Origin of the sequence: Demequina activiva (assembly GCF_016862815.1) — a bacterium.
Taxonomy (GTDB): domain Bacteria; phylum Actinomycetota; class Actinomycetes; order Actinomycetales; family Demequinaceae; genus Demequina; species Demequina activiva.
In genome coordinates, this window is record NZ_BONR01000002.1 from 452240 (window position 1) to 548974 (window position 96735).

Genomic DNA, 96735 nt, shown 5'->3' on the forward strand with positions numbered 1-96735 from the left:
TGCTTCTCGCGCAGGCCGTACTGAGCGCGAAGACGCTGCTTCTCGCGCAGACGAACGGCGTAGTCGCTCTCCTTGCGGCGCGCGGTACGACCGTGCTCGCCGGGCGGGTAGGGGCGCTTCTCGAAGTGCTTGACTGCCTTGGGGGTCAGGGCGATCCCCAGGGCACGGGACAGGCGCACCTGGCGGCGCGCACGCTGGACTGAAGTCAAAATGAATCCTTGAGGTTGGTCAACCGGTGTTGAACGCGCCTGGGCGTGTTCGTCTGCCAATTCTTACGTTGTGGTCGCGGAAGCAGCAGCCAACCGTCCGCGAGGGCCTTGCAATACTAGCAGAACCACGCTGTTCTCGTCAGAGCCCGGGCCCGGCGGCGTCGTCGCGACCCAGCATCTCCCTGATCCTGGCCAGCCGCTCCGTCACCGTGCGCTCGAACCCGAACTCCGTGGGCCGGTAGTACCGGCTGCCCTGGAGCGGCTCGGGAAGGTAGTCCTGGGCCGCCACCGCGCCCGGCGCGTCGTGAGAGTACTCATAGCCCTTCCCATGGCCGATGCGCTCGGCGCCCGAGTAGTGGGCGTCTCGCAGGTGCGCGGGCACCACGCCGGCCTTGCCTGCGCGGACATCGGCGATCGCCGCATCGAGCGCCTTGTAGGAGCGGTTGGACTTGGGGGCGGTCGCGAGGTACGTGGTCGCCTCGGCCAACGGGATGCGCCCCTCCGGCATGCCGATGAAGCTCACGGCATCCGCCGCTGCCTGCGCGATCACCAGGGCCTGGGGGTCAGCCATGCCGATGTCCTCGGCAGCGAGGATCACGAGTCGCCTGGCGAGGAAGCGGGGGTCCTCCCCCGCCACGACCATCCGGGCCAGATAGTGCAGCGCGGCGTCGACGTCGGAGCCGCGCACCGACTTGATGAACGCACTGATGACGTCGTAGTGCTGGTCGCCGGACTTGTCGTACGCCACGAGCGCGGAGTCCATCGCGCGCTCCGTGAGCTCTCCCGTGATCTCGGGTGCGTCGCCCCCAGCGCCAACGGCCGCGTCCGCCACCGCCTCGAGCAGCGTCAACGCCTTGCGCGCATCGGCCCCGGCAACCCTGAGCATGTGCGCACGCGCCTCCGGGGCAAGGGCGACCCTGCCTGCGAGTCCGCGCTCGTCCTTGACCGCGCGGTCCAGCAGCGCGCCCAGGTCCTCGCTGGCCAACGGCTGCAGCGTGAGCAGGAGCGAACGCGACAGCAACGGGCCCACCACTGAGAAGCTCGGGTTCTCCGTGGTGGCGCCGATGAGCGTGACCCAACGGTTCTCGACTGCGGGCAGCAGCGCATCCTGCTGTGTGCGCGTGAAGCGGTGGATCTCGTCGATGAAGAGGACGGTCTCGCGCTCGCCTGTCGCGACCCTGCGGCGCGACGCGTCGATCACCGCGCGGACATCCTTGATGCCGGCCGTCACCGCGGAGAGCTCGACGAACGGTCGCGACCCCGCCACGAGGTACGCCAGCGTGGTCTTGCCGGTGCCTGGCGGTCCCCACAGGATCACCGAGGTCGCCGAGGATCCCTCCTGCACCAGCCGGCGCAGCGGCGAACCCTCCGTCAGCAGGTGCGACTGACCTACGACCTCATCGAGCTGGCGCGGGCGCATCCGGACCGCGAGCGGCGCGTTGGGCCCCGGCTCGGGAACACCGGATCCCGAGCGCTCGGTCGACTCGAAGAGGTCCATGCACCCCAGCCTAGGCGGCGACGGTGACGTCGCCTGTCCCCCGCCCGACGCCTCACCTGGGGTATCTCTACGATGGGTCCCATGTTCGCCGGCCTCGCGCGTCTCAGCTCCAGCCATCCGATCGCCGTGGTCGTGGGCTGGGCGCTCGCCGCGACCGGCATGCTCACCGTCGCCATGGTGGGCGTGGGCGACGGCGGGCTCTTCGAGCGCACCGCGACCGGAGTGCCCACGGTCGACGGTGCGGACAGCACGTTCGTGTACGAGGTGGTCGAGCTCAGCGCTCCGCAGGACCAGGGGCCGTCGCTCTGGGTCGAGGTCAGTGGCGTGGAGCCCAGCGATGCGTCGCTCGAGCAGTCACTGGGCGCCGCCGCCACCGAGGTAGCCGCCCGTCCCGACGTCGCGGCCGTCGCGACGCCCTGGGCATTCACCCCCGGCACGGCCTTCGACCCGGCGCGCTACCAGGAGGACAGCGGCACTGCGGATGCCCCCGTCGCGTCCGAGGCGTCCCCGCTGACGTCGGCTGATGGCGATGCGCTGCTGATCACCGTCGACTACGGGCCCATCGACGGCGACGCCGCAGCCGAGCACCACGAGGTCACCGCGATCGTGACCGACGCCGCCGTGGCCGCCGTCCCAGAGGCCTCCGTGCTCGCCTACTCGGACCCCCTGCTGTTCGAGGACTTCGACCATCAGATCGAGCGCGACCTCATCACCGGCGAGGCCATCGCGCTGCCCGTCGCATTGCTGGTCATGGTGCTCGTGTTCGGCGGCTTCCTGGCGGCGAGCGCGCCCATGGTGGGCGCGATCGCATCGATCGCCGGCGGCATGGCGGTGCTGTTCGGCTTCAGCTACATCGTGGACCTCGACCAGTCCGCGATCAATGTCGTGACCGTCCTCGGCATCGGGCTGTCGATCGACTACGGGCTGCTCATCGTGTCGCGCTACCGGGAGGAGCTGTTCAGACGAGCGGACTCCGCCGAGCACGACACCCGCGCTGATGCGCTGCACGCCACCCTCACCACCGCTGGCCGCACCGTGTTCTTCTCCTCCATCACGGTGGCGATCTCCGTGGGCGGCATGCTGATCTTCGATGCGGAGATCATCCGTGGAATCGGCGGCGCCGCGCTGGGCGTGACCGTGATGGCGCTGCTGACGGCGCTGACGCTCGTGCCAGCCGTGCTGCACCTCTACGGACACCGGCTCGCACGCCCCTCGGTCCTCGATCGCGTCCCCGGAGTGCGGGCCGTGCTGCGACACACGTCAGATGTCTCGCGCGACGAAGGCGCGTTCTCCACGCTCGCGCGCCGTGTGCAGCGCCGTCCCTGGCTGGTCGTGATCGGCACCGTGGCGCTCCTGCTGCTGCTCGCCAGCCCCCTCATGAGTCTCGAGGTACGCAACTCGCAGCTCGAGCTGCTGCCCGCGGACAACGAACGCCGTCAGTTCTTCGACGGCTTCGAGGGGCGCTACCCGGCCCTCGCCTCGCCCGACCTCACGGTGGTGGCTGCGGCGTCCCCCCAGGAGCTCGATGCCTGGCTCGCCGGGGAGCCGGCGGCTCTCGAGCACGTGACCGGGGTCGTGCCCGCGGAGCCGATCGAGCTCGTGCCGAACAGCGATGGCGAGATCCCGGTGCAGCCTGGCGCGGAGACGGCCGCCGCGCCGTCGCTGTCCGTCGCGCGCATCTCCACCGACATCGAGGACCAAGGGTCGGCGGCCGCCACCGACCTCGTGCGCGACCTGCGGGCGCTCGACGCGCCCTTCGACATGTACGTCGGCGGCACGGCGGCCATCCAGGTCGACTTCGTCGACACGCTCATCGCGGGTGCGCCGTGGGCGGCGGCGCTCGTGATCGTGGCGACCTTCGTGCTGATGTTCCTCATGACCGGCTCGCTGCTGGTGCCGCTCAAGACGCTGGCGATCAACGCGCTGTCGCTCGCGGCGGCGCTGGGTGTGCTCAGCTGGATCTTCACCGAAGGGCACCTCGAGGGTGCGCTCGGCTTCGTCTCGGCAGGGGGCGTCGAGACCTACGTGCTCGTGATGGTGCTGGCGTTCGGCTTCGGCCTCGCGATGGACTACGAGGTGTTCCTCATCGCGCGCATCAAGGAGCTGGTCGATGCTGGCGTGCCCAACGACGAGGCAGTGCGCCTGGGCCTTCAGCGGTCGGGACGCATCATCACGTCCGCTGCGGCCGTCATCGTGCTCGTCTTCCTGGGCTTCGCAGCCGGCGAGCTGCTGGTCGTCAAGCAGGTCGGGGTCGGGCTCGCCTTCGCGGTGTTCCTGGACGCCACCGTGGTGCGCATGCTGCTGGTGCCCGCCACCATGACTTTGCTGGGCGAGTGGAACTGGTGGTCCCCTGCGCCGCTGCGCCGGCTCCACGAGCGGGTATCCCTGCGTCACTGATCCCGCCGCGCATCACCCCCACCTCCCAGAATTTGGCACCATTTTCATCTGCTGAGCGCCTTCGTGAGGAAGGATCTTCCACCGCTGCTCCCGCGACACGGCCGATGCGCGCATCGGCCGGCCGCACGAGGGCCCCGCCACCGCGGGGTGGCGCGGCCGTCGCGTCGTCTCAGCGTGCGGCGGGCTGGTCCTGCTCGGGCTCCGGCACGAAGTCGACCCCGGCCTCGGCGCGCTGCTCGTCCGTGATGGGTGCGGGCGCAGCGGTGAGCGGGTCGTATCCGCCGCCCGACTTGGGGAACGCGATGACGTCGCGAATCGAGTCCGCTCCTGCCAGCAGCGCGACCACGCGGTCCCAGCCGAAGGCGATGCCGCCGTGCGGCGGGGCGCCGAAGGAGAACGCCTCGAGCAGGAAGCCGAACTTCTCCTGCGCCTCCTCCTCGCCGATGCCCATGACCTTGAAGACGCGCTCCTGCACGTCCTGGCGGTGGATACGGATGGATCCGCCGCCGATCTCGTTGCCGTTGCACACGATGTCGTAGGCGTACGCCAGCGCCTCGCCGGGGACCTGCTCGAAGTTCTCGAGGTACTCGGGCTTGGGCGACGTGAAGGCGTGGTGCACCGCGGTCCAGGCGCCGGAGCCGACGGCGACGTCGTCGTCCGCGGCGTCGACTGCCTTGAACAGTGGCGCGTCCACGACCCACACGAACTCGAAGCGATCCTCGTCGATGAGGCCCACGCGGCGGCCGATCTCCAGGCGAGCGGCGCCCAGCAGCGCGCGTGACGCCTCGGGCTTGCCCGCGGCGAAGAACACACAGTCGCCGGGCTGAGCGCCCACGGCGTCCGCGAGGCCCGCACGCTCCGCATCCGAGAGGTTCTTGGCCACCGGCCCGGTCAGCTCGCCGTCCTCGCCGATCAGCACGTAGGCCAGCCCGCGAGCACCGCGCTGCTTGGCCCACTCCTGCCATGCATCCAGCGTGCGACGAGGCTGGTCGCCGCCGCCAGGCATCACCACGGCGCCCACGTAGTCGTTCTGGAAGACCCGGAACGGGGTGTCCTTGAAGTACTCGGTGAGCTCCGTGAGCTCGAGGCCGAACCGCAGGTCCGGCTTGTCCGAGCCGAAGCGTGACATCGCCTCGGCATAGGTGATACGCGGGATGGGCAGTGACACCTCGTAGCCGATCAGCGACCACAGCTCCTTGACGATCTCCTCGCCCAGCGCGATCACGTCGTCCTGGTCCACGAAGCTCATCTCGACGTCGAGCTGCGTGAACTCGGGCTGGCGGTCCGCGCGGAAGTCCTCATCGCGGTAGCAGCGAGCGATCTGGTAGTACCGCTCCATGCCGGCCACCATGAGCAGCTGCTTGAACAGCTGCGGCGACTGCGGCAGCGCGTACCACGAGCCCGGTGCGAGGCGTGCGGGCACCAGGAAGTCGCGGGCACCCTCGGGGGTCGATCGCGTGAGCGTGGGCGTCTCGATCTCGAGGAACTCGTGCTTGTCGAGGACGCGCCGCGCTGCCTGGTTGGCCCGGGAGCGCAGCACGATGTTCGCGCGCGGCTGCGGGCGGCGCAGGTCGATGTAGCGGTGCTTGAGGCGTGCCTCCTCGCCCACCGTGACGTGCTCGTCGACGGGCATGGGCAGCGGAGCGGACTCGTTGAGGATGGTGACGTCGGACACCACCACCTCGATCTCGCCGCTGGGCAGGTTGGGGTTCGCGGAGCCCTCGGGACGCTCGCGCACCTCGCCGGTCACCTGGATCACATACTCGTTGCGCAGCGAGTGGGCGACCTCCTCGCGGATCACCACCTGCGCGAAGCCGGAGGCGTCACGCAGATCGATGAAGGCCACGCCCCCGTGATCGCGACGGCGGCCCACCCACCCGGCGAGGGTGACGGTCGAACCGGCGTCGGTGGCGCGGAGGTTTCCTGCGAGGTGGGTGCGAAGCACAGTCGAGCCTTTCTGAGGCGCGCTAGACGGGCGCGCCGGATAGGGGTGTCGGGGTCAAGTCTAGCGGCGCACGCGCCGCGATCAGGCGTTCGTGGAGACGGCCGATGCGCAGGTTCAGACCGTGCGGACGACGAGCGGGCGGGCGTCATCCGCAGGTGGCTCCCAGGTGCTGGCGTCCGCCTGGACCTGCTCGCCCGAGCGGATGTCCTTGACCTCGCCGTCGCCGTCGTCGCCGGGGAACCAGACGAACGGGATGCCGCGCTTGTCCGCGTACTGGATCTGCTTGCCGAACTTCGCGGCGGTGGGAGCGACGTCGGCGGCGATGCCGCGTGCGCGCAGCGCGTCCGCGACGCGCGCCGAGCCGGTGCGCGATGCCTCGTCCGTCACGGCGACCAGCACTGCGGTGGGGACTCCTCGTGACGCGCTCAGCACGCCAGCTCCGAGCATGCGGCTCACGAGCCGGCTCACGCCGATCGACATCCCCACGCCGGGAAAGCCGCCGCCGGCCACCAAGGAGTCGTAGCGGCCGCCGGAGCAGATGGAGCCGAGGTCCTCGTGGCCCTCGAGGAAGGTCTCGTAGACAGCGCCGGTGTAGTAGTCGAGTCCGCGCGCGATACGGAGGTCCGCCACCGCCGTGCCGGGCACTGCAGCGTTGACGCCCTCGACGAGGGCCACCAGTGCTTCCAGGCCCGCCCGCAGCTCGTCCTGGGCTCCGTCCACATCGTCCACGGTCACGGTCGTGGCCCAGAGGTCCTCCACCGCTTCCACGAACCCTGCATCGGGGGCGCTGATCCGTGCGAGCTCGAGCACCGCATCGGCCGCTGTCGCGGGCACGCCCTGCGCCACGAGCTCGGCACGCACGCCGTCGGGACCGATCTTGTCGAGCTTGTCGACGCTGCGCAGCGCAGCCGCGACATCCTCGATGCCCACCCCCCGGTAGAAGCCCTCCACCAGGCGCCGGTCGTTGACGCGCATCGTCACGCCGGGCAGCGGCAGCGCCGCCAGCGCGCGCGCCATCACCACGGCGACCTCGACCTCGAGGTGCGCGGGCAAGGTCTCGCGCGCGACCACGTCGATGTCCGCCTGGTAGAACTCGCGGAACCGGCCCTCCTGCGGACGCTCGCCGCGCCAGACCTTCTGGATCTGGAAGCGCTTGAACGGGAAGGCGAGCTCGTTCTGGAACTCCTCGACGTAGCGAGCGAACGGCACGGTCAGGTCGAAGTGCAGCCCCAGGCGGGCATCGGCAGCGTCCTCGGCGTTCAGTCGCGTGAGGGTGTAGATCTCCTTCGCCGCGTCCGACTTCCCCGCGAGGCGTTCCACGGTCTCCACGGCGCGAGTCTCCACCTCGGCGAAGCCGTGGAGGCGGAACGTCTCCTTCAAGGCCTCGATGAACGAGGCCTCCACGACCCGCTGGGAGGGGGTCCACTCGGGGTATCCGGACAGGGGTCGCACGCGTGCCATGCGCCCATTGTTCCATCAGCGCAGGCAGGCACCCCTCACACGTGCCGCTGCGCGTGAGTATTGTGGGGGGCGTTGCCCATGCCGGACTCCCGTTGGGCCAGCCCCGGAGGACGCCCGGCATCGTCCTCCGCCGTGAACGAGGTGCTCGCGTCATGTCCACCCCCAAGCCCAAGCCCATCCCCAAGCCCGCTCCCCCGTCGAAGGTCCCCAGCCCGGCCGTGATCGCGGCCCACCCCAAGCACCCCGTCAAGGTGCCTGTCGTCGCGGATGTCACCCCGGAGGAGCTCGCCGCCGCCGCCGAGTTCGGGGCGGTCGAGGGCGAGACCGTCACGGTCAAGGACGGCGAGTCGACGCGCGAGGTGGGTCCCGCTCGAGGCGAGGACCCGGTCGCCCCCTACGCGAAGGCCTACTACGAGCTCAAGGCATCGATCGAGCGGTTCCACGCCCGCCTCGAGTCCGCCGAGCTGTCTCCCAAGGACATCGACGACGCGCTCACGGGACTCGGCGAGTCTCTTGTCGAGCCCAAGGTCGTGGGCGACCTGCCGGCGTTGCGCACCCGTCTCGACGAGGTCACGGCAGAGGCCACCGAGGTACGCGAGCGGCTGCAGGCCGCGCGCAAGGCCGCACGCGAGGAGGCACTCGCCGCACGCGAGGCGATCGTGGTGCAGGCAGAGGAGATCGCAGCCCGCGACGAGTCCCAGGTCCACTGGAAGAACGACACCGCCACCCTGCGCTCGCTCCTCGACGAGTGGAAGGATGCACAGCGCAGCCAGGCCCGCATCCCCAAGGACGCGGAGAAGGCGCTGTGGAAGCGGTTCACGGGCGCGCGCTCCGCATTCGAGAAGGCGCGCAAGCACCACTTCGCAGAGCTCGACAAGGAGAACTCCTCCGTGGCGGGCCGCAAGGAGGACCTGGTGGCCCAGGCCGAGCGGCTCGCCGAGTCCACGGACTGGGACCGGACCGCTCGGGCATTCCGTGACCTCATGGGCGAGTGGAAGCGTGCCGGACGCGGGCGCCGCAGCGTGGACGACGCCCTGTGGAAGAGGTTCCAGACCGCCCAGGATGCGTTCTTCGAGTCGCGCCGAGCGGCATCCGACGCCGAGGACGAGGCCCTCGCGGGCAACGTCGAGGCCAAGGAGGCCGCTGTGGTCGAGGCGGAGTCCATCCTGCCGATCACGGACCTTGGCGTCGCCAAGCAGGCGCTGCGCGCCGCCCAGGACCGCTTCGAGGCCGCGGGTCGCGTGCCGCGCGGGGACGTGGCTCGGCTCAACAAGCGCATCGGCGCCGTGGAGCAGGCCGTACGCGACGCCGAGGACAAGCAGTGGAACTCGCGCAATCCGGAGATCGAGCGCCGCGCCACGGGCGCGGCCGCCCAGCTCCAGGCCGCGATCGATGACCTCGAGAAGGACCTGGCCGCCGCGAAGGAGGCCAAGGACAAGCGCGCCGTCAAGGAGGCCGAGGAGGCCCTGGCGGCCCGCCGCAGCTGGCTCGAGCAGATCCAGGGAGTGGTGTCCTAGCGACGCCTCCCCCACGACCACGACGGCGCATGTTGTCCACAGGGTGGAGCGTGCGCCGTCGGTCTCTGTGCCGTTCCGTGGCACGCTCGGCGCATGCTGCTCGTCACCCCCGCGTCCGTGGGCGAGACCGGCTACGCCCGCATGGCCCGCGAGGGCGTGATCGCGCCCCTGCTCCGCGGCGTGGGACTGCCCCGCGACATCGCACCCGCCCCCGCCCTGCGGCGGCTCGCGCTCGCCTCGATCATCCCCGCCGGATCACAGGCCACGGCGCTTGCCGCCCTGTGGGGCCACGGCTGCGGACCGCCACCGACGGTGATCGACGTGCGTTGCACCGCGGGCACGGTGGCGCCGGCGCAGACGTCACGCTCGGGCGCGGGCGTGGTGACGCACGTGATCACGGCCTGGCCGTCCCACGGCAGCCCACCCGTCGCTGCACCTCTCGCCGCGGCGGTGGACGCGCTGGTGTGGTCACCCCTGGACCTCGCGGTACCGACGGTCCTGTGCGCCGTGGATGCTGGCCTGCTCGAGGTGAGGGACCTGCGCGCAGCATCCCGTGACCGCGACGACACGGGCCTCGCTCAGGTGGAGCGTGCACTGGAGTGGCGGGCGCAGGTGGCGCCGCCGGTCCGGGGCGTGGGTCAGGCGCGCTTGGAGCCTGTGATGCGACGCGCGTCGTAGACGCCGTCGATCCGGCGCACGGCCGCGATGACCGCGCCGAGGTGCGACGGGTCCGCCATCTCGAACGTGAAGGTGTTGAGCGCCACGCGGTCCTGGTTGGTGGACACATTCGCGCCGAGGATGTTGACGTGATAGTCGGACAGCGCCTTCACCACGTCGCTGAGCAGCCTGCTGCGGTCGAGCGCCTCGACCTCGATCTGCACCAGGAAGGCCGCGCTCGACTGGCCGGTCCATTGGACGTCGATGAAGCGTTCCTCCTGCTCCACCAGAGCGCCGAGGTTCTGGCAGTCCGTGCGGTGGACGCTCACGCCGTTGCCGCGGGTGACGAACCCTCGAATGGGGTCGCCCGGCACCGGCGTGCAGCACTTCGCGAGCTTGACGACCACATCGGACAGGCCGTGCACGGAGATTCCTGGGTCGCCCTTGCGTGCACGCGAGGCCGAGGTCCCTGGCCGGGTGATCTCGGTGACGTCCTCGTCGGCGCCCTCCGTGCCGCCCACCGCCTCGACCATCCGGCCCACCACGTCCGCCGCCTGCTCCTTGTGCTCGCCGATCGCGGCGTACAGGGAGTCCACGTCCTCGTAGTGCATCTCCTTGGCCAGGGCCAGGAGGGTCGACTTCGACATGAGCCGTTGCATGGGCAGGTGCTGGCGGCGGATGGCGCGCGCCAGCATGTCGCGACCGGTCTCGACGGACTCCTCGCGGCGCTCTCGCGTGAACCATTGGCGGATCTTGTTGCGGGCGCGGGTGGACTGCACGAAGTCGAGCCAGTCGCGCTTGGGGTGCGCGTTCTCGTCGGAGGTCGTGAGCACCTCGACCGTGTCGCCGTTGTCGAGAGTCGAGTCCAGAGGGACCAGCCGGCCGTTCACCTTGGCGCCGATGGTCTTGTGTCCCACCTCGGTGTGAACGGCGTACGCGAAGTCGACGGGAGTGGCGCCCTGCGGAAGAGCGAGCAGCTTGCCCCGCGGCGTGAACACGTAGACCTCGGCCCGCGAGATCTCGCCGCGCAGGGAGTCGAGGAACTCGGAAGGGTCAGCGGTCTCCTGCTGCCAGTCGGCGATCTGGCGCAGCCAGCCCATGTCGCTGCTCGACGTCGTGCCCGACTGCTTGTACCGCCAGTGCGCCGCCAGCCCGTACTCGGCGCGGCGGTGCATCTCATGCGTGCGGATCTGGAGCTCGACGGGCTTGCCCGAAGGCCCGATCACCGTCGTATGCAGGGACTGGTAGAGGTTGAACTTGGGCATCGCGATGTAGTCCTTGAACCGGCCGGGGACCGGCTGGTACTGCGCGTGCATGGCGCCCAGGACGGCGTAGCAGTCGCGCACGGACTCGACGAGGATGCGAATGCCCACCAGATCGTAGATGTCGCTCAGGTCGCGGCCCCGCACGATCATCTTCTGATAGACGCTGTAGTAGTGCTTGGGGCGGCCGGTGATGACTCCGCGGATCTTCATCGCCTTGAGCTCGCGGTCGATCTCCGCGGTGATCTCCGCCAGGGACCGCTCGCGCTCGGGCGCGCGCTCCGCGACCACGTCCACGATCTCCTGGTAGATCTTGGGGTAGAGCGTCTTGAAGGAGAGGTCCTCGAGCTCCCACTTGATCGCGTTCAGACCCATGCGGTGCGCCAGCGGCGCATAGATCTCGAGGGTCTCCTGGGCCTTGCGGCGGGCGCTCTCGGGCGAGACGTGCTTCCACGTGCGGGCATTGTGCAGGCGGTCCGCGAGCTTGAGCACCAGCACACGGATGTCCTTGGCCATCGCCACGACCATCTTGCGCACGGTCTCCGCCTGGGCGGCGTCGCCATAGTGGACCTTGTCCAGCTTGGTGACGCCATCGACGAATGACGCGACCTCGTCGCCGAACTCGTCACGCAGCTGCGTGAGCGGGTACTCGGTGTCCTCCACCACGTCATGCAGCAGCGCCGCCGCGATCACGGTGTCCGGCAGTCCCATGTCCGCGATGATCTGCGCGACCGCGATGGGGTGGATGATGTACGGCTCGCCGCTCTTGCGCTCCTGGCCCTCATGCGCCGTGGCAGCGACGCGGTACGCCTGTTCGATCAGCGCGGTCTTGGCGCGCGGGTACATGCGCCGGTGCGTGTCGAGCAGCCCGTCGATCGCCGTGGGCTCCTTGGAGGGGCGCTTGAGGAAGGACAGCGGGCCGGAGGGCGCCGACGCTCGCGTCTCCGTCATGCTCGTCCTCCTTCCCTCAGGGTGAGGACCAGTCTACTGGCGCGATCGACGTCCCTAGCGACGCTTGCGCTTGGGCTGGGCGCCCACTCCGCGGTGCTCGCCGGGCTGCAGCGCGCCCACCCGGACGCTGCCGTCCTCGCGCGTCACCACGTCCGCCTCGCCCGACTCTCGCAGCGCCAGCACCTTGGCCGTGTGCTCGACGATCGCCTTCTCGCGGCGGCGCAGGGCCACCTCGAGCGGCGTCGCGACGAAGATCGACGAGTAGGTGCCGACGGCCATACCCACGAACAGCGCGAGGGCGATGTCCTTGAGCGTGCCCGCGCCCAGCAGGAAGGAGCCGATGAAGAGGATCGACGCCACGGGCAGCAGAGCCACCACCGAGGTGTTGATGGACCGCACCAGCGTCTGGTTGACGGCGAGGTTGGCGAGCTCGCCGTAGGTGTAGCGGTGCTGCGCGTGCAGGTTCGCCGTGTTCTCGCGCACCTTGTCGAACACCACCACCGTGTCGTAGAGCGAATAGCCCAGGATGGTGAGGAATCCGATCACCGTCGCGGGCGTGACCTCGAAGCCCGACAGCGCATAGATGCCTGCCGTGAACAGCAGGTCGTGGATGAGCGCCAGGATGGCGGCGGCCGCCATGCGCCACGCACGGAAGTACACGGCGATGACGCCGAACACCAGCAGCAGGAAGATCACCAGGCCCTGGACGGCGGCCTCTCCCACGGCGGCTCCCCAGGTGGGACCGATCTGGTCGAAGCTGATGTCCTCCTGAGGCACGTCGTACGCCTCGGCGAGCGCTGACGTGAGGTCGCGCTGCTGGTCCTGGTCGAGGTCGCCCAGCTGGACGCGGATGTCATCCTCGCCCAGCACCGTGACGCGCGGCTCCTGCCCCGGCGCGACCTCGGCGACGGACTCCTCGGCCGGCGTCGTCGACACGTTCGCGACGTTGGGCACCACGTACTGGGTGCCGCCCGTGAAGTCGATGCCGAGGTTGAGGCCCTTGAAGACCAGCAGCCCCACGGCCAGCAGCATCAGCACCGCCGAGATCGCGAACCAGCGCGCGCTCTGAGCGACGATCGGATAGGTCTTCTCACCCGAGTGGAGCCTGTTGCCCCACGTCGCGAGGTTGCCCTTCATCGTGCGTCACCCTTCGTCTCGGAGTTCGCCGCGTCGACGGCATCGGCCTCATCGTCGACGGCCGTCACGTCCTGGGGAGATGGCTCTCCTGCGGCTGCGCGCTTGGCTGCCGCCTTGCGCTCCGCAAGGGTCAGACCATCGCTCGAGGGGGCGCTCGCCGTGGAGCGCACCCGCCCGCGGCCCTTGTACAGCGCCTCGCGCCCCAGCTGACGCGGGTCGAGGCCGGACAGCGGGTGTCCCTCACCGAAGAAGCGGGTCTTCGCCAGCAGCACCATGACAGGGTGCGTGAAGAGGAAGACGACCAGCACGTCGATGACGGTGATCAGTCCCAGCGTGAAGGCGAAGCCACGCACGCCGCCCACGGCGAGGATGTAGAGCACCACGGCCGCGAGCAGCGAGATGGCGTCGGAGACCAGGATGGTGCGGCGTGCGCGGGTCCAGGCATGGTCGACGGCCGATGCGAGGGAGCGGCCCTCGCGCAGCTCGTCCCTGATGCGCTCGAAGTAGACGATGAACGAGTCCGCGGTGATACCGATCGAGACGATCACGCCCGCGACGCCGGCGATCGACAGGCGGTAGTCGAGCCCCCACGACAGCAGCGAGATCACGCCGAAGGTCGTGGCGCCGGCGATCAGCAGCGAGGAGATCGTGACGAAGCCGAGCGCTCGGTACTGCAGCAGCGAGTACAGGGCGACGAGCACCAGCCCGATCGCGCCGGCGAGGAGACCCTTCTGGAGCTGGTCCTCGCCCAGCGTCGCCGAGATCTGCTGGTTCGACTGGACCTCGAGGCTCAGCGGCAGCGCACCGAAGCGCAGCTGGTTCGCGAGCTGCTCGGCCTGCTCCTGCGTGAAGCCGCCGGAGATGGATGCCTCGCCGTTCGAGATGCGCTGGTTCACGGTGGGGTGCGAGATGACGGTGCCGTCGAGGATGATCGCGAACTGGTTGCGCGGGTCCTCGAGGTTCACCAGACGGGTGGTGACCTCATCGAACTTCGCGGCACCGGCGTCGTTGAACGTGAGCCGGACCTCGTAGTCGCCCGTGAACGAGCCCGCCTGGTTCTGGCGGGGGCCCGAGCTCGCGGTCTCCAGGTCATCGCCCGTGACCTCGACCGGGCCCATCGCGAGCTTGGCGGGGCCGGTGGGGTCGAGCGCGCACGCGGAGTACCCGGTGTTCGGGTCGCCCATCGTGCGGCCCGCGTAGTTCTCCGGGTCGAGGCAGTCGAGCGCGTTGAAGTCGGCCATCGCCTCAGGCGTCAGCCAGTCGAAGGACGAGCCATCCGTCGTCTCGCGATCAGGGGTCGTGGTCGCCTCGGTGGGGGCAGGCGTGGGTTCCGTCGCGGGCTGCTCGGCGTCGGTCACGACGGCCGAGCCTGACGGGCTCGGCTCGGGCTCGGGCTCGGTGCCGGTGACGACGCTGGCGACGCTCGACGCGCTCGGGGACGGCGTGGGGGTCGACTCGACGCTGTCGAGCTGCTCAGCGTCGTCGCCGGCGCTGGGCGCGGGCGTGGGCTCGGCCGTTCCACCGGTGGGGTTCGGATCGCCCACGATCAGCACGGCGCGGAACTGCAGCTGCGCGGCCTGCGCCACCAGATCGATGGTCTCGTCGCTGGGGTTGCCCGGCAGCCCGATGACGATGTTGTCGCCCTGGGTCGTGATCTCAGCCTCGGCGACGCCGGAGGCGTCGACGCGCTGGCGGATGATCGACACCGCCTGATCGAGATCCGTCTGCTCGATCTCCTGCTCGCTGCCCTCGTCGAGCACGGGCGTCAGGATGATCTGGCGGCCGCCCGCGAGGTCCAGGGCCAGGCCCGGGGTCAGCGTGGTCTTGCCGGTCGCGACGCCCACGGCGAGGAGGGCGTAGATGGCAACGAGAATGACGGCGAGCCAGATCAGCGACTTGCGCGCGCCCTTGGTGACTTTCGACACTGGAATCCTTAGAAGTTCATGGTGCTCAGGAGAGCCCCGCCGATTCTAGGGCGCTGCGGGGTCTGAGTCGAATACGCGTCAGTCGAACAGGCGGCGCGTCGTCTCGCCCGCCAACGCGTCCGCAGGCGGCTGGAGACCCAAGTGGACCCACGCATCGGCCGTCGCTACCCTCCCGCGAGGCGACCGGCTCATCAGGCCTTCGCGCACCAGGAACGGCTCAGCCACGGTCTCCACCGTCTCGGACTCCTCGCCCACCGACACGGCGAGCGTCGACAGCCCCACCGGGCCTCCCCCGAATCGGGTGCACAGGGCGCCCAGCACCGCGCGGTCCAGCCGGTCGAGTCCGCGCTCGTCCACTTCGTAGACCGTGAGCGCCTGGCGGGCCGCCGCGAGATCCGCGCGCCCGGAGCCGTGGACCTGCGCCCAGTCGCGCACGCGTCGCAGCAGCCGGTTCGCGATGCGGGGCGTGCCGCGCGAGCGACCCGAGATCTCCGCCGCGGCGTCGCCGTCCAGCGCGAGCCCGAGCTTGCCGGCCGAGCGCTCGAGGATCGCCCGCAGCTCGTGCGGCTCGTAGAAGTCCAGATGGGCCGTGAAGCCGAACCGGTCGCGCAGCGGAGCGGGAAGCAGGCCAGCCCTCGTGGTGGCGCCCACGACCGTGAACGGCGGCAGGCTCAGGGGAATCGACGTGGCGCCGGCCCCCTTGCCCACCACCACGTCGACGCGGAAGTCCTCCATCGCCAGGTACAGCATCTCCTCGGCCGGGCGCGCCAGTCGGTGGATCTCGTCGAGGAACAGCACGTCTCCCTCGTCGAGCGAGCTCAGGATCGCGGCGAGGTCGCCTGCATGCTGGATCGCCGGACCGGAGCTCACGCGCAGAGTGGCGCCCATCTCGTGCGCGACGATCATCGCCAGCGTGGTCTTGCCCAGTCCGGGCGGGCCCGACAGCAGCACGTGATCAGCGGTGGCTCCCCGCGCCGACGCCGCCTTCAGGACCAGGTCGAGCTGGTCGCGCACCACGCGTTGGCCCACGAACTCGTCGAGGGTCCCTGGCCGCAGCGCCGCCTCCGCCGACCGTTCCAGAGCATCAGCGTCGGGATCCACCAGGCGCTCGTCCACCGTCTCGTCAGCCACGGGTGGACCCCATCGCCTGCAGCGCAGCCCGCAGCGTCGCCGGCACGTCCTGCTCGGTGATCGGAGCAGGCGCGACCTTCTCGACCGCTCCCGAAGCCGCCTTGGCGTTCCATCCGAGCCCCACCAGCGCCTCCTCGACCTGCCCGCGGGCATCCTGGGCGGACCGGGACGCACCGTCGGCGCCTGCGGGCTCGGGAAGCGACAGCTTCCCTCCCAGCTCGAGCAGCAGTCGCGCCGCGACCTTGGCGCCGATGCCGGGCACCTTCTCGAGCGCCTTGCGGTCGCCATCCGCCACGGCGCGGGAGAGCGCCTGCGGCGTGTGCACGGCGAGCATGGCAAGCGCCAGGCGGGGTCCCACGCCCTGGACCGACTGGAGGGCCTCGAACGTGTCGCGCTCGGACTGCGCCGAGAAGCCGTAGAGCGTCAGCGACTCCTCGCGCACCACCAGGGTCGTGTGCAGCCGCACCTCCTGGCGCGCGTGCAGCTCCGCCAGCGTTCCCGGGGTCGACTGCACGAGCATGCCGACGCCTCCGACCTCGATCACGAGCGAGGTGGCGCCCACGGACAGGACCGTGCCGGCCAGCTGTGCGATCACGCAGGACTCCCTTCGAACATCTGTACGAATACCGTACGGGACGGCTGTGACGGGACCTGCGGCGACGCGCCGATGCTGCGTCGGCCTCGGACGGCGGCTGTCAGCCTCGCTTGCGCGCGGCCCGCTCGGCGTCCGCCCACCGTCGCTGGGCGGCGGTGGTCGCGTCCGAGCCCGCCGGGGCCGCTCCCCCGCGCCACGCGTGGGCGATCGCGATCGCCAGGGCATCCGCCGCATCGGCGGGGCGAGGAGGTTCGGCGAGGCCCAGCACGCGCGCGACCATGTACCCCACCTGCGGCTTCGCGGCCCGGCCATCGCCGGTCACGGCCGCCTTCACCTCGGACGGGGTGTACAGCGCGACGGGCAGGCCCCTGCGCTGGGCGGCGAGCATGACCACACCGGAGATCTGGGCCGTGCCCATGACCGTGCGGACGTTCTGCTGGGCGAACACGCGCTCGAGGGCGACCGCGTCCGGGCGATGCTGGTCGAGGACGGCGTCAATCGCATTCGCGAGCATGCCGATGCGCACGGCGACGTCCTCGCCAGCGGGCGATGTGGCGGCCTCGACGTGCACCAGGCTGACCTTGCGCGCGCTCGCGGCGTCGATCACGCCCAGGCCGCACCGGGTCAATCCCGGGTCCACGCCGAGGATGCGCATGGCGCTACTCGGCGGAGGCGGCCTCGAGCACCTCGTCCGAGGCGTCCATGTTGGCGAACACGTTCTGCACGTCGTCGCAGTCCTCGAGCGCGTCGATGAGGCGCAGCATCTTCCTGGCTCCGTCGACGTCCAGGTCCACGCGCAGCGACGGCACCCATGCAGCCTCGGCTGAGTCGTAGTCGATGCCGGCCTGCTGGAGCGCGGTGCGCACGGCGACCACATCGGTGGCCTCCGAGGTGATCTCGAACACCTCGCCGCCGTCCTCGACCTCCTCGGCGCCCGCCTCGAGGGCGACCATCATGACGTCGTCCTCGGTGGTCCCCTCCTTGGGCACCACCACCTGGCCCTTGCGGGCGAAGAGGTAGGCGACCGAGCCGGGGTCGGCGAGCGTGCCGTTGTTGCGGGTGAGCGCCGTCCGAACCTCCATCGCGGCACGGTTGCGGTTGTCCGTGAGGCACTCGATGAGCATCGCGACGCCGTTGGGTCCGTAGCCCTCGTACATGATGGTCTCGTACTGGGCACCGCCGGCCTCCTGGCCGGAGCCGCGCTTGACGGCGCGGTCGATGTTGTCGTTCGGGACCGAGGACTTCTTGGCCTTCTGGATCGCGTCGTACAGCGTGGGGTTGCCGGCCGGGTCGCCGCCGCCGGTCCGTGCCGCGACCTCGATGTTCTTGATCAGCTTGGCGAACAACTTGCCGCGCTTGGCGTCGACGACGGCCTTCTTGTGCTTCGTGGTTGCCCATTTGGAGTGGCCGGACACGTGTGCTCCTCAGACTGCTGCGGTTCAGGACTGCCGTCCAGTCTACCCAGGGCGGGTGCCCCGCCGGCTCACTCCGGTCAGCGTCGAGCCGCGTATCGTGCCACGGCCCCGCGGTACTGCCCGAGCGTGGGGGCGAGCGCGGTCAACGCCACCGTGAGCGCCTCCTCCGCCCTGCCCAGGTCGCGCAGCGCGAGCGCGCGGAAGGCCTGCGCGGCAGGCCGCATGGCCTCGGTGACCTCGTGATCGTCGAGGACCACGATCGCCGCGTCCGGATCGCCGACGGCGCGCAGCGAGCTGGCGAGCTGGACGACCACCTCGTCGCGCCGACGGCCTGCCACGCCGCGCTCGAGCGATCGGCGATACAGCGGGATCGCGTCGGACTCGCGTCCCACGAAGTCGTGCGCGCCCGCCCATTCGGCCAGCGCATCGGCGTCCTGCTCGCCGCGTCGTCGCCACAGCACGCGCATCCCGTCGAGCACCTCCGCTGGGCGGGAACGATCCGCGCGCTGCCACAGCTCCGCGACGTCGGCCTCCCACCGCTCGGCTCCCGCGGTGCCGGTCACCTCGCCTCGTCCACCAGCTGAAGCAGCAACGAGTGCACGCGCGCGTCCGACGAGATCTCGGGATGGAACGCCGTGGCGATCGCTCGCCCATGCCTCACGGCCACGGGATGGCGAGAGCCGTCGGGACCCTCGGCTGTCGCCAGGACCTCCACGCTCGCGCTGTGAGCCTCGACCCATGGCGCCCTGATGAAGGTCGCGTGCATGCCGGAGCCATCCGGCTCCCACACCAGCTCGACCTCCGCGGAGTCCACCTGCCGCCCGAACGCGTTGCGGCGCACCGTCATGGGGATCGCACCGAGGGTCTGCTGGCCCTCGATGCCGCCGATCACCTCCGTCGACAGCAGGATCATCCCCGCGCAGGAGCCCAGCACGGGCAGGCCCGCGTGGAGACGCTCGACCAGCGTGTCGCGCAGGTCGAACGCCCGCAGCAGCTTGTCGATCGTGGTCGACTCGCCACCGGGGATCACGAGCGCATCGACGTCCTCGAGCTCGCTGAGGCGGCGCACGCGGGTCACGCGGGCTCCGACACTCTCGAGCATCACCTGGTGCTCGCGCACGTCGCCCTGGAGCGCCAGCACTCCCACGTGGGTCATTCGCGTGCCTCCCCCAGCTCGACGAGCGTGCCGTCCCATGCGAGGAACGCCTCCCACGGTTCGCGCAGCTGCGCGGGGAACACCTCGATGGGCGCCTGCGCGAGCTGCTCCTGGGTCATCCACGCGAGGTCGTCGATGGTGTCGACCTCGACAGCGGTCCACGCGGTCGAACCGGCAGGCTCGAGGTCCTCGACACGAGCGACGAAGAACACCTCGTGCTGCACGTAGGGGCGCGACTGGAAGTCGAAGAGCGCGGTGCGGTCCCACACCGGCCCCTCGAGCTCGTCGGGGTCGATCACGTATCCCGTCTCCTCGCGCAGCTCTCGAGCCGCGCACTCGCGCGCGCTCTCCCCCGGATCGATGCCGCCGCCTGGGGTGAACCACCACGAGCGCTCGGGCCGGTGCGAGTCATGCGCCCGCAGCACGAGCAGACGCCCGTCGCGATCGAGCAGGAGCACGCGCGCGCCCTCGCGCTCGATCCGGACGGCCGATGCGCCGGTCGCCTCGGTCACCGTGTCGCCGTCAGCGCCCGCTACCAGCCGCGCTCGGCGAGGCGGTGCGGCTCCGGGACGTCGTCGACGTTGATGCCCACCATCGCCTCGCCCAGACCGCGCGACACCTCCGCGATCACCGCGGGGTCGTCATAGAACGTGGTCGCCTTGACGATGGCCTTGGCACGCGACGCCGGGTCACCGGACTTGAAGATGCCAGAGCCCACGAAGACGCCCTCCGCTCCCAGCTGCATCATCATCGCGGCGTCCGCGGGGGTCGCGATGCCACCAGCGGTGAACAGCACCACCGGCAGCTTGCCGGTCTGCGCGATCTCCTTGACCAGCGGCAGCGGCGCCTGAAGCTCCTTGGCCGCGACGTACAGCTCGTCCTCGGGCAGCGCGGTGAGCGCCTTGATCTCTGCGCGGATCTTGCGCATGTGCGTGGTCGCGTTGGACACGTCGCCCGTGCCGGCCTCTCCCTTGGAGCGGATCATCGCCGCTCCCTCCGAGATGCGGCGCAGCGCCTCGCCCAGGTTGGTCGCACCGCACACGAACGGCACGGTGAAGTTCCACTTGTCGATGTGGTGGGTGAAGTCCGCGGGGGTCAGGACCTCGGACTCGTCGACGTAGTCGACACCCAGGCTCTGCAGCACCTGCGCCTCCACGAAGTGGCCGATGCGCGCCTTCGCCATGACGGGGATCGACACCGCGTCGATGATGCCCTGGACCAGGTCGGGGTCGCTCATGCGGGCCACGCCTCCCTGGGCGCGGATGTCTGCGGGGACCCGCTCGAGCGCCATGACGGCGACCGCTCCAGCGTCCTCGGCGATCTTGGCCTGCTCCGGGGTGACCACGTCCATGATCACGCCGCCCTTGAGCATCTCGGCCATGCCGCGCTTGACCAGGTCCGTGCCGACCTGGGGTGTGCTGCTCTGGGGGCTGTCAGTCATGCGGATGCGTCCTTAGGTGTGTGGGGATGGAACTCTGCGTCCATTCTAATCGCGTCACGGTACGTCTCCTCGATGCGGGGAGCGACCTGGCGCCAGTCGAAGGTGCCAGCGCGGTCCTGACCGCGCAACGCGAGGTCGCGACGCGCCTCGGGGTCATCGAGCAGGGCGTTGACGCGCGCGGCGAGCTCGACGGAGTCGCCCACGGTATGCAGCGCCACGCAGGCCTCTCCGTCGGAGTCGGTGGCGACGTCGCGGAAGGCGATGAGGTCGCTCGCGACCACGGCAGCTCCGGCCGCCATGGCCTCCACCAGGACGATGCCGAAGCTCTCGCCTCCCAGATTGGGCGCGCAGTACACGTCTACCGAGGACATGAACCTCGCCTTCATGCCCTCGTCGAGCTCCCCCACGACCTCGGCGCCTGCTCGCGCCGCCTTGGCCGCCACGCGGTCCGAGAACCGGCCCGCGACCAGGAACCGCGCGCGCGGGTAGCGCTTGCGCACGTAGGGAATCGCGGCGAGGTACTCGTCGAGTCCCTTGCGGGACTCGTCCATGCGCCCCAGGATCCCGATGGTCGGGGCGTTCTTGGTGCCGCACCACACCTTCACCGGCTCGGCGTCGACATACTCCTGCGTGTCGACCCCGTTGGGGATGATGTGGGTGGCGGCGACCCGGAGGTGCTCCTTGATGGTGCGGTCCGCGGACGGAGAGACCGCGATGCGGGCGTCCAGCTCCTCGTAGCCGGGCTTGATGAAGGGCTTGGCGTTGCGCATGATGCGCGAGTGCTCGTTGGACGTGTGGAACGTCGCGACCGTGGGTCCCAGGCGAGCCCACATCGCGATCACGGACAGCGACATCGTGCCTGGCTCATGCAGGTGCACCACGTCGAAGCGTCCGTCTCGCAGCCAAGCGCGCACCCTCATCGCGGCGACGAAGCCGAACGTGACCCGCGCGACGGAGCCGTTGTAGTGGACGGGGATCGACCGGCCCGCCGTGGTGACGTACTCCGGAACCTCGGTCTTGGGTGCGGCCGGCGCGAGCACGGAGACCTCGTGCCCGCGCGCCAGCAGCGCCTCCGCGAGGTCCATGACGTGCAGCTGGACTCCTCCGGGACGGTCCAGGGAGTACGGACAGACGATCCCGACCCTCATGCGACCCACCCGAAGCGCTGCAGCATGTGCCAATCCTCGGGGTGGTGCGCGACCTGCTCGCCCAGCCACGCCGTCCACGCACGGGTCATCGCCTCGACGCGATCCTGTCCTGGGTAGTCTCCCGGATCGATCACGGGGCCGAAGGACAGCACCACGCCCCAGCGCGCGCGAGCCCGACGGCGCTGCTCACCGTGCAGCCGTTCGTAGCGCACCATCACGGGGATGAGCATCGCCCCGGTCGCGGCCGCCAGCGCTCCTGGTCCGGGTGCGACCTTCACCTCGTGTCCCCACATCCGGGTGGCGACGCCGCTTCCCGACAGGTCGCGGTCGGCGAGCAGGCAGATCAGTCGTCGGTCGCCGCGCGCGAGTCGGATGAGCTCGCGGAACGTCGAGCTGCCCTCGTGTCCCAGCACGGAGATGCCCACCTGCTCGCGCACGGCGACGAACTGGTCGAAGACCTCACGCGGCTCGAGCACCTCTGCGACGGCCGTGACCGGGATGAGGTTCCTGGAGGCCCACGCCCCCGCGAGGTCCCAGTTGCCGTTGTGACCGAGCACGGCGATCTTTGCGCCCTCGGACGCGAGCAGCGCGCGCATCGGCTCGTCCGCGTCCAGGCGCACGCGGGCGTCGACCTGCTCCTCGGTCATGCGGCTCAGCTCGAGGACCTCGGCGTAGTAGCGGGCCACGGAGGCCATGCCGCGCCGGCCCACCCGGCGCAGCGCTCGTCCCTCGAGGCCTGTCACCCGCGCGAGATTCTCCTCGAGCCTGACGGCGGGCTTGGCTCGCGTCGCCCACGCCGTCCACGCCAGGGTGCCGGCCGCGGCGCGCACCACGCCGGTGGGCAGATGGTCGGCGTTGCGCCACGCGAAGAGGAACGCGTTCATCGACCGCCCGGCTCGTCCACATCGTTCGCGGCAGGCTCTCCCGGGTGGTGATCGGGATGATCGGCATAGTCCAGCGAGTCACGATGATGGTCCTCGTGGTCGCGCAGGTCCTCTCGGTTCGCGCGCACCACCGCCATGGTGCGCTGCACCACGGTGATCGCCGCCAGCACCGCGAGCAGGAACAGCGTCCAGGTGAGCACCCACACCGGCAGCCCCAAGCCCACGAGGCCAGTCGCGACCAGCGCGATGACCAGGCGGTCGGAGCGCTCGGCGATCCCGCCGGATGCCTCGACCCCCAGCGACTCCGCCTTGGCTCGGGCGTACGGCACGAACGATCCGAACGCGAGGCACAGCAGCGCCGCCAGCGACGTGGCGGGCTCGTCGACGCGGAACGACCACACGAGCGCACCGAAGATCGCCGCATCGGCCACCCGGTCGAGCGTCGAGTCGAGGTATGCGCCCAGGCGGGAGGTCTTGCCCGACAGCCGGGCCATGGTGCCGTCGAGCATGTCCGTGATCACGAAGAAGGTGATGACGAGCACGCCCCAGAACAGCATCGCGCCGCCCTGAGGGAAGAAGAAGCACGCACCGAACACCACGCCGATGGTGCCGGCGATGGTGACCGCGTTGGGGTGCACACCCATGCTGAGCAGGCCCTTCGCGGGTGCCTGCCAGATCGCGGCCATCAGGGGCCGCAGCTTGCCGAACATCGTCTCCCCTACTTCTGCTGCTGCCAGGCCTCGCTGAGGCGACGCCAGGTGTCGCCGAGCATCTGCGGCACTGCCTTGGTCTTGGCGATGATGGGGAGGAAGTTGGAGTCCCCCGTCCACCGTGGCACCACGTGCTGGTGGAGGTGCTCGGAGATGCCGGCTCCCCCGACGGCACCCTGGTTCATGCCGATGTTGAAGCCCTGGGTGCCGGAGACCTCCGTCAGCACGCGCATCGCCTGCTGGGTGAGGACGCCCATCTCATCGCGCTCCGCATCCGTCGCCTCGGTGTACCAGCCGATGTGCCGGTACGGGCACACCATGAGGTGTCCAGGGTTGTACGGGTAGAGGTTGAGCACCACGTAGCAGTGCTCGCCGCGGTGCACCACGAGCGCCTCGCGATCCGACCTGCCGACCTTGGTGCACAGCGGGCACGCGGTCTCGTCGTACGACGCCCGCGCCTTGCCGTCCTCGATGTACGCCATGCGGTGCGGGGTCCAGAGCCGCTCGAAGCCGTCGGGCACTCCGCCCATCATCTCCGCCGCGGTGCTGTCCCCCGTCTCCGACATCTCGCTCACGCCGATCAGACCTGCGCCTTCGTGCGCACGGCCTGGACGATGCGCTCGACGGCCTCGTCCACCGGCACGCCGTTGTCCTGGCTGCCGTCGCGGAAGCGGAAGGAGACGGCTCCGGCCTCGGCATCCTCGCCGCCCGCGATCAGGACGAAGGGCACCTTCTCCTTCGACGCGGTGCGGATCTTCTTCGGAAAGCGCTCGTCGGAGGCGTCCAGCTCGACGCGGATGCCCTCCGCTCGCAGTCGCTCGACCACCGTTCCCAGGTACTCGTCGAAGGCATCGGCGACGGGGATCGCTCGCACCTGCACGGGAGCGAGCCACACCGGGAAGGCCCCCGCGTAGTGCTCGGTGAGGATCGCGAAGAACCGCTCGATGGACCCGAACAGCGCGCGGTGGATCATCACGGGCCGCTGGCGCGTGTTGTCCGCCGCGGTGTACTCGAGCTCGAAGCGCTCGGGCAGGTTGAAGTCGAGCTGGATGGTCGACATCTGCCACGAGCGGCCGATCGCGTCTCGGGTCTGCACGGAGATCTTGGGACCGTAGAAGGCCGCGCCGCCCGGGTCCGGCACCAGCTCGAGGCCGGAGCCCTCGGCCACCTCGCGCAGGGTGTCGGTCGCCTCCTCCCAGATGTCGTCAGCACCCACGGACTTCTCGGGGTTGCGGGTCGACAGCTCAAGATAGAAGTCCTCGAGGCCGTAGTCCTTGAGCAGGCCGAGGACGAAGTCGAGCGTCGTGGTCAGCTCGTCCTTCATCTGCTCGCGCGTGCAGTAGATGTGCGCGTCGTCCTGCGTGAACCCGCGCGCGCGGGTCAGGCCGTGGACCACGCCGGACTTCTCGTAGCGATACACCGTGCCGAACTCGAACAGGCGCATCGGCAGCTCGCGGTACGAGCGTCCGCGCGCGTCGAAGATCAGGTTATGCATCGGGCAGTTCATGGGCTTCAGGTAGTAGTCCTGGCCCTGACGCGTGACGTTGCCCTTGCTGTCCTTCTCCTCGTCGAGGTGCATGGGCGGGTACATGCCGTCGGCATACCAGTCCAGGTGCCCGGAGGTCTCGAACAGCTGGGCCTTGGTCGCATGAGGGGTGTAGACGAACTCGTAGCCCTCCTCGATGTGGCGCCGGCGGGAGTACTCCTCCATCTCGGTGCGGATGATGCCGCCCTTGGGGTGGAACACCGCGAGTCCCGAGCCGATCTCGTCGGGGAAGGAGAACAGATCCATCTCGGCACCCAGGCGGCGGTGGTCGCGGCGCTCGGCCTCGGCCAGGCGATCCTTGTACGCGGTGAGCTCATCCTTGGTGGGCCAGGCCGTGCCGTACACGCGCTGCAGCTGCGGGTTCTTCTCCGAGCCCTTCCAGTACGCGGCGGCAGAGCGCATCAGGGACCAGCCGTTCGCCAGCACCTTGGTGCTGGGCACGTGCGGTCCGCGGCAGAGGTCCTTCCACGCCACGTCGCCGTTCCTGCGCACGTTGTCGTAGATCGTGATGTCGCCATCACCGATCTCGACGGACGCACCCTCCGCGCCCTCGGTGTCCTGGGTCAGCAGCTCGCACTTGTAGGGCTCGTGACCCAGCTCGGCGAGCGCCTCCTCACGGGTGACCTCGCGACGCTGGAAGGACTGGCCTTCCTTGACGATGCGCTGCATGGTCTTCTCGAGCGCCTTGAGGTCCTCGGGGGTGAAGGGCTGCTCGACGTCGAAGTCGTAGTAGAAGCCGTCGGTGATCGGCGGACCCACGCCCAGCTTGGCGTCAGGGTGCGCCTGCTGGACCGCCTGGGCGAGCACGTGCGCGGTCGAGTGGCGCAGCACCATGAGGCCGTCGGGCTCGTCGATGGTGACGGCCTCGACGCTGGCGCCGTCTGGCAGCACGCGATCGAGGTCCCACAGCGCGCCGTCCACGCGCATGACGAGCACCTCGCGGCGGTCGCCGTAGAGCTCGGTGCCCGTCGTCGTCGACTCGACCTGTCGCTGGTCGCCGTCGACGGTCAGGTTGATGCTGGGCACCGGATCTCCTTAGGGGTCATGCGCGCGGCTCGCGCGCGGGTCACCCGACGATGCTACCGAGTCGAGCCCTCCCCGGAGGAACCTGCTCCCCCACCCCCGAGCAGCGGAGGACCGCCCGCCTCACACGCCGGGCGTCGCCATGACGGAGGGAGGGCAGTCCGCGAGGCCGACAGGAGGGCCGATGCGCGCGCCGGCTCAGACGAGTGCGCGCCGCTCCGCCACGGCCTCGGCGACACCGAGCCACGCCTGCGCGTGCCCGGAGTCGTCCGTGCCCGCGGCCAGAGAGAGCACGTTGGCGGCGACCCGCGCACGCAGCTCGCGCTCATCGTGGCGCTGCGCGAACGCACGATAGATCCGCTCGGTCTCGCGCGGGACGCAGGTGTAGCCCGTGGCGTCGAGCTCGGGCAGCACGAGCAGATGCGCGATCATGCACGCGCAGTCGTCGATGGCGCGACCGGGGCCCAACGTGTCGAGATCGATGAGCGCCACGACGCGCGTGGGGTCCGTGGCGCTGTCGAGATAGAGGTTGGCCGGGTGCAGATCGCCATGGGTCGGCACGGGCAGCGTGGTCGGCACCACGTCCAGCACCGCGTCGATGCGTGACCTCAGAGCCGTCACGCGCGCGGCGTCGAGCCCATCGTCGATCGCCATGGTCGCGTACTCGCCCACGCGGTCCGCGACGGCGGGGCGGGGCGACAGAGCCAACGCGTCGTGTGGCAACGAGTCCATGGCGGCAAGGATGGCCGCAGGATCGATGCGGGCGGCATCGGAACCGTCGGGACGGTGCAGCGCCCGTGTCATGGGCACTCCGGAAGCCTCCTGCACCACCACGATGCCGTCGCCGGCATCGACGGCGAGCGGAGCGAGCTCGCACATGCGGTGGCGCCGGAGCATCGCCTCGGCTCGCTCTGGTCTGACCACCTTGACATACCAGGTGCGACGCCCGTCCTCGGCCGTGGTCCGAGCACGCAGGACCGCCCTGCGCATGGGCCGTAGCACCAGCATGTCGAGCGACTCGATGGTGATGGTCCTGCCCGTGGCGGCGGACAGGCGCGGCGCGAGGTCCTCGGGGACGGACGCTGCCGCGAGGCCCGGCAGGTAGGGGTCCGCAGGGTGGCGCCAGACGTGCACCTCGCCCACCTCGGAGGACAGCCGCACCGCCTTGCAGGCCTGACGCTGCTCGTCCGTCAGCGCGACGGTGCTTGCCACGAGGTAGATGCGCTCCCCGCCGGCGACCACGTCGAAGCCGGCGGAGGTCTCGGCTCCCGGGCGGGCGTTGACGGCGTCGAGGGTCCAGCTGTCGAGCGCGGTGTGAGAGGTGGCGAGGGCGGCCGCGAGTATGCCTTCTGCTTCAGGCCCCGTCAGCATCGTCGCCGCCGCGTTCTCCTTCGCCATAGCCAACATCACACCACCTACGACGCCGTTTCGTCGGATTCGTGCCTGTTCGTGCGCGGCGTGTCCCCTGCCCGCGCGCACCGGTTGCCGCCAGGAGCGACCGGGTGGAGGATGTGGCGGGACAGCACGCTCGCATCGCTGGGTCACGGCGACGGAGCGAGGGAGGGCGCGGATGAGCGGACTCTGGGATGCCTTCGGCGTGGGCCTGCTGGCCCAGTCGTCGCTGCTGCTGGCCGGCGTCGTCGTGTGCTGGATCAGGTTCTCGAGTCGCGTGGTGGGCCTGCTCGCCGGGTTCGGCGCTGGCGCGCTGATCGCGGCCATCGCGTTCGACCTGCTGCCCGAGGCGGGGACGCTGAGCGGGTGGCAGCTGACCCTCGGGATGCTCGCGGGTGTGGCGATCTTCCTCGCCGGCGACCGGATCGTCGAGAAGCGGTTCGGCGACCGCGGCGAGGGCGGCGCGATGGGGATCGTGGTGGGCTCGGTGGTCGACGGCGTTCCGGAATCGGTGATCATCGGCATACAGATCGCGAGCGGCAATCCTGTCGGCGCAGCGTTCATCGGTGCGGTCTGGGTGTCGAACGTCCCCCAGGCGATCGCTCCGTCAGCGGAGCTCGCCAAGAATGGCTGGAGCGCGTGGCGCCTGGGCCGACTGTGGGCGCTGGTGGTCCTGGCCTGCGGCGTCGCTGCTGCCGCGGGCTACGCAGTGACCGAGCTGACCGGGACGGCGACGGGAGCGTGGATGGCCGCGATCGCGGCGGGTGGCCTGCTCGCGATGCTCACGGATTCGCTCATCCCCTTCGCATACGAGCGCGGCAAGGACCTGGCCGGCGCGGCGACCGTGCTCGGGTTCTGCCTCGCGTTGGGTGGCTCCTGAGGGGCCGCCGCTGTGCCTGGAAGCACGAATCCCGCCCGGCCGGGACGGCCGAGCGGGATTCCTTGGTGGGCGATACTGGGATCGAACCAGTGACCTCTTCCGTGTGAAGGAAGCGCGCTACCACTACGCCAATCGCCCCGAGCGGGTTCCATAGTAGCGCCTCCAGAGCGGGCCGGTGGACACCCTGCACGACGGTGCAGCGGAAGATGACAGAAGTCTCATCCGCTGGTGTGTCAGCGGGTGTCGCACCGACGCCATGTCTGGCGATCCCCGAGCCAAGGCTGGCGGCAGGCGCCGGAGCCTGAGTTCGGTGCGGGCGGGGATCCTCGCAATCGTGATGGGCGAGACGGTCGAGCTCACCTCGACCCTGAGCGCGTCGCGCGCGGCAGGGTCGACGGTCCCTCCGTCGAGCTCGACGTCGGGTCCGAGGTCGTCCCGGCCGTCGCCCGAGTCCGCGATCGCGGCGCCAGCGCCGATCGCCACGATGCCCAGCGCTCCGGTCACCATCCAGATGGTCTGCTTTCCCATGATCGTGCTCCTGTTCCTGTCCCGCGGTCGCGGGCTCGTGTGAACAAGACTGGGCGGCCCGCATGAAACCACGAGGAGAGTCCGATGAGGGTCCTCTCATCGACTGGCGCGCACGGAAGCCTGGCTATCCACCCCGGCGCATGGCACCATTCGTCTGTGACCACCCTCGTGATCGGTCCCACCACACTTCGCGACACGGATGACGGTCGTGTGCGCGCGTCCAGCGTCATCGCCGGGCTGGACGAGCCCCTCGAGCTGTGGGTGGACCTGCACCCCTCGCTGCGCGACGCCGTACCGGACCGCGCTGACCCCTGGCTGCCCGCGACCGCCCTGCTCGCCTCGCGCCTGGGCGCCACCGTGCGAGCGGAGTCGCCCGTCACCGCACCGTTGGTTCGCTCGGCTCGCGGTGTCACTCAGCTGCTCAGCGAGTGGTTCCCCGCGGAGATGTCGCGCGTCGATGTCTCGGCGACGACCGCTGGGCGCGTGGCGCCCTGGCGGCGCCACCCCGGGAGCAGCGCGATGTGCTTCACCGGTGGCGTCGACTCGTTCTACTCGCTCCTGCGCGCGCAGGATTCTCCCGACTATCTGGTGAACGTCTCTGGGCTCGATGTCACCAGCCGCTGGCCCGAGATCGAGAAGGCGACTCGTCTGAGGCTTCTCCGCGTCGCGACGGACTTCGACGCGCGGCTCGTCACGCTGCGCTCGAACGTTCGCACCGTGATGCTCGATCACGGGTTGCGGTGGGGCGACCATGCCCACGGATCGGTGCTCGCGGGGTTCGGCCATCTGCTCTCAGGGCGCCTGGGCACCTTCATGATCCCCGCCACTCACTCGAAGGCGAGCGTCCAGCCTTGGGGCTCGCACCCTCGCCTGGATCCGCAGTGGAGCAGCGACGCGCTTCGAGTGGTCCACCACGGCTTCGAGGCCTCACGGGTCGACAAGACCGCGGCCATCGCGCGCGACCCCCGAGCCGTGGACTCCCTGCGGGTGTGCCTGCGCCACAACAGCGACGAGAACTGCGGCGAGTGCAGCAAGTGCCTGCGCACCATGGCCACGCTGGCGTTCCTGGGGGAGCTCGACTCCACGAACCGCTTCCCGACCGACCTCACACCGTCGCTCTTCGAACCGATCACCGTGTCCAAGCAGCAGGACCTCAACCACTTGATCGCGGCGCGCGATCTGGGGCTGCGGACCCAGCGCCGGCCGGACATCGTCGAGGCGCTCGACGGCGTGATCGCCCGCAGCGAGGCACAGATTCACGCAGCCTCCCCGTGACGGATCAGCGCCGATGCGGGACGGGCGGGTCCGCGTCCTTCTCGGCGGCGAGCTCGTAGACCGCACTGAGCTTGCGCAGCAGCGCTCCCGGCAGCAGCTCGGTGCCGTCGAGGCTCGATACGTGCTGAACGCCGCGCGTCGACGACGTCACGGCGAGGTGAGCGCGGCCCTCGATCGCCTCGTCGAGGACCGCCATGGTGAGCTCCCCGGGAGCCGTGACGCGGATCGGGAGGGCGGCGCGTACGGCCCATTCGAGCGCCAGGCCCCGGGTGATGCCGGCCAGGCAGCCGGATGCCAGCGGCGGGGTGAGAATCTCGCCGTCGCGCTCGACGAACACGTTGGTCGCGGTGCCCTCGCACAGATTGCCGTAGGTGTTGGCGAGGATGGCCTCGTCCGCGCCCTTCGAACGCGCGTACTCGACCATGACGACGTTCTCGGCGTAGGACGTCGACTTCACGCCGGCCAGCGCCGAGCGCTCGTTGCGCTTCCAGGGAGCGCGCACCGCGTGGCAGACGCGTGGCCGCGGGGCAGCGACGCCCGTCACGATCAGCGTCGCGGGACCGCTGCCACGGGCGGAGCCCATGGGGCCCTCACCCGACGTGACCGTCACGCGGATACGCGTGAGCGCGCCCTCGCCGGCCTTCAGGACCGCCGCGACGGCGTCGCGGACCTGCTCGACCTCCGGAGCCGCCAGGCCGATCCGATCCGCCGAGTACTCGAGCCGAGCAAGATGGCGCGAGAGGGCGAACGGCACGCCGTCACGAACCGCGATGGTCTCGAAGATCCCGTCTCCCACGGTGAGCCCATGATCCGTCGCCGAGACCACCGGCTCGCCCGGCTCCCGGAGCGCGCCCCCCGCCCACACGATCGGATTCATGGCTGCATCCTTTCAGCGGATGCCAGGGCGATCAACCGTCTGGCCTTCAGTTCCGTCTCACGCCACTCGCCCTCGGGGTCGGAGCCCCAGGTGATTCCCGCGCCGGTGCCGAACCTCAGCTCGCCGTCGCGCCACCAGAAGGTGCGGATCCCCACCGCCAGCTCGGCGGTGCGCGCGTCCGCGTCCACCCACCCGATCGCGCCGCAGTAGGGACCGCGAGGCGCGGTCTCCTCGCGCGCGATGATCCGCAGCGCAGCGGACTTGGGCGCGCCGGAGACCGACCCGGGCGGGAAGGTGCCGTCGAGCAGGGAGCGCCACATCGATGGCGTCCAGCGCGCGTCGTCCGCGAGCGTCACCTCGACGGTCGATTCGAGATGCGTGAGGCCGGGATGGTCGTGCTCGGCCAGCAGCTCGGGCACCCGCACCGATCCGGGCCGCGCCACGTGAGACAGGTCGTTGCGCACGAGATCAGTGATCATGACGTTCTCGGCCACGTCCTTGTCGAGCATGGACTCGCCCGGGGCTGCGGTGCCCTTGATAGGCGACGACCGCACGCGGTCGCCGTCCACGGCGAGGTACAGCTCGGGCGACGCGGACACGATCCATGCGCCGGGGTCTCCTCCGGAGCCACGCGGGATCACGATGCGCGAGGCGTACCGCGCCGGATTGCCGAGCGCGAGCCGTTCGCTCAGCGCCACCGCGTCAGGGCCGTTCTGCGGTGCAGGCATGGGCGCGCTCAGCATGCGGCACAGGTTCACCTGATAGACGTCTCCGTCACGGATGTCCTCCCGGATCCGCTCGACCCCGCGCAGATACTCGTCACGTGTGAGCGAGCTGGCCCACGCATCGGCCTCGGGACCCGACCAGGTGCGCCCAGTCCTGACGGGCGGCGAAGCGTCCCGCTCCACCTCGGCCATCCGCCAGGCGTCCACGCGGCCGTCGAAGTCGCCCACGACCACCCAGAAGCCCGCCTCCGCGAGCCGGTGCCCCTCGCGACGGGCGTCGATGTGCTCGAGGACGCCATGGGCGCGCACGCCGCGAAACTCCGCGCTCGCACGGTTGTGCCCCGCGCCACCTGGGTCCATGCGCTCCACGCTAGTGGGCCGACACGCCGCGCACGCGCAGGGCGGCGCGTTCGTTTTGGTATCCGGGCCAACTATCGGCTACAGTCATTCCCTGTTCGGAACTGCGGTTTCGACATGCGGACGTGGCTCAGTTGGTAGAGCATCACCTTGCCAAGGTGAGGGTCGCGGGTTCGAGTCCCGTCGTCCGCTCGGAGGGCCGATGCCTCCTGCGGTGTTGGTACTACGGTGGGTTGGCCGAGAGGCGAGGCAGCGGCCTGCAAAGCCGTATACACGGGTTCGAATCCCGTACCCACCTCGGGCGATTGGCGCAGCGGTAGCGCGCTTCCCTGACACGGAAGAGGTCACTGGTTCGATCCCAGTATCGCCCACCACGCACGACTGAGGCCGCCCTTCGGGGCGGCCTTCGTCGTCTGCGCAGCTCTACGGGCTCAGCTCCCCGACGTCGACCCGGGCCTCGAGCCGATTCCCCGGTCCGGGGAGCGGGCACACCCAGTCGCTCGAGTAGGCGCACGAGGGCTGGAATGCGAAGTTCAGGTCCACCACGAGAGCGGCGCGGTCACCGCCCAGATCCGCTCCCTTGACGCTGTCGAGCACGTATCGACCCCCGCCATAGGTGCTCTCCCCCGCGCCTGCGTCGCGCAACGGGAGGAACACGCCGCCGCCGTAGGAGTCGAGCCACCACACGTCGAGGCTTCCGAGCCCTGGCAGCTCGACACGACCCACGCGCTCGAACGGCACCAGGCCATCGGTGGGCGTGGGCACCTCGCGGCGCTCCGGGTCCGCGGCGAGCACCGGGACCTCGAAGCGGAACTCGGGATCGTACGGGGCGACGTTCGCGCGGAAGCCGTCCCGCGCATCTGCCGGGACGGCTGTCGCAGGATGCGTGGACAGCAGCACGTCGCGACGATCCCGCCAGAGTCGATGCGCCTGTGCGGGGTCCGGCTCCGCCCGCACGGCGGCATAGAGGTCGAACATCTGCCTGCGCCAGTCGCGCACGTCCCACGAATCCATGTCCTCGACGCTACCTTCCCGTCTCAGGCAGCGGCGACCAGCGCGGCGACGCCCTTCTCGAGCTCCGCCGCGACGCGGTCGGGATGACCGTCCACATATCCCTCGACGAGCGCGCCGTCGCGCATCATCATGATGTGCCGCGCGACGCCGTCGGCATCGGCCACGTCGCGCACAGCAAGGGCCGCGGCGATCGTCTGCGTCATCCAGGCCCTGAAGCGGGTGACGACCTCGCGCACGGGATGCTCGGCGTCCGGGTACTCCGCAGCCGCGTTGATGAATGGGCAGCCGCGAAAGTCCGGGCGGCAGATCTCCTGGGCGAGCGCATGCGCGAGCGTCGTCGTGGTGCCGGCGCCTGCGGCGTTCGCCACCACGGCCTGGACCCGTGCGAGCTCGGCCTCGAGGTATGCCACCACCAGCGCCTCCTTCGAGGGGAAGTGCCGGTAGAAGGTGACCTTGGACACGCCTGCGAGGGCGATGACGCGATCGGCGCTGACAGCACGGATGCCGAGTGCGTTGAACTGTGGGATCGCGGCCGCCAGGATCGCCTCCCGCGCATGGCCGCGGATGGTGGTGTCCGTCATACGTCCGCCTCCTCGGAATCGATGTCAGGCTACTCGCGTTCGACGTAGACGTACTAGTAACTCAATGAACGAGGGAGCCATTCCATGTCCACCAAGCCCACGGTCTTCTACACCGCTCACGCCACCGCCACCGGGGACGGTCGCAACGGGCACGTCGCCACCGACGACGGGCTCGTCGATCACGACCTCGCCACGCCCAAGCCGTTCGGCAAGCCGAGCAAGACCAACCCGGAGCAGCTGTTCGCCGCGGGCTACTCCGCGTGCTTCAACTCCGCGATCGGGCAGGCCGCGAAGTCGCTCAAGGTCGACGTCGAGGAGAGCGCGGTGACCGCTCATGTGGGGATCGGTCCCATCGGCCTGCGAGGCGGGTTCGGGCTTGCGGTGACCCTCGACGTGCATCTGCCGGGCCTCGATGAGGAGACCGCGCGTGCTCTCGCCGCCAAGGCGCACGAGATCTGCCCGTACTCCAACGCCACTCGGGGGAACATCGAGGTCGATCTCAACGTCTCCACGTCATGATCGAACGGCCGATGCGCGGCCTCGCCGCGCATCGGCCGTCCCGAAACCTCAGCGTCACGCCGATCTGCGAGGATGGCGGTGACCGTAACGAATGGGGACGCGACTCGATGTCAGAGACCAGTCACGAACGCACGCGCCGGCACGGCCACCGCGCCGATGCTCCAGTGCCAGGATCGACGTACCGCCTGCAGCTGAGCGCGGACTTCACGTTCGCGGACGCAGCGGAGCGGCTCGACTACTTCGAGGCGTTGGGCGTGACGCACCTCTACCTCTCCCCCGTCCTCGAGGCCGCCCCAGGGTCGACGCACTTCTACGACGTGGTCGACCACTCCCGCATCGCCGCGTCCCTGGGAGGCGTCGAACAGCTTCGGGAGCTGTCGTGGAAGGCGGGCGAGCGCGGCATCGGCCTCATCGCGGACGTGGTTCCCAACCACATGGCCGTCCCCACCCCGGCGTATCACAACACCGCATTGTGGTCGGTGCTCGCCGAAGGCGAGGAGTCGGACCATGCCCACTGGTTCGACGTGGACTGGTCCAGCGGCGACCCGGTCCTCATGCCTGTGCTGGGACAGCGCATCGGCACCGTGCTCGCGGCAGGCGAGCTCTCGCTCGACACGATGGTGGTGCCGGGCTTCGAGGAGCGCGGCGAGGTCCCCGTGCTGCGCTACTACGAGCACGTGTTCCCCGTGCGCGAGGGCACGGAGAACCTGCCCATGGCAGACCTCGTGGACCAGCAGCACTACCGGCTCGCCTACTGGCGAGTGGCGAACGAGGAGCTCAACTACCGGCGCTTCTTCGACGTCGGGTCCCTCGTCGCCGTGCGCGTCGAGGACGAGGACGTGTTCGAGGCCACGCACCGCGTGATCGTCGACCTCGTGAAGGACGGCACCCTGCAGGGCCTGCGGATCGACCACCCGGACGGCCTCGCGGACCCTGCCGGCTACCTCGCACGCCTCCACGACGCCACCGACGGCGCGTGGATCGTGGTCGAGAAGATCCTCGAGGGCGACGAGCAGCTGCCCAAGTCCTGGAAGACCGCCGGCACCACGGGCTACGACGCCGCGTGGCGGGTGGGAGCTCTGCTGCGGGACCCCGCCGGCTCCTCGCCCCTGGCCGCGACGCTGCACCGCGTCACCGGCGATGCCATGGGCACGCTGCCGGAGATGATCAACGAGGCCAAGCGAGAGATCGTCAAGGACTCGCTGTCATCGGAGGTCCACCGACTGGCCTCCATCGCGCACGAGATCTGCCACTCCGACGTGCGCCTGCGCGACCACACCTGGCGGTCGCTCTATGACTGCATCCGCACCCTCCTCGTCACCTTCGATCGCTATCGCGCCTACGTGGTCGCTGGCGTGCCGCCCAAGCAGCCCTCCCTGGAAGCGATCGACCACGCGGTCGAGCGCGCGTTGGTGCAGCTCGACGACGAGCGCCACGAGACCCTCGAGGTGCTCGTGGACCTGCTCAAGGGGGCCGAGGTGGGCAGCGCCGGGCGCACCGGCGACGCGAACCGCCGGGAGCTCATCACCCGCTTCCAGCAGGCCTGCGGAGCGGTGATGGCGAAGGGCATCGAGGACACCGCGTACTACCGCTGGACTCACCTGCTGCCTCTGTGCGAGGTGGGCTCGCCCGCAGGCCGCTTCGCCTTGCCGCCCGCAGGGTTTCACGCATGGGCTGACGAGCAGCAGCACTCCTTCCCCCACGCCATGACCTCGCTCACCACGCACGACACCAAGCGCTCCGAGGACGTGCGGGCACGCCTGTCGGTGCTCTCGGAGGCATCCGAGGAGTGGGACGCCACCGTGACCCGGCTTCAGGACGCGACCGCGCGGATCCGCCCCGCCCTGCTGGACGGACGCACGGAGAACCTGTGGTGGCAGACGCTGGTGGGGACCTCGGACGAGCGCGAGTTCATGGAGTGGGACAGGCTCGAGGGCTACCTCATCAAGGCCATGCGCGAAGCCAAGACCGCCACCACCTGGACGGGGGTCGACACGGACTACGAGTCCGCCGTCCTGTGGTTCGCGCAGTCCAGTCATGCCGATACGCAGGTGCGCGAGATCGTGCGCGGGTGGCACCGCTCGGTCGCCGCAGGCGTGCGAGCAGGAGTGCTCTCGATGAAGCTCATCCAGCTCACCATGCCTGGGGTGCCCGATGTCTACCAAGGCACTGAGATGCTCGCTCCATCGCTGGTGGATCCGGACAACCGCCGGCCCGTGGACTTCGACGCCCGCGCGCAGGCACTCGCGCGGCTCAGCGGCCGGGCGCGCCCCAAGACGCTGAGCGAGGAGAAGCTGCTGGTGACCGCCCGGGCGCTGCACCTGCGCCGCGACCACCCCGAGGCCTTCATCGGCGATGCCGCCGGCTATCACCCGCTGCCATCGTCCTCGGGTCACGCGGTGGTGTTCGCGCGCACCGTGGATGACGAGGCTCGCGTCATCACCGTCGCGACGCGGCTGGGTCTGGATCTCGAGCAGCTGGGCGGCTGGCGCGAGCACACGGTGACCCTGCCGGACGGCTCCTGGACGGACGTCCTCAGCGGGCGCACCTTCGAGGGAGGTGCGGTGGATCTGAGCGAGCTGCTGCCATCGCTGCCCGTCGCCTTGCTGGTGACCGACTGATGCGGCTCCAGGTCTGGGCCCCCACGGCCGATGCGGTGGTCGCCGTGATCGGCGAGCCCGACGGCGAGCGTGACCGTGCCGTGCTGACGCGCGGTGACGACGGATGGTGGACGGGCCCGGAGGTGCCGCCTGGCACCGACTACGCGTTCGAGGTCGACGGCGAGGGTCCCTGGCCGGACCCGCGCAGCGCGGAGCAGCCGTACGGCGTCCACGGTCCGTCGCGAGCCTTCGATCCGGGACGCCACCGCTGGCAGGACTCCGGATGGGGCGGTGTGGACGCGCTGGGATCGGTCCTCTACGAGCTCCACGTGGGCACGTTCACTCCCACCGGCACGCTCGACGCTGCGATCGTCCAGCTCCCCGATCTCAAGGCCACCGGGATCGACATCGTGGAGCTCATGCCGCTCGCCCCCTTCCCGGGCAGGCGCGGCTGGGGCTACGACGGGGTCTCGCTCTACGGCGTGCACGAGGCGTACGGCGGGCCCGAGGCCCTCCAGCGCTTCGTGGACGCCGCGCACCGCGCCGGCCTGGGCGTCTGCCTCGACGTCGTGTACAACCACCTGGGACCGGACGGCAACTACCTCTCGAAGTTCGGTCCGTACTTCACGGATGCGCATGACACCCCGTGGGGCTGGGCGGTGAACGTCGACCAGGACGAGGCGGATGGCATGCGCCGCTTCATCTGCGACAACGCGCTACGGTGGTTCGAGGACTTCCACGTGGACTGCTTGCGTCTCGATGCGGTGCATGAGATCCGCGACGACTCGCCACGCCACATCCTCGCGCAGCTCTCGGACGAGACGGCCGCGCTGTCAGAGCGGCTGGGGCGACCGCTGTCTCTGGTCGCGGAATCGGACCTGAACGACGCGCGCATGGTCACGCCCACCTCGCAGGGGGGACTGGGCATGACGGCGCAGTGGAACGACGATGTGCACCACGCGATCCACGCGTACCTCACGGGCGAGCGACACGGATACTACGTCGACTTCGGCTCCGTCGAGGCGCTCGACAAGGTGTTCCGCTCCGTGTTCTGGCACGACGGCACGCACTCGCCGTTCCGGGGCCGCACCTGGGGCGCGCCCGTCGCGCCGGAGGTGGACCGTCGCCGCTTCGTGGTGTGCGCCTCGAACCACGATCAGGTGGGGAACAGGGCCATCGGCGACCGCCCCTCCTCCTCGCTCTCCCCTGGTGCGCAGGCGACGTCGCTCGCGCTGGTGCTGCTGTCGCCGTTCACCCCCATGCTGTTCATGGGCGAGGAGTACGGCGAGACCCGGCCCTTCATGTTCTTCACCGATCACGACGAGCCGCTGGGCAGCGCCGTGAGCGAGGGGAGGATGAGCGAGTTCGGCGGGCACGGCTGGGAGGAGCTCTATGGGGGCTCGGTGCAGGTGCCAGACCCCCAGGACCGCCTCACCTTCCTGCGTTCCAAGCTCGGTTCCGGCATCGGTGCCGCGAGCGCTGGCCACGACGCGATCCGCGCCTGGGTCGCGGACCTGATGGCGCTGCGCCCGCTCATCGGCCCTCGCGAGGCGTGGGAGGCGCACCCGCCGGCGATCTCCGAGTCCGCGCCCCGCGCGCTCACCCTGCACGGTCCCGTGACCGTGCATGCGAACCTGACCGATGCGCCCATCACCGTCGAGGGATCGTCTCCCCTGGCGACATTCGGCGAGGTCTCGCACCACGACGGCGCTCTCACTCTCGCTCCGGACGCGGTCGCGGCTGTCGCCGCGGCCTGACGCGAAGCGAGGCTCAGGCGCCGAGCGCCTGAAATCCCTCGTAGACCATGAACGCCGGCCACACCAGGCCCTGGAAGAATGCGCCTACGTGCTCCCAGAAGCCGTCGGCGACCTGCCAGTAGTACACGATCGCACCAAAGATGCCGATCCCGTAGATGGCGCCTCCACCCGCTGCTGCCGAACCGCCGTTGCTCATGTCCTGTCCCTCCGTCGGGCCGCTCGCTGACGATCCCTGTCTAGCAGTGCGCACGCCGCACCGCGCGGCGTGCGGTGCACTAGCGTGGAGGCACCATCACGCACGGCCAACGAGGAGCCGCCCATGGGCAAGAGATCGCACTGGCGCGAGCACCCGGCGCACGCACTGCGCGTCGACCACGGCTTCCGCCTCGAGAGCTTCGATGCCGCCGCGACGCCGGGTTTCGAGGGCGCGCAGAAGCATGCCGAGCGTCTGATGGAGCGGCGAGGCGCGGACCTCGCCGAGCTGCAGGAGCGGCTGTACGCCCACGGCCGTGCGGGCGGGGATCGCTCGATGCTGCTCGTGCTGCAGGGCATGGACACTGCGGGCAAGGGCGGGATCGTCCGCCACGTTCTCGGCATGGTCGATCCGCAGGGCGTGGCGAGCAGAGGGTTCGGCGTGCCCACCGAGGAGGAGCGCGCGCATCACTTCCTGTGGCGCATCGACCGAGCGCTGCCGCAGGCCGGGCGCATCGGCGTGTTCGACCGCTCGCACTACGAGGACGTGCTGGTGGTGCGGGTCCACGGTCTGGTGCCCGAGGCCGTCTGGCAAGGCCGCTACTCGGAGATCAACGAGTGGGAGGCGCAGGTGGCTGAGCGGGGCACGACCATCGTGAAGTGCGCGCTCATGGTGTCGCCGGAGGAGCAGCTGAACCGCATCGAGGAACGCCTGGAGCGCCCGGACAAGCACTGGAAGTACAACCCTGGCGACCTGGACGAGCGCGCGCATTGGCCCGCGTACATGGAGGCCTACCAGGCTGTGCTGGACCGGACCTCGACGCCGAGCGCGCCGTGGCACGTGATCCCTGCGGACAACAAGTGGTACGCGCGACTCGCCGTCACGGAGCTGCTGGCCTCGGCACTGGAGTCACTCGAGCTCGGGTGGCCGCAGGCCGACTTCGACGTTCAGGCGGAGCGGGAGCGGATCGCGCGGCTGCGCTCCAAGGAGGTCTGAGGGCCCGTTGCCCCGTCGGGCCGCCTGAACCTCGGTGGTGACGCTGCCGGACCGCATGCCCCACGGGCCCGTGACCTACTCCCCCGCGACCATCGCGAGCAGGCGGCTCAGCGCGCGGTAGTACTTCTTGCGGAATCCGCCTCGAAGCATGTCCTGCGAGAAGATCTCCCCCAGGGAATGGCCCGACGCGATGATGCGCACGTCCCGGTCGTACAGACGGTCGACCAACGACACCACGCGCAGCGCCTGAGCCTGGTCGGGCAAGGGCGTGACGCCGCGCAGCCCGAGCACGGCGACCCCCTCGACGTAGGCGCCGTAGCGGCTCGGGTGGACGTGCGTCAGGTCCTCCATGAGCGCGCCCCAGTCCTCGCACGCGGCATCGTCCCCGGCACACGCGCTGAGCACCTGGTCCACGGTGGCGGGCGCCGGGAAGGCGAGGTCGCCTCGGCCCCTGTAGTCCGGGCCGTCGATGGTGATCACCTCGAACACATGCGAGAGGGCCTGGATCTCGCGCTTGAAGTCGTCGGCGGCGAAGCGGCCCTGGCCCAGCGAGCCCGGGAGGGTGTTGGAGGTCGCGGCGATCGCCACCCCGGCATCGGCGAGCTCGCGCATGAGCCGTGCCATCAGCACCGTGTCGCCAGGATCGTCGAGCTCGAACTCGTCGATGCACACCACCGAGAAGTCCTGGAGCGCCGCACGGGTGGACTGGAAGCCCAGGGCTCCCACCAGGTGCGTGTACTCGACGAAGGTGCCGAAGACCGCGCTCCGTCCCACCTCGTGAGCAAGCGCCGCCAGCAGGTGGGTCTTGCCGACGCCGAATCCGCCGTCGAGGTAGATCCCGCGTCCCCCGCTCGCCCGCCGCAGCGCGCCCAGCCCGCGGCGCCCCACCCCTTTCGCGAACGCCCTCACCTCGGCGACGGCCGCCTCCTGACTGGGAAAGTCCGGATCCGGGACGTAGGAGGCGAACGTGGCCTTCGCGAAGTGCGGTGGGGGGACCAGCGCCGCGATGAGAGCCTCGGGCTCGACGTGCGGTCGCCGTCCGACGAGGCGAGCGGTCATGCACCACACCCTACTGACGCGCGAGCGCTCCGCCGGGCACCGAACCCCCGGCCCGGCGCGACTAGTGCCCGGTCTCCGTGGCCTCCGGATAGAACTCACGGTACTTGCGGCGGTAGTTGAACGTGAGGGCGGCGATGGTCAGGCGCCGGCGCAGCGAACCATCGGCAGGGTTGTGCAGCGGGCGTGCGACGCCGCGCTTCGCGACCTTCGCCACCCGCGCCCTCAGCGATCCGTCGAGGAGGTAGCGCAGGAGCAGCGAGAGCGGCACGACCGAGTACAGGACCTCGCTCGTGGCACGGACGGGCTCGATCTCCTCGCCATCGAGGTCCGCCGTCACGAACCAAGCGGGGTTCGCGCCGGCCGCGGTCACGTACCAGTTGTTGCGGCCGATGCGCGGGTTGACCTCGAAGAACACATGCTGCCCGGTGCGTGGATCGCGCTTGTAGTCCGCGTTCGCGAAGCCGCGGTAGTCGACGCGTTCGAGGTAGCGCACCATGGCGTCCATCGCGTCCGAGTACGGCTCGGTGAGGATCGCCGCAGGAACGCCCAGCGTCCCCGGCGTGTGCTCCTCGAGCAGCACGCGGCCCGTGCACAGCAGCGTGACCTCGCCGCGGGAGTCGCGGTACGCGGTCAGCGAGCGCATCTGCGTCTCGTCGCCAGGGATGAACTCCTGGAGCAGATAGGTGCCGGCGAACTCCGACGAGCCGATGCGCGCGAGGAGGTCGTCGACCTCCGCTCGGGTCGCCAGGTGCTGCACCTTGAGCTTCCCCGGATACTCCGCGCGATGGTGCTCGGCAGATGAGCTCGCCTTGCCGATCACCGGGTAGGTCAGGGCGTCGAGGTCGCCGTCGGGCACGCCGCGGCCGGAGTCGAAGCGCACCGGAACCGTCAGCGGGACCGGGATGCCCAGCGCCAGGCAGTCCTCCTGGAACGCCTCCTTCGACTCGACGCGTGCGAACGCGCCCGCGGAGCACAGGGGGATCTCGAAGTGTGGCTCGAGCTCTGCCCGCCTGGCGATGATCGACTCGACGTACCAATCCGCGTTGGACAGCAGCACGAGCCGCTCTCCCGCGCGCTCCTGAGCGAGCTCGACGAGCGAGGCGACCAGTGCATCGGCGTCGTCCACGTCTGCGATGCGGACGTCCGCGATGCGCGTGTCCGCGAATGCGCGCGTCTGGAGCCTGGACACCACCACGCCACGCACCCCCGAGTGATCGTGGAAAGCGCGCAGCAGCGCGTAGGCGCCGATGTCGCCACCCACCACGACGGGGATCACGCGTGCCGCCTCTCGGTGAGCGCCAGCGGCGCGGCTCAGGCCTCGACCTCGGAGCGATCGCCCGACCACAGCGTGTGGAAGGTGCCCTCGCCGTCGATGCGCTTGTACGTGTGCGCGCCGAAGAAGTCACGCTGGCCCTGGATCAGTGCGGCCGGCAGGCGCTCCGCGCGCAGCGAGTCGTAGTACGCGAGCGACGAGGAGAAGGCGGGGGCAGGCACGCCCGTGAGAGCGGACTGCGCGACCACCCGGCGCCACGACGAGACGCCGTTCGCGACCGCGTCGACGAAGTACGGGTCGACCAGCAGGCTGGGAAGGGACGCGTCGCGCTCGAACGCCTCCGTGATGCGGTCCAGGAAGCGCGCCCGGATGATGCAGCCCTCGCGCCAGATCTTCGCCATGTCGCCCTTGACGATGTTCCAGCCGAACTCCTCGGACGCCGCCTGGATCTGGTCGAATCCCTGCGCGTAGGCGACCACCTTCGAGGCGTAGAGCGCGAGTCGCACGTCCTCGACGAACGCCTCGCGGTCCTCGAGCGCGAACGGCTCGGTGTGCGCGGCGAGCACCCCGCGCGCGGCCTGGCGCTGCGCGACCTGCGAGGAGATGGCGCGAGCGAACGTCGCCTCGGCGATGCCCGTCACCGGTACGCCGAGGTCGAGCGCGGACTTGACGGTCCAGCGGCCGGTGCCCTTCTGACCGGCCTCGTCCTTGATCACGTCCACGAGCGCCTTGCCCGTGCGTGCGTCGGTCTGGCGCAGCACCTCGGCGGTGATCTCGATCAGGAAGGACTCGAGGTCGCCCTGGTTCCACTCGGCGAAGATGTCCGCGATCTCGGCAGGCTCGAGGTCGAGTCCCGTGCGCAGGAGGTCGTAGGCCTCGCCGATGAGCTGCATGTCCGCGTACTCGATGCCGTTGTGCACCATCTTGACGAAGTGCCCGGCACCGTCGGGGCCGATGTGCACGCAGCACGGCGTGCCGTCCTCCGCCTTGGCGGCGATCTTCTCGAGGATCGGTCCCAGGGTGACGTACGACTCAGCCGGTCCACCAGGCATGATCGAGGGTCCCAGGAGGGCGCCCTCCTCGCCGCCCGAGACGCCCGAGCCCACGAAGTGCAGACCCTTCGCGGCGAGGTCCTTCTCGCGGCGCATGGTGTCCGTGTAGAGCGCGTTGCCGGCGTCGACGATGATGTCGCCCTGATCCAGCAGCGGGGTGAGCGCGTCGATCACGGCGTCGGTGGGGCCGCCTGCCTGGACCATCACGACGACCTTGCGCGGCTTCTCGAGCGACGCAACGAAGTCCTCGAGCGACTCCGCGCCGATGAAGTCGCCCTCGGATCCGTGCTCCTCGACCAGGGAGTGCATCTTCTGGGGCGAGCGGTTGTGCACCGCCACCGTGAACCCGTTGCGGGCGAAGTTGCGGGCCAGATTGCGGCCCATCACCGCGAGTCCGGTCACACCGATCTGAGCAAGCGCCATGATTGCGTCCTTCAACGTCAAGGGGGGTCGGGGTACGCGCCTAGCCTAGTGGGCGCTCACCGCGTGGCGAACCCGTGGCCGCACAAGCGCACACCTAGGCTCAACGCATGGCACGCGACCACGCCTCGGCGCCGCCCCTGTTCCAGGAGGCCCTGCGGTCGCTTCAGCACGCCCGCACACGCGCCGATGTGACACTGGTCGAGACGCCGGCGCCGTCCCGCATCGCCCCGTTCGCGATCGCGATCGAGGGTGAGGTGAACGCTCCGGACACGGAGGCGTCAGGGCGGTTCGTCGTGCTGCATGACCCCGACGGCCAGGAGGCATGGGAGGGCGTGCTGCGGATCGTGGCGCTCGTGAAGGCACAGGTCGAGGACGAGGTGGGCGGCGACGACATGTGGTCTGACGTGGCGTGGTCGTGGCTGGGCGAGGCGCTCGAGGGCGTGCCCCACCATGCGCGCAGCGGCACGGTCACGAAGGTGACGTCGCGCTCGTACGGCGATCTCGCCTCGCGACCCTCGCAGGTCCAGGTCGAGCTGCGAGTGTCCTGGACCGCGGAGGACGCCGACCTGGAGCCCCACATCGTCGCCTGGACGGACCTGCTGGCCGCCTGCGCCGGCGTACCCCCGCTTCCCGAAGGAGTGAGCATGCTGCCCGGAGCCGCCCGGTGACCGAGACGACGCCGGAGGAGGAGACCCCTCCCACTCCCCTGCTCGAACCCGCCGAGGGCGTGCCCGACGTCATCGAGACCGAGGAGCAGCTGGCCGCGATGGCCGAGCGGTTCGCCGCGGGGCATGGGCCGATCGCGGCGGACGCGGAACGCGCCTCAGGCTTCCGCTACGGACAGGCCACGTATCTCGCGCAGTTCAAGCGCGCCGGGGCGGGCATCGCTCTGATCGACACGGACGCGCTCCCCGACCTGTCGTCCCTCAACGCGGCGTTCGGTGACGCCGAGTGGGTGTTCCACGCCGCCAGCCAGGACCTGCCCGGCATGCGCGACCTGGGCCTGACCCCGGCATCGGTCTTCGACACGGAGCTGGCCGCACGCCTGCTCGGCTGGCCCAAGGTGGGGCTGGCCGCGGTGGTCGAGCGCGAGCTCGGCTTCGCGCTCGCCAAGGAGCACTCGGCGCAGGACTGGTCCACCAGGCCGCTGCCGCACTCGTGGCTCGTGTACGCCGCCTTGGACGTGGAGGTTCTGCTGGACCTGCGCGACGGCCTCCACGCACACCTGGTCGAGGCCGGCAAGCTGGAGTGGGCGCGCCAGGAGTTCGAGGCGGTGCGCACGGCTCCCCCGCCCGAGCCGCGTGTCGATCCGTGGCGGCGCACCTCTGGCTCCCATCAGATCCGCGACCAGCGTGGCCTGGCGATCGTCAAGTCTCTGTGGGAGGCGCGCGACAAGGATGCGCAGCGTCGGGACGTCTCCCCCGGGCGGGTGCTGCGCGACGCGGCGATCGTGGCCGCGGCTCAGGCCAGGCCCGCCTCGCTGGATGCCCTGCTGCGCGTGCGCGAGTGGCAGTCCAAGGGCACCAAGCGGCGTGCCCCCCACTGGTATCCCGCGATCGAAGCGGCCATGGCCCTGCCCGACCGGGAGCTGCCCCCCAAGCGCGGGCCGCGCGGAGACGGTCCTCCGCAGCCGCGCATGTGGCGCGAGAAGCGGCCCGACGCCGCCGCGCGACTGGCGCATGCTCGTGACGATGTGACCGCGCTCGTCGAGAGGCACGATGTCCCCGCGGAGAACCTCCTGCAGCCCGACGCCCTGCGCCGATGCTGCTGGGAGTACCGCGGCGGTGGCGAGCAGTGGATTCGCGACTTCCTGGCTGGGCGCGGGGCGCGTCCGTGGCAGATCGACCTGCTCGCGCCGATGCTCGCGGAGTCCTTCGACGCGGCCGAGGCGGAGTCGGAGGCGGACGCGAGCGAGGACTGAGCCGACGCGGCCTCGGGGCCGAGTGCCGCTCCGTCAGTCGAGCGCCGCGATCGCGTCGTCCGCGATCGCCGAGGCGTCCAGGCCTACCTGCTCGATCACCTGAGGGCGCGAGGCGTGCTGCAGGAACTCTCGCGGCACCCCGCGGTGCAGCCATCGCGCGTCGTTTCCTGCCAGGCGCGCGTACGCTGCCCACTCCTCGCCCATGCCCGCATCGGACAGGCCATCCTCGACCGTGACCACCAGCTTCGCGGAGCCCAGGATGTCGAGCAGCCCCGCCGGCACGGGATGCACCCAGTTGGCCGTCGCGGCGACCACGTCGACGCCGTTCGCGGCGATCTTCTCCGCGGCATCGATCGCGGTGGGCGCCATCGATCCCAGCCCGAAGACCACCACCTGGGGGCTGTCTCCATGCTCGGCCAGCACCTCGATGTCTCCGGACGTCCTCAGCGCGGGGAGGTCGTCGCCCACCGGCCCCTTGGGATAGCGCACCACCGTGGGCGCATCGGACACGTCAACGGCCTCTCGGAACGCGCGGCGCATCGTGGGCGCGTCGCGCGGCGCTGCGATGCGCAGCCCCGGCACGTGCCTCAACAGCGCCATGTCCCACATGCCGTTGTGGCTGGGACCGTCGTCGCCCGTGATGCCCGCGCGGTCGAGCATGAAGGTCACGCCCGCGCCGTGCAACGCGACGTCCATCAGCACCTGGTCGAAGGCGCGGTTCAGGAAGGTCGCGTACACCGCGACCACAGGGTGGTAGCCGGTGAAGGCGAGCCCTGCCGCGCTCGTGACCGCATGCTGCTCGGCGATGCCCACATCGATCACGCGGTCGGGGAACTCGTTCGCCATGGGCTGCAGGCCCACGGGCGCCAGCATGGCGGCGGTGAGCGCGACCACGTCCTCGCGCTCGCGTGCGACCTCGACCATCTCCTCGGCGAACACCTTGGTCCACCCGAACCTCGACGGCTTGACCGGAAGGCCGGTCTCAGGATGGATCTTGCCCACGGCGTGGAAGCGATCGGCGACGTCCTCCTCCGCGGGCGTGTACCCACGACCCTTCTCGGTGAGGACGTGCACGATCACGGGCGCGCCGTAGTCGCGTGCGTGCGTCAGCGCCGCCTCGACCTGCTCGAGGTCGTGGCCGTCCACCGGCCCCACGTACTTGATGCCCAGGTCGTCGAACATGCCCGGCTCGGTGATGAGACCCTTGAGAGCACGCTTGCCATGCATCACCGTGCGGTACGTGAAGCTGCGCCACGGACCCCGATTCTCGAACGTCCTCTTGCCCCATCCGAGGAACTGCTCGTAGCGGGGGTCGGTGCGGATACCGTCGAGCCTGCGCGCGAGCCCGCCGATCGTCGGGGCATACGAACGACCGTTGTCGTTGACGACGATGACGACGCGGTCCTGTGCCGCGGCGAGGGAGTTCAAGGCCTCCCACGCCATGCCGCCCGTGAGCGCGCCGTCGCCGATCACCGCGACGGTGGTGCGGTCCTTGTCGCCGCGAAGGGTGCGACCGCGCCCGATCCCAGCGGCCCAGGACAGCGCGGTCGAGGCGTGGGAGTTCTCGACCACGTCGTGATCGCTCTCGGATCGCTGCGGGTAGCCGGCCAGACCCTCGCGTGTGCGAAGGCCCGAGAAGTCGCGGCGACCGGTGAGCAGCTTGTGCACGTAGGACTGGTGCCCGGTGTCGAACACGATCGTGTCCCGTGGCGAGTCGAAGACGCGATGCAGTCCGATGGTGAGCTCGACGACGCCCAGGTTGGGCCCCAGGTGCCCGCCGGTCTGCGACACGGAGGCCACCAGGTAGTCCCGGATCTCCTGGGAGAGCTCGGTGAGCTCATCCGCAGTCAGGCCGCGCAGATCATGCGGCGACTCGATGCGCTCCAGCACGAACCCTCCCTCGGGATGACGTCTCTCCACTGTACGTGCAGGGGCACGGCGCACCGTGCGACGCGCCCCCGATGTCGACTCGCTCAGGCGACCAGCGAACGGAGCACGTACTGAAGGATGCCACCGTTGCGGAAGTAGTCCGCCTCACCAGGGGTGTCGATGCGCACCACGGCGTCGAACTCGACCACGGAGCCGTCGGCCTTGGTGGCCTTCACCGGAAGGGTGCGAGGGTGCTCACCGGCGCTGAACGCCGAGACGCCGACGATGTCGAACGTCTCGGTTCCGTCGAGCCCCAGCGACCCGGCGCTCTCGCCCGCGGGGAACTGCAGCGGCAGGACGCCCATGCCGATGAGGTTCGACCGGTGGATGCGCTCGAAGCTCTCCGTGATGACGGCTCGCACGCCCAGCAGTCGCGTGCCCTTGGCTGCCCAGTCGCGCGAGGAGCCGGAGCCGTACTCCTTGCCCGCGAGCACCACAAGCGGCGTGCCCGAGGCCGCATAGTCCTGCGCGGCGTCGTAGATGGTGTCCTGCTCACCCGTCACGAAGTTGTGCGTGAAGCCGCCCTCGACGCCGTCGAGAAGAAGGTTCCTGAGCCGGATGTTCGCGAAGGTGCCGCGGATCATCACCTCGTGGTTGCCGCGACGCGACCCGTACGAGTTGAAGTCACGGCGCTCGACACCGTTGTCCGCCAGGTACACGCCGGCGGGGCTGTCGGCCTTGATCGCACCGGCGGGCGAGATGTGGTCCGTCGTGACGGAGTCGCCCAGCAGCGCGAGCACGCGTGCTCCCGCGATGTCCTCGACCGGCTCCGGCTCGGCTCCCATGCCCTCGAAGTACGGGGGCTTGCGCACGTAGGTGGAGTCATCCGCCCACTCGAACGTCTTGCCGTCGGGCGTGGGAAGTCCCGTCCAGCGCTCGTCACCCGCGAACACATCCGCGTAGTCCTTCGCGAACATCTCCTCGGTGATCGAGGACTGGACGATCGACTCGACCTCCTGGGCATCGGGCCAGATGTCGCGCAGGAACACGTCGTTGCCCTCGGAGTCCGTGCCCAGCGGGTCGGAGTCGAAGTCGTGGTCCATGGTGCCGGCGAGCGCGTACGCGATCACGAGCGGCGGCGACGCGAGATAGTTCATCTTGACGTCGGGGTTGATGCGCCCCTCGAAGTTGCGGTTGCCGGACAGCACCGAGACCACGGCGAGATCGTTGTCGTTGACCGCCTGCGAGACCTCCTCGGGCAGCGGGCCCGAGTTTCCGATGCACGTGGTGCAGCCGTAGCCCACCAGGTGGTAGCCCAGCGCCTCGAGATCGGGCCACAGCCCGGCCTTCTCGTAGTAGTCGGTGACCACCTGCGAGCCCGGCGCCATCGACGTCTTGACCCAGGGCTTCACGTTCAGTCCCTTGCGGTTGGCATTGCGCGCCAGGAGCGCGGCCGCCAGCATCACCGAGGGGTTCGACGTGTTGGTGCACGAGGTGATCGACGCGATCACGACGGCTCCGTGATCCAGAGCGGTCTCCGTGCCGTCGGCCATGGTGAGCGGCACGTGCTTGTGCGGACGACGCTTGGCGATCTCGGAGCTGGTCTCCCGCGGCTCGGGAGCGTCCCCGGCGTGGGCCTCGGCAGCGATGGGGTCGGACGCGGGGAAGGTCTCCTCGACGGACTCGTCCAGGCCCTGCGACTTCGAGGCCTCGTGGTCCACGTAGTTCAGGATCGACTGCGAGAAGGCGGCCTTGGCGTTCGTCACCTCGATGCGGTCCTGCGGACGCTTGGGGCCGGCGATCGACGGCACCACGGTGGACAGGTCGAGCTCGAGGTACTCGGAGAACACCGGCTCGACATAGCCCTCGGCGGAGGGGTCGTGCCACATGCCCTGCTCCTTGCAGTACGCCTCGACCAGCGCGACCTGCTCGGGCGAGCGCCCGGTGAGCTTCAGGTAGTCGATGGTGACGCCGTCGATGGGGAAGATCGCGGCCGTCGAGCCAAACTCGGGCGACATGTTGCCGATGGTCGCGCGGTTCGCGAGCGGCACCGCGCCCACGCCCTCGCCGTAGAACTCGACGAACTTGCCCACCACGCCGTGCTCGCGAAGCATCTGGGTGATGGTGAGCACCACGTCGGTGGCGGTGGCGCCGGCGGGGATCTCGCCGGTGAGCTTGAAGCCCACGACCTTGGGGATCAGCATCGACACCGGCTGGCCGAGCATCGCGGCCTCGGCCTCGATGCCTCCCACGCCCCAGCCCAGCACTCCCAGGCCGTTGATCATGGTGGTGTGCGAGTCCGTGCCCACGCACGAGTCGGGGTAGGCCTGCGTGACGCCGTCGGCGTCCTTGGTCATGATGCCGCGGGCGAGGTACTCGAGGTTCACCTGGTGAACGATTCCCGTGCCCGGGGGGACCACCTTGAAGTTGTCGAACGCCGTCTGACCCCAGCGGAGGAACTGGTAGCGCTCACGGTTGCGCTCGTACTCGAGGTCCGTGTTGCGCTGCAGGGCGTCGCTGCGGCCGAACACGTCGATCACGACCGAGTGGTCGATGACCATCTCTGCGGGCGCGAGCGGGTTGATGACGGACGGGTCGCCGCCGAGCTCGACGACTGCCTCGCGCATCGTGGCGAGGTCGACCACGCAGGGCACGCCCGTGAAGTCCTGCATCACGACGCGCGCGGGCGTGAACTGGATCTCGGTGTCGGGATCCGCCTGCGGGTCCCACGATGCGAGCGCCTGCACGTGGTCGGCGGTGATGTTCTTGCCGTCCTCGGTGCGCAGCAGCGCCTCGGCGAGCACCTTGAGCGAGTACGGGAGCTTCTCAAGCCCTGGAACAGCGCCCAGGCGGTAGATCTCGTACTCACGGCCCGCGACATCCAGCGTGGCCTTCGCTCCCAGGGTGTTCTCGCTCATGCAGTCTCCTTCGTAGCAGTCTGCGACCATCCTATCGGCCCTCGAGGACGGCCGATGCGGTCGCTCAGCGCCGCTGGAAGGTCGCCACGGTCTCGACGTGGTGAGTCATGGGGAACAGATCGAACGCCTCCGCCTCGACCAGCGCGTAGCCGCGCTCGGACAGCAGAGCCGTGTCGCGTGCGAGCGCGACGGGGTCGCACGCGACGTACACCAGACGCTGCGCGTCCACTGCCGTGAGCGCCTCGACCGTGCGGCGCCCGGCTCCCGAGCGCGGCGGGTCGAGCACCACCGCATCGGCGGGGCCGGCACCCTCCTCGAGCGTGCGCCTCACGTCGCCCTCGACCACGGTGACCGTGGGGTGGTCGTGGACGTTCCTGCGCGCCGCGCCCGCACCGCGGGCATCGGCCTCGACGGAGAGGACCTCGCACCCGCCATCGGCGAGGGCCAGCGTGAAGAGACCCGCCCCTGCGTAGAGGTCCATCACGCGCCCCGCCTCGCCGATGCGGTCGAGGACCTCTCGCACGAGCACGGCCGGAGCCTCGCGATGGACCTGCCAGAACGCCGACGCGTCCAGCCGGTAGTGCCACGAGCGATCGCCCACGTGCACCACCTCGCGGACCGCACGCGGAGCGTTGGGGCGCGAGTCGACCTTGCCTCCGCGCGAGGGCTGTCCGTCGATCAGCACTCGCAGCTCGGAGTCGGATGGCGCGACCACGGTGACGCGTGCCCCTGCGGGGAAGCGGCGCCCGAGCAGCGCCTCCTCGACCTCGGGAACGGCCAGGGGCATGGCGGACAGGACGTGCAGGTCCGGAGCACGGAAGCCATGCATCGCCGCACGTCCCTCGGCATCCGCGACGGCGCTCACGCGCGTCCGGTAGGCCAGGCCACCCCGGTCATCGTCGCCTGGCGCCGCGTGAACGGCGCCCGGAAACTCCTGGTGCGCGAAGCGCTCGAAGGCCTCCCGCAGCACGGCGAGCTTCCACGCCCGCTGGGCAGGGAGGGCCACATGGCCCAGCTCTCCCCCGCCGGCTCCGCCGGCTCCCGCCTGCGGCCACGGCGACTCCACGCGGTCGGGTGACGCCTCCAGGACGGCGACGGCATCCGCTCTCCAGAAGCTCGCATCGGCCGCATGCTCGGTGAGCCGTGCCTCCACCACCTCTCCCGGCAGCGCGTGGCGAACGAACACGACACGGCCATCGTGACGCGCCACGCAGTGTCCGCCATGGGCCGGCGCACCCACCTCGAGCCTGACGAGATCCGGCTCCGTCACGGCAGCTGCTCCCCTGGCGGCGGGACCTCTTCCGCGGCGCGGCGGTCGCGCGCGGACTCGAGGTGCCACGGAACGGCCGAGACGACCACGGAGTCGAGGCCCAGCAGCTGGGAGCGCAGTCGCTTGGTGGCCTTGTTGTGCAGGAACCGCTCCCACCATCGGCCCACGATGTATTCGGGGACGTAGACGACGACCACGTCGCGAGGGCTGCTCCGGTGAATGGACGCCACGTAGTCGAGCACGGGTCGGACGAGGTCGCGATACGGGGAGTCGAGGATCACGAGCGGGACGCCGGAGTCGATCTTCCCCCACTGTCGCTGGAGCTCCCGCGCGGCATCGGCCTCGATCTGGACCCCTACTGCCTCGAGGGAGGAGTGGCGCGCCGCCTTCGCGTACGCGAGAGCGCGCATCGCGGGCCGGTGCAGCTGCGCCACCAGCACCACGCCGTGCGTGGCGCTGGGAAGCGCGACGTTGCGGTCCTTGCGCTCGAGCGTGACGTCGCCCCGCACAGCCGCGTAGTGGCGGTTGATCGCGTGCATCAGGGCCACGAGGCCGATGATCATCACGATCGCGAGCCAGGCTCCGTTGAGGAAGTTGAACACCGCGACGATGATCCACACGCCCGCGGCGACCACGGCCGCGGTCCCATGGAGCACCCGGTCCCGCGCCAGGCGACGTCGGTCGCCCGGCTCGGTTGCGAGCTGCAGCCGCTCGGTGCAGTGGCGGACCATCGCGACCTGGCTGAGGACGATCGCCGCGAACGCTCCCACGACATACATGTGGATGAGGGTCTCGACATTCGCGCCCGTCGCGACCACCATCACGGCGGAGGCGACCGCGACCGTGAGGATGCCTCCACGCACCACCAGACGGTCGTTCGTCATGGAGAGCTGGCGGGGCAGGTAGGCGTCGCGTGCCAGCGAGGACGCGAGGATCGAGAACCGTCGGAACACCGCGGTCGCGGCGGCATAGAGGATCGCGGCGGCGGCGACCGCCACCACCCAGATCGTGACCGGCTGGCGGAACACCTGCTCGGCGGTCTGGAGGAGGATGGGTCCATCGGCCCATCCGGTGATGCGGTAGGACCACGCCAGCAGCGACACGGTGAGGAACGCGGCCGCAGAGGCGGACACCGCGATCAGGAGCGTGCGACCAGCGCGCCTCGCGCGAGGCTCCGCGTGGTTGGGCGCCGCCGACGCGAGATGCTCGATGCCGGTGACCATGACCGCACCGGAGGCGATCGCGCCCGCGTAGGCGAGGACGATCGTCCACGTGGTGGGCGGGTTCGCGGCGATCGGGCTCGAGGCCTCGGCCGCGTGGCGGGCCACGCCGTACACGAGCATCACCGCGACCACCAGCAGGAAGCCGAACCACACGGCCAGCAGCACCCGGGCACGGTCGCGCACCACCCGCAGGCCCACGAGGGTCATCACGCCGATGAGTCCCACGCCGATCAGCCCCACCCAGGGTCGCAGCTGCGGGATCAGATAGGCCACCAGCTGCGTGACGGCCGCGACCGACACCGCCACGGTGAACAGGTAGTCGACCAGCAGTGCGGCACCTGTCACGACGCCGTAGCGGCGGCCGAGGAGGTCGCGCACCGTGCCGTAGTCGCCCAGGTTGTCCGGGCGGGCGCGCACGTTCGAGCGGTACGCGAAGCCGAGCAGCAGCATGATGCTGACCACGCCCACGGCCATGTACGGGATCGCACCTTGCTGGCTGCCGCGCCGGAGCGCGTCCACCACTGCGTCAGGGGCGTAGGCGACCGCGGAGAGCATCCCCGCTCCGAACACGGGCAGGGCGAGCCGCGTCCGCAGCGTCACCGGAGTGAGCGCGTCCGTGGCGATGGGCTGGCCGAACACCAGCCGGCGCAGACCCTGCAGAATACGTCGCACGTCGCACCATCCTAGGCCGGACGGGTATAGCGTGGGTTCTCGTGCACATCGTGATCATGGGCTGCGGCCGCACCGGCGCCGCCCTCGCATCCGAGTTCGAGTCTCGTGGACACTCCGTCGCCATCATCGACAGGCTGGGCGACGCCTTCCGCAGACTCCCCTCGGACTTCCAGGGCCAGCGCATCACAGGAGTGGGCTTCGACCGCGACACGTTGGTGTCCGCCGGGGTCGAGGACGCCTACGCCTTCGCAGCCGTCTCGTCAGGCGACAACTCGAACATCCTCGCCGCGCGCGTCGTGCGCGAGACCTACGGTGTCGAGAACGTCGTCGCACGCATCTCCGATCCAGGGCGTGCGGAGGTGTACGACCGGCTGGGCATCCGCACGGTCGCCCCGGTGCCGTGGACCAGCGCTCAGATCGTGTCGCATCTGCTGCCGGGCGGCACTGACGCGAAGTATGCGGACGAGGCCGCCGGCGTGACGCTCAGGTCCGTCGCGTACAGCGACGGCTGGCTGGGCCGCTCGGTCGAGCAGATCGAGGAGGCCACCGGTGCGCGCGTCGCGTACCTGCAGCGGTTCGGCGAGGGTGTGCTGCCCCAGGGCTCCACCACGCTGCAGTCGGGCGACGCGCTCCACCTGATCGTCGGCTCCGACGCCACGGACAGCGTCACGAGAGCCCTGTCGCGACCGCCGGGGGTGCGCTCATGAAGGTCCTGATCGCCGGCGCAGGCTCCGTGGGGCGTTCGATCGCACGCGACCTGCTCGAGCACGGCCACGACGTGGTGCTCATGGACAACAATCCCACCGGCATGCGCATCGCGCAGGTCGCGGAGGCGGATTGGATGCTCGCCGACGCCTGCGAGCTCGCGGCGCTGAGCGAGGCGCGCACGGAGACCATGGACGTGGTCGTCGCCGCGACCGGCGACGACAAGGTCAACCTCGTCGTGTCCTTCCTCGCCAAGACCGAGTTCGGCGTCCCGCGCACGGTCGCCCGCGTCAACAACCCGCGCAACGAGTGGATGTACGACGCACAGTGGGGCGTCGACGTCGCCGTGTCCACCCCCCGCATCATGACGGCGATGGTCGAGGAGGCAGTGGCGGTGGGCGACCTCGTGAAGGTCTTCACCTTCCACCAGTCAGGGGCGTCGATCGTGGAGGTCACCCTGCCGGCCGATGCGCCGGTGGTCGGTGCGACCGTCCGGGAGATCGCGTGGCCCTCGGAGATCGTGCTGTCGTGCATCGTCCGAGGCGATCGCACCATCGCGCCGAGCCCGAACGACACGCTCGAGAGTCACGACGAGCTGCTGTTCATCGTGTCGTCGGAGGCGGATCCTGAGGAGTTGAACGTGGTGCTGCGTTCCGCACCAGCAGCCACACCAGCCACAGAGTGAGCGCGAAGAGCGGCACCCCCATCGCCAGCTTCGCGGTCCCCAAGGCAACGACCGCTCCTGCCAGGTAGAGCGGCAGCTGCACGGCCAGGCGCAGGGCGAACATGGCGGCGACCACCGCCGTGCCCAGCTGCATCATGCGCATGACCCGAGCATCGGCTCTCCACGAGGTGCCCCAGCCCTTGAGCAGGCCCACGACGATCCCCACGGCTGGCCACCGCACCGCCATCGACGCCAGCAAGGCGGCGAGATACAGGCCATTGGCCCACAGGCCAGGCACGAAGTAGCCGCCGGCATCGCCCGAGCGCCATGCCCAGATCGCGCCGATTCCGACACCGAGCACGCCTGCCAGTGCCTGCTGGACGGAGGAGCGCTGGATCAGACGCACGAGCACGAGGGCCGCGACCGTCGCGACCGAGGCGATCACCGGGATGAGCCAGCCGCCCCAGCCGAGGTAGGCGATGACGAAGACCACCCCGGGCGCCGCGGACTCGATGAACCCGCGCCATCCTCCCACCGCCTCCGTGAAGGAGAACTCGTCGCCCGTGAGCACCTCGCCCAGCCGTCCGGCACGAGCCGGCTCGACCTCGGCCGTCGTGTCCTCGCGGCGGTCAGGGTCCGACTGCCCGGGCGTCATCGAATCTCGAAGCGCGGGTTGAACAGGCGCAGCGCCGCGTCCGCCTCGCACACGCGCCCCGCCACGCTCACGCGTGCGCCAGGCTCGATGCCGGCGATCGATCGCCTGCCCATGAAGACCGCGTCGATGCGTCCGGTGCCGTCGTCGATGCGAGCGGTGAGACGTGGAGCTGCGTCGTGAGGCTCCACGGTGATCGCCACCACGCGGCCCTCCACCGTCGCCATCTCACGCGCGTTCAGCTCACGGATGGGCGTTGCCACGGCGCTCACGGCGCCTCGAGATCCGGCGCCGGTGCCGCAGTCCGTGCCGGTCCTCCCGCAGGCGGGGTCAGCTCGAGCACGGTGCCGGTGGGGATCGCCTCGTCGCCACGCTCCACCGCGCACTGCGAGAGGAACGCGTCCACCCGGGCGATCGTGGAGTCCTCCGCCACCGAGGGGCCCGTCACCACGGCGCGGAGCACCCAGCGGTCGCCGTCGATTCCCACGTACCGAATGGTGGTGTCGCGCAGCAGTCCCGCGCGATCACGCCCGGTGACCGTCGCGAACAGCTCGGGCCCGAACCGCCCCTCGACGGTCTGCTGGAAGCCGGGCTGCTTCTTGACCTTGGCGGTGATCGAGCGACGCATGTCCGTCCACAGGCCCTGGCCGCGTGGAGCGGCGATGACCTGGATCTGGGCCTCGCAGTCCGCGATGTGAACGGAGACCGCGCCCATGCGCCTGGTCTTGGCATCGAACTCGAGCCGTGCGTGCATGCTGCCGAACGCCGGCAGCCTCAGTGGGCCGCAGCTGATGAACATCCTCTCGGCGGGTGCGTCGGCCAGGCTCCATGGCCCGTCCGCGGGCTCGATGTCGCCCAGGCCATCGTCGAAGGGCGCGGGTGCGTCGTCACTCATCAGGACGCTCCCGTGGAGCCGAAGCCGCCCTCGGCACGGTGAGAGCCAGGCAGCTCCTCGACGTGCACGAAGGCTGCCCGCTCGACGCGCTGGATCACGAGCTGGGCGATGCGGTCGCCACGCGCCAGGCGCACGGTCTGACGCGCATCAGTGTTGAGGAGGGTCACGGAGATCTCGCCGCGGTAGCCCGCGTCGACCGTTCCAGGGGCGTTCACGATCGTGACGCCCGAGCGCGCGGCGAGGCCGGAGCGAGGGTGGACCAGTGCGACGTACCCGTCAGGCAGAGCCACGCGCACGCCCGTCGGGACGGTGGCGCGCTCCCCTGGCGCGAGCTCGACGTCCACGCGGGTGGTGATGTCCGCGCCCGCGTCCCCGGGGTGGGAGTACGCGGGCAGCGGAACGTCGGCGTCTGTCGTGCTGACCAGCACGTCCATGGAGGTCACCGGAGACGCGAGCTAGGCCGCGCACTCCGAGCAGATGGGCTGGTCCTTCTCGAAGGAGGCCAGCTGGCTGCGGTGGTGGACCAGGAAGCAGGACATGCAGGTGAACTCGTCCTGCTGTGCGGGCAGCACTCGGACCGAGAGCTCCTCGCCGGACAGGTCAGCGCCCGGCAGCTCGAAGCCCTCTGCCGCCTCTGCCTCGTCCTCGTCGACGACCCCGGAGGACTTGTCGCTGCGACGGGCCTTCAGCTCCTCGATGGAGTCTGCCGAGATCTCGTCGTCAGTCTTGCGGGGTGCGTCGTAATCGGTTGCCATCAGGCATTCGTCCCTTCACCGTACGTCTGTGTGTGAGTACTGAATGCGCGCGGGGGTCGTTTTGTTCCCCCGAGCGCACGCATTCTGCCCCAAAAAGTCTGCGAGCGCGACTCTAGGCGCGCCGCGCGTCCCATGTCGTCTCCGCGCCGGCTCGCACCAGGGCGTGCGCGAGGTCGTCCCAGACGTCGGGATGCGCGGCGACGAGCACCCGCTCGTCGGCCGCGCCCCCGTCGAGCCCGGCCACCTTCACACCAGCCTCCTGCGCGATGAGCGCGGCGGCTGCGAAGTCCCACGCATGGAGGCCGTGCTCGTAGTACGCGTCGATGGCGCCCGCCGCGACCAGGCACAGGTCCACCGAGGCCGCGCCCAGCCGTCGTATGTCCCTCACCTGACCCAGCATGCTCGTGACGATCTCGCCTTGGCGCTCTCGCCGCTGCGCGACGTACTGGAACCCTGTCGCCAGCAGGGTGGACTCGAGCGGCGGGGCATCCTCGCGCCGGAGCGGTCGACCATCCCTGAAGGCGCCACCGCCACGCGCGGCTGACCACAGGACACCCGAGCCGTCCGCGACGGCTCCGGCCAGCGCGGACCACTCGCGCGGCCTCGGCGGACCGGTGACGGCCGCGACCGACACGGCGTAGTGCGGGAGGCCGTACAGGTAGTTCACCGTCCCATCGATCGGGTCCAGGATCCACGTCACGCCCGACGAGCCCGCCGTGTCCTCCCCCTCCTCGCCCAGGATCCCATCGTCCGGTCGCAGCTGCGACAGCCGTTCGCGCAGGTGCGCCTCCGCTGCGAGGTCCATCTGGGTGACGATGTCGATCGCGCTGGACTTGGTCGCGTGCACCCGCGCGCCGGAGCGCCCATCCCGGATGAGTGCGGCCGTCTCGCTCGCGATCAGTCGGGCGATGTCGAGGAGCTCGTGCGCGGTGTCCATGACGCCCATCGTGCCGCACCCGCCGCGTGCGCCGTGCCCGCGGCTGTAGAACCGGCACGCCGGGCGACGTGCCGCGCGAACCACGACGCCGCGTGGCACTCTGAGTCCATGACGCGATTGACACTGGTGCGTGCCGCCGACGACGGCGAGCACCTCATCGTCGCGACCGACGACGGCGAGCAGTTCGAGCTGGAGCTCACCGACGACCTGCGCCGCACGGTCGCCCTCACCCGAGCACGTGCGCAGAGCCCTGCGGCCGACGACGAGCCTTCGCGCCCGACCATGAGCCCCAAGGAGATCCAGCAGCGCATTCGCAGCGGCCTCAACGCCCGCGAGCTGTCTGAGCTGACCGGAGAGCCCGTGGAGGGCCTCGAGCGCTACGAGGCGCCCGTGCTCGCCGAGCGCGCATACATCGCGGATCTCGCACGGGGAACGCGCATCGGCCGCGACTCGGGAGCGCCGGTGCTGGCGGACCTCGTCACGGACCGGCTCGCAGGTCGCGGTGTGGACCCGGAGGCCGTGGAGTGGGATGCGTGGCGAGAGCCTGAGGAGCCGTGGAAGGTCGCCGCGGACTACCGCGTGGACGGCCGCAACGTGCGAGCGCTGTGGGAGTTCGACCACACGGCGCGGGCCGTGACCGCCCAGGACGACGAGTCGCGGTGGCTGACCGAGACGGAGCTGCTGGACGTTCCGATCCCCAAGCGTCACCTCAGCGCGGTGAAGCCCGTGGCGGACGACGCTCCGCTCGACCAGTCGCGTCCTCTGATGCCCGTCGCGGCGGATGCCACGGGCGATGAGCCTCACGAGCCGTCCGCCACCGAGCTCCTGCTCGAGGATCTGCACGAACGACGCGGCACGCGCGAGAGCATCGACGCCGAGGACCTCGAGGACGACGATGACGAGCAGTTCGAGGGCTTCGGTCCCGCGCAGCGCGCGCGAGAGGCGGAGGTCGGCTTCGCTGCCGAGCGGCCCTCAGGGCAGTCCATGCCCCACCCCGCGGGCTCGGCCCGCCGGGCTCAGCGTGCTGCCGACGACGACGTTGCCTCCGGCGAGCCGGAGACGCCGCCTCGTGGCACCCCCGAGCCCAAGCCTGCACGCCGCGGCCGCTCGTCGGTGCCCAGCTGGGACGAGATCGTCTTCGGCGCCAAGCACGACTGACGGGCCCGGCGAGGACGGCTATGCAGCCGATGCGCGGGCGAGGTGCTCGAGCAGTGCTGCGCCTTCGCTCCACTCGCCGAGAGACGAGTCCGCGTTGAGGTGGCCGAGCGCGCCCGGCACGATCGGTTCGCACCCGAGCCGGCGTGCGACCTCTCGTGAGTGGTCGAGCCCCGCGTAGGGATCGTTCTCGCTCGCGACCACGGCGACCGGCATGCGCAGTGGCGCTGGCTGCACCGCGGCGAACGCGCGGATCACCGGGGGTGCTCCAGGACGAGCGGCATCGGGCGGAGCGACGAGTAGCGCCGCCCGGGCACGACCCGGGTGGTCGAGCGCCCAGGCCATCGTCGCGATGGTTCCCAGGCTGTGGGCGACGATCAGGGGCGGCTCCGCGTGCGCTCGCACCGAGCGGTCGACCGCGGCGATCCAGTCCTGCACGTCGGGGGCGTCCCAGCTCGCTGGGCGGATGCGGATCGCGCGCGGGTGAGCCCGCTCCCACAGCGTCTGCCAGTGGCCCTCGCCCGAGCCGCCGAGACCGGGGACGATCACGACCGGTGCCGCAAGCGTCGCCGGGCCGAATGGGCTCGCACCGTCCATGCGCCTCGCCTCCCCTGCTCGGACGTGTCAGTCAGATCCTGCCAGCAGCAGGGGCACCTGCAGCTCGTGAGGGGTGAGCGAGCCGTGCACGCCCACCAGCCCCAGCGACTGCTCGGTCTGCGTGCGCGAGTCGACCACCGTGGCGCGCCCTGCCATCGCCACCACGACATCGCCGATGCGGCCCACGACGTGAGCAGCGATCTCGCCGAAGAGGCCGATCTCCCGGGCCTGCTCGCGCGTCCAGATCGCGGCGTGACCGTCGAGCCGCGCTCGCCAGCGCGCCGCGACCTCGTCGACGTCCGCGTCGTCCGCGACGTGCACATGCAGCGCGCGCGGCTCACCTGCCGTGAGCACCACACCCTGCAGCAGCTCGGGATCCGTGCCCGCGTCCCACCGCGGTGCACCGTCGATGTCGACCATCCCATGGTCCGCGGTCACCACCATGATCGCTCCCGCCGGCAGCGATGCGGCGAGCCTGCGGAGCTCGCGATCGGCGTCCTCGAGGGCCGCGACCCACTCGTGCGACTGCCAGCCGTGCTTATGGCCTGCGGCGTCGATCTCACCCCAGTAGCAGTAGGACACGCCGGGCCTGCGAGCCTCGGACACCGCCACGTCGATGCGATCAGCCAACCGCTCCGCGCCAACGAACTGACCACCGCGCAGCACCGCCTGCGTCAACCCGGATCCGGCGAACCGCCTCCGGCCCAGCGTGGTGACGCTGAAGCCATCGTTCGCGGCCTGCTCCAGCAGCGACGGCACCGTCTGCCACTCGAGCGGCTCTGGAGCGCCCTCCCACGAGACGAGGTTCGCGAGCGTGCCAGTGGCTGGATTGCGGGCCGTGTATCCGGTCATGCCGGTCTGTCCCGACGGCTGGCCGGTGCCGAACAGAGCGAGCGAGGCAGCCGTCGTGGTGGGATAGCCCGCGGTGACGGTTCCTTGTTCCGCAGCGCGCAGGAACGGAGCGTGTCCGCGACGCTCCTCGAGGTTCAGGTGACCGAGGCCATCGAGCACCACGACCACCACGTGACGAGCGCGAGGAAGTCCCAGCCGGACGCGGTCCTCGTCGGCGTGGCGCCCGCGCACCACGTGCCCCGCCCCTACCGCGGACAGCGCTGCCGGGAGCACCGCCCCGAGCTCCCGACCGCCGTAGTCGGGCAGGCTCAGCCCCAGCGCCGCGAGATCGGCGCCCGAGCTCACCCGCGAGGTCCGATGAGCCGCTGCAGGGTCGCCGCGAAGTCCTCGAGCGCGCGCACCGACTCCTCCCCGTCAGCGATGGCGCTCACGCGCACCAGGGTGTCGTCGCCCGTGACGCCGCCGGTGTACCCGTGATCGGCCTCGCAGCTCTCGTCTCCACAGGTCGCGGGCTCGAGCTCGATGCGGGAGTGGACTCCCCAGCCGACGGCGAGCACCAGCTCGCTGGGCGTGTCGCCGTCGCGGAAGTTCTCGGGGTGGTGCACCACGTGCGTCATCGCCGTGTTGGTGATCCGCGACAGCATCGCGGTCTCGACGGTCGCCGATGCCTCGTGCGCTCCCTCGGCGCTGTGCCCGGCGCCATCGTCCATGTGCACGCGGATCAGTCGCGTGCCGGTCAGGACCAGCACCGTCATGTGCCGGCGCACCTCACGATCGTCGAACGTGGTCTCCGCGTGCACGAAGTGCGCCGCCACCTTCTCCTGTCCGATCGCGCGTCGCAGCACGGAGCTGGCGAGAGCCGGGTAGTAGCCGGCGACCGCGACGGCCTGGTCGAGCGTGTGAGACATGGCGGCTATTCTTCCACTTCGCAGGCAGGGTGACTACCTGCGCCGCGTGGCACCCCCCAGGTGCGTCCACGGGGCGCGACAATACCCGCAGCCACCGGACCGCACCACCGTGAGGAGATACATGGCCGCCGTGCCCGACGGGCAGATCGTGGACATCGACGTCAGTGCCGAGATGGAGGCGTCGTTCCTGGAGTACGCGTACTCGGTGATCTACTCGCGCGCGCTGCCGGATGCGCGCGACGGTCTCAAGCCTGTGCAGCGCCGCATCATCTACTCGATGGGCGAGATGGGCCTGCGCCCGGACCGCGCCCACGTGAAGTCCTCACGCGTCGTGGGCGAGGTGATGGGCAAGCTCCACCCTCACGGCGACTCCGCCATCTACGACGCCCTGGTGCGCATGGCGCAGTCGTTCTCGCTGCGGCTGCCCCTGGTGGACGGTCACGGCAACTTCGGCTCCCTCGACGATGGACCGGCCGCGTCGCGCTACACGGAGGCGCGCATGGCGCCGGCGGCGCTTGCGATGCTCGCTGACCTGGGCGAGAACGTGGTGGACACCGTCCCCAACTACGACAACCGGCTCACGCAGCCGGAGGTGCTGCCCGCGGCGATCCCCAACCTGCTCGTCAACGGGGCCTCCGGCATCGCGGTGGGCATGGCCACCAACATGGCGCCCCACAACCTGGTGGAGGTGGTCTCCGCCGCTCGGCACCTGCTCGCGAACCCCCGCGCCGATCTCGAGGAGCTCATGCGCTTCGTGCCAGGGCCGGACCTCCCGGGCGGCGGGAAGATCGTCGGGCTCGACGGCGTGCGCGAGGCGTACGAGACGGGGCGTGGGAAGTTCACGACGCGGGCGACCACCCGCGTGGAGAAGGTGTCGCCGCGCCGCCAGGGCATCGTCGTGACCGAGCTGCCCTATCTCGTGGGACCGGAGAAGGTGATCGAGAAGATCAAGGACGGCGTGTCCGCGAAGAAGCTCGACGGCATCGCCGCGGTCACGGACCTGACGGATCGCAAGCACGGCATGCGCCTGGTGATCGAGATCAAGAACGGATTCAACCCTGAGGCGGTGCTGCAGCGCCTGTACAAGGTGACGCCGCTCGAGGAGTCGTTCTCGATGAACAACGTCGCGCTCGTGGGCGGCGAGCCTCGCACGCTGGGCCTCAAGGAGATGCTGCAGGTGTGGATCGGCCACCGCATCGACGTGGTGCGTCGACGCAGCGAGCACCGTCTGCAGGCGCGTCGCGACCGCCTCCACCTGGTGGATGGCCTGCTGGTGGCGATCCTCGACATCGACGACGTCATTCAGATCATTCGCTCCTCGGAGGATGCGGCGGAGGCACGCGAACGCCTCATGACCGCGTTCGACCTGTCCGAGATCCAGGCCGACTACATCCTCGAGCTGCGACTGCGGCGCCTCACCAAGTTCTCCCGTCTCGAGCTCGAGAACGAGAAGGCGCAGCTGCTCGCGGAGATCGCTGAGCTCGAGGAGATCCTCGGCTCCGAGGTGGTCCTCCGGGACGTCGTGGGACGCGAGATGGACGCCGCCGCGGCCGAGCACGGCACTCCTCGCCGCACCATCCTGCTCGCCGAGGCCGGTGCCGTGTCCTCAGCGGCGTCGCTCGCGGGCTCGGCGGCCGCCGCACCGCTCGAGGTGGAGGACACGCCATGTCACGCGCTGCTGTCGGCCACGGGGCTGGTGGCGCGCACCGCGGATGACGCACCGCCCGTGCGCGAGGGCCGCCGCAGCTCGCATGACGTGCTGCGGGCCGTGGTGCCCGCATCCGCGCGCGCGGATGTGGGGGTGCTGACCACGCGCGGGCGCATGCTGCGGCTGTCGTTGCTCGACGTGCCAGCGCTCGCTCCGACGAGCGAGCCGCCATCCCTGGGCGGCGGCAGCCCCGTCGCTGAGCTCGTCACGCTCGACAAGGGAGAGGACGTGGTCACGCTCGTGCCGCTCGGCGGGGATGTCCCGCTCGCGATCGGCACGGCCGCGGGCGTCGTCAAGCGGGTCAAGGCGGAGCCCGCACCTCATAAGGACGCCTGGGATGTCATCGCCCTGCAGGATGGCGACAGCGTGATCGGCGCGGCATCCGCGCCGGACTCCGCGGAGCTCGTGTTCGTCGCTGACGACGGCCCGCTGCTGCACTTCGCCGCAGACAAGGTTCGTCCGCAGGGACGCTCGGGCGGCGGGGTCGCCGGCATCAACCTCGCGGCGGGACGGCGCGCGGTCTTCTTCGGTGTCGTGGACAGCCCGGCCGATGCGCTTGTCGTCACGGTCTCCGGCTCGTCGACTGCGCTTCCGGGCACCACACCAGGCTCAGCCAAGGTCACGCCGTTCTCCGAGTACCCGGGCAAGGGCCGTGCGACCGGCGGCGTGCGCGCCCACCGCTTCCTGAAGGGCGAGGACTCGCTCATCGCGGCGTGGGTCGGATCCGCGCCGGCCAAGGCGACCTCGGGCGCCGGCCAGGCAGTGGAGCTTCCCGAGGAGCACGGCCGTCGCGACGGCTCGGGCACCGCTCTGAGCGCGCCGGTGCACGGCATCGGCTAGCCGAGTCTCGTGAGACGACGACGCCGCGCCCGCTGAAGCGGGCGCGGCGTCGACACATCAATGCGGTCGCCTGTCAGCCGGTGTTCTGGAGGCCGGCGGAGACGCCGTTCACGGTCAGCAGGAGCACGTGGCGCAACTGGTCCACGGTCGCCTCCTCCGTGCCCTCGTCGACTCCGTGGCGCAGCGCCGCGAGGATCCGCACCTGGATGAGCGACAGCGCATCGACGTACGGAGAACGCAGCTGAACGGCACGGCCGAGCACGCGGCGACCGGCGAGCGGCCAGTCGCTGTCGGTGATCTTCAGGACCCACTCGCGCGTCAGTCGCATCTCGTCGAGCACCAGCTGGGCGAGGTCGTCGCGGTCCCCGAGCGCGAGATAGCGCTCGGCGATGTGCTCGTCCGACTTCGCCATCGACATCTCGATGTTGTCGATCAGCGTGGAGAACAGCGGCCACTCCCGGTAGGCGCGCTTCAGCTCGTCGAGATCACCGAAGGCCGCCAGCGCCGTGCCCAGCCCGTACCAGCCTGCGAGGTTGATGCGCGCCTGGCTCCAGGAGAACACCCACGGGATGGCCCGCAGGTCGTCGAGCGAGTTGACCGAGAGGCCGCGCTTGGCCGGCCGTGAGCCGATCGGCAGCAGCCCCAGCTCCTCGAGCGGCGTGACCTGCGCGAACCACTGCGGGAAGCCCTCGGCCTTGACCAGCTCGTGGAAGCGAGCGCGTGACGTGGCGTCGAGGCGAGAGGCCATGTCGGCGAAGGCGGCTGTGGCCTCGGCGTTGCGCTTCTCGACGCTGGGCGAGGACTGGAGCAGGGTCGCGGCAGCGACCTCCTCGATGTGGCGCTCCGCGATGACCGGGTCGCCGTAGCGCGCGAGGATGACCTCGCCCTGCTCGGTGAGCTTGAACCGACCCTCGACCGAGCCTGGCGGCTGGGCCAGCACGGCACGGTTGGCGGGGCCGCCGCCACGTCCGAGCGCGCCGCCCCTGCCGTGGAACAGCGTGAGCACTAGGTCGTGGCGCTCGGCCCACTGGGCGATGCGCTCCTGGGCGGAATGGAGGGCCAGCGTCGCTGCGACCGGGCCCACATCCTTCGACGAGTCGGAGTAGCCGAGCATCACCTCGACGCGGCGACCGTTGGCCTCGAGGCGTCGCTGCACCGCGGGAAGCGGCAGCACCTGCTCGAGGATGTCCACTGAGTTCTCGAGGTCGTCGAAGGTCTCGAACAGCGGGATCGCGTCGATCACCGGCGCATCGTCCTGGTCACCGAACGCGTGCTCGGCGAGCTGATAGACGGCCGCGAGGTGCTCCGGCGCCTGAGTGAAGGAGACGATGTAGCGACGCGCCGCTCGCACGCCGTAGCGCTGCTGCACGGCAGCGATGGCGCGGAAGGTGTCGAGCACCTCGACGGTGCGCTCCTCGAGCTCGCCGTGGACGCCGTTCGCCTCGATGTCCGCGAGCGCGGCGGCGTGGACCTGCGAGTGCTGGCGCACCTCCAGCTCTGCGAGGTGGAAGCCGAACGTCTGCACCTGCCAGATGAGGGTCTGCAGATCGCCGTACGCTGCGCGGGGGGCACCGGCGTCGACCAACGACTGCTGGACGACCCTGAGGTCGTCCTCGAGCTCCTGCGGTTCCGCGTACTGGAGGTCCGCGTTGCGCGCCTGCGTGGCGGCCACCCGGGCGGCGATCACCAGCAGGGCGGCGCGGTGCGTCTCCCCTGGTGACTCGGAGACGGCATCGGAGCTCAGCACGGCGTCGCGCTGGGCTTGGCGCTGTCGCAGAGCGAGCAGCTCGGCCGAGGGCGGGGTGGAGCTGTCATGCAGCGTGAGCTTGCGCGCCACCGCCACCGCCGCCGTCTCAAGCGCGCGCAGGGCGTGCTCGGAGGCGAGCGCCGCGGCCTCCCGCGTGATGTCGGAGGTCACGTTGGGATTGCCGTCGCGGTCGCCGCCGATCCAGGATCCCAGGCTCACGAACGGCCGAGCGAGGGGGGCGCGGCGGCCGGCATCGCTGTTGAGCAGGAAGTCGTCGAGGCGCCGGTAGACCCGCGGGAAGGTGTCGAACATCGTGGCGTCGAACACTGCCAGCGCCGCCTTGACCTCGTCGAGCACCTCGGGCTTGCTGGCACGGATCAGGGACGTGCGCCACAGTGCGTCGACCTCCGCGAGGAGCGCGCGGTCGCTCTCGGCCTGGGTGGTGCCGCCGCTCTGCGTGTGGTCGCGCTCGACCAGCAGGTCGGAGATGCGGCGCACGGCGCCGGAAACCGCGCGGCGGCGGGCCTCGGTGGGGTGCGCGGTCAGCACGGGCCGGAACTCGAGAGCCTGAACGCGACGCAGCGCCTCGTCCCTGCCCACCTCCGCCTCCAGCTGCTCGAACGCTTCCGACAGGGAGTCGTCCTCGGTGAGCGCGGACGCCTGGCGCTGGCGCAGCACCCGCACGCGGTGGTGCTCCTCGGCGAGGTTCGCGAGGTAGAAGTAGCAGGTGAAGGCGCGGGCCACCTGCTCGGCCCGCTCGAGGGAGAAGTCCTGGACGAGCGCGATCGCCTCGTCCAGCGCGGCGGCGCCCTCGGCATCGCGCGCGTCGTGCGCCTTGATGGCGAGTTCGCGCAGGCGCTCGACGTCGTCGAGCAGCTCCTGGCCGCCGGACTCGACAAGGACCTGTCCGAGCAGGCCGCCGAGCATGCGGACATCGTCGCGCAACGGGTCGGGGACGTCGTGGCGGGCGAGGGTGCGATCCGCCGGGGTCTCGTGCGTCGGGTTCTCAGTCACGGACACGAGAGTACCGGGCAAAGCGCTACTCTCCCAATGCCCAGCATTGCCTAAAGGACCGGCAACGGTCCTAGGGCCGCTCGAAGGCCCACTCCCGGTCGGTCACGAGCTTCGCGGCCACCAGGCCGACCATGATGGAGAGCACCACCAGCGTCACCTGCAGGATGCCGGCCATGGCGGCGATGTAGTCGCCCGAGTTGAGGTTGACGAGCGCCTCGTGCGCCGCCACGCCGGGGATCATGACGAGCACAGCGGGCACCGAGAGCGTGATGACCGGGAAGCGCCCGCCGCGCGCGACCACGGCCGCGAGCACACCCACCGCGAGGCACGCCACGGCCGTCGCGGCCTGGATCGGCACGCCTTGCTCCACGCTGACGAGGCGGCCGGTGTTGGCGACTGCGCCGATCGCGCATGCGGCCACTGCGATGCGCCACGGACTGTTGAACAGCAGAGCGAAGCCCAGGACACCGAACCCTGACGCGGCCGCCCACAGCGCGATCTCCGCCGCCGTCGCGATGTCCAGCGCAGGTCGCGTCACCGTCGACAGCGGCTCGATCAAGGACACGCCCCACACGCTCACGCCGGCTGCCATCGTGATCATCGTGCCGAAGGCGATGCGCTGGATCCCCGCCTGCAGATCCAGTTGTGCCATGTCGAGCGCCCCCGTGATGAGGGCGAATCCCGGCAGCAGGTACAGGACAGAGGAGATGTAGCCAGCGGCATGGGTCTCGAGCTCCGTGCCGGCGGCGCCCAGCAGCGCGATGCCAAGGACGTAGACGGCGGCCGAGACGGCGGCGGCCACCAGCGTGGTCCCGAACGGATTGAAGTGGCGGTGCGCCAGCAGCCGCCGTGCGGACTGGCCCAGCGCCGCGGCGACGAACACCGCGAGCACCTCCCACGGCATGGCGTGGTTGAGGACGGCGAAGGCCGCGCAGGCCACGCCCGCGAAGGCGCTGTTCGCCCAGCCCCGATACAGCGACCCTCGCGCCTCGATGGCGTCGAGCGCGCGATGGACCTCGTCAGCGGTGGTGGTGGCGGGCAGGGTGCGCCGCATCCGGTCCAGATGCGCGAGACGGTCGGAGTTCACGGCGAACGAGCGGTTCTCCGCGACCTCCGTTCGGAAGATGCGTCCACGATGCGAGGTCGCGGCGATGTCGGTGAGCGCGACGTGGTTGGAGTGGCGATCGACGCCCAGCGAGGACGCCACTGCGCGCATGCCCTGCTTGACGCGATAGCTTGCGGTGCCGGCCGCCAGCATCATGCGGCCGGTGCGCAGGATCGCGCCCGACTGCTCGATCAGCGCCACCGGCTCGAGGCTCTCCTCCAGCTCGTGCAGCGCTCGCACGCGGGAGTCGTCGCCGGGAACCTCGTCTTCGCTCACGTGGCCCATTGTGACGCACGAGCGCGCGTGGGAGCCGGGACCATGCGACGAGTCAGGCGGCTCCGCCTGCTGCCAGGCGGGCATCTGCGATGGCCTCCCATTGCCTCGCGCGCCGGCGAGCCTCCATCACGACCGTCGCGGTCACGCCGAACGCGACCGCGGAGGCGATCGCACCGGCGGGCCTGCGAGCGAGGCTCAGGCAGACGGTGGCGACCGCGGTGCCGATCACCGACCCACCGATCGCGAAGTAGGAGTGCGCGTACGCCTTGAGCTCCGCGACGGCAGCGAGGTCGTCGCACGCGAGGATCGCGTCGACGTCCTCCGCTCTCAGCGGACGGGGGCCGACGGGGCTCGCTCCCATGTCAGGCAGGCGTGCGTCGCGGTCGAGGTAGGTCGGGCGGCCCCAGGCCTCCGAGGTCGTCATCCGTGCCATGGTCGCTCTCCTGTCGTCGCCGTGCGCTCGTCCAGGCCAACGCCACCGGCGCTGCGCGTAGTCCCGCGCTCGATCCTCAGGCGTCGACCACGGAGGCGAACACGACGATGTTGTCGTCGAAGTGTCCCGTCGAGGAGTCGAACTCTCCTCCGCACGTGATGAGGCGCAGCTCGGGCCGCTCCGTGTTCGCGTACACGGCCACGGTGGGGAACTCATCCTTCGGATGCTGCTCGATGCGCGTCACCTCGAAGGCGACCTCGCGGCCATCCGTCTGCTCGACCTCGATCACATCGCCCGGCTGCAGCTCGGTGAGTCGGAAGAACACCGAGGGATCGCCGTTCCAGCTGACGTGGCCGGCGATCACCGCAGGCCCCACGGCGCCCGGACGAGGGCCACCCTCGAACCATCCGGCGAGGTCGGTGTCCACCGGAGTGGCCAGGCTGCCGTCGTCGAGCAGTCCCAGCTGCTCGAGCTCGGTGTCCACGCCGATCTCAGGCACGGTGAGTCGCGCCGGAAGCGCCTGGACGTCGGGCTCGACGGTCACGTTCGCCTCCGCCTCATCCTGCGCGGCAGCCTCGGGCGCGGCCACCGCGGGCGCCGACTGCTGCGGTTCGGGCGCCGTGGCGGACGCCGATGGACTCGGCAGAGGTGCGGGCGCGGGCACCTGCAGCGCGTCGACGGCCAGCACTCCCAGGACGGCGGCGACGGCGAACGATCCGATGGACGCGATGACTCGGCGGTTCATGTGCGTTCCTCCTCATGACGTGCGTTGGACGGCGAAGGCCCGCCCGGCCCCGCACCTGCGCGGAACTGGGCGGGCCGTGCTCAGCGACTACTGCTGGACGCGGCGACGGTTCGCGACAGCGAAGCCGATGCCAGCGGCAGCGGTCACCGCTGCAGCCGAGCCGAGCACCACGGCTCCGGTGGTGTTCGCACCGGCGTCACCGGTCTCGACGCCACCGATGGGGGCCACGGACTGCGAGGCGCCGAACGCGCCGCAGGTGGCCGGAATCGTGGCCTCGAGCGGCAGGGACTCGTCGAGCGAGGAGACGGCATCGCCGTCATACGTTCCGGACCCGTCGATGTCGATGCCGTGCTGCACCAGGTGGAGGTTGCTCAGACCATCGGCGATCTCCTGAGAGACCTCGAAGGTTCGGCTGTACTCGAGGTTGCCCTCGCTGTCAGCGACCGGGAAGCGGTCCACCGCGAGGGCGGAGTCGCCCGAGGTGTCACCCTCGGTGGTCAGGGAGACCATGACGCCGCCGTACATGACGGCTGCCTCCATGGTGTTGAGCAGGCCGTCGCCGTCCTCGTCGAGCTCCTCGACGTCGGCCGGCGTGGGGCAGGTGAAGTTCTGGTCGGCTGCTCCGTGCAGATGCTGGGCGTGGGGTGCCTCAGGCGTGAAGCCGGTGCCGGAGATCTCGACCCGAACAGTGGTGCCGTCGACGGTGACCATCGCCGTCGACTCGGCGCCCGAGTCGTTCAGCTCGTCGAGCGTCGCGTTGTAGCCGTCGGCCGCAGCAGCGCCGGTGGCGCCGAGCCCGATGATGGTGGCGGCACCAGCGGCCGCGAGGGTGGATCGCAGAATCCTCATGATTTTTCCTTCCGTCGAGGACGAGCGATCTGCTCGTCCTTCCCGGAAAGCCCGCAGCCACGCCCATGTCGACGCCCGCAAGGACTCTCCACATGCCGGTTCGACCGGATGCGGGAGGCGGATTGGTCACGCCTGGAATCCCAGGTACTCGCGCCAGCGGTAGACGCGATGCAGACGCGTCCGGTGGGTGCGCACCGCTACCCGTTCGGCGACGAGTCCCGCGAGAACGGCGACCGCCGCGGCCACGCCCACGTGCCACGCTGCGAGCGCATCGGCCGTCATCAGCAGCATCGAGCTGACGCCGGCGACCGCCAGGATCGCGGCGAGCACCAGACCGGCTCCCGGCCGCCCGGCACGCTCGATGACCCACAGCTGGCGCACGAAGTCGTCGACGCGTCCCGAGTCCTCGAGCTCGCGCTCGAGCGTCACGCAGCGAGCGGGCAGACGCACCAGGCTGGGCTCGGCGAGCACCGCGGCGCCGCGCACCACGTGCGAGCGGGCGTGATAGCCGTAGGGGTGCACGGGACACGTCGGGGCGTCGTTCTCCTGCGCCCCGCTCATGCGTCGATCCTGCTCGCGTCGAGCTTCTCCGCCCCGGCGACGATGAAGTCGCGTCGCGGCGCCACCTCGTTGCCCATCAGCAGCTCGAACACGCGCTCGGCAGCCTCCGCGTGCTCGGCAGTGATCCGGCGCAGCGTGCGGTGCTCGGGGTCCATGGTGGTCTCCGCGAGCTGGTCGGCGTCCATCTCGCCCAGTCCCTTGTACCGCTGGATGTCCTCGTTGTACTTGCGGCCCGAGCGCTTGAGGTCGCGCAGCACCTCGTTCAGCTCCTGCTCGGAGTAGGTGTAGACGTACTCCTTCTCGCGGCGAGGCGATCCCTTCACCTCGACGCGGTGCAGCGGCGGAACCGCGGCGTAGACGCGCCCTGCGTCGACGAGCGGGCGCATGTAGCGGAAGAACAGCGTCAGCAGCAGCGTGCGGATGTGAGCCCCGTCGACGTCAGCATCCGTCATCAGGATGATCTTGCCGTAGCGGGCCTGATCCAGGTCGAACGTGCGCCCGGATCCCGCTCCGAGAACCTGGATGATCGACGCGCACTCCGCGTTGTGCAGCATGTCCGTGACGGAGGCCTTCTGGACGTTGAGGATCTTGCCGCGAATGGGCAGCAGGGCCTGGAAGTCCGAGCGCCGCGCGAGCTTGGCCGTGCCCAGCGCGCTGTCGCCCTCGACGATGAAGAGCTCGGAGGTCTCGACATCGTTGCTGCGGCAGTCTGCGAGCTTGGCCGGCAGCGAGGACGTCTCGAGGGCGTTCTTGCGCCGCGAGATCTCCTTCTGCTTGCGCGCTGCGACCCGTGCGCGCATCTCCGCGACGATCTTCTCGAGCACGGTGTTGGCCTGCGCCTTCGTGTCGCGCTTCGTGGAGGTCAGGATGGCGGTCAGCTCCTTCTCGACCACCTTCGCCACGATGCCGCGCACGGGGCCCGTGCCCAGCACCTCCTTGGTCTGCCCCTCGAACTGAGGCTCGGGGATGCGCACCGTGACGATCGCCGTGAGGCCCGCCATGATGTCGTCCTTCTCGATGCGCTCGGCTCCGTCCTTGCCGGTCAGCTTGAGCCGGCGGGCGTTGGTCTCGATCACCTTGCGCATCACCTTTGTGAGACCCGCCTCGAATCCCGCGTGGTGCGTGCCGCCCTTGGGGGTGGCGATGATGTTCACGAACGACCGGACCTCCGTCTCGTAGCCGTTGCCCCAGCGCAGCGCCACGTCGACCTGGCAGTCTCGCTCGACCTCCTCCGAGACCAGAGTGCCGTCGTTCTTGAGCACCGGAACTGTCTCGGAGAAGGAGCCCGCTCCCTTGAGCTCCCACGTGTCCGTCACCGCGGTGTCGCGACCGATGAAGTCGACGAAGTCCTTGGGCCCGCCGTCGTAGCGGAAGGACTCCTCGCTGGGCTCGAGAGGGTTGCGCTCGTCGCGCACGGTGAGGGTGAGCCCTGGCACCAGGAACGCCGTCTGGCGAGCGCGTGCGATGAGGTCCTCGAACGTGAAGCGCGCCGACTTGTTGAAGATCTGGCGATCCGCCCAGTACCGGATCCGGGTGCCGGTCCTGCCGCGGGCGACCTTGCCGACCTTCGCGAGCTCGGATCCGGTGACGAACGGCGAGAACGTGGCGTCGATGCTGGGTCCGGAGGCGGGATCCGCCCAGTTGCCCGGCTCGCCGCGGCGGAAGGCCATGTGGTGCGTCGCTCCCCCACGGTCGACCCACACGTCCAGGCGCTCGCTCAACGCGTTCACCACCGACGCTCCCACACCGTGCAGTCCCCCCGAGGCCGCGTAGGAGCCGCCACCGAACTTGCCGCCCGCGTGGAGCTTGGTCATGACCACCTCGACGCCGCTGAGCCCGGTCTTGGGCTCGATGTCGACGGGGATGCCACGACCGTGGTCGCGCACCTCGACGGAGTCGTCCGGGTGCAGGATGATCTCGATCGTGTCGCCGTGCCCGCCGAGGGCCTCGTCCACAGAGTTGTCGATCACCTCCCACAGGCAGTGCATGAGACCGCGGGAATCGGTGGTGCCGATGTACATGCCGGGTCGCTTGCGGACCGCCTCGAGTCCTTCGAGGACGGACAGGTGTCGTGCGGAGTAGTCGGATGCAGCCACGGGCCAAGGATAGGCGTCACCGGGGTCCCCTGAGCGCGGGCACGCCGCCCGCCGGAACACGGCACCGCGTGGCGATGTTGACGAGGGCATGACGCCCACCGACACCGCCGCCGTCCGAACCTCCGACCGCGTCCGCCAGGTCGTGGTCCTGGTGGGAGCCGCGCTGGCGATCGTGGGAGCCGCATGGGGGTCAGGCGCATTCGGCGGCACGCCCATCGAGGAGGCGGCTGGTGGTGCGCTCGCCGCGGACGCGACGCTGCTCGCGCCCGCCTCGCCCGCGTTCGCTATCTGGTCCGTCATCTACGTGGGGCTCGCGGTGTTCGCCGTCGTGCAGGCGCTCCCGTCCCGCGCCCCGGATCCTCGCATGCGTGCGGTGGGATGGCTGGTCCTGGCCTCGATGGTGCTGAACGCGGCGTGGATCGGCGTGGTGCAGGCGGGCGCGCTGGCGCTGTCGGTGCTGGTAATCGCCGTGCTGGTCGCGACGCTCTCGCTCATCGCAGTGCGTCTGGTCGCGTCGCGTCCCTCGACGTGGCTCGACCTGTGGAGCACGGACGTTCCCGTGGGGCTCTACCTGGGTTGGGCATCGGTCGCGACGGCAGCCGATGCCACAGCGTGGGGAGTCGACGTCCTCGACGCCGATGCGGGGGACGGCGTCGGCTGGGCAGTCGCAGTGCTCGCGGTGATCGCCGTCATCGCTGTGGCCTTCGCGCGCTACAGCCGCCGTCGCACGGCACTGTCGATCGCGACGGGCCTCGCGATGGCCTGGGGGCTGGCGTGGATCGCCGTGGGCCGCGCCGAGGGAGAGCCACACAGCCTGCCAGTCATGTGGGCGGCCGGCCTCGCGGCGTCCGTGGCCTTCGCCGCTCCCTTCGCTGCGCGCGACTTCTCTCGCGAACGGCCGGGCGCCAACGGCGCCTGATTCCTCGGAGCGTGCTACAGGCCCTCGGCGTCGGCGCCCGGCACATCGGGGCGACCACGCACGGTCACCATCGCGATGTTGTCGTCCTTCACGTAGAAGCCCAGGTTCTCGTACAGGTGGCGGCCCATGGGCGTCGCATGGAGCTCGACCACCTCGATGCCTCGCGTGTCCGTCTCTCGCAGGAGCGCGTCCATGACCTCACGGGCATAGCCCTTGCGCTGGTGCTGGGGGGCGGTCGACACCCACTGCACGTAGCCCATGAAGTGGGCCTGAGCTCCGGGCTTGGGCAGTCGCGGCGCGATGTTGACCAGCCCGCAGCACGCCAGCCCGCCCTCGGGCGCGTCGATCACCATGCCGATGAGGTCGCGGCCCAGGCGGTCACGCACCGTCTGGGTGGCGTCGACCGCCCACGTGGGCGTGGGCTTGGCACCGACAGCCTTGTACATGAGAGCGCCCAGGTGGACGATCTCGGCCGCGTCCGCGGACGTGGCGAGTCGCACTGCAGTCATGTCAGCGCCACACCACCGCGACGATGATGTTCACGATGGTCAGCAGGCCGATCAGAAGCCAGAAGGTCTGCGGCGCCTTCTTGTTCCGCCCCACCTCCGCGAGGCCGGCGATGGCGAGTGCGACCGCGAACTTCACCGCGATCTTCACGTGGTCGAGCTCGTAGTCGCCCGCCATCGCGACTCCCACCAGACCGAGCCCGGTGATCAGCTGGGCTCGAGCACCCCAGACCATGGTCATCGAGATGCGCTTCGCGTCCGAGCGCAGCTGGTCGAGGAACGGGCCGAGGATGGCGGCGAGACCCACGAAGTGCAGGATGAGCAAGGTGTACCGCAGAGCGTTCACGGAATCTTCTCCTTGGATGCGAAGGTGCACCCGATGCTATCGCGCACCCCCTCCTGGACCGGCCCACGCGCCGTGGTGGCCTCCGTCGGGCCACCGCCAGAGATATTTGTCACGGGTTCCTAGGTCGCGGGTGTCCTGCCCGGTACTTTGACCATGCGTTGGCCTTGGGGCCGATCACCCGTGATCGGCTTCGAGGCGATGAACGATGGCGAGCAACAGTTCCACAATCACTTCATTCAAAGGATCACCATGAGTCACTTGTCCATGTCGGGCGCCACGGGCAGGGCGCGGCGCCTGATTCTCGTCCTGGCCATCGCTCTGGGAGTCGCCGTGACGATTCCCGCGCCGGCGAACGCGGCCTCGACCTCGTTCCCGGACGTGCCGCCGTCGCACACGTTCTACGAGCACATCACCTGGCTCGCCAGCCAAGGCATCACCTCTGGCTACGGCAACGGCACCTTTGGCCCGAGCGACGAGGTCACGCGCGGACAGATGGCGGCCTTCCTCTACAAGGTCGCCGGATCGCCTGCGTTCACGCCGCCCACCGGCTCCCCGTTCAAGGATGTGCCGAAGTCGCACACGTTCTACAAGCACATCACCTGGCTGGCCGAGACGGGCATCACGTCCGGTGTGGGCGATGGCTCGCGTTTCGCCCCGGATGACGAGGTCTCCCGTGGGCAGATGGCGGTGTTCCTCTACAAGGTCTACGGCGCTCCGGCCTTCAAGGTGCCCGGAACGTCGCCCTTCAAGGATGTGCCGAAGTCGCACACGTTCTACAAGCATGTGACGTGGCTCGCGTCGAGCGGCGTCACGTCGGGTGTGGGTGACGGCTCCCGCTTCGACCCGTCGGGCGAGGTCACCCGCGGACAGATGGCGGCCTTCCTGCTCAAGATGTACTTCGAGCTTCCGCCCTATGTGGGCGCGACGGTGCTGCCTCCCGCCGCGGACGGCTACTGCCCACTGGTCCTGACGTTCTACAACCCGGACAAGGCGTGGGACGGCGTGGGCTTCGCTTGGGAGGTGACCTACGACGACGGCGGTGACGACACCCTTCTCTTCATCTTCAAGTCCGACCAGCGGCCGTGGCCCTTCTTCACCGAGGTCTTGGTCGAGGAAGGCGCTCCGTTGTGGCCCGGCGACGCCATCGTGTCGTCCCGTGCAGAGATCGGCTTCGAAGGCGAGCGGTACCAGGTCGACGTCGTGCTGGGCGATCGAATGTCCTGCCCGGCCTGATCCACAGCACCACCCCCCAGCACCGACATCGCCAGAGAGAGGAAACGCACCATGTCAGTTCCATCCACCCAGCGGCGCCGCAGCCTTCGGCTGATCGCCACCGCGGCACTCGCCGCAGTGGTCGCCGCCGTCGGCGCGACCGCACCGGCCGCCGCCGCATCCACCTTCCCGGACGTCCCGGACAGCCACCCGTTCCAGGAGCACATCAGCTGGCTCGCCGACACGGGGGTGACCTACGGCTACTCGAACGGCGACTTCGGTCCCGCGGACACTGTCCGACGCGGCCAGATGGCGGCCTTCCTGTACAAGGTGGCTGGCTCTCCGGAGTGGACGCCGCCGGCGTCGTCGCCGTTCTCCGACGTCTCCACCACGAACGTGTTCTACAAGCACATCACCTGGCTTGCGGCCGAGGGCATCACGTCGGGAGTTGGCGACGGCTCGCGATTCGCCCCCAACGGCACGGTCACGCGCGGGCAGATGGCGGTGTTCCTCTACAAGATGGCGGGCTCACCGGCCCATTCGGCGCCGAGCACTGCGCGCTTCTCGGACGTCCCCACGTCCGCCACCATCTATCCGCACGTCGATTGGCTCGCTGACACGGGCATCACCTCCGGCGTGGGCGACGGCTCGCGATTCGCACCCGGATCGCCCGTCAAGCGCGGACAGATGGCGGTCTTCCTCTACAAGTACTACTTCGGTTTCGAGCCATGGGGCGAGGCGACGTACCTGTCGTGCGAATACGAGGTCGTGCTCTACAACGCACCGCCGGAGGCCACCTCTGCGATCGCGTATGTGTACTACACCAACGGCTCGGTGTCGGACATCCAGCCCTTGTGGCTCGAGCGCGACGGAGACGTCCTCGTGAACTCAGGCTTCGCGGGGGTCGACGCCTTCACGGGCGTCGAGTTCACGTACTCGACGCCAACGGCGCCGGAGGTCGCGGTGCTCTACGGGCACGTCGAGACCAGCGCCAATCCCTGCGCGGGTTAGCCCGCGCCGTAGGCCGCACATGCAAGGAGGGCCGCCACCGTCGCGGTGGCGGCCCTCCTTGCATCTGGAGACAGGGCGTCAGTCGAGATAGTCGCGCAGCACCTGCGAGCGCGACGGGTGCCGCAGCTTCGACATGGTCTTGGACTCGATCTGACGGATGCGCTCGCGTGTCACTCCGAAGACGCGACCGATCTCGTCGAGCGTCTTGGGCTGGCCGTCCGTGAGTCCGAACCGCATGCCCACCACGCCCGCCTCGCGCTCGCTCAGGGTGTCCATGACCTTGGTCAGCTCCTCCTGCAGCAGCGTGAAGCCCACGGCATCCGCAGGGACCACTGCCTCGGAGTCCTCGATCAGGTCGCCGAACTCGCTGTCGCCGTCCTCTCCCAGAGGAGTGTGGAGCGAGATGGGCTCGCGACCGTACTTCTGGACCTCGACCACCTTCTCGGGCGTCATGTCCAGCTCGGCTGCCAGCTCCTCGGGCGTGGGCTCACGTCCCAGATCCTGGAGCATCTGGCGCTGCACGCGGGCGAGCTTGTTGATGACCTCAACCATGTGCACCGGGATGCGGATGGTGCGCGCCTGGTCGGCCATCGCGCGGGTGATGGCCTGCCGGATCCACCACGTCGCGTACGTCGAGAACTTGTAGCCCTTCGTGTAGTCGAACTTCTCGACCGCACGGATGAGACCCAGGTTTCCCTCCTGGATGAGGTCCAGGAACAGCATGCCGCGGCCGGTGTAGCGCTTGGCCAGCGACACCACCAGACGCAGGTTCGCCTCGAGGAGGTGATTCTTGGCGTGGCGCCCGTCATTGGCGATCCACTCGAGCTCGCGGCGCATCTCGGGCTTGATCTTCTCGCCCGAGGCGAGCTTCTCCTCCGCGAACAGACCCGCCTCGATGCGCTTGGCGAGATCGACCTCCTGCTCAGCGTTGAGCAGCGCGACCTTTCCGATCTGCTTGAGGTAGTCCTTGACCGGGTCCGCGGTGGCGCCAGCGGTCATCACCTGCTGGACCGGGGCGTCGTCGTCGCCCGTCCGCAGGACGAAGCCTGACTTCTCGTCGTCCGCGTCGTCCGCGTCATCAGCGGACTCCGCGCTCGCCTCCTTGGGCTCCTCGGCATCCGAGTCGGCATCCTTGGCGACGGCCTTGGGAGCCGCCTTCTTCGCAGCGGCGCGAGCAGGGCGCTTGGGAGCTGCGGCCGTGGTCTCCTCGACCTCCTCGGCAGCAGCGGCGGCGGGAGCCTTCTTCTTCACGGGGCTCTTGCGGGAACTGGACGCGGCTGCGGTAGTCGTGGCCTTCTCCTTCGGCTCTGCCGTCGGGGCGACGGACGCGGGGCGGTCTACTCGGGACGAGGTGCGCGAGCGCGCCTCACCCGAGCGGGTCGTGGATTGCTGCGCGGCCCGCCGCGCGCCGGTGGGACGCTCAGCGGAACTGGGTGGCACGGGATACCTCTCGGCTGCTGTCGGGAGCGTGAGAGGCTCCTTGGGCCTCGCGCAAATCCATTCAAGTATAACGTCGAACGCTCGTGCCGTGTTCCAGTGTTCCGAGGCTCTTCACCCGCGGCCTCCCGCTCAGCGGCGCATCCATGCTGGCTCGAGCCCTGCGGCGCATACGTCCGCGATGAGCCCCGCGAGCGAGTACCCATGGTCGCACGTCAGAGCCTCCTGAGCCGCCACCGATGCCTGGTCGAGTGCGCCGTCATACCAGTGGAGAACCGCGGCGAGCGCGTGGATGGGTGCACGGTCGCGCTTGCGCGCCAGGGCGTTCACGCGCCGGCACCACATCAGCGCTCGGCGCACGTCGCCGGGACGCGGGGCCGGGCGATCCACATCGCGGAGCGCGCCGTCCAGAGCCTGCGAGACCTCCGCCGTGCTGCGTCCCTCGAGCACGTCACCGATCGCCCGGGCGCTGCCGCCGAGCCACTGGATGATGAGCGCGTCTCGCACGCGCACGTCGCGCAGGCACACTGCCGCGCGTCCCAGATCCAGGACCTCGCCGTCCGGCGCCATGGAGCGGTCGAGGCACCGGAGCGCCTCGCGTCGCCAGGATGCCGGCTCCCGTTCGCGACGACTCCACCAGCGGTCGCCGGCACGGGCCGCACGGCGGCGATCGTGCTCTGGTGCGTCCGCTGCACGCGTCTGAGCTCGCCGTGCGACCACGCGCGACGGCAGCGCCTCGCCGTCCTCGATCGCTGGCGCTGCGGGCACCTGAGTGCCGTGGGGCGGACAGCACTGAGGGTCCGCGCATCCGGGCGCCCGAAAGGTGCGACCGTCCGTGGTCCACGCGGTCACGCGGTCGACCACGGGCCGAACTGCCGCAGCGACGGCGTCCACCGCGTCGCAGCCGAGGCTCACGTCGTACTGAGTGAAGGACACCACGATCGCGCTCGATGCCGTCACGCGACGCAGCTGCGCGGCGACGGCGGCGCCCGCCTCGTGGGCCACGTCAGGGGCCACGAGGTCGGCACGGTCCACCCGCAGCGTCACCTCGATCGCTCCGCGCGCGGACAGCGCGACCACCACCACGGACTCTCGCGGCTGGAAGCCCAGCATCGCGGGAATCAAGGCGATGAGCTCGCCCGGGCCGTGCACTGTTCGCGATGTCGTCATGCGGCGATCCTGCTCACGTGCCTGTCCGCTGGCGAGCTGATCCGGAGCGCCCTGTGGAACACTCAGCGCGTGCATCGCGCTGTGGATGGCAACGCCTAGGGTGGGTCCGTGACCACTCAGGAGACCTGGCGCGAGGCGATCGACGAGCGCATCCGTCGCACACTCGAGGAGTCGTCCGCCGTCGCCGCCACCGCCGGACCGGCGCTCGCGGAGATCACTGCGCCGATGCTGGATGCCGCACGCGGCGGCAAGCGCCTTCGAGCGCTGCTTCTGCTGGCCTCGCACGCGGCGCATGGCGGCGACCCGCAGGCAGACGCGGCACTCGACGTCGCTACCGCGCTCGAGCTCTTCCAGACTGCCGCGCTGCTCCACGACGATGTCCTGGATGACTCCGACACCCGGCGTGGGCGACCGTCTGCGCATCGGCGCATCGCGGACCTGCACCGCCGCACCGGGTGGCTCGGTGACGCGCATGCGTACGGAGCAGCCGGCGGCATCCTCGCGGGCGACCTCACCCTCATGGCGTGCCAGCGCGCGCTCACGCGAGGGGTGCTGCTGCTGGATCCGCAGCGATCGGTGCTGGCGGCCACGATGTTCGCGGACATGACGGATCTCGTCACCGCGGGCCAGTACGCAGACATGCGCGCGGCCGCGCAGCCGCTCGAGGCCATCCCTGCACAGCGCGAGGACATCCTCGCCGTGATGCGCTCCAAGACCGCGTCGTACACGTGCGAGTACCCGCTCGCGCTGGGCGCCGCGCTGGCAGGAGCCGACGCCGCTGCCGTGTCGCGCATGCGCGACATCGGCGTCGACCTGGGCATCGCCTTCCAGCTCCGAGACGACCTGCTGGGCCTCACCGGTTCCCCCGAGGTCACCGGCAAGCCGGCGGGGGACGACGTTCGCGAAGGCAAGCGGACGTTCGTGCTGTGGCGCGCGTGGGCCGAGACTGACGACGAGGGTCGTGCGCGCATCGGCGCGGTGCTCGGCGATCGGGACGCGACGGATGCTGAGGTCGCCGCCGCGATCGCCGTGGTGACCGCGACGGACGCCGAGCAGTGGTGCGAGCGCGAGATCGCCGAGCGCGCCTCACGCTCACGGGACGCACTGGCGCGAAGTGCGCTCGACGTCGAGCTGGCAGAGGATCTGAACGCGCTCATCGACCGCGCGGTGGCGCGCAGCTCGTGAGTGGCTAGAGCAGCATCTGCGCGGCGCGCCTCACCGGCGCGCGGCGCCCCTCACGAAGGGCCTCGAGAGGGGTGGTGCCCAATGGCTCGGACTCGGCGAGCAACCACTCGAGGATCTCGTCGTCGGGGAACCCGGCATCGGCGAGCACCGTGATGGTTCCCGCGAGAGTGGGCAGCACGCGCGGCGCACCCTCGTGCTCGTGAATGAATCCAGCGGGGAGCTGCCAGGTGTCGCGCGGACCGCGCCGCAGAGCGATCAGCTGGCGCTGGCGCAACAGCTCACGCACCGCGCTCGCCTCCACGCCCAGTGCGCTCGCGAAGTCCGGCACCGTCAGCCACTCAGTCGTCTCGTCCACGCGCCCAGCCTACAAAGACCCGAGCGACTGCGTTCGCATGTCGATGCCTTCGCGCCCCTTGCGCCCTCAGATGACCAGAGTTACAGTCACATGAGTCACATTTGTCACATGAGACACATCAGTCTCAGCGAGGAGCACGCCGTGGGACGTCCATCCGCCACCAGCCGAGCCCTGCGCACCAGTGCGCTCGCGGCATCGGCCGCACTCACCATCACCACGCTGGGAGCGCTGCCGGCATCCGCCGACGAGCAGCATCGTGTGCAGCCCGGCGAGACGGTGTCCGCGCTGGCACTGCGCTACGACTCGTCGATCGGCGAGATCGTCCGTGCGAACGGGCTCGACAGCCGTGCACTGATCGTCATCGGGCAGACGCTCACGATTCCCAGCGGCGCGTCCGCCGTCGGCTCCGCGCCAGCGGGCGCTTCGGCCTCCGGCACGCACACCGTGGCCACAGGCGACACGGTCTGGGACCTCGCGCGTCGCTACGGCACCACTGTCGCGGCGATCGTGTCCGCCAACGACCTCGGAAGCTCGGCTGTGATCCGTGTGGGACAGCGGCTGCAGGTGCCCGGTGCCGCTCCATCGACCGTCGACTCGGTGGCACCGGGTGCCGCATCGAGCACGGGTACGCACACGGTGGCCGCAGGCGACACGGTCTGGGATCTCGCCCGACGCTACGGTGTGTCCGTCTCCGCGATCGCGAACGCCAATGGCCTCGACTCCCGTGCGGTGATCCGCGTCGGCCAGAAGCTCGAGATTCCCGGCGCCTCCGCCGCGGGCTCCGCGACCGCGACCTCGGGCGGCGCCGCCTCCGCGCTCGCCACAGGCGACAACCTCGACCAGTTCGCCGGCGCCACCCAGAGCTACACGGTCGTCGCCGGCGACACCGTGAGCGCCATCGCAGCGAGATTCGGCGTCTCCGCCTCCACCGTCGTCTCCGCGAACGGACTCAAGAACGCCTCGCTGATCCGCGCTGGACAGACCCTGACCATTCCCGGAGGGGTCCCGAGCGGGCTGGTGGGCGACAGCTTCCTGGGCCGCACCTACGCCGCTCCGGTGGTGGGGGCAGCCAACCAGAACAAGGCGACCCTCAACGGCATGGATGTTCCGAGCCGCGACCAGATGCAGGCGATGATCATCGAGACCGCGCGCCACTACGGAGTCGACCCCGCGCTGGCTCAGGCGATCGCCTACCAGGAGTCTGGCTTCAACATGCGAGCCGTCTCCCCCGCCAACGCCATCGGCGCGATGCAGGTGATCCCGAGCACCGGCGAGTGGGTGTCCGAGCTGGTGGGCCGCGAGCTGGACCTGCTCGATCCGCAGGACAACGTCACCGCAGGCGTGGCGCTCCTGGCTCACCTGCAGCGCGACGGCCGTGCACTGGAGACCGCGATCGCCGGCTACTACCAGGGCGAGGCGGGGGTGCGGAAGTACGGCATGCACGCCGACACGCGCCAGTACGTGGCGAGCGTGCTCGCGCTCATGTCCCGGTTCGGCTGACCTGCGCGGCTCACCGCATGAGAGCCGTCGATTCCTGTCCCCTCCGCGCATAGAATGCACCTTGTGTCCGACACGATGACCGACCCGCTGATCGGCCGTCTCATCGACGGCCGCTACGAGGTGCGCGAGCGCGTCGCAGCGGGCGGCATGGCGACCGTCTACGTGGCGCACGACCAGCGCCTTGAGCGCGACGTCGCGCTCAAGGTCATGCACCCGCACCTCGCCGCCGACGCGAGCGAGGCCGACTTCGTCACCCGCTTCCAGAAGGAGGCGAAGGCGGCCGCTCGCCTGACGCACCCTGGCATGGTGCGGGTCTACGACCAGGGCGTGGACGGTCCCCTGTCCTACCTCACGATGGAGTACGTGGAGGGCGAGAACCTCCGCCAGCGCATGGCGCACGAGGGCACGCTGACGGTAGGCGAGGCGCTCACCGTGACCGAGAGCGTGCTGGACGCGCTCGCCGCCGCCCATCGCAAGGGCCTGGTGCATCGCGACGTCAAGCCCGAGAACGTCCTGCTCGACGAGACCGACCAGCCCAAGCTCGCGGACTTCGGCCTTGCCCGTGCGGTGACCGAGGTCACCAGCACCACCACGGGGATGCTGCTGGGCACCGTCGCGTATCTCGCTCCCGAGCTCGTCTCCGACGGCGAGGCCGACGCGCGCACCGACGTGTACTCGTGCGGCATCCTTCTCTTCGAGATGGTCACCGGACGCCAGCCCTTCACCGCTCAGACCGCCCTGGGCGTGGCGTCTCGACACGTGCACGAGGACGTCCCGCCCCCCTCGGCGACCGTGCCGTGGCTGCCCGCGGAGTTCGACGCGCTCGTGGCGACCATGGCGGCTCGCGAGGCCGCGTCCAGGCCGGACGATGCGGCGGCGGCGCTGGCACTCGTGCGTCAGACCCGCGCGATGATCGACGACCCCACCCTGGACCGCCGTGCGGACCCGCCCAGCGGTGCCACTGCCCTGGTGCACGACGACGGTGCCACGACCGTGCTCGACGACGCGCCCTCGGGCTCGACGGTGGCGCTTCCCATCGGGCTGGGTGGCACGGCCGTCGCGGTCGACGTCCTCGATGCCGAGCTGATGGATGACGACCCGGAGGCGATCGAGCCGGAGCAGCCGTCTCACCGGGCCGGCTGGTGGCTGGGCGCGGCGCTCGCGACGCTGCTCGTGCTCGGCTCGCTGGGCTTCTGGTGGTACAACTCCGTGGGACCGGGTGCGTTCACCACGGTCCCATCCGTCGCGGGAGTGGCCGAGGACGGTGCTCGTGCGACCCTCGAGGGTCTCGACTTCGTGGTCGAAATCGAGCGGCAGTACGACGACACCGTCGCCGCGGGGACCGCGATCGGGACGGATCCCGGCGAGCAGACGCGCGCCCCTGACGGCAGTGAGATCACCCTGATCGTCTCGCGCGGCGCGCGACAGGAGACGATCCCCGACGTGATCGGGATGACCGAGGCAGAGGCGATCGAGGCTCTCGGCGCCGTGGGCGAGACCGGCTTCCCGGTGGGCGATTCCACCCTCACCTACTCCGACACGGTCCCCGCGGGCGAGGTCATGGGCGTCACGCCAGGCGTGGGCGAGACCGTGCGTCACGACCTGGAGGTCACGCTCGAGGTCTCTGACGGCCCTGAGCCCATCGAGATCCCGGACCTGACCGGGATGACCGAACAGGAGGCGATCGCCGCGCTCGCGCAGTTCGCGATCGAGCCCACCGTCGAGTACGGGCGCACGGAGGACGTCGCGACGGGAGAGGTGTTCGCGCAGGACCCTGCCGGCGGGTCCGAAGGTCTGCGCACGCAGGACGTCACCATCACCGTGTCGGAGGGCCTGCCACTGGTCACGGTCGAGGATGTGCGCGGGATGTTCTTCGACGAGGCCAAGGCCACGCTCGAAGGGCTGGGCCTGACCGTCACGGGCGACGACAACCCCTGGAACTTCTCCACGGTCGTGTTCAACATGGATCCGGCTCCCAACTCGGAGGTCGAGCAGGGCAGCCAGGTCTACCTCGAGTACTGACCCCCACGACGAACGGAGGGCCGATGCGCGGTTCGCCCGCGCATCGGCCCTCTCGTCGTCCGTGGACTGCTACTGCTGGCTGAGCAGCTCCGAGAGCAGGAACGCGAGCTCGAGAGACTGCTGGTGGTTGAGGCGCGGGTCGACCTTGGTCTCGTAGCGCCGGGCAAGGCCCTCGTCGTCGATCTGCTCGGTGCCACCCATCACCTCGGTGACATCGTCACCCGTGAGCTCGACCAGCAGGCCGCCGGGGATGGTGCCCGCCGCGCGATGCACCTCGAAGAAGCCCGTGACCTCGTCCAGGATGGTGTCGAAGCGACGCGTCTTGTATCCCGACTCCGACGTGAACGTGTTGCCGTGCATCGGGTCCGACAGCCACGTCACCACCACTCCGGCGTCTCGCACCGCCTCGACCAAGGGCGGGAGGTTGTCCCGCACCTTGTCGGCACCCATGCGCACCACGAACGTGAGACGGCCCGGCTCGTTGTCCGGGTTGAGCTTGTGCGCCAGCGCGATCGCGTCCGCACCGGTCGCCGTCGGACCGAGCTTCACCCCGATGGGGTTGTGGATCTTCGACATGAACTCCACGTGCGCGCCGTCGATCTCGCGAGTGCGCTCCCCGATCCACACGAAGTGCGCCGAGCAGTCGTACGCCCGGCCGGTGCGCGAGTCGATGCGCGTCAGCGCCCGCTCGTAGTCCAGGAGCAGCGCCTCGTGGCTCGCGAAGAGATCCACGGTCTTCAGGGCGTCGAAGTCTCCCCCGGCGGCGCCCATGAAGCGCACCGCGCGGTCGATCTCCGCCGCGGTCTGCTCGTACTTGGCGTACGCAGGGTTGGCGGCGAAGCCCTTGTTCCATGCGTGCACCCGCCGCAGGTCGGCGAAGCCGCCATGGGTGAAGGCCCGGATCAGATTGAGCGTCGACGCGGAGACGTGGTACGCGTCGAGCATGCGCTCCGGGTTGGGGATCCGGGACTCCTCGGTGAAGGCCGATGAGTTGACGATGTCGCCACGGTAGGCCGGCAGCGTCACCCCGTCCCTCGTCTCGGTGTCCGAGGAACGCGGCTTCGCGTACTGCCCCGCCATGCGACCGATCTTGATGACGGGCGTCGACGCGCCGTACGTGAGGATCACGGACATCTGCAGGATGGTCTTGATCTTGTTGCGGATGCGATCTGCGGTCGCCTCCGCGAAGATCTCGGCACAGTCGCCGCCCTGCAGCACGAACGCCTCGCCTCGACCAGCGGCCGCGAGGTGCTCGCGGAGCACGTCGGCCTCGCCGGCGAACACCAGCGGGGGCACGTTGTTGAGGCGCTCGACCACGGTCGCCAGCGCCTGCGGATCGGGCCATGCCGGCTGCTGCTTCGCCACGCGCTCGCGGTACGAATCGACGCCGGCCGCCTCGAGGGCTGCCTCACTCATGCGATCACGCCTGACCGATCTCGCTCAGCGTGCGGGTGTACCAGGGCGTGCTGGTGTCGAACGCCTTGTGGCCCGCGATGCGCGGGAACGCGATGGACTTGAGGCGGTCGCCGTCCTCCTCGTCGTGGCCGATCACGCCGGCCTCGCCGCGGAACGCGCACTCGACCGCGTAGTCCGTCATCGACTTGATGAGCCGCAGGTCCTGCGCGTTCGCGCGTGCCGAGCGGGAGAAGTAGCCCGACTTCTGGACCATCACCTTCTCCGCGCCGATGCGCTCGGCGAACTGCTTGGCGAACCACTGGCCAGGGTTGATCTCGTCGAGGCGCACGTGGCCGAACGGGTCGCGCGCGACCTCGCCGCCGGACTCCTCGATCTCCTTGACGATCTCCGGCACGCCCGCGCCCTCCGACAGGAAGATGTTGACGTTGCCCACCTCGTCCATCACGGTGCGCAGGCGGGTCGCCTCGGCATCGAGGTCGATCGACTGCTCGGGGACGTAGAGGCCGTGGAGCTCCCAGCGCTCTCGCGAGAGCCCGATCTCCGGCACGAACTCGAGGGTGTCCAGCCACTGGCGGTACTTGAGGGCGGATGCGGCGGTCAACCAGCCGCACGCCCGCCCCATCACCTCGTGCACGATGAGCATGCGCGGACCGGAGCGGTGCTCGCCGATGACGTTCTGGGCGAACACGCTCGCCTGCTCCGCAGCGCTCCACGCTCCCAGCGACTGCTTGATGGGCACCACGTCGTTGTCGATGGTCTTGGGCAGCCCGACGACGGTGAGGTCGTAGCCGTTGTCCTTGAGGTACGCGGCGAGGTCCGCGGCCGTCGTGTTGGTGTCGTCGCCGCCGATGGTGTGCAGCACGTCCACGCCGTCAGCCTTGAGCTGGTTCGCGGCGACCTCGAGCGGGTTCTCGCCCTCCTGCACCAGTCCACGCTTGACGCAGTCCTCGGCGTTGGTGAGCTTCACGCGCGAGTTGCCGATGGGCGACCCGCCGAAGTCGTGGAGGATGCCGGCCTTCTCGCGCACCTCGTCCGTCACCGTCACGTACTTGCCCTGCAGCAGTCCCCAGTAGCCGTGCTGGTAGGCGATGATCTCGACCTCCGGCGCGATCTCGGTGTAGCGACCGATGAGACCGCCGACGGCGGAGGACAGGCACGGAGCGAAACCGCCTGCGGTGAGCAGAGCGACACGACGGACCGACATGGTGAACCTTTCGTGGTGGGGGGAGACGACCCGCCCATTCTAGGGGGACGGGACGAGGTCAGGACTGAGGGCTGCGAGGGAGCTTTCCGTCGCGCTCGAGCTCGCGCTTGTACTGCGCGGCATCACGGTCCACGTACTCCTGACCTGACAGCTCACGAATGGCCACCATGACGCTGTCGGTGACCTCGCGCAGCGCGTCGCGGTCGTCCTGACGTCCCGCGTACGCGTCGAGACGGACCGCCGGCCCGATGCGGACCCCGATGTCCGTGCGGCTGGGCACCTTCTGGCCGAGCGGCTGAGCGACGTCCGTGCCGATCATGGCGACAGGGATGATGGGCACGCCAGCCTCGATGGCCATGCGTGCCAGGCCGGTCTTGCCGCGGTACAACCGTCCGTCAGGGCTGCGCGTCCCTTCGGGATAGATGCCCAGCAGCTCGCCTGACTGCAGCACCTGGAGACCGGTCCGCAGCGCCGCCTCGGACGCCCGCCCGCCGCCGCGATGGACGGGGATGGTGCCCACGCCCTCCATGAACGCTCGGGTCGCATAGCCCTTGACTCCCTTTCCGGTGAAGTACTCGGACTTTCCCAGGAACACGACCTTGCGCTTGAGGACGAGCGGGAGGAAGAACGAGTCCGACACGGCGAGGTGGTTGGAGGCGAGGATCGCGCCGCCCGACTCGGGGACGTGCTCGACGCCCTCAGCCCACGGCCGGTAGTAGCCCTTGAGCGGCGGCCCGATCAGCACGTGCTTGAAGAGCTTGTAGTAGGCGCTCATCCGTGGTCGCTTCTCCGATTCCCGTCGTCACTCGCCCGCGTGCGGGACCTCTCGCGCCAGCGCGGCTGCGCCGACGATGCCCGCATCGTTGCCCATGGCGGCTGCGACGATCGGTGCCACAGGACGGTGTCCGAGCGCCGGCAGCGCCTCGCGGTAGGCCTCGCGCGCAGGCTCGAGCATCAGATCGCCGGCCGCGATCACGCCGCCGCCGACGACGAACATCTCGGGATCGAGGACGGCAGCGAGCGAAGCGCTCCCCGTGCCGATCCACGCGCCGAGCTCACCCAGGAGCTCGATGCCGAGCTCATCGCCGTCCGCCGCCGCACGCGTCACGTCCGGACCGGAGATGGCGGCGACATCGCCGCCCGCCAAGCGCAGCAGCCCCGCCGCACGCACGGGCCGTTCTCGCGCTGCGCGGCGAGCCTCGCGCACCAGCGCCGAGCCGGACGCGTACTGCTCCCAGCACCCGCGGTGGCCGCAGCCACAGGGGTGGCCGCCGGGCTGGACACGCACGTGTCCCAGCTCCGCAGCGAATCCATAGGCGCCTCGCACCAGCTGGCCGTCGGAGATGATGGCGGCTCCCAGGCCCGTGCCGATGGTCAGCATGATCATCGCCTGGACATCGCGACCCGCGCCGAAGCGGTACTCGCCCCATCCCGCGGCGTTGGCGTCGTTCTCCACGACCACGTTGACGTCGTCGCGGTCGATGAGCGCCTCCACTTTGTCCGCGAGCGGGTACTCGCGCCACGCGATGTTGGGGGCGAACAGGACTCGACGGCGGTCGGCCGACACGAACCCCGCGGCGGCCACGCCCACGTGGTGGAACTCGTGGCGCTCCCCCAGCTCGCGCACCGCATCGGCGATCGCGTCGTCGATCGAGGCCGCATCCTCGGGGCGCGTCTCCCGCCGCGTCTTCTCCACGATGACACCCTCGGAATCGACGACGCCCACGGCGATCTTGGTACCGCCGATGTCTACGCCGATCGCGTGCATGAGGTGCGCTCTCCCTGGGTCTGTGGTGGTTCACCCAAGAGGGTATCGTGAGCGTCACCTTCTCGAATGCCAACGGAGACACCATGGGAACGCCGGCTACTGACTATCCCTCCAGCATCATCGCGCTCGTCAGCGCAGCCTGGACCACGCATGCCGACAAGGTCGTGATGCGGTATCCCGACGCGAACGACGAGTGGGTCGACGTCACCGGAGCCCAGGCACAGGCCCGCGTCAACGCCGTGGCGAAGGGTCTGATCGCGAACGGCGTCAACGCTGGTGACCGCGTGGGCATCCTGTCGCGCACGCGCTACGAGTGGACGGTCCTCGACTTCGCGATCATGTCCGCCGGCGCGGTTCCCGTACCGGTGTACGACACCTCCTCGGAGGCGCAGATCGACTGGATCACGTCTGACGCGGACGTCCGCCTCCTGATTGCGGAGACTGCGGAGCATGCCTCACGGGCCCGCTCGGCTGCCGCGGACTCCGAGAGTCCTCTCGAGACGGTGCTGGTGATCGACGATGGCGCGGTCGACGACCTCGCCGCCAAGGGCGCCGACGTGGGCGACGACGTCCTCGAGCACCGCATCTCGACGCTGAGCCATGACTCCCTCGCGACCATCATGTACACGTCCGGCACCACCGGGCGGCCCAAGGGCGTGCGCCTCACGCACTTCTCCTACGTGCGGCACATCGCGGGCATCCAGGAGTCGATGGGCCCCGTGCTGTTCCAGGAGGGCGCCTCCACCGTGCTGTTCCTGACGTTGGCGCATTCGCTCGCCCGCCTCGTCGAGATCGCGCTGGTTGCCTCCGGCATGGTGATCGGCTTCTGCCCTGACCCGAGCAAGCTGGTTCCTGCGATGCAGTCGATGCACCCCACGCTGGTGCTGGCAGTGCCCCGCGTCTTCGAGAAGGTCTACAACTCCGCCGAGCAGAAGGCAGAGGCAGGCGGCAAGGTCAAGATCTTCCGCTGGGCCGCCAAGCAGGCCATCGACTTCTCGAAGGCACTCGACACCGACCGTGGTCCTGGGATCGCGCTCAAGGCGCGCCACGCGATCGCCGACCGCCTGGTGCTGTCGAAGATCCGCGAGGTGCTGGGCGGTCGCGCCGAGTGGGCGATCTCGGGGTCCGCCCCGCTGGGCGATCGACTCGGCCACTTCTACCGGGGGCTGGGACTCACGGTCCTGGAGGGATACGGTCTCACCGAGACCAATGCCGCCTCGCATGTCAATCGCCCCGAGCTGGCGAAGATCGGCACCGTGGGTCCGCCGCTCCCCGGCATCGAGGTGTCGATCGCGGAGGACGGCGAGGTGCTCATGCGCGGCGAGCAGCTGTTCGAGAGCTACCACCACAACCCCGAGGCGACGGCGGAGGCGATCAAGGACGGTTGGTTCCACTCCGGCGACATCGGCTCGCAGGACGAGGACGGCTACCTCACCATCACGGGTCGCAAGAAGGAGCTGATCGTCACCGCCGGGGGCAAGAACGTCGCGCCCGCCGAGCTCGAGGACAAGATCCGCTCCTACGCCCTGGTCAGCCAGTGCGTGGTCGTGGGTGACGCCCAGCCGTTCATCGCCGCGCTCATCACCCTGGATCCCGAGGCGCTGCCTGGCTGGCTCAAGAGCAAGGGCTTCGAGCCCATGAGCGTCGCGGAGGCCGGCAAGGACGAACGCATCCTCGCCCGCGTGCAGAAGGCGATCGATCGCGCGAATGCCACGGTGTCGCGTGCCGAGTCGATTCGCACCTTCCGCATCCTTGCGGACGATCTCACCATCGACAACGGCATGCTCACACCGTCGCTCAAGGTCAAGCGTGCACGCGTGCTCGAGCAGTACGCGGACGTGATCGACGGCATCTACACCGCCAAGCACTCGCACGGCTGAGCGGAGGGCAGCGGCCCGAGCCGCCTGCGCGACCCCGTCAGCCGGCGCGTGCGCCGCGCACGAGGCGCAACGGCGGCACGAGGCCGCCCTGCACGAGCGCATCGACGGCCGCGGCCTGGTCCGCGTCCATCGGCACATCGCGCACCGTCGCCACGGGCGCCGGTACCCGCACGGGAATGGTCAGGAACGACACGACGCAGTCACCGCACGCCTTGCCGCGAACCTCGCATGAATCGCAATCGATGATCATGGGCAGGACGCTACGCAGGGGGTCTGACATCGCCTCGAGAGCCGCTTCCGTCCCCGCGTGTCACACCCGCGGCGTACCGTCGTGCTCATGACCACTGCTGTGCAGGCGAGCCTCACGGACATCGGCGAGCCGCTGTCCTCCACCACCTTCGTGGTGGTGGACCTCGAGACTACGGGAGCCTCCCCACGCGACTGCGCGATCACCGAGATCGGCGCAGTGAAGACCCGTGGCGGCGAGGTCGTCGGCGAGTTCCAGACGCTCGTCGATCCCGGCATGGCGATCCCTCCCATGATCGTCGCCCTCACCGGCATCACCCAGGCGATGGTGACGACCGCGCCGAGGATCGGCGCCGTCCTCCCCGCCTTCCTCGAGTTCCTGGGCGACGCGGTTCTGGTGGCGCACAACGCTCGCTTCGATGTCGGCTTCCTCAAGGCGGCATGCCAGGCCGAAGGGTACGCATGGCCACGGGTCGAGGTGGTCGACACGGTGCTGATCGCGCGACGCGCCGTCACCAAGGAGGAGGCCCCCAACCGCAAGCTCTCGACCCTCGCGCGAGTCTTCGGCACGCGCGTCACCCCCAACCATCGTGCGCTCGAGGACGCCCGTGCGACGTCCGAGGTCCTCCACGGCATGCTGGAGCGGCTCGCGGCCTTCGGCATCACGCACCGCGAGGATCTGGACGCGCTGCGCAACCCCGTTCCGGGGACGCTGAGACGCAAGGCCACCATGGCAGACCGCGTGCCCGCCAAGCCGGGCGTCTACGTGTTCCGCGGCCCCCGCGGCGAGGCGCTGTACGTCGGCACCTCGCGCAACCTGCGTTCGCGCGTCAAGTCGTACTTCACCCGCGGCGAGACCCGGCGGGGCATCCGGGAGATGCTCGAGCTCGCGGTGAGCGTCGACACCACGGTGTGCGCGAGCGAGCTCGAGGCGAATGTGCTCGAGGTTCGGCTCATCGCTCAGCTCCGGCCCCGCTACAACCGACGTTCGACGCGGCCCGAGAAGACCGCGTGGGTCAAGCTCACGGATGAGCGCTACCCACGACTGGCAGTCTCCCGCAGCGCCGAGGGCTCGGCGGCGTGGCTGGGCCCACTGCGCTCGGCGGGTGCGGCCCGTGAGGCGATCGAGACCCTGCAGGACGCGCTCGGAGTCCGCACGTGCACCACTCGACTGCCCATCACGCCACGCACCAACGCTCGCGCATGCATCCTCAAGGAGACGGGCGGGTGCTCGGCTCCGTGTGTCCGCGGTGCCGAGTCCGAGTACGAGGCCACGGCAAGCGCCACGCAAGCGGTGCTGGACGGTGACCTCTCCCCCGTGGTCGCGACCCTGAGCGCGGCGGTCGCTGAGCACGCTGAGCGGCTGAACTACGAGAAGGCGAGAGAGGTGCGTGACGGGCTGAGCTCACTGATCGACGCCGCGGCTCGACAGACACGCCTCAGGTCTCTGCAGGCATGCACGATCGTCGCGGTGAGGCCACTCGAGGACGGGTGGGAGCTCGCGGCGTGCGCACGGGGCAGGCTGTCAGGCAGCGCGCGGGTCTCGTCCGGGGTATGGGCTGCGGCCGACCGCCTGCGAGCGCAGGCAGCATCCCTCGAGTGGGACGAGACCGTGCTGGTCGAGGAGCAGGAACTGGTGCTTCGCTGGCTGGAGCGACCTGGGACGAGGCTGCTGTACGTCGACGGGCAGTGGTCCTCCCCCGTGCACGGCGCCGCCCAGCACGCACGGTGGGTGGACGCGCGACGCTCGGATCGCGACGACGCCACTAGCGCAGGGAGACGGTGACCCTCGGGCGGTTGCGTCGCGCCGCCCGAGGGTCGGGTCCCGTCAGGCCCCCTTGACCTGTTCCCGCCGCTGCCGCAGCGCCAGAGCGCTGCCTGCCAGCATCAGCAGCATCGCGAGCAGAGCCGGTGCGAGGAAGCCGTCGGCTCCCGTCGCAGCGAGCGAGCCGTCCGCCGCCAGGATCTCGATGGTCGCCCAGCCGAGCACGTTCCCCTGAGCGTCGTAGATCGCCAGGGTGTGCGTACGCAGCTCCGTGTCCATGGGGATGGTCACGCGGATGCCTCCGTTGGCGGACACCACGTCGGTGCCGATCAGCGTGGGCTCCGAGTACAGCACCGCCTGGGTCTGGGTGCCGGCGAGCTGGCGCCCGACGTTCACATCGATGGTCTCGCCCCGTCGTGCGGAGCCGGGGACCACGATGTTGCCGTTCGGCAGCTCCAGCACCCCGTCCTCGCTGAGGAACGGAGGACCACCGTTGCCGTTGCCGGGTCCGCCGCCGGGGTTGCCCCCACCATTGTTCCCGCCACCATTGTTCCCGCCACCATTGTTCCCGCCGCCGTTGTTGCCGCCACCGGGGTTGCCCCCGCCGTCGCCAGGATCGGTGACGTCCGCTGCCACCAGCTGGGCCACGCCCCAGCGGGCGGTGGACTGGTAGCCAGCACCCGTCGGGTCCGCCCAGTTGCGGATCGTGTCGCGCGCCCCAGCGGTCGCATCGTTGACCTGGACGTCCAGGCCGTGGAAGGTGCCCTCGCCACCGTACTCGAGCAGCGAGATCGCCACCTCGACCGCCCAGCCGCCGTCGATCAGCGACGTGGCGGACTCGACGCGGTTGGCCTGGAAGCCCTCGTCGCCGGTGCCGAACGACACCACGTTCTCCGCATTGATGCGAATCTGCGTGTCGTCGTACCGGTATGCGCCGTTCTTGAAGTTGCCTCCGTCGACGTAGATCTCCACGGAGTCCTGGGTCCACGGGTCGGAGCCCGTGACGTCCACGACGTCGTCGGCGATCTCGGCATACAGGTACAGCGTGTTGTCCTTCCACAGCGAGTGGAACGTGCCGATCGCGCCGCCGGAGCCGGTCACCTCCTTGTCCGTGGTGATGACGTCAGCGTCATCCCACAGCGACTCCTTGGTGCCGTCGATCGCGGGTGCGTCTGCGGTCTCGGGGATCTCGGTGTACGAGAGCTCCTCGACCAGCGTGAGCGTGCCGGTCACGCCGGGCGTGTTCCAGCCGTAGGTGTCGCCACCGTCGACCACCCGGGCGTCGAACTCGACGGTGTCGCCCTCGGCTGCGCCGGACAGCGGCAGGTGGACCACGGCGTCGTAGCCCGAGGCGGTCTCCGAGACCGTGCCGGTCACGTCGCCGGAGCCGTCCCTGCCGAAGGTGTAGTCCGTGGCACCGACCGTGAACTCGAGGCCGTCAGCGGACTCCTCCGTCGCGTCCTCCACGGTGACGTGGACCGTCATGTGGTCGGGGGCCCAGCGGAACTGGAAGTCGCCGTGGCCCTCGATGTCGAGCAGAGGAAGGCGGTCCCAGACCTCGGAATCCGTCGCGTCGGCGTCGATCTCGACGGACCCGGCGAACACGTTGGCTGTCCTCAGGCGCGGTGGCAACGGCTCGCTGCCGCCCTCGCCGTTCACGATGCCGTAGTAGGCGGGCTTGGCCTGGAAGGCATCGTCGAACACGAGCGGTCCGCCGTTGTCATCCCGCCATGAGCGAGAGTCGATCAGACCCCACACGGTGGCGCTGTAGATGTCGTCCGCGTAGGTGCGGAAGATCTCGAAGGCGTCCCGGTAGTAGTAGCCCTGGTCGATGAACTTCGCCTCCGACTCCGGCACGCCGGTGGTCACGTCGAACTCCGTCACCGCCTGAATCAGGCCCAGAGCCTTCGCATCCACGATCGCCTGCTCGAGGTTCTCGACCGGAAGCGACAGGTTGAGGTGGAACTGGTGGCCGATGCCGTCGATCGGGGCGCCCCGGTTGATGAGGCGCTCGATCAGTCCGAGGTAGCGGCCGCGCTTGCCGGCCTGCTCGGTGTTGTAGTCGTTGATGAACAGCGTGACCGGGCGGTCCACGCCGTCCGCGGCGTAGGTCCCGTTGAACGCAGCCTCGGCGAACTCGAACGCATCGTCCACGAACGTCTCCCCGAGGATGCGGTACCACTCGGATCGGCGCATACCGTCCGAGTACGCCGCCGAGTCATCGATGACCTCGTTCACCACGTCCCATGCGACGAGCGGGTTGTCGCCCCCGTACTCGCCCCACTGGCTCAGGTACTCGGCCACATTGTTGATGTGCGTCTCCATCCTCGACCGCAGGATCGCCTGGTCCTCGGGCGAGTTGGTCAGAGGCGCTCCGGACTCGTCCTGGAAGAAGAACGCCGGCGTCTGGCTGTGCCACACGAGCACGTGTCCGTACATGCGCAGGTCGTTCTCGACAGCGAAGTCCATCAACGAGTCGATCTCCCCTGCGTTCGGCGCGAAGTTGCCGTCGCCGTCGTACCAGGCCTCGGGCTTCATGAAGTTCTCTGCCGAGATCTGGTTGAAGTGCCGGAGCAGGAGGTCCGCCGGCGCGCCCACCGTCTCACGAGAGTCGATCGCGACGCCCATCGGGAACGGGACCGTGTCCTTGATCGGAGTCAGCTCCTGGATCACCGGAGGCTCCGGGACCACCGCGGAGATGTCATCCACATAGAACGTGGAGGTGTTCCCCTTCGCACCGCCGTCGTAGGCAGTCTCGAAGTAGATCCAGGCCTGGTTGCCCTCGGCCACCGCCGGCATGGTGAAGGAGCCGGTGATGGTCACCCACTCGCTGTTCGACATGCCGGAGAACTGACCCAGCGTGTTGAACGTCGACGGGCCGTTCTGCAGCGACATCCAGATGTCGCCGGGCTCCTCGCCGTCCGCGAAGCGGAACGACGCGGTCACCTCGTACTGGGTGCCGGCGTCCAGTGCGTCCGTCACCTCGTAGCGGATGCCGTCGCCCTGGGAGTTGCGGTCCTGCACCACGGCCGAGTGCGTGGGGCTGAAGGACTGGGCCTCGGTGAGCTCGACGCTGGGCGTGCCGGGCAGCGGCGCGCCTTCGTCCTCCTCGCTCCAGCCGCTGTCACGCAGCTCCCATCCGTCCAGACCACCGTTCTCGAAGTCGGTGCTGAACGCGACGGTGCCTGCCGCAGAGGGCGTGCCCTCCGGGAACGTGAACGTCCATCCGTTGGCGAGCCGGTCGGCGACGACGGTCTTCACCGCCGCGACCGAGCCGCTCCGATCGCCGCCGCCATCGTGCACGAGGACGATCTCGCCGGAGTTGGCGGGCACGAGGATCTCCTCGAGGCGCTGCGTCAGAAGGGCCTCGTCCTGGGTCTCCCAGTCGTTGATGAGGTTGCCCAGGCCGAGCGGCTGCATGCCGAGCTCGGCCGCGACCGCACCGCTGTTGCCCCAGGCGCCGTTGGGTGCGCGGTAGAACGGCACCTTCAGGTTCGGGTCGCCCACGGCGTCGCGGATGATCTGGAGGTTCTCGATCAGGTCGTCCGCGATCTCCTGGTCAGTCCAGGAGTCGACGGAGTCCCAACCAGTCGTGTGGTTGCACAGCTGGTGTCCCTCATCCACGATGCGGTTGAGGGTGGCGATCTGTGCAGCGCTCTGAATGTTGTCGCCGATCACGCAGAACGTGGCCTTGACGTCGTTGGCGAGCAGGAAGTCCAGCAGCTCGTTCGTGTCGGGCGGATTCGGGCCATCGTCGAAGGTGAGGGCGGCGTAGTTGACGCCCTCGGCATCGGGTGCCTGAGCCGACGCCACCTGCGAGGCCGTGGGGGCTGCGGCCCCACCGGGCACGAACCCGTCGGGGATCACGATGCCATCGTCGCCCCCACCATCGCCGCACTCGGTCTCGGTGGTGATGG

84 protein-coding genes and 4 tRNA genes (1 of these 88 running past the window's edge) are annotated in these 96735 nt (G+C 70.0%); 27 read left to right on the forward strand and 61 right to left on the reverse strand.

The genetic code is table 11. The features are described from left to right. Both rpsD and Dac01nite_RS06935 read right to left on the reverse strand, forming a co-directional pair. Positions 1–209, reverse strand: partial view of a 30S ribosomal protein S4 gene (gene rpsD, locus Dac01nite_RS06930; RefSeq protein ID WP_203654930.1) — the start only. It extends 418 nt beyond the left edge of the window; only the first 209 of its 627 coding nucleotides appear in the window; the start codon lies at positions 207–209; the stop codon falls past the left edge of the window. 139 nt (positions 210–348) lie between these two features. Continuing rightward, positions 349–1707 carry a replication-associated recombination protein A gene (locus tag Dac01nite_RS06935; RefSeq protein ID WP_203654938.1) on the reverse strand — a complete coding sequence of 453 codons (1359 nt, stop codon included), beginning with the start codon at positions 1705–1707 and terminating at the stop codon, positions 349–351. A gap of 81 nt (positions 1708–1788) precedes the next feature. Here Dac01nite_RS06935 and Dac01nite_RS06940 point away from each other — a divergent pair, with 81 nt between their 5' ends. Continuing rightward, the gene (locus tag Dac01nite_RS06940) at positions 1789–4104 is read left to right on the forward strand and encodes an MMPL family transporter (protein ID WP_239066559.1); all 2316 of its coding nucleotides are present in this window, start codon (positions 1789–1791) and stop codon (positions 4102–4104) included. 169 nt (positions 4105–4273) lie between these two features. Here the strand turns inward: Dac01nite_RS06940 and aspS are convergent, their stop codons facing one another. After that, positions 4274–6049 (reverse strand): aspartate--tRNA ligase, encoded by a 1776-nt coding sequence (gene aspS / locus Dac01nite_RS06945; protein ID WP_203654942.1) that lies wholly within the window; start codon positions 6047–6049, stop codon positions 4274–4276. Between the two features lie 114 nt (positions 6050–6163). Continuing rightward, positions 6164–7510, reverse strand: a complete 1347-nt coding sequence (hisS, locus tag Dac01nite_RS06950) for a histidine--tRNA ligase (protein ID WP_203654944.1) — start codon at positions 7508–7510, stop codon at positions 6164–6166. 152 nt (positions 7511–7662) lie between these two features. Here hisS and Dac01nite_RS06955 point away from each other — a divergent pair, with 152 nt between their 5' ends. After that, positions 7663–9027 (forward strand): DUF349 domain-containing protein, encoded by a 1365-nt coding sequence (locus Dac01nite_RS06955; protein ID WP_203654946.1) that lies wholly within the window; start codon positions 7663–7665, stop codon positions 9025–9027. 93 nt (positions 9028–9120) lie between these two features. Then, on the forward strand, positions 9121–9705 hold the full coding sequence (locus Dac01nite_RS06960; protein WP_203654948.1) for a hypothetical protein: 585 nt from the start codon (positions 9121–9123) through the stop codon (positions 9703–9705). Here the strand turns inward: Dac01nite_RS06960 and Dac01nite_RS06965 are convergent. The 17 genes from Dac01nite_RS06965 to Dac01nite_RS07045 all read right to left on the reverse strand — a co-directional run bounded on the left by Dac01nite_RS06965 (position 9666) and on the right by Dac01nite_RS07045 (position 27406). Beyond that, a complete protein-coding gene (locus tag Dac01nite_RS06965) occupies positions 9666–11897 on the reverse strand; it encodes a RelA/SpoT family protein (RefSeq protein ID WP_203654950.1) in 2232 nt (743 codons plus the stop codon). The two genes, Dac01nite_RS06960 and Dac01nite_RS06965, sit on opposite strands and share 40 nt — an antisense overlap. Before the next feature lie 54 nt (positions 11898–11951). Beyond that, positions 11952–13034 (reverse strand): protein translocase subunit SecF, encoded by a 1083-nt coding sequence (gene secF, locus Dac01nite_RS06970; protein ID WP_203654952.1) that lies wholly within the window; start codon positions 13032–13034, stop codon positions 11952–11954. Next, the gene (gene secD, locus Dac01nite_RS06975) at positions 13031–14959 is read right to left on the reverse strand and encodes a protein translocase subunit SecD (protein ID WP_203654954.1); all 1929 of its coding nucleotides are present in this window, start codon (positions 14957–14959) and stop codon (positions 13031–13033) included. The genes secF and secD overlap by 4 nt, the downstream gene beginning before the upstream one ends. Positions 14960–15037: 78 nt before the next feature. Further along, positions 15038–16090, reverse strand: a complete 1053-nt coding sequence (gene ruvB / locus Dac01nite_RS06980) for a Holliday junction branch migration DNA helicase RuvB (protein WP_203654962.1) — start codon at positions 16088–16090, stop codon at positions 15038–15040. Continuing rightward, positions 16083–16685 carry a Holliday junction branch migration protein RuvA gene (gene ruvA / locus Dac01nite_RS06985; protein WP_203654964.1) on the reverse strand — a complete coding sequence of 201 codons (603 nt, stop codon included), beginning with the start codon at positions 16683–16685 and terminating at the stop codon, positions 16083–16085. The genes ruvB and ruvA overlap by 8 nt, the downstream gene beginning before the upstream one ends. A gap of 100 nt (positions 16686–16785) precedes the next feature. Further along, positions 16786–17340 carry a crossover junction endodeoxyribonuclease RuvC gene (gene ruvC / locus Dac01nite_RS06990; RefSeq protein WP_203654966.1) on the reverse strand — a complete coding sequence of 185 codons (555 nt, stop codon included), beginning with the start codon at positions 17338–17340 and terminating at the stop codon, positions 16786–16788. Positions 17341–17344: 4 nt separating this feature from the next. Beyond that, a complete protein-coding gene (locus tag Dac01nite_RS06995) occupies positions 17345–18100 on the reverse strand; it encodes a YebC/PmpR family DNA-binding transcriptional regulator (protein WP_203654968.1) in 756 nt (251 codons plus the stop codon). Positions 18101–18177: 77 nt separating this feature from the next. Next, the gene (locus Dac01nite_RS07000; RefSeq protein ID WP_239066560.1) at positions 18178–18663 is read right to left on the reverse strand and encodes a tetratricopeptide repeat protein; all 486 of its coding nucleotides are present in this window, start codon (positions 18661–18663) and stop codon (positions 18178–18180) included. Beyond that, positions 18660–19256, reverse strand: a complete 597-nt coding sequence (gene pdxT / locus Dac01nite_RS07005; protein WP_203654970.1) for a pyridoxal 5'-phosphate synthase glutaminase subunit PdxT — start codon at positions 19254–19256, stop codon at positions 18660–18662. The genes Dac01nite_RS07000 and pdxT overlap by 4 nt, the downstream gene beginning before the upstream one ends. Further along, positions 19253–19768 (reverse strand): NUDIX hydrolase, encoded by a 516-nt coding sequence (locus Dac01nite_RS07010; RefSeq protein ID WP_203654972.1) that lies wholly within the window; start codon positions 19766–19768, stop codon positions 19253–19255. Before Dac01nite_RS07010 ends, pdxT begins: the two co-directional genes overlap by 4 nt. 20 nt (positions 19769–19788) lie before the next feature. Further along, positions 19789–20697, reverse strand: coding sequence for a pyridoxal 5'-phosphate synthase lyase subunit PdxS (gene pdxS / locus Dac01nite_RS07015; protein WP_203654974.1), 909 nt, complete (start codon positions 20695–20697; stop codon positions 19789–19791). Continuing rightward, positions 20694–21845, reverse strand: coding sequence for a glycosyltransferase family 4 protein (locus Dac01nite_RS07020; protein ID WP_203654976.1), 1152 nt, complete (start codon positions 21843–21845; stop codon positions 20694–20696). The genes pdxS and Dac01nite_RS07020 overlap by 4 nt, the downstream gene beginning before the upstream one ends. After that, a complete protein-coding gene (locus tag Dac01nite_RS07025; RefSeq protein WP_203654983.1) occupies positions 21842–22729 on the reverse strand; it encodes a phosphatidylinositol mannoside acyltransferase in 888 nt (295 codons plus the stop codon). Before Dac01nite_RS07025 ends, Dac01nite_RS07020 begins: the two co-directional genes overlap by 4 nt. Next, complete coding sequence (gene pgsA / locus Dac01nite_RS07030; RefSeq protein WP_203654985.1) at positions 22726–23439, reverse strand: phosphatidylinositol phosphate synthase; 714 nt, start codon at positions 23437–23439, stop codon at positions 22726–22728. Before pgsA ends, Dac01nite_RS07025 begins: the two co-directional genes overlap by 4 nt. An 8-nt stretch (positions 23440–23447) precedes the next feature. Continuing rightward, positions 23448–24005 carry an HIT family protein gene (locus Dac01nite_RS07035; protein ID WP_203655268.1) on the reverse strand — a complete coding sequence of 186 codons (558 nt, stop codon included), beginning with the start codon at positions 24003–24005 and terminating at the stop codon, positions 23448–23450. A 14-nt stretch (positions 24006–24019) separates the two neighbouring features. After that, entirely contained in the window at positions 24020–26011 is a 1992-nt protein-coding gene (gene thrS / locus Dac01nite_RS07040; RefSeq protein WP_203654987.1) for a threonine--tRNA ligase, read from the reverse strand. A 195-nt stretch (positions 26012–26206) separates the two neighbouring features. Further along, positions 26207–27406, reverse strand: coding sequence for a phosphotransferase (locus tag Dac01nite_RS07045; protein ID WP_203654995.1), 1200 nt, complete (start codon positions 27404–27406; stop codon positions 26207–26209). Positions 27407–27578: 172 nt separating this feature from the next. Here Dac01nite_RS07045 and Dac01nite_RS07050 point away from each other — a divergent pair, with 172 nt between their 5' ends. Further along, positions 27579–28280: a ZIP family metal transporter gene (locus Dac01nite_RS07050; RefSeq protein ID WP_203654997.1), complete on the forward strand. Its 702-nt coding sequence runs from the start codon at positions 27579–27581 to the stop codon at positions 28278–28280. 63 nt (positions 28281–28343) lie between these two features. Here Dac01nite_RS07050 and Dac01nite_RS07055 read toward each other — a convergent pair. Then, positions 28344–28418, reverse strand: a tRNA-Val gene (locus Dac01nite_RS07055). 196 nt (positions 28419–28614) lie between these two features. Here Dac01nite_RS07055 and Dac01nite_RS07060 point away from each other — a divergent pair. Next, positions 28615–28851, forward strand: a complete 237-nt coding sequence (locus tag Dac01nite_RS07060; RefSeq protein WP_203655005.1) for a hypothetical protein — start codon at positions 28615–28617, stop codon at positions 28849–28851. Positions 28852–28964: 113 nt separating this feature from the next. Beyond that, on the forward strand, positions 28965–30083 hold the full coding sequence (locus Dac01nite_RS07065) for a hypothetical protein (RefSeq protein WP_203655007.1): 1119 nt from the start codon (positions 28965–28967) through the stop codon (positions 30081–30083). A 4-nt stretch (positions 30084–30087) separates the two neighbouring features. Here Dac01nite_RS07065 and Dac01nite_RS07070 read toward each other — a convergent pair whose 3' ends face one another. Together Dac01nite_RS07070 and Dac01nite_RS07075 are read right to left on the reverse strand one after the other, a co-directional pair. Next, entirely contained in the window at positions 30088–30960 is an 873-nt protein-coding gene (locus tag Dac01nite_RS07070; RefSeq protein WP_203655016.1) for an aminotransferase class IV, read from the reverse strand. Then, complete coding sequence (locus Dac01nite_RS07075) at positions 30957–32045, reverse strand: chorismate-binding protein (protein WP_203655025.1); 1089 nt, start codon at positions 32043–32045, stop codon at positions 30957–30959. The genes Dac01nite_RS07070 and Dac01nite_RS07075 overlap by 4 nt, the downstream gene beginning before the upstream one ends. Positions 32046–32161: 116 nt before the next feature. Between Dac01nite_RS07075 and Dac01nite_RS07080 the strand changes: the two genes are divergently transcribed. The 3 genes from Dac01nite_RS07080 to Dac01nite_RS07090 all read left to right on the forward strand — a co-directional run bounded on the left by Dac01nite_RS07080 (position 32162) and on the right by Dac01nite_RS07090 (position 32416). Beyond that, positions 32162–32234: transfer RNA gene (locus Dac01nite_RS07080), tRNA-Gly, on the forward strand. A 35-nt stretch (positions 32235–32269) separates the two neighbouring features. Next, a tRNA-Cys gene (locus Dac01nite_RS07085) sits at positions 32270–32340 on the forward strand. A gap of 1 nt (position 32341) precedes the next feature. Further along, positions 32342–32416 (forward strand) — tRNA-Val (locus Dac01nite_RS07090). Positions 32417–32465: 49 nt separating this feature from the next. Here Dac01nite_RS07090 and Dac01nite_RS07095 read toward each other — a convergent pair. Both Dac01nite_RS07095 and Dac01nite_RS07100 read right to left on the reverse strand, forming a co-directional pair. Further along, a complete protein-coding gene (locus Dac01nite_RS07095) occupies positions 32466–33056 on the reverse strand; it encodes a DUF1684 domain-containing protein (RefSeq protein ID WP_203655027.1) in 591 nt (196 codons plus the stop codon). A 23-nt stretch (positions 33057–33079) separates the two neighbouring features. Next, on the reverse strand, positions 33080–33637 hold the full coding sequence (locus Dac01nite_RS07100) for a TetR/AcrR family transcriptional regulator (RefSeq protein WP_203655029.1): 558 nt from the start codon (positions 33635–33637) through the stop codon (positions 33080–33082). Between the two features lie 84 nt (positions 33638–33721). Between Dac01nite_RS07100 and Dac01nite_RS07105 the strand changes: the two genes are divergently transcribed. From Dac01nite_RS07105 to treZ, 3 genes are all read left to right on the forward strand, one after another. Then, on the forward strand, positions 33722–34156 hold the full coding sequence (locus tag Dac01nite_RS07105; protein WP_203655031.1) for an organic hydroperoxide resistance protein: 435 nt from the start codon (positions 33722–33724) through the stop codon (positions 34154–34156). Positions 34157–34263: 107 nt separating this feature from the next. Continuing rightward, the gene (gene treY / locus Dac01nite_RS07110) at positions 34264–36777 is read left to right on the forward strand and encodes a malto-oligosyltrehalose synthase (protein WP_203655033.1); all 2514 of its coding nucleotides are present in this window, start codon (positions 34264–34266) and stop codon (positions 36775–36777) included. Further along, positions 36777–38513 carry a malto-oligosyltrehalose trehalohydrolase gene (gene treZ / locus Dac01nite_RS07115; RefSeq protein ID WP_203655035.1) on the forward strand — a complete coding sequence of 579 codons (1737 nt, stop codon included), beginning with the start codon at positions 36777–36779 and terminating at the stop codon, positions 38511–38513. Before treY ends, treZ begins: the two co-directional genes overlap by 1 nt. A gap of 13 nt (positions 38514–38526) precedes the next feature. Here the strand turns inward: treZ and Dac01nite_RS07120 are convergent, their stop codons facing one another. Next, entirely contained in the window at positions 38527–38709 is a 183-nt protein-coding gene (locus Dac01nite_RS07120) for a hypothetical protein (protein WP_203655037.1), read from the reverse strand. 123 nt (positions 38710–38832) lie between these two features. Between Dac01nite_RS07120 and Dac01nite_RS07125 the strand changes: the two genes are divergently transcribed. After that, the gene (locus Dac01nite_RS07125) at positions 38833–39702 is read left to right on the forward strand and encodes a polyphosphate kinase 2 family protein (RefSeq protein ID WP_203655039.1); all 870 of its coding nucleotides are present in this window, start codon (positions 38833–38835) and stop codon (positions 39700–39702) included. Positions 39703–39777: 75 nt separating this feature from the next. On the opposite strand, the gene zapE is transcribed toward Dac01nite_RS07125, so the two are convergent. The 3 genes from zapE to gnd all read right to left on the reverse strand — a co-directional run bounded on the left by zapE (position 39778) and on the right by gnd (position 43509). Further along, entirely contained in the window at positions 39778–40761 is a 984-nt protein-coding gene (gene zapE / locus Dac01nite_RS07130; protein WP_203655055.1) for a cell division protein ZapE, read from the reverse strand. Positions 40762–40822: 61 nt separating this feature from the next. After that, positions 40823–42037 (reverse strand): carboxylate--amine ligase, encoded by a 1215-nt coding sequence (locus tag Dac01nite_RS07135; RefSeq protein WP_203655059.1) that lies wholly within the window; start codon positions 42035–42037, stop codon positions 40823–40825. 35 nt (positions 42038–42072) lie between these two features. After that, the gene (gene gnd, locus Dac01nite_RS07140; RefSeq protein WP_203655061.1) at positions 42073–43509 is read right to left on the reverse strand and encodes an NADP-dependent phosphogluconate dehydrogenase; all 1437 of its coding nucleotides are present in this window, start codon (positions 43507–43509) and stop codon (positions 42073–42075) included. A 107-nt stretch (positions 43510–43616) separates the two neighbouring features. Between gnd and Dac01nite_RS07145 the strand changes: the two genes are divergently transcribed. Continuing rightward, positions 43617–44177: a DUF3000 domain-containing protein gene (locus Dac01nite_RS07145; RefSeq protein ID WP_203655063.1), complete on the forward strand. Its 561-nt coding sequence runs from the start codon at positions 43617–43619 to the stop codon at positions 44175–44177. After that, positions 44174–45430 carry an HRDC domain-containing protein gene (locus tag Dac01nite_RS07150; protein WP_239066561.1) on the forward strand — a complete coding sequence of 419 codons (1257 nt, stop codon included), beginning with the start codon at positions 44174–44176 and terminating at the stop codon, positions 45428–45430. Before Dac01nite_RS07145 ends, Dac01nite_RS07150 begins: the two co-directional genes overlap by 4 nt. Before the next feature lie 33 nt (positions 45431–45463). On the opposite strand, the gene dxs is transcribed toward Dac01nite_RS07150, so the two are convergent. The 4 genes from dxs to Dac01nite_RS12120 form a co-directional block, all read right to left on the reverse strand. Then, positions 45464–47320, reverse strand: a complete 1857-nt coding sequence (gene dxs / locus Dac01nite_RS07155) for a 1-deoxy-D-xylulose-5-phosphate synthase (RefSeq protein ID WP_203655065.1) — start codon at positions 47318–47320, stop codon at positions 45464–45466. An 83-nt stretch (positions 47321–47403) separates the two neighbouring features. Beyond that, on the reverse strand, positions 47404–50217 hold the full coding sequence (locus Dac01nite_RS07160) for an aconitate hydratase (protein WP_203655067.1): 2814 nt from the start codon (positions 50215–50217) through the stop codon (positions 47404–47406). Positions 50218–50281: 64 nt separating this feature from the next. Further along, the gene (locus Dac01nite_RS07165; RefSeq protein WP_239066562.1) at positions 50282–51487 is read right to left on the reverse strand and encodes a class I SAM-dependent RNA methyltransferase; all 1206 of its coding nucleotides are present in this window, start codon (positions 51485–51487) and stop codon (positions 50282–50284) included. Continuing rightward, positions 51484–53382, reverse strand: a complete 1899-nt coding sequence (locus tag Dac01nite_RS12120; RefSeq protein ID WP_239066563.1) for an APC family permease — start codon at positions 53380–53382, stop codon at positions 51484–51486. The genes Dac01nite_RS07165 and Dac01nite_RS12120 overlap by 4 nt, the downstream gene beginning before the upstream one ends. A 41-nt stretch (positions 53383–53423) precedes the next feature. On the opposite strand from Dac01nite_RS12120, the gene Dac01nite_RS07170 reads away from it, so the two are divergent. Together Dac01nite_RS07170 and Dac01nite_RS07175 are read left to right on the forward strand one after the other, a co-directional pair. Next, entirely contained in the window at positions 53424–54089 is a 666-nt protein-coding gene (locus Dac01nite_RS07170; RefSeq protein ID WP_239066564.1) for a potassium channel family protein, read from the forward strand. Next, a complete protein-coding gene (locus Dac01nite_RS07175) occupies positions 54086–54772 on the forward strand; it encodes a potassium channel family protein (protein WP_203655071.1) in 687 nt (228 codons plus the stop codon). The genes Dac01nite_RS07170 and Dac01nite_RS07175 overlap by 4 nt, the downstream gene beginning before the upstream one ends. Here the strand turns inward: Dac01nite_RS07175 and Dac01nite_RS07180 are convergent. The 6 genes from Dac01nite_RS07180 to Dac01nite_RS07205 all read right to left on the reverse strand — a co-directional run bounded on the left by Dac01nite_RS07180 (position 54690) and on the right by Dac01nite_RS07205 (position 57990). Further along, complete coding sequence (locus Dac01nite_RS07180) at positions 54690–55406, reverse strand: DUF3159 domain-containing protein (RefSeq protein WP_203655073.1); 717 nt, start codon at positions 55404–55406, stop codon at positions 54690–54692. The genes Dac01nite_RS07175 and Dac01nite_RS07180 overlap by 83 nt on opposite strands. Continuing rightward, a complete protein-coding gene (locus Dac01nite_RS07185) occupies positions 55403–55675 on the reverse strand; it encodes an OB-fold nucleic acid binding domain-containing protein (protein WP_203655075.1) in 273 nt (90 codons plus the stop codon). The genes Dac01nite_RS07180 and Dac01nite_RS07185 overlap by 4 nt, the downstream gene beginning before the upstream one ends. Continuing rightward, positions 55672–56298, reverse strand: a complete 627-nt coding sequence (locus Dac01nite_RS07190) for a DUF3710 domain-containing protein (protein ID WP_203655077.1) — start codon at positions 56296–56298, stop codon at positions 55672–55674. Before Dac01nite_RS07190 ends, Dac01nite_RS07185 begins: the two co-directional genes overlap by 4 nt. After that, on the reverse strand, positions 56298–56732 hold the full coding sequence (gene dut, locus Dac01nite_RS07195; RefSeq protein ID WP_203655281.1) for a dUTP diphosphatase: 435 nt from the start codon (positions 56730–56732) through the stop codon (positions 56298–56300). Before dut ends, Dac01nite_RS07190 begins: the two co-directional genes overlap by 1 nt. Positions 56733–56753: 21 nt before the next feature. Then, positions 56754–57053 (reverse strand): DUF4193 domain-containing protein, encoded by a 300-nt coding sequence (locus Dac01nite_RS07200; RefSeq protein WP_203655079.1) that lies wholly within the window; start codon positions 57051–57053, stop codon positions 56754–56756. 112 nt (positions 57054–57165) lie between these two features. Beyond that, the gene (locus Dac01nite_RS07205) at positions 57166–57990 is read right to left on the reverse strand and encodes an inositol monophosphatase family protein (protein ID WP_203655081.1); all 825 of its coding nucleotides are present in this window, start codon (positions 57988–57990) and stop codon (positions 57166–57168) included. Between the two features lie 108 nt (positions 57991–58098). On the opposite strand from Dac01nite_RS07205, the gene sepH reads away from it, so the two are divergent. Further along, positions 58099–59148: a septation protein SepH gene (gene sepH, locus Dac01nite_RS07210; protein WP_203655083.1), complete on the forward strand. Its 1050-nt coding sequence runs from the start codon at positions 58099–58101 to the stop codon at positions 59146–59148. An 18-nt stretch (positions 59149–59166) separates the two neighbouring features. On the opposite strand, the gene Dac01nite_RS07215 is transcribed toward sepH, so the two are convergent. Genes Dac01nite_RS07215 through Dac01nite_RS07225 form a run of 3 tightly spaced genes read right to left on the reverse strand, consistent with a single transcriptional unit; the run spans position 59167 to position 61502 of the window. Next, on the reverse strand, positions 59167–59742 hold the full coding sequence (locus Dac01nite_RS07215; protein WP_203655085.1) for an RBBP9/YdeN family alpha/beta hydrolase: 576 nt from the start codon (positions 59740–59742) through the stop codon (positions 59167–59169). A 27-nt stretch (positions 59743–59769) separates the two neighbouring features. Then, on the reverse strand, positions 59770–60939 hold the full coding sequence (locus Dac01nite_RS07220) for an alkaline phosphatase family protein (RefSeq protein WP_203655087.1): 1170 nt from the start codon (positions 60937–60939) through the stop codon (positions 59770–59772). After that, complete coding sequence (locus tag Dac01nite_RS07225) at positions 60936–61502, reverse strand: DUF5998 family protein (protein ID WP_203655089.1); 567 nt, start codon at positions 61500–61502, stop codon at positions 60936–60938. The genes Dac01nite_RS07220 and Dac01nite_RS07225 overlap by 4 nt, the downstream gene beginning before the upstream one ends. A gap of 121 nt (positions 61503–61623) precedes the next feature. Here Dac01nite_RS07225 and Dac01nite_RS07230 point away from each other — a divergent pair, with 121 nt between their 5' ends. After that, the gene (locus Dac01nite_RS07230; protein ID WP_203655091.1) at positions 61624–64050 is read left to right on the forward strand and encodes a DNA gyrase/topoisomerase IV subunit A; all 2427 of its coding nucleotides are present in this window, start codon (positions 61624–61626) and stop codon (positions 64048–64050) included. 73 nt (positions 64051–64123) lie between these two features. Here the strand turns inward: Dac01nite_RS07230 and Dac01nite_RS07235 are convergent, their stop codons facing one another. From Dac01nite_RS07235 to Dac01nite_RS07265, 7 genes are all read right to left on the reverse strand, one after another. Continuing rightward, entirely contained in the window at positions 64124–66811 is a 2688-nt protein-coding gene (locus Dac01nite_RS07235; protein ID WP_275404535.1) for a phosphoenolpyruvate carboxylase, read from the reverse strand. Positions 66812–66881: 70 nt separating this feature from the next. Beyond that, on the reverse strand, positions 66882–68192 hold the full coding sequence (locus Dac01nite_RS07240; protein ID WP_203655093.1) for a threonine/serine exporter family protein: 1311 nt from the start codon (positions 68190–68192) through the stop codon (positions 66882–66884). 52 nt (positions 68193–68244) lie between these two features. Further along, a complete protein-coding gene (locus Dac01nite_RS07245) occupies positions 68245–68625 on the reverse strand; it encodes a hypothetical protein (protein WP_203655095.1) in 381 nt (126 codons plus the stop codon). Between the two features lie 76 nt (positions 68626–68701). Further along, complete coding sequence (locus Dac01nite_RS07250; protein WP_203655097.1) at positions 68702–69370, reverse strand: class F sortase; 669 nt, start codon at positions 69368–69370, stop codon at positions 68702–68704. A gap of 87 nt (positions 69371–69457) precedes the next feature. Further along, positions 69458–70219, reverse strand: coding sequence for a hypothetical protein (locus Dac01nite_RS07255; RefSeq protein WP_203655099.1), 762 nt, complete (start codon positions 70217–70219; stop codon positions 69458–69460). Between the two features lie 126 nt (positions 70220–70345). Beyond that, positions 70346–70780, reverse strand: coding sequence for a hypothetical protein (locus tag Dac01nite_RS07260; RefSeq protein ID WP_203655101.1), 435 nt, complete (start codon positions 70778–70780; stop codon positions 70346–70348). After that, on the reverse strand, positions 70777–72876 hold the full coding sequence (locus tag Dac01nite_RS07265) for a DNA gyrase/topoisomerase IV subunit B (protein WP_239066565.1): 2100 nt from the start codon (positions 72874–72876) through the stop codon (positions 70777–70779). Before Dac01nite_RS07265 ends, Dac01nite_RS07260 begins: the two co-directional genes overlap by 4 nt. Positions 72877–72964: 88 nt before the next feature. On the opposite strand from Dac01nite_RS07265, the gene Dac01nite_RS07270 reads away from it, so the two are divergent. Further along, the gene (locus tag Dac01nite_RS07270) at positions 72965–73795 is read left to right on the forward strand and encodes a TspO-related membrane protein (protein WP_203655105.1); all 831 of its coding nucleotides are present in this window, start codon (positions 72965–72967) and stop codon (positions 73793–73795) included. Between the two features lie 14 nt (positions 73796–73809). Here Dac01nite_RS07270 and Dac01nite_RS07275 read toward each other — a convergent pair whose 3' ends face one another. Both Dac01nite_RS07275 and Dac01nite_RS07280 read right to left on the reverse strand, forming a co-directional pair. After that, entirely contained in the window at positions 73810–74304 is a 495-nt protein-coding gene (locus tag Dac01nite_RS07275; protein ID WP_203655107.1) for a GNAT family N-acetyltransferase, read from the reverse strand. A 1-nt stretch (position 74305) separates the two neighbouring features. Then, a complete protein-coding gene (locus Dac01nite_RS07280) occupies positions 74306–74647 on the reverse strand; it encodes a hypothetical protein (protein ID WP_203655109.1) in 342 nt (113 codons plus the stop codon). A 249-nt stretch (positions 74648–74896) separates the two neighbouring features. Here Dac01nite_RS07280 and Dac01nite_RS07285 point away from each other — a divergent pair, with 249 nt between their 5' ends. Then, positions 74897–75880, forward strand: a complete 984-nt coding sequence (locus Dac01nite_RS07285) for an S-layer homology domain-containing protein (RefSeq protein ID WP_203655110.1) — start codon at positions 74897–74899, stop codon at positions 75878–75880. Between the two features lie 51 nt (positions 75881–75931). Next, positions 75932–76870 carry an S-layer homology domain-containing protein gene (locus tag Dac01nite_RS07290; RefSeq protein WP_203655112.1) on the forward strand — a complete coding sequence of 313 codons (939 nt, stop codon included), beginning with the start codon at positions 75932–75934 and terminating at the stop codon, positions 76868–76870. Positions 76871–76948: 78 nt separating this feature from the next. Here Dac01nite_RS07290 and Dac01nite_RS07295 read toward each other — a convergent pair whose 3' ends face one another. Together Dac01nite_RS07295 and Dac01nite_RS07300 are read right to left on the reverse strand one after the other, a co-directional pair. Further along, positions 76949–78367, reverse strand: coding sequence for an RNA polymerase sigma factor (locus Dac01nite_RS07295; protein ID WP_373307240.1), 1419 nt, complete (start codon positions 78365–78367; stop codon positions 76949–76951). 72 nt (positions 78368–78439) lie between these two features. Then, a complete protein-coding gene (locus Dac01nite_RS07300; protein ID WP_203655116.1) occupies positions 78440–79477 on the reverse strand; it encodes a DUF4192 family protein in 1038 nt (345 codons plus the stop codon). A gap of 108 nt (positions 79478–79585) precedes the next feature. Between Dac01nite_RS07300 and Dac01nite_RS07305 the strand changes: the two genes are divergently transcribed. Then, positions 79586–80662, forward strand: coding sequence for a polyprenyl synthetase family protein (locus Dac01nite_RS07305; protein ID WP_203655118.1), 1077 nt, complete (start codon positions 79586–79588; stop codon positions 80660–80662). A 4-nt stretch (positions 80663–80666) separates the two neighbouring features. Here the strand turns inward: Dac01nite_RS07305 and Dac01nite_RS07310 are convergent, their stop codons facing one another. Then, on the reverse strand, positions 80667–81017 hold the full coding sequence (locus Dac01nite_RS07310; RefSeq protein ID WP_203655120.1) for an Rv2175c family DNA-binding protein: 351 nt from the start codon (positions 81015–81017) through the stop codon (positions 80667–80669). Between the two features lie 108 nt (positions 81018–81125). On the opposite strand from Dac01nite_RS07310, the gene Dac01nite_RS12195 reads away from it, so the two are divergent. Together Dac01nite_RS12195 and pknB are read left to right on the forward strand one after the other, a co-directional pair. Then, positions 81126–82517: a LysM peptidoglycan-binding domain-containing protein gene (locus Dac01nite_RS12195; RefSeq protein ID WP_203655122.1), complete on the forward strand. Its 1392-nt coding sequence runs from the start codon at positions 81126–81128 to the stop codon at positions 82515–82517. A 63-nt stretch (positions 82518–82580) separates the two neighbouring features. Next, entirely contained in the window at positions 82581–84539 is a 1959-nt protein-coding gene (gene pknB, locus Dac01nite_RS07320) for a Stk1 family PASTA domain-containing Ser/Thr kinase (RefSeq protein ID WP_203655124.1), read from the forward strand. Positions 84540–84608: 69 nt separating this feature from the next. Here pknB and Dac01nite_RS07325 read toward each other — a convergent pair whose 3' ends face one another. Genes Dac01nite_RS07325 through Dac01nite_RS07340 form a run of 4 tightly spaced genes read right to left on the reverse strand, consistent with a single transcriptional unit; the run spans position 84609 to position 88927 of the window. Continuing rightward, a complete protein-coding gene (locus tag Dac01nite_RS07325; protein ID WP_203655126.1) occupies positions 84609–85955 on the reverse strand; it encodes a class II 3-deoxy-7-phosphoheptulonate synthase in 1347 nt (448 codons plus the stop codon). Between the two features lie 4 nt (positions 85956–85959). Further along, complete coding sequence (locus Dac01nite_RS07330; protein WP_203655135.1) at positions 85960–87159, reverse strand: pyrophosphate--fructose-6-phosphate 1-phosphotransferase; 1200 nt, start codon at positions 87157–87159, stop codon at positions 85960–85962. Between the two features lie 58 nt (positions 87160–87217). Then, complete coding sequence (locus Dac01nite_RS07335) at positions 87218–87934, reverse strand: lysophospholipid acyltransferase family protein (protein WP_203655137.1); 717 nt, start codon at positions 87932–87934, stop codon at positions 87218–87220. 27 nt (positions 87935–87961) lie between these two features. After that, on the reverse strand, positions 87962–88927 hold the full coding sequence (locus tag Dac01nite_RS07340; RefSeq protein ID WP_203655146.1) for an ROK family glucokinase: 966 nt from the start codon (positions 88925–88927) through the stop codon (positions 87962–87964). A 47-nt stretch (positions 88928–88974) separates the two neighbouring features. Between Dac01nite_RS07340 and Dac01nite_RS07345 the strand changes: the two genes are divergently transcribed. Beyond that, positions 88975–90807 carry an AMP-dependent synthetase/ligase gene (locus tag Dac01nite_RS07345; protein WP_239066566.1) on the forward strand — a complete coding sequence of 611 codons (1833 nt, stop codon included), beginning with the start codon at positions 88975–88977 and terminating at the stop codon, positions 90805–90807. Positions 90808–90844: 37 nt separating this feature from the next. On the opposite strand, the gene Dac01nite_RS07350 is transcribed toward Dac01nite_RS07345, so the two are convergent. Next, positions 90845–91057 carry a hypothetical protein gene (locus Dac01nite_RS07350; RefSeq protein WP_203655148.1) on the reverse strand — a complete coding sequence of 71 codons (213 nt, stop codon included), beginning with the start codon at positions 91055–91057 and terminating at the stop codon, positions 90845–90847. 87 nt (positions 91058–91144) lie between these two features. On the opposite strand from Dac01nite_RS07350, the gene Dac01nite_RS07355 reads away from it, so the two are divergent. Further along, the gene (locus Dac01nite_RS07355; protein WP_203655150.1) at positions 91145–92839 is read left to right on the forward strand and encodes a DEDD exonuclease domain-containing protein; all 1695 of its coding nucleotides are present in this window, start codon (positions 91145–91147) and stop codon (positions 92837–92839) included. Positions 92840–92881: 42 nt separating this feature from the next. On the opposite strand, the gene Dac01nite_RS07360 is transcribed toward Dac01nite_RS07355, so the two are convergent. Beyond that, entirely contained in the window at positions 92882–96685 is a 3804-nt protein-coding gene (locus Dac01nite_RS07360; protein ID WP_203655152.1) for an endo-1,4-beta-xylanase, read from the reverse strand. Between the last annotated feature and the right edge of the window lie 50 nt (positions 96686–96735).

Coding starts and splice junctions, on each gene's coding strand:
- Dac01nite_RS07095 (WP_203655027.1), bottom strand. CDS start 33,056: ATGGATTCGTGGGACGTGCGCGACTGGCGCAGGCAGATGTTCGACCTC.
- Dac01nite_RS07205 (WP_203655081.1), bottom strand. CDS start 57,990: ATGGACACCGCGCACGAGCTCCTCGACATCGCCCGACTGATCGCGAGC.
- sepH (WP_203655083.1), top strand. CDS start 58,099: ATGACGCGATTGACACTGGTGCGTGCCGCCGACGACGGCGAGCACCTC.
- Dac01nite_RS07215 (WP_203655085.1), bottom strand. CDS start 59,742: ATGGACGGTGCGAGCCCATTCGGCCCGGCGACGCTTGCGGCACCGGTC.
- Dac01nite_RS07350 (WP_203655148.1), bottom strand. CDS start 91,057: ATGATCATCGATTGCGATTCATGCGAGGTTCGCGGCAAGGCGTGCGGT.
- dut (WP_203655281.1), bottom strand. CDS start 56,732: ATGGACGTGCTGGTCAGCACGACAGACGCCGACGTTCCGCTGCCCGCG.
- Dac01nite_RS06965 (WP_203654950.1), bottom strand. CDS start 11,897: ATGACGGAGACGCGAGCGTCGGCGCCCTCCGGCCCGCTGTCCTTCCTC.
- Dac01nite_RS07225 (WP_203655089.1), bottom strand. CDS start 61,502: ATGTCTCACACGCTCGACCAGGCCGTCGCGGTCGCCGGCTACTACCCG.
- Dac01nite_RS06935 (WP_203654938.1), bottom strand. CDS start 1,707: ATGGACCTCTTCGAGTCGACCGAGCGCTCGGGATCCGGTGTTCCCGAG.
- Dac01nite_RS07160 (WP_203655067.1), bottom strand. CDS start 50,217: ATGAGCGAGAACACCCTGGGAGCGAAGGCCACGCTGGATGTCGCGGGC.
- Dac01nite_RS07100 (WP_203655029.1), bottom strand. CDS start 33,637: ATGACGGACACCACCATCCGCGGCCATGCGCGGGAGGCGATCCTGGCG.
- Dac01nite_RS07340 (WP_203655146.1), bottom strand. CDS start 88,927: ATGCACGCGATCGGCGTAGACATCGGCGGTACCAAGATCGCCGTGGGC.
- Dac01nite_RS07285 (WP_203655110.1), top strand. CDS start 74,897: ATGAGTCACTTGTCCATGTCGGGCGCCACGGGCAGGGCGCGGCGCCTG.
- Dac01nite_RS07190 (WP_203655077.1), bottom strand. CDS start 56,298: ATGAGTGACGACGCACCCGCGCCCTTCGACGATGGCCTGGGCGACATC.
- Dac01nite_RS07245 (WP_203655095.1), bottom strand. CDS start 68,625: ATGGCACGGATGACGACCTCGGAGGCCTGGGGCCGCCCGACCTACCTC.
- Dac01nite_RS07300 (WP_203655116.1), bottom strand. CDS start 79,477: ATGACGACATCGCGAACAGTGCACGGCCCGGGCGAGCTCATCGCCTTG.
- Dac01nite_RS07025 (WP_203654983.1), bottom strand. CDS start 22,729: ATGAACGCGTTCCTCTTCGCGTGGCGCAACGCCGACCATCTGCCCACC.
- pgsA (WP_203654985.1), bottom strand. CDS start 23,439: ATGTTCGGCAAGCTGCGGCCCCTGATGGCCGCGATCTGGCAGGCACCC.
- Dac01nite_RS07330 (WP_203655135.1), bottom strand. CDS start 87,159: ATGTCGGTCCGTCGTGTCGCTCTGCTCACCGCAGGCGGTTTCGCTCCG.
- hisS (WP_203654944.1), bottom strand. CDS start 7,510: ATGGCACGCGTGCGACCCCTGTCCGGATACCCCGAGTGGACCCCCTCC.
- Dac01nite_RS07105 (WP_203655031.1), top strand. CDS start 33,722: ATGTCCACCAAGCCCACGGTCTTCTACACCGCTCACGCCACCGCCACC.
- Dac01nite_RS07120 (WP_203655037.1), bottom strand. CDS start 38,709: ATGAGCAACGGCGGTTCGGCAGCAGCGGGTGGAGGCGCCATCTACGGG.
- zapE (WP_203655055.1), bottom strand. CDS start 40,761: ATGACCGCTCGCCTCGTCGGACGGCGACCGCACGTCGAGCCCGAGGCT.
- Dac01nite_RS07050 (WP_203654997.1), top strand. CDS start 27,579: ATGAGCGGACTCTGGGATGCCTTCGGCGTGGGCCTGCTGGCCCAGTCG.
- Dac01nite_RS07250 (WP_203655097.1), bottom strand. CDS start 69,370: ATGAACCGCCGAGTCATCGCGTCCATCGGATCGTTCGCCGTCGCCGCC.
- Dac01nite_RS07335 (WP_203655137.1), bottom strand. CDS start 87,934: ATGAGCGCCTACTACAAGCTCTTCAAGCACGTGCTGATCGGGCCGCCG.
- Dac01nite_RS07045 (WP_203654995.1), bottom strand. CDS start 27,406: ATGGCGAAGGAGAACGCGGCGGCGACGATGCTGACGGGGCCTGAAGCA.
- Dac01nite_RS07175 (WP_203655071.1), top strand. CDS start 54,086: ATGAAGGTCCTGATCGCCGGCGCAGGCTCCGTGGGGCGTTCGATCGCA.
- Dac01nite_RS07270 (WP_203655105.1), top strand. CDS start 72,965: ATGACGCCCACCGACACCGCCGCCGTCCGAACCTCCGACCGCGTCCGC.
- gnd (WP_203655061.1), bottom strand. CDS start 43,509: ATGGCGCTTGCTCAGATCGGTGTGACCGGACTCGCGGTGATGGGCCGC.
- Dac01nite_RS12195 (WP_203655122.1), top strand. CDS start 81,126: ATGAGACACATCAGTCTCAGCGAGGAGCACGCCGTGGGACGTCCATCC.
- pdxS (WP_203654974.1), bottom strand. CDS start 20,697: ATGACTGACAGCCCCCAGAGCAGCACACCCCAGGTCGGCACGGACCTG.
- Dac01nite_RS07145 (WP_203655063.1), top strand. CDS start 43,617: ATGGCACGCGACCACGCCTCGGCGCCGCCCCTGTTCCAGGAGGCCCTG.
- Dac01nite_RS06960 (WP_203654948.1), top strand. CDS start 9,121: ATGCTGCTCGTCACCCCCGCGTCCGTGGGCGAGACCGGCTACGCCCGC.
- Dac01nite_RS07255 (WP_203655099.1), bottom strand. CDS start 70,219: ATGAGGATTCTGCGATCCACCCTCGCGGCCGCTGGTGCCGCCACCATC.
- secF (WP_203654952.1), bottom strand. CDS start 13,034: ATGAAGGGCAACCTCGCGACGTGGGGCAACAGGCTCCACTCGGGTGAG.
- treZ (WP_203655035.1), top strand. CDS start 36,777: ATGCGGCTCCAGGTCTGGGCCCCCACGGCCGATGCGGTGGTCGCCGTG.
- Dac01nite_RS07275 (WP_203655107.1), bottom strand. CDS start 74,304: ATGACTGCAGTGCGACTCGCCACGTCCGCGGACGCGGCCGAGATCGTC.
- Dac01nite_RS07325 (WP_203655126.1), bottom strand. CDS start 85,955: ATGAGTGAGGCAGCCCTCGAGGCGGCCGGCGTCGATTCGTACCGCGAG.
- Dac01nite_RS07355 (WP_203655150.1), top strand. CDS start 91,145: ATGACCACTGCTGTGCAGGCGAGCCTCACGGACATCGGCGAGCCGCTG.
- Dac01nite_RS07075 (WP_203655025.1), bottom strand. CDS start 32,045: ATGGACCCAGGTGGCGCGGGGCACAACCGTGCGAGCGCGGAGTTTCGC.
- Dac01nite_RS07230 (WP_203655091.1), top strand. CDS start 61,624: ATGGCCGCCGTGCCCGACGGGCAGATCGTGGACATCGACGTCAGTGCC.
- Dac01nite_RS07260 (WP_203655101.1), bottom strand. CDS start 70,780: ATGAGCGGGGCGCAGGAGAACGACGCCCCGACGTGTCCCGTGCACCCC.
- Dac01nite_RS07035 (WP_203655268.1), bottom strand. CDS start 24,005: ATGTCGGAGACGGGGGACAGCACCGCGGCGGAGATGATGGGCGGAGTG.
- Dac01nite_RS06940 (WP_239066559.1), top strand. CDS start 1,789: ATGTTCGCCGGCCTCGCGCGTCTCAGCTCCAGCCATCCGATCGCCGTG.
- Dac01nite_RS07290 (WP_203655112.1), top strand. CDS start 75,932: ATGTCAGTTCCATCCACCCAGCGGCGCCGCAGCCTTCGGCTGATCGCC.
- Dac01nite_RS07070 (WP_203655016.1), bottom strand. CDS start 30,960: ATGAATCCGATCGTGTGGGCGGGGGGCGCGCTCCGGGAGCCGGGCGAG.
- pdxT (WP_203654970.1), bottom strand. CDS start 19,256: ATGACCCACGTGGGAGTGCTGGCGCTCCAGGGCGACGTGCGCGAGCAC.
- Dac01nite_RS07125 (WP_203655039.1), top strand. CDS start 38,833: ATGGGCAAGAGATCGCACTGGCGCGAGCACCCGGCGCACGCACTGCGC.
- treY (WP_203655033.1), top strand. CDS start 34,264: ATGTCAGAGACCAGTCACGAACGCACGCGCCGGCACGGCCACCGCGCC.
- Dac01nite_RS07200 (WP_203655079.1), bottom strand. CDS start 57,053: ATGGCAACCGATTACGACGCACCCCGCAAGACTGACGACGAGATCTCG.
- ruvC (WP_203654966.1), bottom strand. CDS start 17,340: ATGCGCATCCTCGGCGTGGACCCGGGATTGACCCGGTGCGGCCTGGGC.
- Dac01nite_RS07020 (WP_203654976.1), bottom strand. CDS start 21,845: ATGAGGGTCGGGATCGTCTGTCCGTACTCCCTGGACCGTCCCGGAGGA.
- Dac01nite_RS07180 (WP_203655073.1), bottom strand. CDS start 55,406: ATGACGCCCGGGCAGTCGGACCCTGACCGCCGCGAGGACACGACGGCC.
- Dac01nite_RS06955 (WP_203654946.1), top strand. CDS start 7,663: ATGTCCACCCCCAAGCCCAAGCCCATCCCCAAGCCCGCTCCCCCGTCG.